Source organism: Litoreibacter roseus (assembly GCF_009811795.1).
In the GTDB taxonomy this organism is placed as follows: domain Bacteria; phylum Pseudomonadota; class Alphaproteobacteria; order Rhodobacterales; family Rhodobacteraceae; genus Litoreibacter; species Litoreibacter roseus.
In genome coordinates, this window is sequence record NZ_BLJE01000002.1 from 685,757 (window position 1) to 797,111 (window position 111,355).

The 111,355-nt window shown below is 56.9% G+C and carries 116 protein-coding genes, 1 tRNA gene and 1 riboswitch (1 of these 118 only partly in view); of the genes, 65 read left to right on the forward strand and 52 right to left on the reverse strand.

The features are described from left to right. The 5 genes in view from cobN to KIN_RS10325 are tightly spaced (at most 3 nt apart) and all read right to left on the reverse strand, a layout consistent with a single transcriptional unit that may run on beyond the window. Window positions 1–841: the beginning of a cobaltochelatase subunit CobN gene (gene cobN / locus KIN_RS10305; RefSeq protein ID WP_159806592.1), read on the reverse strand. 2,834 nt of this gene lie to the left of the window's left edge; only the first 841 of its 3,675 coding nucleotides appear in the window; it begins with the start codon at window positions 839–841; its stop codon lies beyond the left edge, outside the window. A gap of 1 nt (window position 842) precedes the next feature. Next, window positions 843–1,298 carry a GNAT family N-acetyltransferase gene (locus KIN_RS10310; RefSeq protein ID WP_159806594.1) on the reverse strand — a complete coding sequence of 152 codons (456 nt, stop codon included), beginning with the start codon at window positions 1,296–1,298 and terminating at the stop codon, window positions 843–845. After that, window positions 1,295–2,353: a cobalamin biosynthesis protein CobW gene (gene cobW / locus KIN_RS10315; RefSeq protein WP_159806596.1), complete on the reverse strand. Its 1,059-nt coding sequence runs from the start codon at window positions 2,351–2,353 to the stop codon at window positions 1,295–1,297. Before cobW ends, KIN_RS10310 begins: the two co-directional genes overlap by 4 nt. After that, window positions 2,353–3,042 (reverse strand): CbtA family protein, encoded by a 690-nt coding sequence (locus tag KIN_RS10320; protein WP_159806598.1) that lies wholly within the window; start codon window positions 3,040–3,042, stop codon window positions 2,353–2,355. The genes cobW and KIN_RS10320 overlap by 1 nt, the downstream gene beginning before the upstream one ends. A 3-nt stretch (window positions 3,043–3,045) precedes the next feature. Continuing rightward, the gene (locus tag KIN_RS10325; RefSeq protein WP_159806600.1) at window positions 3,046–3,234 is read right to left on the reverse strand and encodes a CbtB domain-containing protein; all 189 of its coding nucleotides are present in this window, start codon (window positions 3,232–3,234) and stop codon (window positions 3,046–3,048) included. Window positions 3,235–3,268: 34 nt separating this feature from the next. Next, a riboswitch (cobalamin riboswitch) is annotated at window positions 3,269–3,488 on the reverse strand. A 254-nt stretch (window positions 3,489–3,742) separates the two neighbouring features. Between KIN_RS10325 and smc the strand changes: the two genes are divergently transcribed. Beyond that, on the forward strand, window positions 3,743–7,198 hold the full coding sequence (gene smc, locus KIN_RS10330; protein WP_159806602.1) for a chromosome segregation protein SMC: 3,456 nt from the start codon (window positions 3,743–3,745) through the stop codon (window positions 7,196–7,198). Here the strand turns inward: smc and KIN_RS10335 are convergent. The 5 genes from KIN_RS10335 to KIN_RS10350 all read right to left on the reverse strand — a co-directional run bounded on the left by KIN_RS10335 (window position 7,195) and on the right by KIN_RS10350 (window position 10,930). After that, on the reverse strand, window positions 7,195–8,091 hold the full coding sequence (locus KIN_RS10335) for a GntP family permease (protein ID WP_243144891.1): 897 nt from the start codon (window positions 8,089–8,091) through the stop codon (window positions 7,195–7,197). The two genes, smc and KIN_RS10335, sit on opposite strands and share 4 nt — an antisense overlap. Further along, window positions 8,088–8,549, reverse strand: coding sequence for a GntT/GntP/DsdX family permease (locus tag KIN_RS22430; protein WP_243144892.1), 462 nt, complete (start codon window positions 8,547–8,549; stop codon window positions 8,088–8,090). Before KIN_RS22430 ends, KIN_RS10335 begins: the two co-directional genes overlap by 4 nt. A gap of 121 nt (window positions 8,550–8,670) precedes the next feature. Next, window positions 8,671–9,588, reverse strand: a complete 918-nt coding sequence (gene cbiB, locus KIN_RS10340; RefSeq protein ID WP_159806604.1) for an adenosylcobinamide-phosphate synthase CbiB — start codon at window positions 9,586–9,588, stop codon at window positions 8,671–8,673. Further along, entirely contained in the window at window positions 9,585–10,562 is a 978-nt protein-coding gene (locus KIN_RS10345) for a threonine-phosphate decarboxylase (RefSeq protein ID WP_159806606.1), read from the reverse strand. The genes cbiB and KIN_RS10345 overlap by 4 nt, the downstream gene beginning before the upstream one ends. Then, the gene (locus KIN_RS10350) at window positions 10,559–10,930 is read right to left on the reverse strand and encodes a DUF1636 family protein (protein WP_159806608.1); all 372 of its coding nucleotides are present in this window, start codon (window positions 10,928–10,930) and stop codon (window positions 10,559–10,561) included. The genes KIN_RS10345 and KIN_RS10350 overlap by 4 nt, the downstream gene beginning before the upstream one ends. Before the next feature lie 210 nt (window positions 10,931–11,140). Here KIN_RS10350 and KIN_RS10355 point away from each other — a divergent pair, with 210 nt between their 5' ends. Then, entirely contained in the window at window positions 11,141–11,497 is a 357-nt protein-coding gene (locus KIN_RS10355) for a response regulator (protein ID WP_159806610.1), read from the forward strand. Here the strand turns inward: KIN_RS10355 and KIN_RS10360 are convergent. Next, window positions 11,494–12,468, reverse strand: coding sequence for a glutathione S-transferase family protein (locus KIN_RS10360; protein WP_159806612.1), 975 nt, complete (start codon window positions 12,466–12,468; stop codon window positions 11,494–11,496). The genes KIN_RS10355 and KIN_RS10360 overlap by 4 nt on opposite strands. A 358-nt stretch (window positions 12,469–12,826) precedes the next feature. Between KIN_RS10360 and KIN_RS10365 the strand changes: the two genes are divergently transcribed. The 11 genes from KIN_RS10365 to KIN_RS10415 all read left to right on the forward strand — a co-directional run bounded on the left by KIN_RS10365 (window position 12,827) and on the right by KIN_RS10415 (window position 22,675). Next, window positions 12,827–13,045: a DUF6732 family protein gene (locus KIN_RS10365; RefSeq protein ID WP_159806614.1), complete on the forward strand. Its 219-nt coding sequence runs from the start codon at window positions 12,827–12,829 to the stop codon at window positions 13,043–13,045. Continuing rightward, window positions 13,042–14,124: a sirohydrochlorin chelatase gene (locus KIN_RS10370; RefSeq protein ID WP_159806616.1), complete on the forward strand. Its 1,083-nt coding sequence runs from the start codon at window positions 13,042–13,044 to the stop codon at window positions 14,122–14,124. Before KIN_RS10365 ends, KIN_RS10370 begins: the two co-directional genes overlap by 4 nt. An 8-nt stretch (window positions 14,125–14,132) precedes the next feature. Further along, window positions 14,133–14,771: a precorrin-8X methylmutase gene (locus KIN_RS10375; RefSeq protein WP_159806618.1), complete on the forward strand. Its 639-nt coding sequence runs from the start codon at window positions 14,133–14,135 to the stop codon at window positions 14,769–14,771. After that, window positions 14,768–15,973, forward strand: coding sequence for a precorrin-6y C5,15-methyltransferase (decarboxylating) subunit CbiE (gene cbiE / locus KIN_RS10380; RefSeq protein ID WP_159806620.1), 1,206 nt, complete (start codon window positions 14,768–14,770; stop codon window positions 15,971–15,973). The genes KIN_RS10375 and cbiE overlap by 4 nt, the downstream gene beginning before the upstream one ends. Beyond that, on the forward strand, window positions 15,970–16,671 hold the full coding sequence (gene cobI, locus KIN_RS10385; RefSeq protein WP_159806622.1) for a precorrin-2 C(20)-methyltransferase: 702 nt from the start codon (window positions 15,970–15,972) through the stop codon (window positions 16,669–16,671). The genes cbiE and cobI overlap by 4 nt, the downstream gene beginning before the upstream one ends. Beyond that, entirely contained in the window at window positions 16,662–18,473 is a 1,812-nt protein-coding gene (cobJ, locus tag KIN_RS10390; protein WP_159806624.1) for a precorrin-3B C(17)-methyltransferase, read from the forward strand. The genes cobI and cobJ overlap by 10 nt, the downstream gene beginning before the upstream one ends. 38 nt (window positions 18,474–18,511) lie before the next feature. Further along, window positions 18,512–19,288, forward strand: a complete 777-nt coding sequence (cobM, locus tag KIN_RS10395; RefSeq protein WP_159806626.1) for a precorrin-4 C(11)-methyltransferase — start codon at window positions 18,512–18,514, stop codon at window positions 19,286–19,288. Between the two features lie 93 nt (window positions 19,289–19,381). Further along, window positions 19,382–19,732: a hypothetical protein gene (locus KIN_RS10400; RefSeq protein ID WP_159806628.1), complete on the forward strand. Its 351-nt coding sequence runs from the start codon at window positions 19,382–19,384 to the stop codon at window positions 19,730–19,732. A gap of 135 nt (window positions 19,733–19,867) precedes the next feature. Beyond that, complete coding sequence (gene dgcN / locus KIN_RS10405) at window positions 19,868–20,869, forward strand: N-acetyltransferase DgcN (RefSeq protein ID WP_159806630.1); 1,002 nt, start codon at window positions 19,868–19,870, stop codon at window positions 20,867–20,869. Next, on the forward strand, window positions 20,869–21,819 hold the full coding sequence (gene dgcA / locus KIN_RS10410; RefSeq protein WP_174239113.1) for an N-acetyl-D-Glu racemase DgcA: 951 nt from the start codon (window positions 20,869–20,871) through the stop codon (window positions 21,817–21,819). The genes dgcN and dgcA overlap by 1 nt, the downstream gene beginning before the upstream one ends. A gap of 4 nt (window positions 21,820–21,823) precedes the next feature. Continuing rightward, on the forward strand, window positions 21,824–22,675 hold the full coding sequence (locus tag KIN_RS10415; RefSeq protein WP_159806632.1) for a D-amino-acid transaminase: 852 nt from the start codon (window positions 21,824–21,826) through the stop codon (window positions 22,673–22,675). Here KIN_RS10415 and KIN_RS10420 read toward each other — a convergent pair whose 3' ends face one another. From KIN_RS10420 to KIN_RS10435, 4 genes are all read right to left on the reverse strand, one after another. Then, window positions 22,676–22,951 (reverse strand): hypothetical protein, encoded by a 276-nt coding sequence (locus tag KIN_RS10420; RefSeq protein WP_159806633.1) that lies wholly within the window; start codon window positions 22,949–22,951, stop codon window positions 22,676–22,678. 14 nt (window positions 22,952–22,965) lie between these two features. Further along, entirely contained in the window at window positions 22,966–23,223 is a 258-nt protein-coding gene (locus tag KIN_RS10425; RefSeq protein WP_159806635.1) for a hypothetical protein, read from the reverse strand. 62 nt (window positions 23,224–23,285) lie between these two features. Further along, entirely contained in the window at window positions 23,286–23,585 is a 300-nt protein-coding gene (locus tag KIN_RS10430; RefSeq protein ID WP_159806637.1) for a DUF1244 domain-containing protein, read from the reverse strand. A gap of 11 nt (window positions 23,586–23,596) precedes the next feature. After that, the gene (locus KIN_RS10435) at window positions 23,597–24,337 is read right to left on the reverse strand and encodes an N-formylglutamate amidohydrolase (RefSeq protein ID WP_159806639.1); all 741 of its coding nucleotides are present in this window, start codon (window positions 24,335–24,337) and stop codon (window positions 23,597–23,599) included. 145 nt (window positions 24,338–24,482) lie between these two features. Between KIN_RS10435 and pyk the strand changes: the two genes are divergently transcribed. The 6 genes from pyk (at window position 24,483) to pheS (ending at window position 28,860) form a co-directional block, all read left to right on the forward strand. Further along, complete coding sequence (gene pyk / locus KIN_RS10440) at window positions 24,483–25,928, forward strand: pyruvate kinase (protein ID WP_159806641.1); 1,446 nt, start codon at window positions 24,483–24,485, stop codon at window positions 25,926–25,928. A gap of 33 nt (window positions 25,929–25,961) precedes the next feature. Then, window positions 25,962–26,189 (forward strand): hypothetical protein, encoded by a 228-nt coding sequence (locus tag KIN_RS10445; protein ID WP_159806643.1) that lies wholly within the window; start codon window positions 25,962–25,964, stop codon window positions 26,187–26,189. A 120-nt stretch (window positions 26,190–26,309) separates the two neighbouring features. Further along, a complete protein-coding gene (rpmI, locus tag KIN_RS10450) occupies window positions 26,310–26,510 on the forward strand; it encodes a 50S ribosomal protein L35 (protein ID WP_159806645.1) in 201 nt (66 codons plus the stop codon). Between the two features lie 12 nt (window positions 26,511–26,522). Further along, window positions 26,523–26,885, forward strand: coding sequence for a 50S ribosomal protein L20 (gene rplT, locus KIN_RS10455; protein WP_159806647.1), 363 nt, complete (start codon window positions 26,523–26,525; stop codon window positions 26,883–26,885). A 158-nt stretch (window positions 26,886–27,043) separates the two neighbouring features. Further along, window positions 27,044–27,718 (forward strand): hypothetical protein, encoded by a 675-nt coding sequence (locus KIN_RS10460; protein ID WP_159806649.1) that lies wholly within the window; start codon window positions 27,044–27,046, stop codon window positions 27,716–27,718. A gap of 59 nt (window positions 27,719–27,777) precedes the next feature. Beyond that, the gene (pheS, locus tag KIN_RS10465) at window positions 27,778–28,860 is read left to right on the forward strand and encodes a phenylalanine--tRNA ligase subunit alpha (protein ID WP_159806651.1); all 1,083 of its coding nucleotides are present in this window, start codon (window positions 27,778–27,780) and stop codon (window positions 28,858–28,860) included. A 3-nt stretch (window positions 28,861–28,863) separates the two neighbouring features. Here the strand turns inward: pheS and KIN_RS10470 are convergent, their stop codons facing one another. Further along, on the reverse strand, window positions 28,864–29,049 hold the full coding sequence (locus KIN_RS10470; RefSeq protein WP_159806653.1) for a hypothetical protein: 186 nt from the start codon (window positions 29,047–29,049) through the stop codon (window positions 28,864–28,866). Window positions 29,050–29,241: 192 nt separating this feature from the next. Between KIN_RS10470 and pheT the strand changes: the two genes are divergently transcribed. Next, complete coding sequence (gene pheT / locus KIN_RS10475; protein WP_159806655.1) at window positions 29,242–31,650, forward strand: phenylalanine--tRNA ligase subunit beta; 2,409 nt, start codon at window positions 29,242–29,244, stop codon at window positions 31,648–31,650. A gap of 12 nt (window positions 31,651–31,662) precedes the next feature. Then, window positions 31,663–32,112 carry a YtoQ family protein gene (locus KIN_RS10480; RefSeq protein ID WP_159806657.1) on the forward strand — a complete coding sequence of 150 codons (450 nt, stop codon included), beginning with the start codon at window positions 31,663–31,665 and terminating at the stop codon, window positions 32,110–32,112. 16 nt (window positions 32,113–32,128) lie between these two features. Here KIN_RS10480 and KIN_RS10485 read toward each other — a convergent pair whose 3' ends face one another. Beyond that, complete coding sequence (locus tag KIN_RS10485; RefSeq protein WP_159806659.1) at window positions 32,129–32,827, reverse strand: glutathione S-transferase family protein; 699 nt, start codon at window positions 32,825–32,827, stop codon at window positions 32,129–32,131. 152 nt (window positions 32,828–32,979) lie between these two features. Between KIN_RS10485 and mscL the strand changes: the two genes are divergently transcribed. Further along, entirely contained in the window at window positions 32,980–33,408 is a 429-nt protein-coding gene (gene mscL, locus KIN_RS10490; protein WP_159806661.1) for a large conductance mechanosensitive channel protein MscL, read from the forward strand. A 58-nt stretch (window positions 33,409–33,466) separates the two neighbouring features. On the opposite strand, the gene KIN_RS10495 is transcribed toward mscL, so the two are convergent. Next, window positions 33,467–33,796 carry an AzlD domain-containing protein gene (locus tag KIN_RS10495; RefSeq protein WP_159806663.1) on the reverse strand — a complete coding sequence of 110 codons (330 nt, stop codon included), beginning with the start codon at window positions 33,794–33,796 and terminating at the stop codon, window positions 33,467–33,469. Beyond that, window positions 33,793–34,491, reverse strand: coding sequence for an AzlC family ABC transporter permease (locus KIN_RS10500; protein ID WP_159806665.1), 699 nt, complete (start codon window positions 34,489–34,491; stop codon window positions 33,793–33,795). Before KIN_RS10500 ends, KIN_RS10495 begins: the two co-directional genes overlap by 4 nt. A 58-nt stretch (window positions 34,492–34,549) precedes the next feature. Here KIN_RS10500 and KIN_RS10505 point away from each other — a divergent pair, with 58 nt between their 5' ends. The 5 genes from KIN_RS10505 to KIN_RS10525 are packed head-to-tail and all read left to right on the forward strand — an operon-like array spanning window position 34,550 to window position 39,228. Beyond that, a complete protein-coding gene (locus tag KIN_RS10505; RefSeq protein ID WP_159806667.1) occupies window positions 34,550–35,434 on the forward strand; it encodes a formate dehydrogenase accessory sulfurtransferase FdhD in 885 nt (294 codons plus the stop codon). Window positions 35,435–35,445: 11 nt separating this feature from the next. Beyond that, entirely contained in the window at window positions 35,446–36,051 is a 606-nt protein-coding gene (gene mobA / locus KIN_RS10510) for a molybdenum cofactor guanylyltransferase MobA (RefSeq protein WP_159806669.1), read from the forward strand. Then, window positions 36,048–36,542: a molybdopterin-guanine dinucleotide biosynthesis protein B gene (gene mobB / locus KIN_RS10515; protein ID WP_159806671.1), complete on the forward strand. Its 495-nt coding sequence runs from the start codon at window positions 36,048–36,050 to the stop codon at window positions 36,540–36,542. Before mobA ends, mobB begins: the two co-directional genes overlap by 4 nt. Next, window positions 36,509–38,647, forward strand: coding sequence for a molybdopterin-binding protein (locus tag KIN_RS10520; protein WP_243144893.1), 2,139 nt, complete (start codon window positions 36,509–36,511; stop codon window positions 38,645–38,647). Before mobB ends, KIN_RS10520 begins: the two co-directional genes overlap by 34 nt. Further along, window positions 38,647–39,228 carry a GNAT family N-acetyltransferase gene (locus KIN_RS10525; protein ID WP_159806673.1) on the forward strand — a complete coding sequence of 194 codons (582 nt, stop codon included), beginning with the start codon at window positions 38,647–38,649 and terminating at the stop codon, window positions 39,226–39,228. The genes KIN_RS10520 and KIN_RS10525 overlap by 1 nt, the downstream gene beginning before the upstream one ends. Here KIN_RS10525 and KIN_RS10530 read toward each other — a convergent pair. From KIN_RS10530 to argH, 4 genes are all read right to left on the reverse strand, one after another. Then, on the reverse strand, window positions 39,225–40,256 hold the full coding sequence (locus KIN_RS10530; protein ID WP_159806675.1) for a hypothetical protein: 1,032 nt from the start codon (window positions 40,254–40,256) through the stop codon (window positions 39,225–39,227). The genes KIN_RS10525 and KIN_RS10530 overlap by 4 nt on opposite strands. Window positions 40,257–40,267: 11 nt before the next feature. Next, window positions 40,268–40,738, reverse strand: a complete 471-nt coding sequence (gene greA, locus KIN_RS10535) for a transcription elongation factor GreA (protein WP_159806677.1) — start codon at window positions 40,736–40,738, stop codon at window positions 40,268–40,270. Between the two features lie 106 nt (window positions 40,739–40,844). Beyond that, window positions 40,845–41,000, reverse strand: coding sequence for a putative periplasmic lipoprotein (locus KIN_RS10540; RefSeq protein WP_243144894.1), 156 nt, complete (start codon window positions 40,998–41,000; stop codon window positions 40,845–40,847). Next, window positions 40,997–42,400 (reverse strand): argininosuccinate lyase, encoded by a 1,404-nt coding sequence (argH, locus tag KIN_RS10545; protein WP_159806679.1) that lies wholly within the window; start codon window positions 42,398–42,400, stop codon window positions 40,997–40,999. The genes KIN_RS10540 and argH overlap by 4 nt, the downstream gene beginning before the upstream one ends. Window positions 42,401–42,422: 22 nt before the next feature. Here argH and KIN_RS10550 point away from each other — a divergent pair, with 22 nt between their 5' ends. Further along, complete coding sequence (locus KIN_RS10550; protein ID WP_174239114.1) at window positions 42,423–42,980, forward strand: TlpA disulfide reductase family protein; 558 nt, start codon at window positions 42,423–42,425, stop codon at window positions 42,978–42,980. A gap of 2 nt (window positions 42,981–42,982) precedes the next feature. On the opposite strand, the gene gltX is transcribed toward KIN_RS10550, so the two are convergent. After that, entirely contained in the window at window positions 42,983–44,305 is a 1,323-nt protein-coding gene (gene gltX / locus KIN_RS10555; protein WP_159806681.1) for a glutamate--tRNA ligase, read from the reverse strand. Window positions 44,306–44,447: 142 nt separating this feature from the next. On the opposite strand from gltX, the gene KIN_RS10560 reads away from it, so the two are divergent. Further along, window positions 44,448–45,374 carry an MBL fold metallo-hydrolase gene (locus tag KIN_RS10560; RefSeq protein WP_159806683.1) on the forward strand — a complete coding sequence of 309 codons (927 nt, stop codon included), beginning with the start codon at window positions 44,448–44,450 and terminating at the stop codon, window positions 45,372–45,374. A gap of 129 nt (window positions 45,375–45,503) precedes the next feature. Then, on the forward strand, window positions 45,504–46,613 hold the full coding sequence (locus KIN_RS10565) for a PAS domain-containing sensor histidine kinase (protein WP_159806685.1): 1,110 nt from the start codon (window positions 45,504–45,506) through the stop codon (window positions 46,611–46,613). 21 nt (window positions 46,614–46,634) lie between these two features. On the opposite strand, the gene KIN_RS10570 is transcribed toward KIN_RS10565, so the two are convergent. Continuing rightward, window positions 46,635–47,453 carry a CE1 family esterase gene (locus KIN_RS10570; RefSeq protein WP_174239115.1) on the reverse strand — a complete coding sequence of 273 codons (819 nt, stop codon included), beginning with the start codon at window positions 47,451–47,453 and terminating at the stop codon, window positions 46,635–46,637. A gap of 87 nt (window positions 47,454–47,540) precedes the next feature. Beyond that, entirely contained in the window at window positions 47,541–49,202 is a 1,662-nt protein-coding gene (locus KIN_RS10575; RefSeq protein WP_159806686.1) for an NAD+ synthase, read from the reverse strand. Between the two features lie 144 nt (window positions 49,203–49,346). Between KIN_RS10575 and KIN_RS10580 the strand changes: the two genes are divergently transcribed. Next, window positions 49,347–50,756 carry a 2-isopropylmalate synthase gene (locus KIN_RS10580; RefSeq protein ID WP_159806688.1) on the forward strand — a complete coding sequence of 470 codons (1,410 nt, stop codon included), beginning with the start codon at window positions 49,347–49,349 and terminating at the stop codon, window positions 50,754–50,756. Between the two features lies 1 nt (window position 50,757). Here the strand turns inward: KIN_RS10580 and KIN_RS10585 are convergent, their stop codons facing one another. Together KIN_RS10585 and KIN_RS10590 are read right to left on the reverse strand one after the other, a co-directional pair. Continuing rightward, window positions 50,758–52,284, reverse strand: coding sequence for a cryptochrome/photolyase family protein (locus tag KIN_RS10585; RefSeq protein WP_159806690.1), 1,527 nt, complete (start codon window positions 52,282–52,284; stop codon window positions 50,758–50,760). Beyond that, window positions 52,281–52,946, reverse strand: a complete 666-nt coding sequence (locus KIN_RS10590; protein WP_159806692.1) for an SDR family NAD(P)-dependent oxidoreductase — start codon at window positions 52,944–52,946, stop codon at window positions 52,281–52,283. The genes KIN_RS10585 and KIN_RS10590 overlap by 4 nt, the downstream gene beginning before the upstream one ends. Before the next feature lie 215 nt (window positions 52,947–53,161). Here KIN_RS10590 and KIN_RS10595 point away from each other — a divergent pair, with 215 nt between their 5' ends. The 8 genes from KIN_RS10595 (at window position 53,162) to KIN_RS10630 (ending at window position 61,758) form a co-directional block, all read left to right on the forward strand. Further along, a complete protein-coding gene (locus tag KIN_RS10595; protein ID WP_159806694.1) occupies window positions 53,162–53,515 on the forward strand; it encodes a cupin domain-containing protein in 354 nt (117 codons plus the stop codon). A gap of 7 nt (window positions 53,516–53,522) precedes the next feature. Beyond that, the gene (locus KIN_RS10600; RefSeq protein WP_159806696.1) at window positions 53,523–55,091 is read left to right on the forward strand and encodes a 2-isopropylmalate synthase; all 1,569 of its coding nucleotides are present in this window, start codon (window positions 53,523–53,525) and stop codon (window positions 55,089–55,091) included. A 136-nt stretch (window positions 55,092–55,227) separates the two neighbouring features. Continuing rightward, complete coding sequence (locus KIN_RS10605; RefSeq protein ID WP_159806698.1) at window positions 55,228–56,268, forward strand: rod shape-determining protein; 1,041 nt, start codon at window positions 55,228–55,230, stop codon at window positions 56,266–56,268. Between the two features lie 36 nt (window positions 56,269–56,304). Next, the gene (gene mreC / locus KIN_RS10610; RefSeq protein ID WP_159806700.1) at window positions 56,305–57,225 is read left to right on the forward strand and encodes a rod shape-determining protein MreC; all 921 of its coding nucleotides are present in this window, start codon (window positions 56,305–56,307) and stop codon (window positions 57,223–57,225) included. Continuing rightward, complete coding sequence (locus tag KIN_RS10615; RefSeq protein ID WP_159806702.1) at window positions 57,218–57,757, forward strand: hypothetical protein; 540 nt, start codon at window positions 57,218–57,220, stop codon at window positions 57,755–57,757. The genes mreC and KIN_RS10615 overlap by 8 nt, the downstream gene beginning before the upstream one ends. Next, on the forward strand, window positions 57,754–59,697 hold the full coding sequence (mrdA, locus tag KIN_RS10620) for a penicillin-binding protein 2 (RefSeq protein ID WP_159806704.1): 1,944 nt from the start codon (window positions 57,754–57,756) through the stop codon (window positions 59,695–59,697). The genes KIN_RS10615 and mrdA overlap by 4 nt, the downstream gene beginning before the upstream one ends. Then, window positions 59,694–60,833 (forward strand): rod shape-determining protein RodA, encoded by a 1,140-nt coding sequence (gene rodA / locus KIN_RS10625; protein WP_159806706.1) that lies wholly within the window; start codon window positions 59,694–59,696, stop codon window positions 60,831–60,833. The genes mrdA and rodA overlap by 4 nt, the downstream gene beginning before the upstream one ends. After that, on the forward strand, window positions 60,814–61,758 hold the full coding sequence (locus KIN_RS10630; RefSeq protein WP_159806708.1) for a 2-hydroxyacid dehydrogenase: 945 nt from the start codon (window positions 60,814–60,816) through the stop codon (window positions 61,756–61,758). The genes rodA and KIN_RS10630 overlap by 20 nt, the downstream gene beginning before the upstream one ends. A gap of 1 nt (window position 61,759) precedes the next feature. Here KIN_RS10630 and KIN_RS10635 read toward each other — a convergent pair whose 3' ends face one another. Then, a complete protein-coding gene (locus KIN_RS10635) occupies window positions 61,760–62,539 on the reverse strand; it encodes an SseB family protein (protein WP_159806710.1) in 780 nt (259 codons plus the stop codon). Continuing rightward, window positions 62,536–63,138 (reverse strand): uracil-DNA glycosylase family protein, encoded by a 603-nt coding sequence (locus tag KIN_RS10640; protein ID WP_159806712.1) that lies wholly within the window; start codon window positions 63,136–63,138, stop codon window positions 62,536–62,538. The genes KIN_RS10635 and KIN_RS10640 overlap by 4 nt, the downstream gene beginning before the upstream one ends. A 111-nt stretch (window positions 63,139–63,249) precedes the next feature. Between KIN_RS10640 and KIN_RS10645 the strand changes: the two genes are divergently transcribed. From KIN_RS10645 to kdsA, 4 genes are all read left to right on the forward strand, one after another. After that, window positions 63,250–64,515 carry a Na+/H+ antiporter NhaA gene (locus tag KIN_RS10645; protein ID WP_159806714.1) on the forward strand — a complete coding sequence of 422 codons (1,266 nt, stop codon included), beginning with the start codon at window positions 63,250–63,252 and terminating at the stop codon, window positions 64,513–64,515. Between the two features lie 197 nt (window positions 64,516–64,712). Then, window positions 64,713–65,372 carry an ABC transporter ATP-binding protein gene (locus tag KIN_RS10650; RefSeq protein ID WP_159806716.1) on the forward strand — a complete coding sequence of 220 codons (660 nt, stop codon included), beginning with the start codon at window positions 64,713–64,715 and terminating at the stop codon, window positions 65,370–65,372. Next, window positions 65,350–67,050: a KpsE/RkpR family capsule polysaccharide export protein gene (locus KIN_RS10655; protein ID WP_159806718.1), complete on the forward strand. Its 1,701-nt coding sequence runs from the start codon at window positions 65,350–65,352 to the stop codon at window positions 67,048–67,050. The genes KIN_RS10650 and KIN_RS10655 overlap by 23 nt, the downstream gene beginning before the upstream one ends. A gap of 3 nt (window positions 67,051–67,053) precedes the next feature. Continuing rightward, window positions 67,054–67,887, forward strand: coding sequence for a 3-deoxy-8-phosphooctulonate synthase (gene kdsA, locus KIN_RS10660; RefSeq protein WP_159806720.1), 834 nt, complete (start codon window positions 67,054–67,056; stop codon window positions 67,885–67,887). A gap of 5 nt (window positions 67,888–67,892) precedes the next feature. Here kdsA and KIN_RS10665 read toward each other — a convergent pair whose 3' ends face one another. After that, window positions 67,893–69,068 carry a BaiN/RdsA family NAD(P)/FAD-dependent oxidoreductase gene (locus tag KIN_RS10665; protein WP_159806722.1) on the reverse strand — a complete coding sequence of 392 codons (1,176 nt, stop codon included), beginning with the start codon at window positions 69,066–69,068 and terminating at the stop codon, window positions 67,893–67,895. 91 nt (window positions 69,069–69,159) lie between these two features. Here KIN_RS10665 and KIN_RS10670 point away from each other — a divergent pair. After that, window positions 69,160–69,234 (forward strand) — tRNA-Gln (locus KIN_RS10670). A gap of 355 nt (window positions 69,235–69,589) precedes the next feature. On the opposite strand, the gene KIN_RS10675 is transcribed toward KIN_RS10670, so the two are convergent. The 8 genes from KIN_RS10675 to KIN_RS10710 form a co-directional block, all read right to left on the reverse strand. Further along, on the reverse strand, window positions 69,590–72,283 hold the full coding sequence (locus KIN_RS10675) for a DEAD/DEAH box helicase (protein WP_159806724.1): 2,694 nt from the start codon (window positions 72,281–72,283) through the stop codon (window positions 69,590–69,592). Between the two features lie 21 nt (window positions 72,284–72,304). Then, a protein-coding gene (locus tag KIN_RS10680) for an IS5 family transposase (RefSeq protein ID WP_159806726.1) occupies window positions 72,305–73,062 on the reverse strand; the annotation gives its coding sequence in 2 pieces (ribosomal slippage) (window positions 72,305–72,741 and window positions 72,741–73,062; 759 coding nt in all). 28 nt (window positions 73,063–73,090) lie between these two features. Next, window positions 73,091–73,756 carry a hypothetical protein gene (locus KIN_RS10685; RefSeq protein ID WP_159806728.1) on the reverse strand — a complete coding sequence of 222 codons (666 nt, stop codon included), beginning with the start codon at window positions 73,754–73,756 and terminating at the stop codon, window positions 73,091–73,093. Then, window positions 73,749–74,546, reverse strand: a complete 798-nt coding sequence (locus KIN_RS10690) for a hypothetical protein (RefSeq protein WP_159806730.1) — start codon at window positions 74,544–74,546, stop codon at window positions 73,749–73,751. Before KIN_RS10690 ends, KIN_RS10685 begins: the two co-directional genes overlap by 8 nt. A 164-nt stretch (window positions 74,547–74,710) precedes the next feature. After that, the gene (locus tag KIN_RS10695) at window positions 74,711–75,058 is read right to left on the reverse strand and encodes a toll/interleukin-1 receptor domain-containing protein (RefSeq protein WP_159806732.1); all 348 of its coding nucleotides are present in this window, start codon (window positions 75,056–75,058) and stop codon (window positions 74,711–74,713) included. Beyond that, on the reverse strand, window positions 75,055–75,483 hold the full coding sequence (locus tag KIN_RS10700; RefSeq protein WP_159806734.1) for a hypothetical protein: 429 nt from the start codon (window positions 75,481–75,483) through the stop codon (window positions 75,055–75,057). The genes KIN_RS10695 and KIN_RS10700 overlap by 4 nt, the downstream gene beginning before the upstream one ends. A 796-nt stretch (window positions 75,484–76,279) precedes the next feature. Continuing rightward, window positions 76,280–77,839 carry a metallophosphoesterase family protein gene (locus tag KIN_RS10705; RefSeq protein WP_159806736.1) on the reverse strand — a complete coding sequence of 520 codons (1,560 nt, stop codon included), beginning with the start codon at window positions 77,837–77,839 and terminating at the stop codon, window positions 76,280–76,282. Between the two features lie 328 nt (window positions 77,840–78,167). Then, window positions 78,168–78,824, reverse strand: coding sequence for a hypothetical protein (locus KIN_RS10710; protein WP_159806738.1), 657 nt, complete (start codon window positions 78,822–78,824; stop codon window positions 78,168–78,170). A gap of 550 nt (window positions 78,825–79,374) precedes the next feature. On the opposite strand from KIN_RS10710, the gene KIN_RS10715 reads away from it, so the two are divergent. The 6 genes from KIN_RS10715 to KIN_RS10740 all read left to right on the forward strand — a co-directional run bounded on the left by KIN_RS10715 (window position 79,375) and on the right by KIN_RS10740 (window position 88,593). Continuing rightward, window positions 79,375–80,862: an ATP-binding protein gene (locus tag KIN_RS10715; RefSeq protein ID WP_159806740.1), complete on the forward strand. Its 1,488-nt coding sequence runs from the start codon at window positions 79,375–79,377 to the stop codon at window positions 80,860–80,862. A 12-nt stretch (window positions 80,863–80,874) separates the two neighbouring features. Then, window positions 80,875–83,730, forward strand: coding sequence for a Z1 domain-containing protein (locus KIN_RS10720; protein WP_159806742.1), 2,856 nt, complete (start codon window positions 80,875–80,877; stop codon window positions 83,728–83,730). Next, entirely contained in the window at window positions 83,727–84,749 is a 1,023-nt protein-coding gene (locus tag KIN_RS10725; protein ID WP_159806744.1) for a PD-(D/E)XK motif protein, read from the forward strand. Before KIN_RS10720 ends, KIN_RS10725 begins: the two co-directional genes overlap by 4 nt. Further along, a complete protein-coding gene (locus KIN_RS10730) occupies window positions 84,736–86,814 on the forward strand; it encodes an AIPR family protein (protein ID WP_159806746.1) in 2,079 nt (692 codons plus the stop codon). The genes KIN_RS10725 and KIN_RS10730 overlap by 14 nt, the downstream gene beginning before the upstream one ends. Before the next feature lie 311 nt (window positions 86,815–87,125). Next, window positions 87,126–87,713: a type IV toxin-antitoxin system AbiEi family antitoxin domain-containing protein gene (locus KIN_RS10735; protein ID WP_207710125.1), complete on the forward strand. Its 588-nt coding sequence runs from the start codon at window positions 87,126–87,128 to the stop codon at window positions 87,711–87,713. Then, window positions 87,706–88,593: a nucleotidyl transferase AbiEii/AbiGii toxin family protein gene (locus tag KIN_RS10740; RefSeq protein WP_159806750.1), complete on the forward strand. Its 888-nt coding sequence runs from the start codon at window positions 87,706–87,708 to the stop codon at window positions 88,591–88,593. Before KIN_RS10735 ends, KIN_RS10740 begins: the two co-directional genes overlap by 8 nt. Here KIN_RS10740 and KIN_RS10745 read toward each other — a convergent pair. Further along, on the reverse strand, window positions 88,587–90,143 hold the full coding sequence (locus KIN_RS10745) for a DNA cytosine methyltransferase (protein WP_159806752.1): 1,557 nt from the start codon (window positions 90,141–90,143) through the stop codon (window positions 88,587–88,589). The genes KIN_RS10740 and KIN_RS10745 overlap by 7 nt on opposite strands. Before the next feature lie 67 nt (window positions 90,144–90,210). Here KIN_RS10745 and KIN_RS10750 point away from each other — a divergent pair, with 67 nt between their 5' ends. Together KIN_RS10750 and KIN_RS10755 are read left to right on the forward strand one after the other, a co-directional pair. Next, window positions 90,211–90,654 (forward strand): very short patch repair endonuclease, encoded by a 444-nt coding sequence (locus KIN_RS10750; protein ID WP_159806754.1) that lies wholly within the window; start codon window positions 90,211–90,213, stop codon window positions 90,652–90,654. Window positions 90,655–90,784: 130 nt separating this feature from the next. Continuing rightward, window positions 90,785–91,690 carry an HNH endonuclease gene (locus KIN_RS10755; protein ID WP_505712032.1) on the forward strand — a complete coding sequence of 302 codons (906 nt, stop codon included), beginning with the start codon at window positions 90,785–90,787 and terminating at the stop codon, window positions 91,688–91,690. Between the two features lie 438 nt (window positions 91,691–92,128). On the opposite strand, the gene KIN_RS10760 is transcribed toward KIN_RS10755, so the two are convergent. After that, window positions 92,129–92,392, reverse strand: a complete 264-nt coding sequence (locus KIN_RS10760; RefSeq protein ID WP_159806756.1) for a helix-turn-helix domain-containing protein — start codon at window positions 92,390–92,392, stop codon at window positions 92,129–92,131. A 135-nt stretch (window positions 92,393–92,527) separates the two neighbouring features. Here KIN_RS10760 and KIN_RS10765 point away from each other — a divergent pair, with 135 nt between their 5' ends. From KIN_RS10765 to KIN_RS10785, 5 genes are read left to right on the forward strand one after another with little or no spacing between them, the layout of a single operon-like run. Beyond that, entirely contained in the window at window positions 92,528–93,241 is a 714-nt protein-coding gene (locus tag KIN_RS10765) for a nucleotide-binding protein (RefSeq protein WP_159806758.1), read from the forward strand. Continuing rightward, window positions 93,238–93,825, forward strand: a complete 588-nt coding sequence (locus tag KIN_RS10770; RefSeq protein WP_159806760.1) for a hypothetical protein — start codon at window positions 93,238–93,240, stop codon at window positions 93,823–93,825. The genes KIN_RS10765 and KIN_RS10770 overlap by 4 nt, the downstream gene beginning before the upstream one ends. 7 nt (window positions 93,826–93,832) lie before the next feature. Next, a complete protein-coding gene (locus tag KIN_RS10775) occupies window positions 93,833–94,390 on the forward strand; it encodes a metallophosphoesterase (RefSeq protein WP_243144895.1) in 558 nt (185 codons plus the stop codon). Between the two features lies 1 nt (window position 94,391). Then, on the forward strand, window positions 94,392–94,601 hold the full coding sequence (locus tag KIN_RS10780; protein ID WP_159806764.1) for a hypothetical protein: 210 nt from the start codon (window positions 94,392–94,394) through the stop codon (window positions 94,599–94,601). 4 nt (window positions 94,602–94,605) lie between these two features. Beyond that, window positions 94,606–94,833 carry a hypothetical protein gene (locus tag KIN_RS10785; protein WP_159806766.1) on the forward strand — a complete coding sequence of 76 codons (228 nt, stop codon included), beginning with the start codon at window positions 94,606–94,608 and terminating at the stop codon, window positions 94,831–94,833. A 128-nt stretch (window positions 94,834–94,961) separates the two neighbouring features. On the opposite strand, the gene KIN_RS10790 is transcribed toward KIN_RS10785, so the two are convergent. From KIN_RS10790 to KIN_RS10805, 4 genes are read right to left on the reverse strand one after another with little or no spacing between them, the layout of a single operon-like run. Beyond that, entirely contained in the window at window positions 94,962–95,507 is a 546-nt protein-coding gene (locus tag KIN_RS10790; protein WP_159806768.1) for a DUF5655 domain-containing protein, read from the reverse strand. Then, window positions 95,507–95,920: an SRPBCC family protein gene (locus KIN_RS10795; RefSeq protein ID WP_159806770.1), complete on the reverse strand. Its 414-nt coding sequence runs from the start codon at window positions 95,918–95,920 to the stop codon at window positions 95,507–95,509. Before KIN_RS10795 ends, KIN_RS10790 begins: the two co-directional genes overlap by 1 nt. Before the next feature lie 2 nt (window positions 95,921–95,922). Beyond that, entirely contained in the window at window positions 95,923–96,240 is a 318-nt protein-coding gene (locus KIN_RS10800) for an ArsR/SmtB family transcription factor (RefSeq protein WP_159806772.1), read from the reverse strand. After that, the gene (locus KIN_RS10805) at window positions 96,233–96,814 is read right to left on the reverse strand and encodes a hypothetical protein (RefSeq protein ID WP_159806774.1); all 582 of its coding nucleotides are present in this window, start codon (window positions 96,812–96,814) and stop codon (window positions 96,233–96,235) included. Before KIN_RS10805 ends, KIN_RS10800 begins: the two co-directional genes overlap by 8 nt. Window positions 96,815–97,242: 428 nt before the next feature. On the opposite strand from KIN_RS10805, the gene KIN_RS22685 reads away from it, so the two are divergent. The 5 genes from KIN_RS22685 to KIN_RS10825 all read left to right on the forward strand — a co-directional run bounded on the left by KIN_RS22685 (window position 97,243) and on the right by KIN_RS10825 (window position 103,440). Next, window positions 97,243–97,494: a helix-turn-helix domain-containing protein gene (locus KIN_RS22685; protein ID WP_373281653.1), complete on the forward strand. Its 252-nt coding sequence runs from the start codon at window positions 97,243–97,245 to the stop codon at window positions 97,492–97,494. Between the two features lie 177 nt (window positions 97,495–97,671). Then, a complete protein-coding gene (locus KIN_RS10810; RefSeq protein WP_159806776.1) occupies window positions 97,672–98,472 on the forward strand; it encodes a PDDEXK family nuclease in 801 nt (266 codons plus the stop codon). Next, entirely contained in the window at window positions 98,469–100,673 is a 2,205-nt protein-coding gene (locus tag KIN_RS10815; RefSeq protein WP_159806778.1) for a TnsB C-terminal domain-containing protein, read from the forward strand. The genes KIN_RS10810 and KIN_RS10815 overlap by 4 nt, the downstream gene beginning before the upstream one ends. Next, entirely contained in the window at window positions 100,670–101,614 is a 945-nt protein-coding gene (locus tag KIN_RS10820) for a TniB family NTP-binding protein (RefSeq protein WP_159806780.1), read from the forward strand. The genes KIN_RS10815 and KIN_RS10820 overlap by 4 nt, the downstream gene beginning before the upstream one ends. A 29-nt stretch (window positions 101,615–101,643) precedes the next feature. Further along, the gene (locus KIN_RS10825) at window positions 101,644–103,440 is read left to right on the forward strand and encodes a TniQ family protein (protein ID WP_159806782.1); all 1,797 of its coding nucleotides are present in this window, start codon (window positions 101,644–101,646) and stop codon (window positions 103,438–103,440) included. Window positions 103,441–103,768: 328 nt separating this feature from the next. On the opposite strand, the gene KIN_RS10830 is transcribed toward KIN_RS10825, so the two are convergent. The 5 genes from KIN_RS10830 to KIN_RS10850 all read right to left on the reverse strand — a co-directional run bounded on the left by KIN_RS10830 (window position 103,769) and on the right by KIN_RS10850 (window position 107,743). Beyond that, window positions 103,769–105,256, reverse strand: a complete 1,488-nt coding sequence (locus KIN_RS10830) for a cytochrome c peroxidase (RefSeq protein WP_159806784.1) — start codon at window positions 105,254–105,256, stop codon at window positions 103,769–103,771. 20 nt (window positions 105,257–105,276) lie between these two features. Next, a complete protein-coding gene (locus tag KIN_RS10835) occupies window positions 105,277–106,065 on the reverse strand; it encodes a carboxypeptidase regulatory-like domain-containing protein (protein ID WP_159806785.1) in 789 nt (262 codons plus the stop codon). Window positions 106,066–106,071: 6 nt separating this feature from the next. Next, window positions 106,072–106,806, reverse strand: a complete 735-nt coding sequence (locus tag KIN_RS10840) for a c-type cytochrome (protein ID WP_159806787.1) — start codon at window positions 106,804–106,806, stop codon at window positions 106,072–106,074. A 366-nt stretch (window positions 106,807–107,172) separates the two neighbouring features. Continuing rightward, window positions 107,173–107,355, reverse strand: a complete 183-nt coding sequence (locus KIN_RS10845; protein ID WP_159806789.1) for a hypothetical protein — start codon at window positions 107,353–107,355, stop codon at window positions 107,173–107,175. 34 nt (window positions 107,356–107,389) lie between these two features. Then, complete coding sequence (locus KIN_RS10850; RefSeq protein WP_159806791.1) at window positions 107,390–107,743, reverse strand: DUF1428 domain-containing protein; 354 nt, start codon at window positions 107,741–107,743, stop codon at window positions 107,390–107,392. A gap of 230 nt (window positions 107,744–107,973) precedes the next feature. On the opposite strand from KIN_RS10850, the gene KIN_RS10855 reads away from it, so the two are divergent. Both KIN_RS10855 and KIN_RS10860 read left to right on the forward strand, forming a co-directional pair. Beyond that, window positions 107,974–108,423 (forward strand): MarR family winged helix-turn-helix transcriptional regulator, encoded by a 450-nt coding sequence (locus KIN_RS10855; protein ID WP_159806793.1) that lies wholly within the window; start codon window positions 107,974–107,976, stop codon window positions 108,421–108,423. Window positions 108,424–108,667: 244 nt separating this feature from the next. Beyond that, window positions 108,668–109,357: an alpha-ketoglutarate-dependent dioxygenase AlkB family protein gene (locus KIN_RS10860; RefSeq protein ID WP_207710127.1), complete on the forward strand. Its 690-nt coding sequence runs from the start codon at window positions 108,668–108,670 to the stop codon at window positions 109,355–109,357. A 77-nt stretch (window positions 109,358–109,434) separates the two neighbouring features. Here KIN_RS10860 and KIN_RS10865 read toward each other — a convergent pair whose 3' ends face one another. Beyond that, window positions 109,435–109,671, reverse strand: a complete 237-nt coding sequence (locus tag KIN_RS10865) for a YgaP family membrane protein (RefSeq protein ID WP_159806795.1) — start codon at window positions 109,669–109,671, stop codon at window positions 109,435–109,437. 56 nt (window positions 109,672–109,727) lie between these two features. Beyond that, window positions 109,728–110,354 carry a carboxymuconolactone decarboxylase family protein gene (locus KIN_RS10870; RefSeq protein WP_159806797.1) on the reverse strand — a complete coding sequence of 209 codons (627 nt, stop codon included), beginning with the start codon at window positions 110,352–110,354 and terminating at the stop codon, window positions 109,728–109,730. 107 nt (window positions 110,355–110,461) lie between these two features. On the opposite strand from KIN_RS10870, the gene KIN_RS10875 reads away from it, so the two are divergent. Next, window positions 110,462–111,355, forward strand: a complete 894-nt coding sequence (locus KIN_RS10875; RefSeq protein ID WP_159806799.1) for a LysR family transcriptional regulator — start codon at window positions 110,462–110,464, stop codon at window positions 111,353–111,355.

Below are 111,355 nucleotides of genomic sequence, written 5' to 3' on the forward strand. Positions count from 1 at the left end.
TGTCGGTTTGCGAATCCCCTGCATGGGGCGAGGCGACCGCGAAGGACGTGCAGTTCAGGATCACATCGGGGGCGGCGTGCCGGAAGATCTCGGACAGCGTGGCTTGGGAGACCGGATCCTTGAGTGAGGCCACGAAAACCGGCAGCGGGTTCAGCCCCTCTCGCAACAGCGCCTTGGTCAGCCGGTTAATCGGGTGAAGCCCGGCACCTTGTACCAAAGCGCGGTAAAAGACGATCGGCACAATCGGCGCGTCGGTCTTCCAATGCGCGCGGACCACGGTCAGATCGGACAGTCCGGCCCCCGGCCAATACACCCCGGCCCGCAGCAAGGGCGCAGCGGACAAGGGGACGTCGCCTCCGTCCAGCAATGCGCGCGCATATCGCAGGAAATTCGCCGCGTTCTCTGGCCCGCCTTCGACAAGATAGGCCCATAGCGCGTCGTAATCCGCGTCGGCTACGGTCGAGAGCGCGCGCAGGTCTGCATCTGGTTTGTCATCGCCCGGCAAGGCAACAAAGGGGACGCCAGCGGCATGAAGATGGGCGGCGTACTGTTCCAGACCATAGCGCCAGTAACCGGTTCCGCCCAGCACACGCGCGATCACAAGGCGCGATTTGGTGGCGCAGGCCTCGATATGCAGATCGACGGAAAGTGGGTGTTGCAGATGGTTGAGGCTGGCCAGGCGTAGCGATGGCGGGGCCTGCATTTCCGCGCGGGCGGCGGACAGCGCCGCAAGCTCGGTATCGGCGGCGGAGATAAAGACGATGTCAGCAGGTGTCTGCGCGAGATCAACAGGCTCTGACCCGTCGTCGATGGCACCTGGCGTTGCTGCAAGCAGATGCATGTCAGGTCAGCGGCTTTTCCATGAACACGCTGCTCGCGCCCTCATCATAGTCGCCGAAAGCGCCACAATCGCGGAACCCGTGGCGGCGGTAGAGGCCGTGCGCCGCATGCAGCGTATCGCCGGTTTCAAGCTTTATCAGGGGCAGTTTCAGCATGCGCGCGTGATCTTCCAGTTGGCGCATCAGGGCATCTGCGGCACCGGTCCCCCGTGCCTCGGGCTTCACGAACATGGACTTCACCTCGCCATAGGAAGGTCGTTCTGCCAGCGCGGCGCATCCCAGCATTTGCGTGCTGCGGCGGACGATAAAGAAATGTATGTCCGGTGCGGTCAAAGCGCCTGCATCGAGGTAGTGGTTGTCCTCGGGCGGGAATAAGCTCTCCATCAACGCATGATGGGCCTGCAAAAGCGCCAAAGCCTCGGGACTTAGGGGGTCACCTGCCTCGACGATCAAGGTCATGCGGACAGCGCAGCTTCGATGGCGAGACGGTCCAGACCGGACTGCCCGATGACGACCAGCTTGGTTTCGCGCGGGGCGGTGCCCAGAGGTTGATCGAAATAGCTATCGACCCGTGGTCCAACGGCTTGAAGGGTCAGGCGCATCGGCTTGCCTTCCACCGCAGCGAAACCTTTCAGGCGCAGTATGTCATGGTCCCGGATCACATCGGAGAGTTGTTTCGCAAAAGCTGCCGGATCGCGAATTTCAGACCGCGTGACCACGAAGCTCTCGAAATCGTCGTGGTCGTGATGATGGTCGTCGTGGTGGTGATCCTCATCATGATCGTGGTGGTGATGGTGCACCTCATGACGGGCGGCCAGATCATCCTCGGCCCCGATGCCTTGACCCAACAGAACGTCCACCGGCAGTTGACCCATGGAGGTGCGAACGACCTGCACCCCATCCCGGCTGTCGGCTTTCAGGGTGCTAACCAAACCATCGGCTTCGCCCTCGCTCAGAAGATCCGACTTGTTGACCACGATCATATCGGCGCAGGCCACCTGATCCTCGAACAACTCAGACAGGGGTGTTTCGTGGTCGAGGTTCTCGTCCTGTACCCGCTGCGCGTCTACCGCCGCGACGTTGTGCGCAAAGCGCCCTTCGCTGACGGCTTTGCCATCGACAACCGTGACAACCCCATCGACGGTGACTCTGGTGGAGATTTCGGGCCAATTGAACGCGCGCACCAGAGGTTGCGGCAAGGCCAATCCGGAGGTTTCGATCACGATGTGGTCGGGCTTGTCCTCCCGCGCCAGAAGTTTCTCCAGGGTCGGGATGAAGTCCTCGGCGACGGTGCAGCAGATGCAGCCATTCGACAGCTCCATGACGTCATCTTCGGTACAGGTCTCATCGCCGCAGCCCTTCAGAATATCGCCGTCGACGCCCAGATCGCCAAACTCGTTGATAATCAGGGCGATGCGCTTGCCGTCGGCATTCTGCAGCATGTGACGGATGAGGGTGGTTTTGCCGGCGCCCAGAAAGCCTGTGACGACGGTGGCGGGGATTTTGGCGGACATCAGGATGCCTCCTCTTGGTGGGACCAGACAGTCGCGGCAATCAGGCCGAGCAGACACCACGAAAGGGCGGACGTCCCCAAGGATCGCGCTGCAAAATGGGCGGAGAGTTCAGGGGGTGCAACACCGTAATAAGTGTCCAGATGCGGCGCGCCAACAATGTGCGGTGCCAAGATTAGCGCCGTTGCGATGATCCACGACAGCGTCCCGCGTCCGAAGGCGATCAGCGCAAGCGCGACCGTCGTCGCGATGACAGTGCCCAGCCACCACGCTTGCCGCATCTCCACCTCAGGCGCCACAGTGCCGGGCAGTTCCGGCGACAGACCCACGGCGGGGGCAAGTTGTACGGCGATGAAGCCACACAGGCCCCAGATCAGGCCTGCCCGCGGGGTAACCACGTGGCCAGCGCGGGTGGCCAAGGCAAAGCCGGCCGCCATCAGAAAGCCAAAGGCGGTAAATGTCACGATGCCAAAGCCCGCTGTCGTCAGGTGCCGAACAGGCTCGTCCATCAGCGAGGGCGGTCCGGCCTCGGATTGGGGGGACCCGTCTGCGGCGAAATGCACACGTGCGCCCGTCTCAAACAACTCGCCTTCCAGAAGAAGGGGCGTCATCAGCCACAACTGGACAGCGGCAGCGAGTACGCCTACCGCAACCCCAGCGAACACTGCGCTGGTCAAAATATGTTTTAGCATGGCTTAGTGGCAGGGAAACGCCATGGCGTGGCGCTGGTCGTGGGCTGTGTCGTGCAGCACGGTGGCTTGGGCAAACCCTGCGGCGAACAGCAGGAACAGGCCCAGAAGCGCGGCCGTGGCAATGCCTATAAGATCGCTGTCGATCCGGCTTTGCGGTTGCGCCTTGGCGATGACTTTGACGTCGTTTTTCATTTTCTTCGTCTCCTTGACCCGTCACACCCGACGGGCGGTTCCATGACACAAGGCTGGTCTCCTGGCTTGCGGGTCAGGGCGCTGCGTCGGCCTTCCCGGAGTTGCCTCCAGTGGCATCATCGACGGGCGCTCACCGCTTACAGTCGCGGGGGCGGCTGTGGTTTTGGGCCCCGAATTGGGTCGCTCTCACCACATTCCCATTTGATCCCTGCCGAGCTTGGTCCGGCTTGGGAACCTTGTGGCCAAGACTGTGCGTCGGGACAGCCGCGAGGGTCAAGCCGGAAAGCGACATCCACGCACTGGAACAAGACCAAAGGCGCAGACCATCCTCGATCTGTACCTTACGCTCGGCCTTGTCGGCCTTGTCGGCCTTATCTTGCCTGACTGACGCATATTCTGTGGATAAGCCGGGCCTGCCGTCCATATCTGGTGGTTTGCCGTTGACTCGTGCCCGCCCGGTGAAAACAATCGAGGACTACATCCCGATTCCCGCCAAGGATAGCGTTTTTTGCGATTCTCGAAACTTAGACTGAATGGCTTCAAAAGCTTCGTGGACCCCACGGAACTGATCATCGCCGATGGTTTGACCGGGGTGGTCGGCCCGAACGGGTGTGGCAAGTCCAACTTGCTGGAAGCCTTGCGATGGGTGATGGGAGAAACCCGCGCCAAGGCCATGCGGGGCGGCGGTATGGAGGACGTGATCTTTGCCGGGGCGGCATCGCGCCCGGCCCGGAATTTCGCGGAAGTCTCGCTGACGATCGATAATACGGAACGGTTGGCACCTGCGGGCTTTAACGATCTGGACAGTCTGGACATCATCCGGCGGATCACGCGGGATGCAGGTTCTGCCTATAAGGCGAATGGTAAGGATGTTCGTGCCCGCGATGTGCAAATGTTGTTTGCCGACGCTTCGACCGGGGCCCATTCGCCCGCGCTGGTGCGGCAGGGTCAGATCAGCGAGCTGATCAACGCGCGTCCCAAAGCGCGCCGCCGGATTCTGGAAGAGGCCGCGGGTATCTCCGGGCTCTACCAGCGTCGTCATGAGGCGGAATTGAAGCTGAACGGCGCAGAGACCAATCTGGCGCGTGTAGACGACGTGCTGGAGCAACTGGCGCAGCAATTGGCACAACTGGCGCGGCAAGCAAAACAGGCCGCGCGTTACCGCGAAATCGGCGAGGCGTTGCGCCATTCCGAAGGTTTGTTGCTGTACCGGCGCTGGAAAGAGGCGGACAGTGCGCGGGCGGCGGCCTCTGCCGATTTGACCGAACGCACCAAGCTGGCCGCGCAGTCCGAAGCGCAAGCTCGCGAGGCGACAAAACTACGTGAGACCCAAGAAGGCGCGCTTCCTCCGATGCGGGAGGAAGAAGCGATTGCGGCGGCTGTTCTTCAGCGGCTGCAGGTTCAGCGCGACACGCTCGATGGTCAGGAACGGCAGGCCGAGCAGACGATCCAGACGCTGACCGCTAGGATTGAACAATTGGCAAACGACATCGCCCGCGAAACATCGTTGAACAATGATGCAGGTGAGACGATTGCCCGACTTGATTGGGAGGCGGGCGAAATCGGCAAGCTGTCCGAGGGACATGCAAACCGACTTGACGACGCAGCAACTGAGGCGCGGGAGTCGGCGACGATCCTGCAGAACCGCGAGACGGAACTGTCGGAGCAGACTGAGGATATGGCGCGCTTGGCCGCACGTCACCAATCGGCGCACCGGTTGCTGGACGATGCCACCAAAACTCTGACGCGCTATACCTCCGAAGCGGAAAAAGCCGGTGCTGCTGTTGTGGCAGCCCAAACCGCGACGTCGCAGGCCGATGCTGCGCTGATCGCGGCACAGAGCAAATTGAGCGAGGCAACGGCCAAGGCAGATGCAGCAGACAAGGCGCTGGCTGACGCCGACGCGGCCCGAACCGAAACGCAAGCGCGTGAGGCCGATGCCCGTGCTGCCCGGTCCGAGGCGGATGGTGAGGCGAACGCGCTGCGGGCAGAGGCCAGTGCATTGGCGCGGCTGGTCGAACGGGACACAGCTGAAGGGGGCCAGCTTCTGGATCAGGTGCAGGTCAAGTCGGGCTATGAGAAAGCTCTTGGCGCGGCACTGGCCGATGATCTGCGGGCGCCACAGATTGAGGCCGATGAAACGACAGGCTGGGCACGGTTGCCCGGTTACCCCAAGCCGCAATCGCTGCCCGATGGGGTGCACGCACTGACGAGCTACGTGACGATCCCGGATGTGCTGGCCCGCCGGATGAGCCAAGTCGGGCTGGTGGATGCCTCGGATGGCGCACGGCTGCAGGAACATCTGGCCCCCGGACAGCGGTTGGTCTCGGCCGAGGGCGATCTATGGCGGTGGGACGGGTTCCGGACAGGTGCTGAGGACGCGCCATCAGCGGCCGCTTTGCGGTTGCAACAGCTCAACCGGTTGGAAACACTGAAGCAATCTTTGGAACAGGCCACCGCGAAAGCCGACGGCGCGCGGCAGGCCCATGAGTTTTTGACAAAAGAACTTGCGGCGCTGACGCAGGCGGATCGGGAAGCGCGTGACGCGCGTAAGCGAGCGGATCAGGAGATGGCAGATGCCAGCCGGGCCTTGTCTCGCGCCGAAGGCGACAAAAGCATCGCGGAAGGCAAGGTCGAAAGCCTGCAACTGGCCGTGACCCGTTACGAAGAAGAAGCAATGGCCGCGCGGGAACAATTGCGGGAGGCCGAGAAAGGCATAACGGATCTGGGCGATCTGGACGCCGCCCGTGCGCAGGTCGAAGACATCAAAATGACCGTCGAGGCAGCGCGCATGACGATGATGTCCAAGCGGTCGGCTCATGACGAATTGCATCGTGAAGGTGAGGCGCGGCTCAAGCGCAGTCAGGAGATCACCAAAGAGGTCAGCGGCTGGAAACATCGTCTGGAGACGGCCGAAAAACGGATCGGCGAGCTGGAAGAGCGTAAGGCAGCTTCGGAGATTGAGTTGAAAGGCGCCAGTGCCGCGCCATCGGAAATCGCTGCCAAGCGCGATGAACTCGTCGGCGCGATTGAGGAAGCCGAAGGTCGCCGTCGGACCGCCGCGGATGCACTTGCGGCGGCTGAAACAATCCTGCGCGAAGCGGTGCAGACCGAGCGGGACGCGGAACGCAACGCGTCCGAGGCGCGGGAGGCACGGGCGCGTTCGGAAGCCTTGGCGGACGCTGCGAAAGAGACCGTGGTCTACGCGGTCGAGCGCATCCGGGAAGAGCAGGAGACAACGCCTGATGCATTGCTCGAACGGCTGGACACTGACCCCGAACAGATGCCGACGGCGGAGACCATTGAGAACGACGTTAACCGGTTGAAACGCCAGCGTGATGCATTAGGGGCAGTCAATCTGCGCGCCGAGGAAGACGCACGCGAAGTACAGGAAGAGCATGACACACTGGCCAATGAAAAGATCGATCTGGAAGCAGCGATCGGCAAGTTGCGGACGGGGATTGCGTCACTCAACAAGGAAGGCCGGGAACGGCTTCTGACAGCTTTTGAACAGGTGAACGGCAGCTTTGGCACGCTGTTCAAGCACCTGTTTGGCGGCGGCGAGGCCAAGCTGGTGATGGTCGAAAGCGATGATCCGCTTGAAGCGGGGCTGGAAATCATGTGTCAGCCGCCCGGTAAGAAGCTCTCGACCCTGTCGCTGCTGTCAGGTGGTGAGCAGACGTTGACTGCGCTTGCCCTTATTTTTGCGGTATTTCTCGCCAACCCGGCGCCGATCTGTGTGCTGGACGAGGTCGATGCGCCGCTGGACGATGCAAACGTAACCCGCTTCTGCGATCTTCTGGACGAGATGACACGTCGGACCGACACACGGTTTCTGATCATTACCCACCACGCGGTGACGATGGCCCGGATGGACAGGTTGTTCGGCGTGACCATGGGCGAGCTTGGCGTCAGCCAGCTTGTCAGCGTGGACCTGAAAAAGGCAGAGGCGCTGGTCGCCTAGAAGCTGCCGAACGCAAGGCCCATCGCGATCACCACCACCAAAGCAAGAAGTGGGATGAGAACCGCCACAACGAAGATATCGGGATAGGCCTTACGGTGTGATAGCCCTGCGATGGACAGAAGCGTGATCACCGCCCCGTTGTGGGGCAGGGCGTCCAAACCACCCGTGGATAGCGATACAACCCGGTGCATGAGATCCGGTGAAATGCCCTCGCCCTGCGCGCGCAGGGCATAGTCATCGCCCAAAGTGGCCAGCGCGATGGACATCCCACCTGATGCCGACCCGGTCAGCCCCGCCAGGAGCGAAGCCGCAATCGCCAACGACACCAGCGCATTGCCGCCAAGGTCGTCGACCGTCGCGGCGATCTGATCGAAGGCCGGTAGGTTTGCGATCACGGAGCCGAAACCGACAAGCGCTGCAGTATTGAACAAGGGCAGAAGCGCGGCCTCCGCACCCTTTGTGAGAGCGCGTCTCGGGCTGGTCAGGCCGCGCCATCCCAAGCCGAGTGCGAGCAGAATTGCGACAGTTAAGCTGATCATGATGGACCATAGACCGATCAGCGCTTGGGGCTCGGTTGCACCCCAAGCGGCGGACCGCAGATAACTCAGGTCGGTGGCGGGCAGGACCGACGTACTCAACAGCAGATTTAGCCCCACGGCTACGGGAATGGGCAGCGCGGCGACGATCAGCGGTAGCTTAGGCGCGGTTTGACGAGTGACGATATCGCTCGGCCCTTCGGCACGTGCGCCACGCCAGTTCAGCCAGGTTAACCCACCGGCCAGCATGATCGACCCGGCGATCATGCCTAGTCCGGGGGCAGCGAACAGGGTCGTTCCAAAATAGGCCATCGGGATTGCGTTCTGGATTGCAGGCGTGCCGGGCAGCGCCGTCATGGTGAAGGTGAATGCCCCAAGCGCGATGGCCGCGGGATCAGATGGGCTGACAGCCGGGCCTGTGTGAAAAGTGCGGCGGCCAGTGGAAACACTGCAAAGGCCACCACGAAGAGTGAGATGCCGCCGTATGTCAGAATGGCACAGGCCAGCACCACCGCCGCAATCGCGTGCCGCGTACCAAGGGCGTCGGCGATAGCATGGGCGAGCGTTGTTGCCGCGCCGGTGGCCTTCATCACCTCGCCAAACACGGCACCCAACAGGAACAGCGGGAAAAATGAGATCACGAAGCCACCCAAGGCTGGCATGAATATCTGGGTCAGAGAGGCCAAAAGCGGAAGGCTTGCCAAGGCAGCGGCCAAGGCCGCCATAACTGGTGCCAGCAATAGAAGCGGTCCACCGCGCCAGCTGAGAAAGATCAAGAGCAAAAGCGGAAGGAGAAGGGGAATGAATGCGGGCATCTGACGCTCGTTCACAGGAATGTCGTGCGCCGTGCATGGGCTTTTCTCAACGTCCCGCATTGATCTGGCGCAACCCGGTCGTGAGATGTCGCGGGGTCAGTTGAAAGACGTGCTGTCGTGCCTAAAAAAGTGCAGCTCCTGCCAGAAAAAGCACCACTATGCCCCAGGCGCGCCAAAGCATATGAACGGCTCGGTCGATGTCATCTGGCGTGATACCGCGGCGGCCTTTGGGATTGACGAACGGCTCTTCCCGCATCTGACCATCGTAGCTGCGTGGACCCGATAGCGCGACATCAAGCGCGCCCGCCATCGCAGCCTCAGGCCATCCGGCGTTCGGGGATCGGTGGTGGACGGCATTCGCGCGGATCATCGGCCACAAATCCAGCCGCCCGGCCCCGATCATCAGAAGACCCGCCGTCAGGCGGGCGGGCACCCAATTTACCAGATCATCGAGACGCGCCGCGGCCCAGCCAAACGCTTCGTGCCGGGGGGTGCGGTAGCCGATCATGCTGTCTGCGGTGTTTATCATTTTGTACGCGAGGATGCCGGGCAAGCCCAGCAGAAGGAACCAAAAGGCAGGCGCAATAACCCCGTCCGACAGGTTTTCCGCCGCGCTTTCGATAGCTCCGCGGGCGACGCCGCTTTCATCCAGATCACGGGTGTCGCGCCCGACGATCCGCGCGACCATCATACGCCCGTCGGCCAAACCGACGCGCAGCGCTTGCGCTACATCCGCCACATGGGTGACGAGACTGCGTTGGGCGAGAAGGATCGCGGCAAGAACAACTTCAAACATCGGTCCGAGCGGTAGTGCAGACAATACCCAACCGACAAGCACGGCGGCGGCCACAAGGGCTGCGATCACCAAGGCCCCGCGCAAGCGCCTCGCGCCGCCTGAGTTGAATGTCTTATCGCACCAGCTGATCGCATTCCCCATGAGCACAGCCGGGTGCGGCACGCGGGACCAGAGCCAATCGGGCTCGCCCAGAAGAGCATCTAGCAGTAACGCCAGAAGCAAAAGGGCGGCGAGATCGGTCATCTTAAGGCAGTTTCAAGCTGATCCCATCTGTCTGGCGCTGGAAGGCCCAAGCGGATCCATGTTTTGGAGTAGGGAAACGTGCGCGACCAGATATGGCTCTGCGCCAGCTTGTCTTGAAGTTCAGCGGCGTCCTTTGTGGTGTAGAGACGGAACAACGGTGTTCCCAGCGGATCCCGCTGTGCATGCGGCGCCATGAGCTTGTCGAGCCGCTTGAAGTCCTCGTCCAGACGTGTACGTGTCGCGTCCGCCCAAGCCATGTCATCCAACGCGCGGGCACCAATTTCCAGCGCCGGGCCCGCGACGGGCCAAGGGCCCAACATCTCCGCCATTTCATCGATCCGATTTTGTGGACCGATCAGGAACCCCAGTCTCAGACCAGCAAGCCCCCAGAATTTTCCAAAGCTTTTCAGCACCAGAATATCGCGCAGACCGTAATCTTTTGCCCGCGGCGTTTCACCAATGTAGCTATCCGACGGTGCAGTATCGCAAAAGCTTTCGTCATAGATGGCCGTCAGGTCTTCGTGCCCATCTGCTTGGGCAGGGGGTGCGGCGGCGACACCATCGGGATTGTTGGGATGCACGTAGACCATGGCATTGGGGCGTTGCTTGGGGCCATTGATCCGCCAACCGGCGTTTTCGAACGCCGCGGCCCATTCATTGTAGGTCGGCTCCTCTATACGAACCTTACCCACGCCCCCGAGGAGATTTGGAAGTCGTGCGATCAGAGCGGATGCACCGGGCGCTGCAAGGATGTCCACACCGTCTGGCACCGACCAGAACCGCCGTGCGGCCGCCAAAAGCCGGTCCCGCGCGCCAATGTCAGGCAGGGCCGTCCATGCGTCCTGCGAAACGTCACCAACAGGGTAGGGCACCGGATTGATGCCGGTGGACAGATCTAACCAGTCCGCCCGTGTGCCGCCGTACTTTTCGATCGCGGCATCCAGACCGCCCCCGTGGTCGCGTAGATTCGTCATTTGTCCGGCAGGGGCGGGTGACGGGTCACGAAATGCCCTTTGATGGGCTGCGGCCACTGGCGGTATGGCACAACGCCGGTTTCCATCTCTGCGTGGAGGCTGGCATATTCGACCACAGCCTCGGCGGCCTCTGGAGTTGGATCAAATTCCCCGAGCGTATAGGCCAGCTTGCCCTTGGATTGGATGGCAATATTACAGGCCCGATTGCAGCCCATGAGGCAGGAATGGCGACGCACGGCGATGGCCTTTCGTCCCTCGGAGGCCTTTTCGATGAGATCCGCAAAAACTTCGCCGTCCGTTTGACCTGCGGTTTCTGCATCCCACCCGTCCCGTTTGCACGTGTCACACACCGTAATCCACGTCGTCATCGCCAAACCTCATGTTTTCCACACTTTTCGTGTGGTATGCCCAATGCTAGACTGCACAAAGAACGGAAAAGCTGCTGAGTTGCAAGGCAACGACACGCCACAAATTTGCCATTTTCCGTTAACGGATAATTAGGAAATTTGACCGAGAACTTAACCTTAATGGGAAGTGTACCGGCCTTTTACGTGCTGATGACTCGGTCGGAGTGAAACATGAACGTGCTTATCGTTGAGAACCACAGCAGCCTTGGGGCTGTCTGGAGGGATCATATAGGGCGCCTTGGTGCCAACGCGTGTCTTGCCCACACGCAAGCGGATGCAATCGAAGCATTGCGCGAAGACGAGTTTGAAATATTGATCTTGAATCTGGGCTTGAGTGATGGCGGGGCCTTGGCCATTGCTGATTACGCAAGCTACCGCCAGCCCAATACCAAAGTTATCTTTGTGACCAGCGATAGCTTTTTTTCAGACGGGTCCATCTTTCAGTACATGTCTAACGCATGTGCGATGGTGCCCGGTGAAACGCCGCCCGAAGACCTGGCGGCAATTGTGGACTATCACGGGCGCTAAGTGCGCCCGTGATCCGCCGCCCAGATCAGCACAGGGTTGGTGGGAATTATCCGGTTCGGATTTATCGTCTCGTGGCTGTAGTGATAGTGCCGGACGATATGATCGAAGCCTACGGTGTCGGACACACCATCCCATTGATAGAGCTCGCGCGTGTAGCCCCATAGATTGGGGTAGTCGATGATACGTTTGCGATTGCATTTAAAGTGCAGGTGATAGACCAGATCAAACCGCACCAGTGTCGTGAAAAGCCGCCAGTCGGCCTCGGTGATCTGGTCGCCCATCAGGTAACGATGCGTCCCAAGCCTGTTCTCCAGCCAGTCGAGGCTGTCAAACAGCGGACCCACAGCCGCGTCATATGCGTCTTGTGTGGTCGCAAAGCCAGCTTTGTAGACCCCGTTGTTCACGGTCTCGTAGACCCGTGAATTGACCTCTTCGATCTCGTCGCGACGTGCCTCGGGCCAGAAATCCAGCGTGTTTCCGGTCAGCTCGTCAAAAGCGCTGTTGAACATGCGAATTATTTCTGAGCTTTCGTTGGACACGATGGTTTCACGGGTCTTGTCCCAGAGGATCGGCACCGTGACGCGACCGGATACTTTTGGATCGGCCTTTGTGTAGATATCGCGGGCGAAGGGCAGGCCGTAGAGTTTGTCGCCCGTTGCACCTTGCATATCCGTTTCAAATGTCCAGCCATCACCCATCATGTCTGGATGGACGACAGAGACGTCAATCAGATCCTCAAGGCCTTTCAGCTTCCGAAAGATCAGCGTGCGATGTGCCCAAGGACAGGCGAGTGAGACATAGAGATGATAGCGGTCGGCCTCCGCCTGAAACCCGCCTTCTCCGGACGGACCCGCCGTGCCGTCAGCGGTGATCCAGTTCCGAAACCCCGCCGTAGACCGCTCAAACGCGCCACCTGATTTTTCCGTGTCATACCATTTGTCATGCCACTCGCCGTCGATCAGAAGTCCCATGGGTCTTATCCTTCTAAAGCTACTCCGGTGGCCTAACGCGCTTGGAGGGCTTTGGGATACATACATCCCCGCGCAGCGTCTGTGCGGTACTGTTTTTGATCCGGCGCTCCCAATGTGGCCAGAGCATTTCTGACGTGGATCGCTGCGTCGCAATTGATCAGGCACAGGACGCAAACCTCGTTGCGGTGCGACAGGTCCCGCTCTATACCGGATTCAGACGAGGCCCCTACGGGCCAGAGAGGTTGGCAGCCTGATGATCGACCCAGATCGGGGATCGGATGGCAGCATCGTCACGGTGCAGCGGTCTGGTTTCGCCGCCTGCCTCTCTTCCATTTATGCTGGCTGAAAGGTATGCGCCATGATCCGTTTCTCTGTCGTTCTTCTCGCACTGACGTCCCCGGCTGCGGCCCATGTCGGCCATATTGGTGAGGCGGCAGGCCATGGGCACTGGATTGGGGCCATCGCACTTGGCGCCGCGGCGGCGATCACACTGGCGGCGGCTTTGAAAGGTCGGAAAAAAGAAGAAGCCGAGCCTGAAAGCGAAGAAGTTGAAGAAGACGAGGAAGCCGAAGCATGAGCAAAATCGGCGTCATGATCTGCGGCCATGGCTCTCGCAGTCAGGCTGCGGTCGATGAGTTTTCCGTTCTTGCCGAAAAGCTGCCCGCCTATTTGCCCGATGATTGGGAGACGGAGTATGGCTATCTCGAGTTTGCCAACCCTGTGATCCGCGACGGGCTCGACAGCCTGCGTGAGAAGGGGTGCGACAAGATCCTTGCCGTCCCGGGTATGCTCTTTGCGGCGATGCATGCCAAGAATGACATACCGACCGTCCTGAATACCTATGCCGCCAAGCATGACATCGAGGTCAGCTATGGGCGGGAGCTTGGCGTTGATCCAAAAATGATCGCCGCCGCCGGTGCTCGGGTTCAGGACGCGATTGACCATGCCAACGCCAAGACCTTTGTTGCGAATGAGGACACTTGTCTGGTCGTGATCGGGCGTGGCGCGTCGGATCCGGATGCAAACGGCAACGTGGCCAAGATCGCCCGAATGGTCCACGAGGGGTTGGGTCTTGGCTGGGTCGAGGTCGGTTATTCCGGTGTGACCTTCCCCTTGGTAGAACCGTGCCTGACCCACGCCGCCAAGCTGGGCTATAAGCGAATTGTCGTGTTTCCGTATTTTCTGTTCACGGGCATCCTGATCGACCGAATTTACGGGTTTACGGATCAGGTGGCCGATGCGCATCCGGATATCGAGTTCGTCAAGGCAAGCTATCTCAACGACCACGATCAGGTTCTCGCGACATTCGCGGAGCGGATCATCGAACAGGTCGGGGAAATCCCGCCACCGAACTGCGCTATGTGCAAGTACCGAACGCAGGTTCTGGGCTTCGAGGCCGAGGTCGGCGCGGTTCAGGAAAGCCACCACCACCATGTGGAAGGGCAGGGCGCCTCTGCACCGGGCTCAAACGTGGCCGATTGCACTTTGTGCGATACGTTCTGCACGGGCCTGTGTCGGCTGGAAAACGAAGATCACCACCACCATCATCACCACGGCGATGACCACAGTCACAGTCATGATCACCACCATCACGCACCTTACCCCCATGCCGCTCATCCGCATGGTCCGGAGAGCGCGCGCAAGACGAAGTCCTGACTGCCGATATGCGGCCCTACGAAAAAGACCCGAAGGCAATTTACGCGGCGAGTTTTGCGACCGTTCGGGCCGAGGCGCGGCTGGATCGCTTCCCGCCTGGGCTCGACGCGCTGGCGATCCGTGTGATCCACGCGTGCGGCATGATCGAAGTTGCGGACAGGTTGGCGTTTTCCCCACGCGCGGCGGAGGCGGGGCGGACGGCGTTGGCTCAGGGTGCGCCGGTGTTGTGTGACTGTGAGATGGTTGCGGCCGGTGTAATCCGGCGCCTGCTGCCTGCGAACAACGCCGTCTTGGTGACGCTGAACGATCCCAGCGTTCCGGACCGGGCCGCGCAGATCGGCAACACGCGTTCAGCGGCTGCTGTCGAGCTATGGGAAGATCACATAGAAGGGGCGGTCGTGGCCATAGGCAATGCGCCGACGGCGCTCTTCCACCTGTTGGAGCTGCTGGATGCGGGTTGGCCAAAGCCGGCGGTCATTCTGGGCTTTCCGGTGGGCTTTGTCGGTGCAGCGGAAAGCAAGGCTGAACTGGCTGCAAGCCCGCGCGGGTGTGAGTTCGTTGCCCTGAAAGGCCGCAAGGGTGGATCGGCGATTGCATCCGCTGCCGTGAACGCCTTGGCCGCCGGATTGCCGGAGGATGTCGCATGACCTCCACGCCTTGGCTTCATATCGTCGGGATCGGCGAAGACGGAATGGCGGGATTAACGCCCGCCACACGGGCTGTGGTGGAAGCGGCCGAGATAATCATCGGCGGCGACCGGCATCACCAGTTGTCCGACGGCGTGCAGGCCGAGCGCATCGCGTGGCCGTCGCCCTTCGATGCACTGATCGACACACTGACCGCTCACCGGGATCGTCGCGTTGTCGTGCTGGCCACGGGCGATCCGCTTTGGTTCTCCGTGGGTGCGCGGATTGGGCGGGCCATTGATCCGTCCGAGATTGTCTATCACCCCCAGCTTTCCGCCTTTCAACTCACCGCCGCCCGCATGGGGTGGAGCCTTGCGGACGTCGAGACACTGACCGTCCATGGTCGTCCTGTCGCGCAGATGGTGGCGTTCATTCAGCCCGACCAGCGTTTGATTATCCTGACCACCGGGGCAGAGACGCCGGCCCAGATTGCAGCCTTTCTGAGCGAGCGTGGCTTTGGCAAATCGAAGTTGACCGTGCTGGCTGCGATGGGCGGCGCGGCCGAGCAAAGGTTTGACGGAACGGCAGAGGGCTGGTCGCATGAGGTGCCGGCTTTCAACACGCTGGCCGTGGAATGCATCGCAGCCCCGGATGCCGCGCTGCTGCCTCGCGTGCCGGGGCTGGACGACAGCCTGTTCCAATCCGACGGAACGATGACCAAGCAAGAGGTTCGCGCGGCGACTTTGGCCAAGCTGATGCCCATGCGCGGGGCGCTGCTGTGGGACATTGGTACCGGCTGCGGCTCGGTCGCGATCGAATGGATGCGGGCCGCGCGGTATGCACGGGCGATCGGCATTGAACCACGGGCCGACAGGCGGGCTATGGCTGCGGCCAATGCGCTTGCTCTGGGCGCGCCGAAGCTTGAGTTGATCGAAGGTCATGCGCCAGACGCTTTGCAGGGCTTGAACGATCCCGACGCGATTTTCGTGGGGGGCGGTCTGACGAAGGACGTTTTCGATGTGGCCTGGTCTGCGCTGCGTCCGCTGGGACGTCTGGTCGCCAATGCGGTGACGCTTGAAAGCGAAGCGGTCTTGTTGGATCTGCACAAGGCCCATGGCGGCACATTGGCCCGGATCAGTGTCAGCCGCGCAGACCCGGTGGGACGAATGACCGGGTGGCGCCCGTCGATGCCGGTCACGCAATGGAGCCTCGTAAAAAGATGAGCGGGACGCTTTATGGCATTGGCGTGGGACCGGGCGATCCCGAACTGATGACCGTGAAAGCCGTGCGGCTGATCGGCGAGGCTGATGTGATTGCCTATCCGACGCTTGCGGGTGGGGAAAGTTTTGCGCGGGCCATCGCATCCGGCGTGATCCCGTCATCGGCGCGGGAAATCCGAATGGACGTGCCAATGACCCACGCGCGCGAACCGGCACAGGCGGCCTATGATAAAGGCGCAGAACAGATTGCGGACGCACTCGCAGCGGGCGAGATGGTGGTCTGCCTTTGCGAAGGGGATCCGTTTTACTATGGCTCGTTCATGTACCTCTTCGCGCGGCTCTCGGATCGGTTTAATGTCGAGGTGATCCCCGGCGTGACCTCCATGACGGCCTGTGCCGCGCGGGCTGGCTTGCCCTTGGTCGCGCGGAATGAACTGCTGACGGTGTTGCCCGGACCGCTGCCCGAGGAAGAGCTGCGAAAGCGGATTGAAGGGGCGGAGAGCATTGTCATCATGAAGGTTGGGCAGCATCTGCCCAAACTGCGGGGGGTCCTTGCGGATCTGGGCCTGCTGGATCGTGCCATCTACGTGGAACGCGCCACCTTGCCGGAAGAGAAGGTTTTGCCAATGACGAAAGCCCCTGAAACTGCGCCATATTTCTCCATGATTTTGCTGACGAAGGGGGCTGATCCATGGCTCTAGACCCGGTTGTCCTCTGCCTCAACCGCTCGGGCGAGCCTGTCGCGCACCGCGTCGCGCAACATCTGGGCTGCGCGCTTCACGGTCGTGAGGGGCGGGTCGATCAGGCGGATGTCTTGTTTCCCAATGCGCTGGATCATGTGCGGGATTTGTTTGCTGCGGGCCGCCCGATTGTCGGTGTATGCGCCAGCGGCATCCTGATCCGGGCGGTGGCTTCGCTGTTGTCGGACAAGACAACCGAGCCGCCCGTTCTGTCTGTCTCCGATGACGGCGCCGTTGTCGTGCCACTGCTGGGCGGCCACCGGGGGGCCAACCGATTGGCAAAGATCATCGCTGACCGGATTGGCGGAACCGCAGCCGTGACGACCGCCGGTGACGTAGCCCTTGGTGTTGCCTTGGACGAACCGCCTGCAGGATGGCGGTTGGTTAATCGTGGTGACGCAAAGGACGCGATGGCGGCTCTGTTGTCAGGTGCAGGTGCAGGTGCAAAGACATCTGGCGATGCGCCTTGGCTGGCGGACTTGCCCAAAGGCGACGGTTTGCGAATTTCCTGCACGGCTGAACCGGTCGCGGATCTGGGCCCAACGCATTTGCAATTTGCACCACAGCTTCTGACCCTTGGTGTCGGCTGTGCTCGAAATTGCCCACCGCAGGAATTGGCCAGTCTGGTGCGAGGCGTTCTGGAGGACGCAAACCTGAGCCCCGAAGCGATCCATTCCATCAACACGATCGGCCTGAAGGCGGATGAGCCTGCCATTCTTGAGCTCGCGACGTCTCTCGACAGACCTTTGCGCCTGTTCGACGCAGAAACCCTTGAAGCCGAAACGCCGCGTCTTGCGACGCCGTCTGACGTCGTTTTTGCTGAGGTTGGCGCTCACGGCGTCAGCGAAGCGGCCTGTCTGGCCCAAGCAGGCCCGGACGCGCTGCTACATGTCACCAAGAGAAAGACCGCCAACTCTACCTGTGCTTTGGCGCTGGCCCCTCAGCCCCTAACCCAACTGCGTGGTCAGGCGCGGGGGCGCTTGTCCATCGTTGGTATTGGTCCGGGCCAATCCTCTTGGCGGACGCCCGAGGCCTCACGGCTGATCGCCGAGGCTGACGAACTGGTCGGGTATGGCCTTTACATTGACCTTCTGGGACCCTTGGCGGCTGGTAAAGCAAGGTCCGACTTCCGGTTGGGTGGCGAGGAGGATCGCTGCCGCTACGCGCTGGAGCGTGCCGGGGAGGGACGCAATGTCGCGCTTATCTGTTCAGGGGACGCTGGCATTTACGCGATGGGCGCGCTGGTGTTCGAATTGATGGATCGGCAGGCGCATGGCGTCAGTGATGCGGCACGGCGGGTGGATGTCGTCTCCACCCCCGGTGTCTCTGCCTTGCAGGGGGCAGCGGCGCGGGCCGGGGCACCCTTGGGCCATGATTTCTGCGCCATTTCTTTGAGCGATCTGCTTACCCCGCGCGAGGATATCCTGCGGCGTTTGCAAGCCGCGGCAGAGGGGGATTTCGTGATCGCATTCTACAATCCGGTGTCAAAGCGTCGCCGGACCCTTCTGGCCGAGGCGCGGGACATTCTTCTCGCGCACCGTGCCCCGGACACGCCCGTCATGCTGGCCAGTTCGCTTGGCCGTCCGGAAGAAGACGTGCGGTACCGCAGACTCGACGCGCTTGAGGTTGACGAGGTCGACATGTTGACCGTGGTGCTTGTGGGCTCTTCCCAATCCCGATTGGCGCAGTTGGGGGAGGGGCCGCGGATGTACACGCCGCGCGGCTACGCGCGCAAAATCGACGGCGATCTGGCCGTTGGCTGAGTGCCGCGTCGCGTGCCAATGACAAGGAAGCAAATCAAATGACAGTCTATTTCATCGGGGCTGGGCCGGGTGATCCGGAGCTTTTGACCTTAAAAGCGCAGCGCATCATTGCCAGCTGCCCTGTTTGCCTCTTTGCGGGATCGCTTGTGCCCGAGGCTGTTGTCGCAGGTGCCCCCGACGGCGCGCGGGTTCTGGACACTGCGCCGCTGACGCTGGACGACACCCACGCCGAGATCGTCGCGGCCCATGGCAAAGGTCAGGATGTGGCGCGGGTTCATTCCGGCGATCCGTCGCTTTACGGCGCCATTGCCGAGCAGATCCGACGTTTGAAGACTGAGGGTATCGACTATCAGATCATTCCGGGCGTTCCCGCTTATGCAGCCGCAGCCGCCGCGCTGGGGCAGGAATTGACCGTGCCGGAAATTGCGCAATCCATCGTGTTGACGCGAATGTCGATGAAATCAACCGCGATGCCTTCGGGGGAAACTTTGGAGAACTTCGCCCGCACCGGCGCGACGTTGGCGATCCATCTTGGCATCCGCGCGCTGCGCGAGATCGAGCGGCAATTGATCCCGCATTACGGTGCTGATTGCCCCGTGATCGTGGCTTACCGCGCATCTTGGCCGGACGAGCTCTACCTGCGCGGTACCTTGAGCGACATTCGCGAAAAGGTCCGCGCCGAAAAAATCACCCGTACGGCACTGATTCTGGTCGGTCCGGCGCTTGCTGAGGTCAAAGACTTCCGGGATTCTGCACTCTACGACCCTGCAACTCCCCATGTTTTAAGGCCTCGCCGGAAGATGGCGAAAATCTGACAAGATTACGGAATCCTTTTGTTGTCGCAGGGGTATGATCACGTTAAATATGTAATGTGAAATGATGTGTAGTACTCTGTGATTGGATAGCGCATGACGACGTTTCTTTCCCGTGAGGTTCAGGACAGTCTGGCCGAGGCAAATCTCAAACGTCTTCGCGCGCAGAGCAGACTTTGCGTTCACGCCGGAAACTCGGTTGTTCGTATCCTCGAGTTCCGCCCCAGCAGCTTTTCGATCGCCGCTGAAGATGCAAGTCATGTCGGTGGTCTTGTCGACATCTATGATGGGCCAAGACATCTCTATCAGGCGCTGATCGTGGCCTCGTCTCAAGAAGACGGATTGATGTCCTACGAATTCAAGCGCAACACGCTGGCCGCCCATGGGCCTGCACTTGATTTCGAGCGGAAGATTGATGCGCCCGCTGGCCTTATTGAAGCACAATAACTGGAATCTCCCAGTATTATGAGAGGCTTAAAGTGCCGGTTTGCGAAAACCGGCATTGAAGCGGCGCTTTTGTTCGAACGCCGGTGGCCGGAGTGGTTATGTTTGCGGCAGACTTGACTGATGAGGAATGCCCCAATGATCCAGACCCCTTATTTGCTATTTTTGGGCGACGCCCCTGACTCCCTTGCAGCCAAGGTTGCGCAGGGGATCAAAGACTGGCGTCCCGAGAACGCCGTGGGTCAGTTTCGGTTGCCCGATTGCAAGGCGGATGTTGGCCTGAAGGACATGACCCTCGAAGAAGCGAAAGCGGCAGGGGCCAAGACTGTCGTGATCGGAGTCGCAAACCGGGGTGGCTATATTTCGGACGCCTGGAAGGACGTACTGATCGAGGCGCTGCGGATGGGCTTTGATCTGGCGTCCGGTCTGCACAATCTGTTGCGCGACGAGAACGATCTGGTGTCCGCTGCGCGCGTCGCGGGTCGGACCCTGCACGATGTTCGAATTCCAAGTGTGGCCTACCCGATTGCCAACGGAAAAAAACGCAGCGGCAAGCGGTGTCTGGCGGTCGGAACCGATTGTTCTGTCGGCAAGATGTACACCGGGTTGGCGATGGATGCCGAGATGCGCGAGCGCGGCATGAAATCCACGTTCAGACCTACAGGCCAGACCGGGATTCTTATCACCGGGGGTGGCGTGCCGCTGGATGCAGTGATCGCCGATTTCATGGCGGGCGCAGTCGAGTATCTTACCCCGGACAATGACGCGGATCACTGGGATCATATCGAGGGACAAGGCAGCCTCTTTCATGTGTCCTATTCAGGTGTGACCATGGCTTTGATCCACGGGGGACAGCCGGACGCCTTGATCCTCAGCCACGAGCCGACCCGCCCGCATATGCGCGGACTGCCGGACTATCAGCAGCCATCGTTGGAGGCGCTGCGCGATATGGCATTGTCGCTGGCACATATCGCCAATCCTGACTGCGTCATCGCCGGGATTTCGGTTAATACGCAGCATCATACTGAGGACGAGGCGAAGGCTTATCTGGCTGAGGTGGAGGAGCGTATGGGGCTGCCGACGGTTGATCCGTTCCGCCACGGTGCAGGCCGCCTGGTCGACGCGCTGGACGCGATCTGATGTTCAGCGTTTCCGCCGATACGTTCCGGTTGGCGCAGGTTTTCACGATTTCCCGCGGATCCCGGACTGAGGCGCATGTGCTGACGGTCCGGGCGGGCAAGGGGTGGGGCGAATGCGTGCCCTATGCCCGTTATGACGAAACAGTGGACAGCGTGACCGCGCAAATCGAAGCATTGCCCGATGGCATCACCCGGATAGAGGTTCAGGACGCGCTGCCTTCCGGGGCCGCCCGCAACGCAGTGGATTGCGCTCTCTGGGACCACGAGGCAAAGAGCGCGGGCAAACGTGTCTGGGACCTGATCGGCCTGCCTGCGCCCAAGCCGGAGGTGACAGCCTACACCTTGTCACTTGATACACCCGATAACATGCAAGCTGCCGCGGCGACGAATGCGTATCGCCCGCTTTTGAAGATCAAGCTTGGCACCCCCGATGACATGGCCCGTCTTGAGGCCGTGCGTCGGGGCGCGCCGGACAGTGCCATCATTGTGGACGCCAACGAGGGCTGGAGCGCGGATGTCTATTCCGACCTCGCTCCGCATTTGTTGCGCCTTGGTGTGAAGCTTGTTGAGCAGCCGCTACCTGCAGGCGATGATGATCTATTGTCCGAGATTGCCCGACCCCTGCCGGTTTGTGCGGATGAAAGCTGCCACGACCGTGCGTCCCTTCCGGGTCTCAAGGGGAAATACGATGTCATCAACATAAAGCTCGACAAGGCGGGCGGGCTGACTGAGGCGCTGGCCCTGAAGGACGAAGCCATTGCGCAGGGCTATGGGATCATGGTCGGCTGCATGGTCGGGTCCTCGCTGGCGATGGCGCCGGCAACATTGCTGGCACAGGGTGTGGCGTTCACTGATCTTGACGGGCCGCTTCTGTTGGCCGAAGACCGGGACGCAGCTTTGACATTTGACGCAGACGGCGTTCATCCGCCCGACGTCGCACTATGGGGATAAACCGATGAGCCGTATTGTTTATGTGAACGGAGCGTTCGTGCAGGAGGAAGACGCGAAAGTCTCCGTCTTTGATCGGGGCTTTCTCTTCGCCGATGGCGTCTATGAGGTCACCAGTGTGATCGACGGCAAGCTCATTGACTTCGAGGGGCATGCCAAGCGTCTGGAACGGAGCCTGACCGAACTGGACATGACATCCCCCGTGACGATGGATGAGCTTCTGGATATTCACCGGCGGCTGGTCACGGATAACGAGCTTGTCGAGGGCATGATCTATCTGCAGATCACGCGCGGCGCTGCGGATCGCGATTTTGCCTATCCCAAGGACGCGACACCAACACTGGTTCTGTTCACACAGGCGAAGTCCTTGGTGGACAGTCCCATGGTCGGGACGGGCATGAAGGTGATCTCGATCGAAGATCAGCGTTGGGGTCGTCGGGATATCAAGACGGTGCAGTTGCTCTATCCATCCATGGGCAAGATGATGGCCAAGGCCGCAGGCGCTGACGATGCGTGGATGGTCGAAGACGGCGCGATCACAGAAGGCACGTCCAACAACGCCTACATCGTGAAAGACGGCAAGATCATCACCCGCCATTTGGGCACTGAAATCTTGCATGGTATCACCCGCGCGGCGGTTCTGCGGTTTGCGAAATCCGCTCAGATGACGGTCGAGGAACGGTCCTTCACGCTGGAAGAAGCCAAAGCCGCGGACGAGGCGTTCATCACATCCGCGTCCACCTTCGTGATGCCTGTGGTGGAGATTGACGGCACGCCATTGGGTGACGGAAAACCCGGCTCCGTTGCGCTGCGTCTGCGCGAAATTTATCTTGAGGAAAGCCGGAAGGCAGCAGTCTAGTCAGAACTGTTCGCTGCCATCCCACTCCAGAATGACTTTGATCTCCTGCTTGAACCGGATGGACTTGCCGCCGAAAAGGCCGGGCGCTTCCGAGAACTTAAGGTGCAAAGCTGCAATCTGGTGGTTCGTCAGCTCCCGCGCGTCCACGTCTGAAAACCCGTAGAGGTTAAGTCGGTTCTGCACCGAGTTGACGAGTTGCGAGTTGGGGGCGGCTGTTACCGCGGCGGTGCTCAGAATGGTCGCAATCGCCACCGCACAAAACGTTGCCTTGATCATCGAAAAGCTCCCTTTCACATTCTGTAGCGCCGGATCACACTTTTCCCGAGAACTGCGCCGATCAGTCCGCGAATTTCAGAAGTGCCTCTGTTGCTGTGCAGGAGGTGATTTATATGCGCCAACTGTCCGGTGCTCAGTCTGGACACATCGACATCCGCAAAGCCATATCGTGGCAATTCCCGCGCCACTGAAGCCTCGAGCTGTGAATTGGCGACCGCGGCGCCTGTACCAGCCAGAAAGGCCAGAACAACGGTAAGGCTCGTGCGTTTCATGAAGTTCTCCTTTGCAAGAGAGTTATAGCGCGATGATCCGAGGTCTCAAAAACAAGGATGTGTCAGGTTGCGTCTTTATGGGCGATCTCAAACGCTGCTTTCTGTGCGTCGCTGGCGTCCGTCTGGTTCTGCGCCTTCCATTGATCAAAGGGCATTCCGTAGAAGATTTCGCGGGCTTCCATCTTGTCCATTTCGATGCCACGGGCGTTTGCGGCTTCTTGGTACCAACGGCTCAGACAGTTTCGGCAAAATCCGGTCAGGTTCATCATATCGATGTTCTGAACGTCCGTTCTTTTGGCCAGATGGTCGCGCAATGTGCGGAACGCGGCGGCCTCAAGCTCCAGTTTGGTTTGATCGTCCATAATTTGTCCTTTCAGAGATTTGCAGCGCCAACGGCCTTGTCTATCGCGATGGCCAGCCGTTCGGCCCACGCCACTTGATCTTCATGGTTTGAAATGAGGTCGTTGCGCAGTTCGATCAAGACATGGGGTCGCCCGTGTTTCAGAGCATGGCGATCCATTGTGTCCCCGACCAAGCTGCCCGCATAGGGTTCGTTGTTGCCGACGCACAGGTCCGGATCTGCAGCAAACTGATCCATGAGCGGCACCGCCAGCCGAGTGTCGTCCGCATAAAGAATCCCGATATGCCATGGACGCGGGGCCCGGCCACGTAGTTGCGGCGTAAAGCTGTGAATTGAGATCAGGATCGGCTCTTCTCGTTCGGCTGCAAGATCTGCGGTCGCTGTATGATAGGGGCGGTGGAAAGCGTCGATGCGACGCGCTTTTTCGGCATCATCCACGTCGCGGTTCGCCGGAATGATCGATCCGTCGTAGAGCCGCATAATCAATGTCGGATCGTCTTCCCCCCGGTTCGGATCAATCACGAGACGTGAGAAGTTTGTTCCAATGGCGGGTGCATCCAGCCGCTCAGCGAGCGCTTGGGTCACGCCATCCGCACCGGGATCATAGGCGATATGTCTGACCATATCCTCGGCAGGCAGGCCAAGGCTGTCATGCCCAATGGAGGGCGGCACATAGTTCGTTGCGTGATCGCACAGACACAAAAAGCGGCTGCGCCGTGTCGCGCCCGTGATGGTGTAGGATGTATCGGTCAAGTCATTTGCCTGTCATGGTTCCGGCAGAAACTATGTCGAGACGGCGAAAAGCGCCAGTTGCGATATCTGACCCTTTGGGTCATAGCTTGCAAAACGCCAAAAGGCCCATAAACAAAATGAAATTTACCCCGGGGGAGCCTAACATATGAGACGCCTACGCAATGTAAAGATTGTCGCGACACTTGGGCCGGCGTCCAATGATTACGAGATGATCCGTGCCTTGTTCGAAGCGGGCGCGGACGTGTTTCGCCTCAATATGAGCCACGGCGATCATTCTGAAATCCGGGTGCGCCATCAGATTATCCGCCAGATCGAGAAGGATCTGGAGCGCCCTATCGGCATCTTGGCCGACCTACAGGGCCCCAAGCTGCGCGTTGGCGTTTTTGCCAATGGTGAGGAGGAGCTGGAAGTTGGCCAATCCTTCCGGCTGGATCTGAACGACGCTGACGGGGACAAGTCCCGGGTTCAGTTGCCCCACAAGGAGATTTTCGAGGCGCTCGAGGCCGGGGCATCCCTGTTGGTCAATGACGGCAAGATCCGCATGAAGGTGATCGAGTGCGGCGACGATTTCGCGAACTGCGAAGTGACGGTCGGCGGGACAATTTCAAACCGTAAGGGCGTAAACGTGCCGGATGTGGTGCTGCCTGTTGCTGCCCTGTCAGAGAAAGACCGCAAGGATCTGGAATTTGTCTGCCAGTTGGGTGTTGATTGGCTGGCGCTGAGCTTTGTGCAACGCGCCCAAGACGTGGAAGAGGCGCGCCATCTTGCGGATGGCCGCGCGGCTATCCTGTCCAAGATCGAAAAGCCTGCGGCTGTGAAATCCTTTGACGAGATTCTCGCGGCGTCCGACGGGATCATGGTGGCGCGCGGTGATCTGGGGGTAGAGCTTCCGATCCAGAACGTGCCGCCGATCCAGAAACGCCTGATCCGCCGCTGCCGTGCCGTTGCAAAACCGGTGATCGTTGCCACGCAGATGCTCGAGTCGATGATCGACAGCCCAATGCCCACCCGCGCCGAAGTCTCTGACGTGGCCACAGCGATCTACGAGGGCACAGACGCGATCATGCTGTCAGCGGAATCTGCGGCTGGCAGCTTTCCGATTGAGGCTGTGACGACCATGAACAACGTGGCCATCGAGGTCGAGAACGATCCCAACTATCTGGATATCATTGCTGCACAACGCGGCGGGAAGCGGGAAAGTGTGGCGGACGGCATCGTATCAGCCGCCCGGGAAATCGCTGAAACGACCGACATCAAAGCAATCTGCTGCTTCTCTCAATCGGGAACGACAGCGCTGTTGGTTGCGCGCGAACGACCCCACGTGCCGATCATCGCGTTGACGCCTTTGATGGGAACCGCACGGCGCCTTTGTCTCAGCTGGGGTGCCCATTGCGTGATGAGCGGTGCCGTGGAACGGTTCAAGATGGCAGTGGTCAATGCCGCCCGCGCCGCACGCAAGGAAGGCTTCGCAACGGAGGCAGACCAGATCGTCGTCATTGCGGGTGTGCCGTTCAATCAGCCTGGCACGACGAACATTCTTCGGATTGCGCCCTGCGAGGAACGGTTGATTTTCAGCAGCGGCCCCGAATAGATTTCAGCGATCGCATGCAAGGGGAGGCATGTCATGCTGAGCAATGATCTTATCCTGGTGATTGGCATTGTCATAGGGGTTCTGACGATACCGGCCATCTTTGCTGCGGTGACCGGGGGAACGGCACCCCGGATTGCGACGGTCTCTGCCGTGATCTCGGGTGCGCTGGTGCTCTATGCCATTTACAACCAACCGGGCGGCTATGCTGTAGAAGAATTACCACGCATCGTCGGCTCCGTTTTCGGGTCGCTGCTGCGCTAGTATTTCCTGTCTTGCATTCTTATGCAGGTCCGCCTAAACACCGCGCTCACATCCGCGGGACCGGCCTATAGGCATGCCGAGTCGCGCGTCTACCGCTCAAGACGATGCAAGGAGACGGAAATGCCGAAGATGAAGACAAAGTCGGGCGCGAAAAAGCGCTTCAAGATGACGGCCTCTGGCCGCGTCAAAGCTGGTCAGGCAGGCAAACGCCACGGCATGATCAAACGGTCAACCAAGTTTATCCGCACGGCGCGCGGCACGACGATCCTCTGCAAGGCAGATGAGAACATCGTGAAAAAATATATGCCCTACGCGCGCTAAGGAGAATTTGAGATGTCGAGAGTTACTTCGGGCAAAGTCACACACGCCCGCCACAAGAAAGTTATCAAAGCGGCAAAAGGCTATTACGGCCGCCGCAAGAACGTCTTCAAGACCGCCACACAGGCCGTCGATAAGGCGAACCAATACGCAACCCGCGACCGTAAGGCCCGCAAGCGCAATTTCCGCGCTTTGTGGATCCAGCGGATCAACGCAGGCTGCCGATCCATCGACGAAACGATGACGTATTCGCGCTTCATCAACGGGCTGTCCTTGGCGGGCATCGAGGTCGACCGCAAGGTTCTGGCTGATCTTGCCGTCAACGAGCCTGCAGCATTTGCAGCGGTCGTCGAGAAAGCAAAAGCCGCGCTGAACTAATCAGCGCATTCATCTGAGGGACAGATGAGGCGCCGCGGCAATTTCCCGCGGCGTTTTGCTTTTCCAGATGATGGTGTAGATAGGTTTGATCAAAAAACGTGCGCCGGGCCTCCAGGGATTGAGGGACAAAAGGCGCCGCATCGAAACGATGGGACAAGATGACAGACCAGACGAGTTTTATCATCGCCGCCGGGCGGGCTGATCGATTTGCGCCTTTGCTGATCCTGACCGCTTCCGTGCTCACGCTGTTGATCATTTTGACGGATTTCATGAAAGTCGGGTTTTCTCCGCTTCTTTTGAAAGAAGGTGGCGGGGTCGAGAATGCAAGCTTTGCCCTGCTTATGCTGGGGGCTGCCGCATTCTGTATTGGCGGTGCGCCGTCGCTTTTGAAGCGGCATTGGCATGTCGCCGTCGCATTGCTGATCTTGGCCGGGCGCGAACTGGACATGGACAAGAAGTACTTCACGTCCGGTCTGTTCAAGTTGCGGACCTATACGGGCGACGCGCCACTCAGCGAAAAGCTGATCGGGGCCGCCGTGATCCTTCTTGTTCTTTGGGTGCTCTGGCGCTTTGCACGCCGTGATCTGGCAAGTTGGATCAGGAACTTGCGCCATGGATCAAGGACCGCTTGGGTGTTATTTTTGGGATTTGGTCTGGCCGCTTTTTCGAAAACGATCGACGGCGCCGCGCGCAAACTGGAGCCGTTTGGCATTGAAATGTCGCTGGAAACCTCAGCTTGGCTTGGTGGGCTGGAGGAGGTGTTGGAACTGATCTTCGCCTTCTGTGTGGTCTATGCCGTCGCCCTTTGGGTGCAAGACCACACGCGGGCCTGATCCGCTTGCACTTCGCCTGCCCCGTGGTAGGACGTGTCTAAACGAAGACGGAGACGAAAATGGACGGTTTGGTCGCCCTAAGAACACGTGTTCTGGACGCTGTGGCGCAGGCTTCGGATGAAGCCACGCTCGAAGACTTGCGCGTGTCGACCGTCGGAAAAAAGGGCGAAGTCAGCCTCAAGATGCGGGAACTTGGGCGTATGTCCCCGGAAGAACGTCAGGTGGCTGGGCCTGCACTGAACGCTCTGAAGGACGAAGTGAATTCAGCGCTGGCTGCAAAGAAGGCGGCTTTGGCGGACGCGGCGTTGGACGAACGGTTGCGGAGCGAGTGGCTTGACGTCACGCTGCCGGCACGTCCGGATCGCGTCGGCACCATTCACCCCATCAGCCAAGTGACCGAAGAGGTCACTGCGATTTTTGCCGACATGGGATTTGCGGTGGCCGAAGGGCCGCAGATTGAAAGCGACTGGTACAACTTCGATGCGCTGAACATCCCAAGCCATCACCCGGCGCGCGGCGAGATGGACACGTTCTACATGTCCCGCGCCGAGGGCGACAATCGGCCGCCTCATGTCCTGCGCACTCATACAAGTCCCGTTCAGATCCGCTCGATGCAAGAAAAGGGTGCCCCCATACGGGTGATCTGTCCCGGTCGGGTATATCGCGCAGATTATGACCAGACGCACACGCCGATGTTTCACCAGATCGAGGGTCTGGCGATCGACAAGACGATCTCAATGGCGAACCTGAAATGGGTGCTGGAGGAGTTCGTGAAAGCGTTCTTCGAGGTTGATGATGTTGAGCTGCGGTTTCGGGCATCTCACTTCCCCTTCACGGAGCCGTCGGCCGAGGTCGATATCCGATGCTCTTGGGACGGCGGTCAACTGAAAGTCGGCGAGGGTGACGATTGGCTCGAGATTCTGGGTTCGGGTATGGTGCACCCCAAGGTACTGGAAGCGGGCGGCATCGATCCGGCTGACTGGCAGGGTTTTGCATTCGGCATGGGAATAGACCGGATTGCCATGCTCAAATATGGCATTCCGGATCTGCGTGCATTTTTCGATTCAGATTTGCGCTGGCTGAAGCATTACGGCTTCTCTTCGTTGGATCAGCCTAGCTTAGCGGCTGGACTTAGCCGCTAAAACTTAGCGAACGGCCAAGCAGACCACGTAAAGAAGCCCGTCACATCCAAGCGCCGACAGGTCAACCGTGCTCTGACGCACGGCCTGCGGCGACGTGTCCAGCGAGACAACAGCAGCCGCTGTGCTGATGGCCAGAGCCACCAAAGAGGGCTTGAAGACACCGCCCACGAGATTCGATACAAAAGTCATCTTTTCATTCCCCCAGTATTCCTGAGAATCGCTGAACTCATTAAACTTGTGTTCAACTTGTCGCTAAATTGTGGCTGAAGTTGGGCGTGGTTCACATTCCGTTAATTTTGCGGTTGGTGTGGGTCTTTTGTTTGGCGTGTTCATGGGATAGCACGTGCGGAACTCTGCAATCGCACGCAAGGCATCCGCATCATGAAGTTCACCCTGTCTTGGCTGAAAGATCATCTGGAAACAGAGGCGCCGCTGGACGACATTCTCTACGCATTGACCGACTTGGGGTTGGAGGTCGAAGAGGTCTCGAACCCGGCTGAGCGTTTGAAGGATTTTACGATCGGTTTTGTGAAGAGCGCGGAAAAGCATCCGGACGCGGACAAGCTGCGGGTATGTCAGGTCCAAACGGACGAGGGCGATCTGCAGATTATCTGCGGTGCACCGAATGCCCGCGAGGGTATCACCGTCGTAATCGCGAAACCCGGCACGTATGTGCCCGGTATCGACACAACCATCGGCGTGGGTAAGATCCGTGGTGTCGAAAGCTTCGGCATGATGTGTTCCGAGCGCGAGATGGAACTCAGCGACGAACATCACGGCATCATCGAATTGCCATCGGGCGAGGTCGGGCAGCGCTTCACAGATTGGCTGGCCCAGAATGACCCGGCCAAGGTAGACACGATGATCGAAATTGCGATCACGCCGAACCGTCCTGATGCCTTGGCTGTGCGCGGCATTGCCCGTGATTTGGCGGCCCGAGGTCTTGGCACGCTTAAGTCGCAAGATACCGTCAAAGTGCCCGGTGAATTTGCCTGCCCAATTTCCGTCAGTATCGCTGAGGACGCGATCGAGGCGTGTCCGGTTTTCTATGGGCGCGTTATAAGAGGCGTGAAGAATGGTCCGTCGCCGGCGTGGCTTCAGGATAAGTTGAAGGCGATCGGTCTGCGTCCGATCTCTACCCTTGTCGATATCACGAACTTCTTCACCTATGATCAGAACCGACCGCTGCACGTGTTCGACGCGGACAAGGTGAAGGGCAACCTGAAGGTACATTTGTCCCAGGGTGGCGAGGAGTTCGAGGCTCTTGATGACAAGACCTACACGTTGGATGCCGGGATGACCGTCATATCGGATGATGCAGGTGTCGAAAGTCTGGGCGGCATCATGGGTGGTACGCAGAGCGGATGCACTGAAGAGACAACCACCGTTTTCTTGGAGGCCGCCTATTTTGATCCGGTGCGTACGGCGCATACAGGGCGGGCTCTGAAGATCAACTCCGACGCGCGTTATCGGTTTGAGCGCGGGATTGATCCGGCATGGACGCCTAATGGTGTTGAACACGCCACGCAGATGATCCTTGATCTGTGCGGTGGACAGGCTTCTGAGGTTGCCGTTGCCGGTGAGGTTCCTAATCACAGCCGCGCCTATGCGCTGGATACTGATCGCGTGCAGTCACTTGTCGGTATGGAAATCCCCGCGGACACTCAACGCCAGAGCCTTGAGGCGCTTGGGTTCCGGGTTGAGGGCGATATGGCCCATGTCCCCACATGGCGCCCGGATGTTCAGGGCTCTGCCGATCTGGTGGAGGAGGTCGCGCGGATCGCCTCGCTCACCAAGCTCAAGGGAACGCCACTGCCCCGCCCGACCCATGAGGTCCAGAAGCCCATTCTGACACCGCTTCAAAAGCGGGAGCGCGTGGCGCGACGGACTATCGCCGCTTTGGGTTACAATGAGTGCGTGACCTATTCCTTCATCGATCAGAAGACCGCAGCGCTGTTTAATGGTGGCGATGCGGGAACCGCGCTGGAAAACCCAATCTCAAGCGAGTTGAGCCACATGCGGCCCGCCCTGCTGCCCGGCCTCTTGCAGGCAGCCGCTCGCAATCAAGCGCGTGGCTTCATGGACTTGGCGTTCTTTGAGGTGGGCCAAGCCTTCCATGGCGGCGAACCGGGGGAACAGCATCTTTTGGCCACCGGTCTGCTGGTCGGTCAATCTGGGCCGCGAGACGTCCATGGGGGACGACGGGCGGTCGATGTATTCGATGTTAAAGCGGATGCTGAAGCGGTGCTCGCCGCGATCGGCGCGCCAGCGAAGGTTCAAATTCTGCGTGGCGCGTCGCCATGGTGGCATCCCGGGCGGCATGGCATGATCTGCCTTGGGCCAAAGAAGGTTTTGGGCGTGTTCGGTGAGATCCACCCGAAAATTCTGAACGCGATGGACATCAAGGGACCGGCGATTGCGTTCACACTCTGGCCCGCCGAGGTTCCGTTTCCGAAGGCCAAGACGGCCACCCGTCCCGCGCTGCATTTGCGCGATCTTCAGTCGGTCGAACGAGACTTTGCATTCGTTGTGGATGCGGATGTCGAAGCTCTGGCGCTGGTCAATGCGGCGGCCGGCGCGGACAAGACACTGATCGAAGGGGCACGGGTGTTTGACGAGTTTTCGGGCGACAAGGCACAGGCGCAGATGGGCGAGGGCAAGAAGTCACTGGCTATCACCGTCCGGCTGCAGCCGACCGAGAAAACGCTTACAGACGAAGAGATCGAAGCGGTGAGCGCGAAGATCGTCGAAAAGGTCGCCAAAGCAACCGGCGGTCACCTGCGCAGCTAGAAAGGACACGCCATGACATTGAAAGTATATCTCTCTGGCGAAATCCACACGGACTGGCGCGACCAAATCATCGCCGGATCCAAAGGTCTGGATGTCTCATTTTCCGGTCCAGTCACGGATCATGCCGCATCCGATGATTGTGGTGTAAAAATCCTTGGGGCGGAAGATCAGAAGTATTGGCACGACCACAAAGGCGCGATGGTGAATGCGATCCTGACCCGCAAAGGCCTAAACGACGCGGATGTGGTCGTCGTGCGGTTTGGCGATCAATACAAACAGTGGAATGCGGCGTTTGATGCGGGCTACGCTGCGGCGCTTGGAAAGTCGCTGATCATTCTGCACGGGCCGGATCATCAACACGCCCTTAAAGAGGTCGACGCGGCAGCTTTGGCCGTCGCGTCGGAGCCGTCTCAGGTTGTCGACATTCTGCGATATGTGTTGGATGGGACGCTGCCCGCCTGACAGACGTCCCAAAGCTTTAGTCACGTGGCGGTGTAACCAATCCCTTTTTGACCGCTTCACGAGCGGTAAACCGCTCAAGATATGCAACCAAAGCGGTATGATCTGCCCAACCCAAGACTTCTTTCGCGCCATAAAAGTCGAGAGCGCGAAGCCATGGCGCAATGGCAATGTCCGCGATCGAGTAATCGCCCGCGATCCAGTCACGGTCACTTAGTTCTTTTTCAAGAACAGCCAAAAGCCTCTTTGCTTCGTCAATATAGCGCTGTTGCGGGCGCTTATCTTCCCACTCCGATCCTGCGAATTTATAGAAGAAACCAAGTTGGCCCAGCATGGGACCAAGCCCGCCCATCTGGAACATCAGCCATTGTGTAATATGCGCTTTTTCGATGTCGTTTGTGCCGATCAATTTTCCGGATTTGCCTGCTAAATAAAGCAAAATCGCGCCGGATTCGAAAAGGCCGATAGCTTTCCCATCCGGTCCGTTCGGATCGACAATCGCCGGAATTTTATTATTTGGATTGAGCGACAGAAACTCCGGACTTTTCACGTCGGCGTCTGCCAAGGTCACCTTATGCGCTTCGTAGGGAAGTCCCATTTCCTCCAATGCGATCGAAACCTTCACCCCATTTGGTGTCGGGAAGGAGTAAAGTTGAATCACGCTCGGATCGGATGCCGGCCACTTATTGGTGATCGGGAACTGGGACAAATCGGACATTATAGGGGGAACCTTTCTGAATGTTTCCCCATACCTAGCCGTTAACAGTTATTAAAAAAGACATGGAACTGTTGAAAAAAAGCGTAGTAACTCTGCGTCAGCGCACCAAGCGAACAGGGGGTGCGTCTCAAAATGTTAAAAGGGAGTAGAACATGTTGGGTGAATTCAAAGAATTTATTGCCAAAGGTAACGTCATGGATATGGCGGTTGGCATTATCATCGGGGCCGCTTTTACCGCGATCGTAACCTCCTTGGTCGGTGATCTGATCAATCCAATCATCGCTTTATTCACAGGCGGCATCGATTTTTCCGGCTGGTTCTACGTCTTGGGTGAAGAAAGTTTCGCGTCCATCGAAGCGGCGACCGAGTCCGGTGTGCCGGTCTTCGCCATCGGTAAATTCGTTATGGCCGTCATTAACTTTTTGATCGTTGCCTTCGTTGTTTTCATGCTGGTGAAAATGGTGAACCGCATCAAGGAGGCAGCTGAAAAAGAAGAAGAGGAAGCGCCCGCGGAAGATCCCGGTCCGACAGAGATCGATCTTCTGAAAGAGATCCGCGACCAACTGGCCAAGCAAGCCTGAGCCGTAAGAGTATGCATGCAGCAAGGAAGGCCCGTGCGTGAAGCGCGGGCCTTTTGTGTTATGCCATGAGCGCTTGAAAAACGTACAACGTCAGCGCTCCACCCAGCATGGATCGCACGACGCCCTTGGTCCAGAACCCCAGACCGATCGTCACGAGCGCAGCAGCGAGGCGTGGAACATCCGGCACGCCGTCTGTTGCCGCAGGCCAAATGACAAGCGGCGCGACCAGACCCGGCAGGATCGCCACGGACGTATACCGTAGGTGACGCAAGAGCCACGGCGGCAGTGGCCTGTCCCCGATCAAGCCCAAAAACGAGAAGCGGATAAGATAAGTGCCGACGCCTAGGATAGCGATAACGGCCCAGATTTGTGGCTCTGTGTAGGTCATGTCATCCGTCGTTCTACCTCGGCACCTGTCATCATCGCCGCAATTGCTGCGATCAGAAGGCCAAGGTTCATTGGGACGGACACCAGCGCGAGGGCCAGCACGATGGACACCAAGGCAGCTGCGATATGCGCTACCGTGCGCAAGCCCGGCGCGACAATCGCGAGGAAAGCGATGGGCAACGCAAAGTCCAAGCCATATTCTGGCGGTATGCCATCCCCGATCAGTGCGCCCAGATAGGTGAAGAGCACCCAGAGCGGACAGATCGGCGTGGCAGCGCCAAGGAAGTACGCCGTCTTTTGTGAGAGGGTGAGATCATGTTTACGCTCGAATTTTTCGAAAGCCAATGCGTAGGTCTGATCGACCAGTACGTATGAGATGAGGGCTCGCTTCCACAACGGCTCTTGCCCCAGATGCGGCGTCAGAGCCGCCGAATACATGGCCATGCGCAGATTAACAGCCAAGGCAGATGCAATAACAACGAACATCGGTGCGTTCTCTGACATGAATTGCAGGGCTGCGAATTGCGATGCGCCCGCAATGACAACAACCGTAAAGCCCATTGTCTGAGAGACCGGCAATCCCGCTTCGGTCGCCGCAACGCCAAACAGCATCGCGAATGGAACGACAACCAGTACAAAGGGGACGCCCGCCTTGCAGCCCTGCCAGAAGAATGATTTCGATGTGGCAGCAGTCATGGCATGGCCCTAAGCTATGGAACGTGTCAGAGCTACACAGGCGGCTGGGAAGGTTCAAATGCCAATTCTTGATGAGGCACATCACGACTATCTGATTGCGCCAAACGCCGAGGGTGTTGGGCTGACACGAGCGGTTCAAGGGATCGCGCAGGACGGCACCCAGCAGCGGATCAATGTCGTTGAAGAGCGACCTCTGACCATCTATCTCAACCGGCAAGAGATCGTCACTGCGATGACCATCGGGGACTATCCCGACTACCTGGCGCTGGGGTTTTTGCGCAATCAGGGGATGCTGTCGCCGGATGATGTGGTAACCGGAATCGACTATGATGAAGAATTGTCCGTCGTGGTTGTTCGAACCGAGATCGAGACCAATCACGAAGAAAAACTACAAAAGAAAACTCGTACATCTGGTTGTGCGGTCGGCACAGTTTTCGGCGACATGATGGAAGGGCTCGAGGGCGTCCGTCTGCCCGATTGCACGGTGCGGACATCTGATCTCTATGCGCTTTCCGCAAAGATTAATCGCACGCCCAGCCTTTATCTGACGGCGGGGGCGATCCACGGAACGGTGCTTTGCCAAGGTGCTCGCCCATTGGTTTATATGGAGGACGTCGGTCGTCACAATGCTGTCGATAAAATAGCTGGCTGGATGGCGCTGGACGGGGCGCAGGCCAGCGACAAGACGCTTTATACCACCGGGCGGTTGACCAGCGAGATGGTTATCAAAACGGCGATGATGGGCATACCCGTTTTGGCGTCCCGCTCGGGCTTCACGGCTTGGGGTGTCGAGATTGCCCGTCAGGTCAATCTGACGCTGATAGGTCGCATGCGGGGCCAACGGTTTATCTGCCTCAGCGGTGCTGAGCGACTGATCTGGGACGCGGATCCCGCCGCAGTGCAGGACGAGCCCAAGCGGGCTGGTCGGAAGGCCGCACGTTGAACGGCGAACAGATGCGGCAACCCGCAGGTGTCATATTGGCGGGCGGTCAATCCACGCGCATGGGCGGTGGGGACAAGGGGCTACTTTGTCTGGGTGATCGACCGTTGCTGGACCGCGTTATTGACCGATTTCAACCGCAGGTCTGCGAATTGGCGCTGAATGCCAATGGAAACCCCGGCCGCTTTGTCGAATTCGGCCTTCCGGTTGTAGCCGACAGTATCGACGGGTTCGCAGGTCCGCTGGCCGGGGTTCTGGCCGGGCTTGATTGGGCGGCGTTGCAGGGCCATACCCATATCGTAACCGCCGCGGCTGATACACCGTTCTTTCCCTGCGATCTTGTTCCCCGTCTGCTGGACGCCGCGCAGGATAAGCCCATCGCACTGGCTGCAACGCCAGATCCGAAGCGCGGCATGGCGCGGCATCCGACCTTCGGTCTTTGGCCCGTTGCGCTGAAGGATGATCTGCGTCAAGCGCTCCGTGACGGCGTTCGGAAGGTCGTCCAATGGACAGATCGGCACGGCGCCGCGACGGCTGAGTTTTCCGCCGATCCGTTCGATCCGTTTTTCAATGTCAACACTCCTGAGGACATGACCCGTGCCGAGGGGCTTCTCAGATGAAGATTTATGGCATCGTCGGATGGAAGAACTCCGGCAAAACCGGGTTGATGGAACGGCTCGTAACCGAGATCGTCGCGCGCGGGCTCAGCGTCTCAACGCTCAAGCATGCGCACCATCATTTTGACGTGGACCAAGAAGGCAAAGACAGTTTCCGGCATCGTGAGGCTGGCGCGACTGAAGTGCTTTTGGCATCCGGTCGACGCTGGGCCTTGATGCACGAGTTACGGAACCAAGCCGAGCCACCGCTGGCGGACCTTTTGAAGAAACTGTCGCCGGTCGATGTCGTGCTGGTCGAAGGCTACAAACGTGACACCCATTTCAAGGTCGAGGCGCACCGGGTCGAGACCGGACAGCCATTGATAGCACTAGACGACCCGACGATCCGCGCCATCGCGAGCAATGAAGATCTGCCTGACATGACGGTGCCGGTTTTCGATCTGGATGACACGAAAGCGGTGTGCGACTTCATTCTGTCCGAGCTTGGTTTGTGACGCTCTATGACCGCTATATTGCCGTAGACTGGTCCGGAGGTAACGACACGGGGCCAACGCCCAAGGCGGACGCGATCTGGGTGGCTGTGTACACGGATGGCCCCCCGGAAACACCGCACTACATTCGCAACCGGCTACTGGCGGAAGAGTGGCTCACGGATCAGATCTCTGATGCACTTGCTAATGGCGCTCGTCTGTGTGTCGGATTTGATTTTGCTTTTGGATATCCGGATGGGTTTGGCAGGTGGCTGACGGCATCCGATGATCCGTTGGCGGTCTGGGACTGGCTCGGCGAAAGGGTCGAGGACAGCCCGAAGATCAACAACCGGTTCGATGTTGCCGCGGCGATCAACGCCCGGTGCGGTGGCATCGGCCCTTTCTGGGGGAACGGTCTCAAGCGCGATATCCCGCATCTGCCCCGCAAAGGTCTGGCGCGGACGTGCGAAGATTTTCCGGAAAGACGCCAGGTCGAGCATCTTGCGCGCGGCAGCTTTCCCTGTTGGCAGCTTTCCGGCGCGGGCGCGGTCGGCTCACAGATCATCATGGGGCTTCCGGTGCTAAACCGCCTCCGCCGCAGGTTTGCCGGTGACATTTCGGTTTGGCCATTCGAGCCGCTTACCGCGCCAATCTCCTTTGTTGAGATTTGGCCATCCCTCTTGGCCAGCGAGATTTCCGATACCATGTCACTGGGTGACATCAAGGATGCCCGCCAAGTGGAGATGGTGGCGAATGTGATGGCACGCATGGATCACGCTGGGACGCTGCATGGTGCGCTTGAGGCTGCTGAAGGTAAGACAGAAGGGTGGATTTTGGGTGTTGGAAGTGAGAACAGTTTGAAATCAGCCGCGCGTCCCGTCCCGCCCTTGAGGAACGATTGCTTCGCTTTGCCTCCGGGTGTCGATTGGACGCCGGTGGATGAGGCCCTCGAGCGGCTGGAACGGGCCATTACACCCGTGGTTGGGCAAGAACGGGTGCCTGCCGCGCAAGCCGATGGCCGCATAACATCGCGCGATGTGGTGGCAATACGCTCCAACCCACCCGCCGCGAACTCTGCAGTGGATGGCTTCGGATTTGCCCATGCAAGCCTGCCTGCGGGTGCCCAGACGATTCCTCTGGTAACGGGACGTGCGGCGGCTGGTGGCGCCTATCCTGGCACCGTCCCGGCGGGGCAGGCCATACGTATTCTCACCGGGGCGTTGCTGCCTGAGGGCGTCGATACGGTTGTGCTGGAAGAGGACTGCACGCGCAACGGCGACGAAATCCGCGTCTCAGCGCTTCCCAAACCCGGCGCCAACAGTCGAAAGGCGGGCGAGGACGTTGCTATCGGTGAGGTCATCCTCAAAGCGGGTGCCATGATCGGCCCGCCGGAACTGGCGTTGTGTGCTGCGACGGGTGTTGCAGAGCTTGATGTTTTCACAAGGCTGAAAGTTGGCGTTCTGTCGACGGGCGATGAACTGATCGCGCCAACCTCTGATGCCAGGCCGGATCAGACTTTTGATGCGAACCGGCCGATGCTGCTCTCGCTGTTGTCACGGTGGGGCTACGATCCGGTGGATCTGGGCCATTCTAAGGATGATCGGGACCTTCTGCGGGCCACGTTGAATGATGGCTCACGCCGCTGCGACGCAATTCTTACTTCTGGCGGGGCCTCTGCGGGGGACGAGGACCACGTCTCGGCATTGCTCAAGGCAGAAGGATCGCTGTCGAATTGGCGCATAGCATTGAAACCGGGACGTCCGCTGGCGCTTGCTCAATGGCACAGCGTTCCGATTTTCGGCTTGCCCGGAAACCCTGTTGCTGCCTTGGTTTGCGCCTTAGTTTTCGCGCGCCCTGCGCTTTCGAAGCTCGCTGGCGGGACCTTTGCCAAGCAAGCAGGATTTATGGTGCCCGCGGCGTTTAAAAAGAAAAAGAAACCCGGTCGACGCGAATACCTGCGCGCAAGACTGCAGGACGATGGTCGCGTCACTGTTTTCAAATCTGAGGGCTCCGGCCGGATCTCTGGGTTAAGCTGGGCGGGCGGGCTGGTCGAATTGCCAGACGGTGCCATGACGATCTCGGAAGGGACGCCGGTCAAATTCATACCCTATAGCGCATTCGGTCTTTGATGCGCATCGAACGCGGCTTCGACGACAGTCAGCGTGAGGCTGTGGCGCGTCTCTTTTGGTCAGCCTTCTCTGGCAAGCTCTCTGTTCCCTTGGGGCCGGAAGAAAAGGCCTGCGCCTTTCTGGCCGTGGTGCTCAATCCCGACTACGCGCTTTGCGCTACGAATGATGAAGGACAGATCCTTGGCGTCGCGGGCTTCAAGACCCACATTTCTGGATTGGTCGGCGGGGGACTGCGCGATCTTCGAAAGGTTTACGGCGGGATCGGCGCGTTGTGGCGTGGTATTCTGTTGGATCAGCTGGAGCGCGATATCGCCAGAGGGCAGTTGTTGATGGACGGTATTTTCGTCGCGCCAGCCGCCCGGGGGCAGGGCGTGGGAACCGCGCTCCTGTGCGCGCTCGTGGAGTATGCCGATGGCGAGCGCTATAACGATATTCGCCTTGATGTCATCGACAGCAATCAGCGGGCCCGCGCGCTTTACGAGCGCCAAGGGTTCGTCGATTCGGGGCGGATCGAGATGGGTTTGCTGCGTTATGTGTTCGGATTTTCCGGGGCAACGACGATGGTTCGCACGCTGCCCTAGTCGAAGGTACCTGTCACCCGGCCCAGAATCATGAAGGCGCGTGATGTGCGCGTGTCGGACAGCCGGGTAATGTCCTCGTCTGATGCGACCTCTTCGAACGCCGCAAAGGTCTTGTCGAATTGACGCAAGAAATGATGTGCTGTGTCGCGGAACACCGGATCGGACCGCATCCGGCCAGAGGCCAGTGCCAAGGATGAGCGATCGTGAATGCCGCCAAGGGTGGCTACGGGCCTTCCCCGCTCGCCCTTTGCAAAGCTGCGCCAAACCTCGGGACGGGCGCGGTCGGGAATCAGGTCGTCCATATATATGCCGTCTTGGGACATGAGCGTCAGGATGTCCTGTGACGCACGGATCAATTTGCTGCTTTCGCGATCCGCAAGCGCCCGTCTGAGTTTGCGGAACCCCTCCGCGTCGTTTTCATCCTCGGGGAAATCCAACGCACCGATGAATTCATCCACCGTCAAGGGCGGCATCGTGTCGTGATAGGGATCTTCGAGGGCCAGCGCGGGCTGGCTGTCGGTTTTCTGCTCTTCGGACTTTCGGATGGCCGGGGCAGGTTGACCTGGCAGCCGCCCGTTGTCGCGGGTGCTGGCAAAGGTCGCGATTGCACTGGCTGTCCGCTTCTGGGACGCGGCAATCTGATCAAGCTTCTGCTCAACGGCAGGCTTGACGCCCATCCCCGCTGTGTGGGTTTGGCTGATGTAAGCCTTGCGCATCGCATCGATGGCGGCCTGAAGACGGGCGGCTTCCTCACGCATGATCCGAGCGGTCTTTGCGACGGTCGCACCGATCCAGATCAGTGCGATCGGCAGAAAGATTGCCACCATTGTAACGACAATGCCGCTTTGACCGGTGCTACTGGGTGAGGGGCTCAGCACCAAGAAGTACAGGCCAACTGCAAAGAGCCAGAATCCGGTCAGGACCAGCGCAATCAGGTCCGCGGCCATCAATCCTCGGTCCTGCCGGTTGTAGACACCCAGATCTATCGGGGTGTCGGTTCCGGATTTCTCTGCGCTCTCATCCGTCATGGGGCCTGGCCTCAGACATATTTGATTTCGAGGATCTCGTAGTCGCGCGTCCCGCCGGGTGTCTTCACCTCGACGCTGTCGCCTTCGTCTTTGCCTATCAAGGCGCGGGCAAGGGGGGACCTGATGTTCAGGAGGCCCTTTTCAATATCAGCTTCCGCTTCCCCCACGATCTGATAGGTTTTTTCTTCCTCGGTGTCCTCGTCCACAAGCTTGACCGTCGCGCCGAATTTTATCGACCCGTTCAGCTTGCTGGGATCAATGATTTCGGCAAGCCCGATCATTCCTTCAAGTTCCTTGATCCGGCCTTCGATAAAGCTCTGCTTTTCCCGTGCGGAATGATACTCCGCGTTTTCAGACAGGTCGCCATGCTCACGTGCTTCTGCGATCGCGCGGATAATCGCCGGACGTTCTTCGCTTTTGAGGTGCTTCAACTCGCCGTCCAACGCCTTGTACCCCTTCGGGGTCATTGGAATTTTTTCCATTGTTCTCACTTCCCACTCAGGCACGGAACCGCGCCTTTTTTATCAGTTCACATTCAATACAGTGCTTTTGCAAGCAGACTAAGGCTTCGTCGCAAGCTCTTGCCGATCAGCCGGTGATGCCAACCTCGGCCCGGCCGGAAATAGAAATACTTGGACCGCTGGTGTCGCGTGCGGCTCCCGGCTCGGGGCGGGTCGGTTCACCGTCAACGCCGCAACCCGCCACAAAGGACGCTGCAATGCACATGGCAATAATTCGTTTCACGTTAAAATACCTTTCCATCTTTGAACCTGCGCACGGACCTGATCCGGTGCCGTTCCGCCGTAGCTTGTGCGACTGGCCACCGAATTGTGCACACCCAGCACGGCAAAGACATCTTCAGTGATGTCTTCATGAACAGATTGCATGTCGTCAAGGCTCAGATCAGCCAAATCACATCCCGCATCTTCAGCCTTTTTCACCAGCGTACCTGTCACATGGTGTGCGTCGCGGAACGGCATATCAAGTGTGCGGACCAACCAATCGGCCAGATCGGTCGCGGTCGAAAAGCCGTGGGCCGCTGCGGCTTCAAGACTTTCGCGGTTGGCCTGCATGTCCGCGACCATCCCCGTCATCGCCGCCAAGGCCAGCATCAGGTTGTCGGCGGCGTCAAAGGTTTGTTCCTTATCCTCCTGCATATCCTTGGAGTAGGTCAAAGGCAGGCCCTTCATCACCGTCATCAGGGCGACGTTTGCACCAAATATCCGACCGATCTTTGCCCGGATCAGTTCTGCCGCATCGGGGTTTTTCTTTTGTGGCATGATGGAAGAGCCGGTCGAGAACCGATCGCTCAGCGTCACAAACCGGAACTGAGCCGAAGACCAGATGACCAGTTCTTCCGCAAGGCGGCTCAGGTGCATGGCGCAGATCGAGGCGCTGGACAGAAACTCAAGCGCGAAATCCCGATCTGACACAGCATCAAGGGAGTTCGCGGCAGGCCTGTCAAATCCAAGCGCGTCTGCGGTCATGTCCCGGTCAATCGGGAAGGATGTCCCAGCAAGCGCAGCGGCCCCCAACGGACTTTCGTTCATCCGCGCGCGGGCGTCCGCGAACCGCGAAGCATCGCGCGCCAGCATTTCGACATAGGCCAGCATGTGATGCCCCCACGTGACCGGCTGCGCCGTCTGCAGGTGTGTAAAGCCAGGCATCGCCCAGTCGGCGCCGGCCTCCGCCTGCGCCAGAAGCGCCTTTTGCAAGGCGTTGATTCCTTCGACAGCGGCATCCGCCTGATCGCGCACCCAAAGCTTGAAATCGGTTGCCACCTGATCGTTGCGTGAACGTCCTGTGTGCAGCCGTCCGGCGGGTTCACCGATCAGATCTTTCAGGCGGGCCTCCACATTCATGTGGATGTCTTCGAGGGCCGTGGAAAACTGAAACGTACCGTCCTCAATCTCTGACAACACCGTGAGGAGGCCTTCCCGTATAGCCTCGACATCGCTATCGGTCAGGATACCTTGTTTGGCCAGCATCGCCGCATGCGCGCGGGAGCCTTCGATATCTTGCCGGGCGAGACGCTGATCGAAACCGATGGAGGCGTTGATTGCTTCCATAATTGCGTCGGGACCCGCGGCAAAGCGTCCGCCCCACATTGCATTAGAGGATTTTTCAGCTTTGTTATCGATCATGAAGAGAGGCCTTGGAGATACTATGATGCGGATGTTGAGATTTCTGGTCCTATACGCGGCGGTTGGCCTCGGTGCAAACACCGCAAGCGCGGATACGGGCGCGCTGATCGCATTGGCGGACGGCGATCTTGCCAAGCTGCAGTTTCATGCTGAGCCGCGAGCCGTGACTCAAGTGACCTTCAAGGACAGCGTGGGCGGTCCGGTGTCACTCAGCGATTACGAAGGCAACTATGTTCTTCTGAATTTCTGGGCACTTTGGTGTGCGCCCTGCCGGGAAGAAATGCCGGCGCTCAACGCCTTGGACAAAAAGTTCGAAGGACAGAATTTTGAAGTCGTGACAGTGGCCACTGGCAGAAACGCACGCCCCGCTGTGGACGTCTATTTTGAAAAAGAGAATTTCACCAATTTACCGAAGCTCTTCGATCCCAAGATGGCCCTTGCCAGAGATTTTGGTGCAACCGCCCTGCCGGTCAGTGTTTTAATCGGTCCCGATGGTCGCGAGATTGCCCGTGCCTCTGGTGCTGTGGATTGGGCAAGCCCGGCTGCCATCAAATTATTTCAGACGTGGATGGCTGACTGAATTTAGTCAAGGGCGCGGATTTTCTGCAGTAGCGGAAGCAGTGCAGCCATGTCGGGTCCATGCCTTTGGCCGGTCAGTGCCTTGCGCAGCGGCATGAAAAGCGCGCGACCTTTGCGGCCGGTCTTCTCTTTGACGGCCGCGGTCCAGTCTGACCAAGTGCTGTCACTGAAGGGACGCGACGGGAGCATTGTTAAGGCCTCGGCGACGAACGCTTTGTCATCCTCGTCTATTTCAGGTTCTGCTCCATGCAGACACAGCGCCCACCAGTCAGTGAGATCCTTACGAGTCGTGATGTTGTCACGCGTAACCGTCCAAAACGGCTCCTTCAGATCGTCCGGGACGCCGAGTTTTTCGAGATCCGCGTCGAGCTCGCTGACAGGCAATGTTTGCAACAGCCGCCCGGTCAGTGGGAACAAATCCTCAACGTCGAACTTCGTCGGTGCAGATCCGAAGCGCGAGATGTCAAAACCTTCCACCAATTCATCAATGCTGCCTCGCAACTCGACCGGATCGGACGAGCCGAGACGCGCCATGTGGCTCAGAAGCGCCATCGGCTCAACACCCTGCACCCGCAGGTCGCGCAAGGACAGCGTCCCAAGCCGCTTCGACAGCGCCTCACCTTGAGGGCCGGTTAAAAGCGAGTGATGTGCAAAATTGGGGGGCGTGCCACCCAGGGCCTGGATCATCTGGATCTGCGTTGCCGTATTCGTCACGTGGTCAGATCCGCGAACGACATCGGTGATCCCCATTTCCATGTCATCGACCACGGATGCCAATGTATAGAGCACCTGTCCATCGCCACGGATCAGCACAGGATCGGAAACACTTGCGGCATCAATTGAGATGTCACCAAGAATGCCGTCGGTCCATTCAATCCGCTCGTGATCCAGTTTGAACCGCCAATGGCCGGATCGCTCTGCGCGCAGGGCGGCTCTTTCGTCCTCACTCAAGGCCAGGGCCGCGCGGTCGTAAACCGGCGGCTTGCCCATGTTCAGTTGTTTCTTCCGCTTCAGGTCCAGCTCGGTCGGCGTCTCAAACGCCTCGTAGAACCGCCCGGCCGCTCTGAGTGCGTCCGCGGCCGCCGCGTAGCGCTCCAGACGCTCGGATTGCGTTTCCACCCGATCCCAGTGCAGGCCCAACCACTCCAGATCTTCCTTGATCGCATCTGCGTATTCGGCCTTTGAGCGCTCTGGATCTGTATCATCCAGTCGCAAAATGAACGTGCCGCCTGCCTTGCGCGCGATCAGGTAGTTGAGCACCGCCGGACGCAGGTTTCCTATGTGGAGGTATCCGGTCGGCGAAGGGGCAAAGCGGGTCACGGTCATGGCGGCATCCTTTTGGTCGTGCGGACCAACCACACTCCCCCGGTTTTGTCCATAACCGAGGTGTCTCACAAGCTTTTGATTGGCGCAGGCCGACGTCGCGCTAACCTTCAGTCAAGACCAACAAGAAAATCGGAGAGGACCCATGTCAGATTTTACCAGAGTTTCCCGCCGCGCCGCCTTGGCGATGGGGGCAAGCCTTCCAATGGCCGCAACGCTGGGCAGTCCCGCCCGCGCCGCAGCCGAAATGAAGGGCGCAGATATGGCCCAGCACCGCCGGATCAAGCTTGGCGATTTCGAAGTCACAACGCTTCTTGCCGGAACCGCCGCCCGTGAAGAGCCTCAGACGATCTTTGGAATGAACGTGGGCGCCGACGAGTTTGCTCAGATCTCTGAAGAGAATTTCCTTCCTACCGACAAGGTGCAGTTCTTTTTCACGCCAACACTGGTGAACACCGGAAGCGAGCTTGTTCTCTTTGATACCGGATTGAACCCCGAAGGCATCACCGCCGCGATCGAAGCCGCAGGGTACACAGCCGATCAGATCGACAAGGTGATCATTACCCACATGCATGGCGATCATATCGGCGGTTTGATGGGCGATGCGGGCGAAACCTTCTCGAATGCCAGCTACATCACAGGTGCGGTCGAGCACAATCACTGGGCCAGCGCCGACAACGACGGGTTCAAAGCCAAGGTGGCGCCGCTGGCCGAGAAAATGACGATGATCGACGATGGCGCATCACCGGCATCCGGAATCACCGCGATGGCTGCGTTCGGACACACGCCGGGACACATGACATATATGCTTGAAAGCAACGGCGCGCAGATGGTGCTGATCGCGGATTTGGCAAACCATCCCGTCTGGTCGCTGGCACGTCCCGATTGGGAGGTTCGGTTCGACATGGACAAATCGGCGGCCGCACAATCCCGCAAGGACGTTCTGGGCATGCTCGCGGCAGACCGTGTCCCCATGATCGGGTATCACATGCCGTTCCCGGCGATGGGCTACGTGGCTGCGCGCGATCAGGGGTTTGAGTACATTCCGATGAGCTACCAGATGATGCTCTGAATTTCGCTAAAATTTTCAGTAGAACGGGGTCCGGATGGGCCCCGTTTTTTTTGTTTTGAAATCGTACGTTAACAACAGTCCGGCGATATGGAGAAGTGCGAAAAAAAGAGATCGGAAAAGACTATGGTCATGCTATCTTCCAGTGAACGTTTCGCGACGCTTGAAACCTTCGCAGAACAAATCGGCCAGCCGGTCTTCATTGTGGATGTGGAAGGTGAAAAGCAATTTCGCTTTCGCTATCTCAATTCCGCTCATGAAAGTGCAACGGGCATCATCCCGGATGACTTCATCGGAAAAATGCCCCACGACGTTGTGCCGGAACGCGTCGCCGACACGCTTGTTGTGAAGTATGAAACCTGTCGGGCCAGGAAGAAACCGTACTCCTACGAGGAAGAGCTCGAGCTCGCCGGGAAATCTCGGGTGTGGCAGACAACGCTGTCGCCTGTTCTCGATGCCTTCGACGATGTAAAGACACTGATCGGCGTTGCCATTGACATCACTCGGACCAAGCAGGGTGAATTTGCCGCTCAGGACCAACTGACACAGATGATGCGTACCAATGAAGAACTCCAGCTTTTGGCATCCTCCACAGCGCAGGACGTTCGCGGATCCCTGCAAAGCATCTTGGGCATGATCACGTTTCTACAGGACGGATTTCTGGACCTCGGGGACCAAAAATTCGATCAGTTGAACCTGTGTCATGCGATGGTGACAAATACGATTGGCCGCATGGACCGGATTTCAAACACCGCAGCCAGCTTGCAGCTTGATACGAATGCCAAAGCGGATGTGGATTTTTCCCATGTTGGTCTGGACATTGCCGCGAATGCAGATCCGGACAAACGTTTTACGGTACACGTTGCCGACAGTCATATCCATACAGATCGGGTTGCTGTCCAAATGGTGCTGAGAACACTTTTCGAGAACGCGACCAAGTATGCGAAGAGCAAGATAACAATGCGGGTCTCAGACGAGGGTGCAGAGCCAGGGCGACTGAACTTCTACGTCTCTGACGATGGCTCAGGTTTGGCCGATGATCTCAGATGTGACGGTACACCAATTGTGCCCACCGCGGCCGGCGGGATGTACGACCTGGGTATGTCCACAGCAGCTCAGCTGATCACTGCGCGCGGCGGGGATATGGTGCGGTGTAGCCCCGACTTTGAAGGTGGTGCCACAATCGGGTTCTCTCTGCCGGGTCAAATGGTATCCAAAGATGCCAAAGCGGTTACTGGATAGCTTTTGGCGTGTGGCCGGGGCTCAGGACGCTGATGCGTCCATAATCATCGACCACGCGGCAGAGACATGGGCGGGATTAAACGAGTGACCACCTTCGAAGAGGCAAAAGTTCAGGATCTTTCCAGCCTCATTTGCGCTCATCTCGCAGGCCATATTGTCGGTTTTCTCTGCGCTGGCTTCTCCGAACCCGCCAAAGCTGCGGTACATGTTCAAGGTCTCCAAAACGTCACCTTGATGAGTTTCAGCGACGGGCCGACCTGCTAAGGGGACGGTCCGGTCCGCATCCCCATGGATGTGCACGACATTTGCTGCAGGCGCGTCGCAGCTTTGCGGGATGGGGGCCCAGAAAGTGCCGGCAATTGGCGCGAAACCGGCATAGTCATCACCGCGTTCACAGGCCAAAGTCCAGACCATCATGCCGCCCGCTGAAAAACCCGTAACCATTATCTGATCCGGATCGATCGCAAATCTGGCCGCCGCATCTGCTTTCATCTGATCGAAATACTTCACTTCTTCCGCGCCCGACGCGCTGCTCAGCGCTGGTGAGTTTGGCAGCGACCAGCCGTCCCCTTTTGAGTCGACAGCGATAAGGGCAACGCCCAAATCAGAGGCCATACGCCGGAAACTGCGATTTCGCATCACGCCCTGTGCTGTGCCACGATAGCCGTGGGCAAAGACAATCGCGCCGACTTCGCTCACCCCATCATGGCCATCAGGCATTGCAATCCGGTACATGCGGTCGCCGATCTGACAATCCGTTTCGGCCCCGCAGGCCGACGCCATACCAGCAGCCATCGGCAGGTACATCGCGGCCAAACCCAAAAGAACCCGTCTCAACATACTTACTCTCCGAACTGCGTGCCGGATCGATATGGTCTCAGCGCGTCTAAGGTCTCAACTCAAAACACCGTGTGCGGCAGGATGGGTCTAACTTGGATCTCGCCACTGGTTCACGATCGGATAGCGACGATCGAGCCAAAAGGCGCGATCCGTCAGACGTGGTCCGGGCGCAGACTGAAACCTCTTATATTCGGAGATATAAATCAGGTGCTCTATCTTTTTGACCGTTTCGCGGTCGTGACCGGCGGCGACCACGTCCGCAACGGATAGATCTTCGTCTACCAGCTTCTCCAGGATATCATCGAGAACCTCATAGGGCGGAAGGCTGTCTTCGTCCTTCTGATCCGGCCTCAGCTCTGCGGAAGGCGGCTTGTTGATGATCTGCTCCGGAATCACGACGCCCTTCGGCCCCAGCATCCAGTCGCGATGGTTCGCATTGCGCCACCTGCACGTTTCAAACACGCGCATCTTGTAGAGGTCCTTGATCGGATTGTAGCCGCCGGACATGTCGCCGTAGATCGTGGCATAGCCGACGGCCACTTCGGACTTGTTGCCGGTCGTCAGCAGCATTTCACCAAATTTGTTGCTCAGCGCCATAAGGAAAAGGCCACGCAGACGTGATTGAATGTTTTCCTCTGCGATCCCCTCGTCGGTGTCGGCAAAGAGACCGGCTAACGTGCGCGTGATCGCATCCCGCGCCTCACTGATCGGGATCGTGTCTAGATGTGTGCCAAGCCGCTTCGCAACGTCTGCCGCATCTGTCAGAGACGCCTCAGACGTATAGGCCGACGGCAGCATGACGCAGCGCACGTTTTTTGCGCCAATCGCGTCGGCTGCAATTGTGGCGACGATGGCGCTGTCGATCCCGCCAGATAAACCAAGAAGCACTTTCTTGAACCCGGATTTGCGCAAGTAATCCCGTAGGCCTTCGACCATGACCCGGTAGTCCTGCTCCCACGCGTCGGGATGAGGGTCTTTCGCACCGTCCAGTGCGACCCAGCCGTCATCACGGCGCTCAAAATCGATATGGGCGATGGTCTCTTCAAAGACCGGTAACTGTACTGCAAGCTTTCCGCCGGGGTTCAGAACGAAGGATCCGCCGTCAAAAATCTGGTCATCTTGCCCACCGATCATGTTCAGGTAGACAACCGGCAATCCGGTTTCGATGACCCGCGCCACCATGTGACCCATGCGGATGTCTTGCTTGCCCCGCGCATAGGGGGAGCCGTTGGGGACAAGCAAAAGCTCCGCCCCGGTTTCGGCGAGAGTTTCGGAGACATCCGGATGCCAGGCATCTTCGCAGATGGGCGATCCCAACCGGATCGGATCAATTGCATAGGGACCCTGATCCGGGCCGGGCGTATACAGACGTTTTTCGTCAAAGACGCCATCATTTGGTAAAATGTTCTTGAGGATCCGTGTCTTTACGCGGCCCTCTTGCAGGATGGAATAGCAGTTATAGAGTGTCCCGTCCTCAGTCAAAAGCGGGTGTCCGATCGATAGGGCCGGACCATCGGTGGCGGTTTCGGCCAAGGCATCGACGGCGGCCATCGCATCACGGGTGAAGGCGGGTTTCAACACCAGATCCTGCGCCTGATAACCCGTTATAAACATCTCTGGAAGCGCGCAAAGCTGGGCGCCCGCCGACTTTGCTTCGTCCCACGCCGAGAGCGCTTTTTTGGCGTTCCCATCCAGATCACCGAGTGTCGGATTGAGCTGCGCAATCGTCAATCTGAACGCATTTGCCATAGCGCTTCCCCGTGCTCGAACCTGCAATTGAAACGGTTTTCTAACAGAACGTCGCCCGGGGAAAAGACCGTTAACGGGACTGTTGCCAGCCCATCATGCCTGAATTAGTGTTTATTTCGTAAAAGCAAAAGCCGGGAAAACACTATGCGTCATTTTGTGAATGCCACCCGCGTGGCTTTCGTCTGCACGACTGCGATTTGGGCGTGGCCTGCCGTCGCGCAGGAGACCGGCACAAAGCAGTATGATGACGGCGGAGTGTACACAGGGGAATTCGTTGAGGGCCAGCGGGACGGCCAAGGTACATACACACTTCCAAATGGCTATGAATACACCGGCACTTGGGTCGATGGCGAAATCAGCGGTCAGGGAAAGGCCCGGTTTCCGAACGGATCTATTTATGAAGGACAATTTGCGGCTGGCAAACCAGATGGCACTGGCAAGATCATTTTTGCAGACGGCGGGACTTATGAAGGGGACTGGGCCGACGGAAAAATGACCGGCCAAGGCGTCGCGACTTATGCCAACGGCATCCGCTACGAAGGAAGTTTCACGGACGCGCGCCATGACGGGGAAGGCACGCTCATTGGGCCCAGCGGCTATCGCTACGAAGGCCAATGGGATGCAGGTGTGAAAGCGGGAACCGGCAAGATCACCTTCCCTGACGGCGCGGTCTACGAAGGTGAACTGGCCAATGATAAGCGCAACGGACAAGGCACGCTGATTGTGCCAGACGGCCTGAGCTATACCGGCACATGGGAAGACGGCAAGATGACCGGCAACGGTGAGCTCACCTATGCCAACGGGGATGTTTATGTTGGTGCTTTGGTTGACGGTGTGCGCGAGGGGATGGGTAAGATTACCTACGCCAATGGCGACGTGTATGAAGGCGAGTTCAAGGAAGGCAAGCGGCACGGCCAAGGGGTTTTCGCGGGTGCGGAGGGTTTCAATTACGATGGTCAATGGACCGATGGCCGCATCGAGGGCGAAGGTACTCTCAGCTATCCCGATGGATCGGTTTATGTCGGCCAGGTCCGCAATGATCTTGCGGACGGCACAGGCAAGATCACCTATGCCGACGGGTCTACCTATGAAGGCGACTGGGTCGAGGGCGTGATCGAAGGGGAAGGTGTCGCAAGCTATTCCAACGGACTGGTCTATGAGGGCTCTTTCAAGGACGGGCAAAACCACGGAACCGGGACGATGACCTATCCAGATGGATTCACCTACACAGGCGATTGGGTGAACGGAAAACGTCAAGGCAACGGGACTGCCACCTACGGAAATGGTACCGTCTTCGAAGGCCAATTTGTAGATGGTCAACGCGAAGGGTTCGGCAAGATCACCCTGGAAGACGGCTTTGTCTACGAGGGCAATTGGGAAGGCGGACAGATCAACGGGCAGGGCAAAGCGACATATGCATCAGGCGATGTGTATGAGGGTCAGTTCCTGAACGGAAAACGCTCGGGCCAAGGTACTTTGACCTACGCAACGGGCGAGGTTGAAACCGGCGTTTGGGAAGATGGTCGGCTGACGGACTCCAGCGGCGGCAATTGAGCTAGACCAATGCGCCTTGCGCCATTCGGTTGAGGAAGGTGTCCGCCTCCGAGAGCACGGTCTCGCGCCGGTCTTCTTTCATGCGATCCCATGTGCCGTACATCTGTGCCATACGTGGATTTTTCTCGAACCGGTCTCTGTGGCGCACCATAAAATGCCAGTAGAGCAGGTTGAAAGGGCAGGCATCGTCCCCCGTTTTAGCGCTGACTTTATAGGCGCAGGATTTGCAGTAATCCGACATCTTGTTGATATAGCTGCCCGACGAGATGTAGGGCTTTGAGCCGACAATGCCCCCGTCTGCAAATTGGCTCATCCCGATGACATTCGGCGCCTCGACCCACTCATACGCATCCGCGTAGACGGCCAGATACCATTCATGCACCTCATGGGGATGGATGCCGGCCAGAAGCGCGAAGTTCCCGGTAACCATCAAACGTTGGATATGGTGAGCGTAGGCCTCGTCCCGCGTTTGAGCGACGGATTTGGACAGGCAGTTCATCTTGGTTTCGTCGCCCCAATAGAGGCCAGGCAAGCTGCGGTTGTGATCCAGCGCGTTGCGATCCGTATAGTCCGGTCCTTCCAGAAAATAGATGCCGCGCATATATTCTCGCCAGCCGATGATCTGGCGAATGAATCCCTCTACCGCATTCAACGGCGCGTGGCCGTCTTTGTAAGCCGCTTCGACCTGCTGACACACCTCAAGTGGATCAAGCAGGCCAGCGTTGATGTAGAATGAAATGATCGAATGGTAGAGGAAGCGATTGTCGTTGAGCATCGCATCCTGATAGTCGCCGAAATTCGGGAGCGCCTTGTTGATCCAGTGGGTCAATTGGCGCTTGGCCTGCCCTGTATCGGTCGCGAACCAAAACGGTCTGAGGGTTCCGAAATGGTTGTCGAAACGGCGTTCAACCAGATCCAGCACCTCTTCCACGGTCTCGTCGGGGGTAAACTGCATCGGGCCGGAATAGTCGATGCTGTCTGGCGCCGCCTTGCGGTTTTCGTGGTCATAGTTCCACTTACCACCCTCGGGCTGGTCGCCGTCCATCAAGAGGCCGGTCTTGCGACGCATATCCCGATAGAACCACTCCATCCGCAGTTCCTTGCGTCCCTCTGCCCATGTCTCAAACGTTTCGTGGGATGCGATGAACCTGTCATCAGCGAACTGGTGGACCGGGATCGGCATGTCTTCGAGAATTGAGATCAGACGCCATTCGCCGGGTTCCGTAGCGAGAACCTCGGTTGCGCCATGAGCGTCGGCCTGTCGCAACAGTTCACCGTTGATCGAACCGGAATTATACCCTGAATCGAGCGTAGTGTATGCGACGGTCCAACCGTCATCCTGTAACTTAGCGGCGAACTTGCGCATCGCTGCGAAGATGAAGGCGATCTTCTTCGGGTGATGTTTGACATAGGATGCCTCGTCCCAAACCTCGGCCATCACGACGATATCGTTGTCCTTGTCCGCTTCACGCAATGCGGACAGTCCGGGGCTGAGTTGATCCCCAAGAACGAGAACAAGGCGGCTCACCAGACGATCTCCTTGCCGGCGTAGTCGAAAAAGCCGCCGGTCTGATCTGAGGTCAGGTTTTCAGTGACCTGCAACAGATTTTCCGCCGCAGTCGCCGCCGGGACCGTCTTGTGGCGCTCCGCGTACTTCTCCGTGAAGGGTGTCTCGACCGTACCCGGATGCAGGCAAACGCAGATCGACTGCTTGTGGCTGCGCCTGATTTCGACAGCAGCCCCGTGGATCAACTGGTTCAGCGCCGCCTTGGCGGTTCTATAGGAGTACCAGCCCCCGATTTGGTTATCGCCGATGCTGCCGACGCGTGCCGACAGCGCCGCAAATACACATCGTTTGTCCTTTGGCATTAGAGGCAAGGCATGTTTCAGAACAAGAGCGGGTCCCATTGCGTTCGTTTTAAATTGCCCGAGCAGAGCGTCGGGCGCCAAAGATTTGATCGTTTTCTCTGGTTTGTGCCCGTCGATTTCCAAAGCGCCGGTTGCGACGAGAATAAGATCGAACGGTCCGTCCAAAGATGTAAGTGCGGCTTTGATGCTGTGCTCGTCCGTCACATCCAGCCCGTCCGCGGATCGCGATAGGGTTGTGACCTTGTCGCCGCGCGCGCGGGAGGCTTCAGCAAGCGCGGATCCAATCCCGCCGGACGCGCCAATGATCAAAGTCTGTGTCATCGGAAGGGACCTAATCGGCAAACGTGATCCGTCAAATTCCGGCTTCCCTTTTTCTGGCGGTGGCGTATCATCGGAACATGACTGCGATCCTGCATATCTCTCGTCGGATTACCGACGCACGCGCGCTTCTTCTCCTTAGCAGCCTCTGAGCGTGCCATCCGGCGCGACCGCTCAGAGGGAATAGCGCCGAGACACACAGGATAAGGAGACGACCGATGGAAGCGGTCAATTTGCAGCAAAAGCTGTCACTTTTTGAAACCCATTGGGATCCAAAAATAGTGGCGCGGTACAATGACAACGACATCATGGTGGTGAAGTTTCAGGGGGAATTCCCGTTCCACAAGCACGATGACAGTGACGATTTCTTTCTTGTCATCGAGGGCACGGTTACGATGGATTACGAAGATGGCTCACCGGTCTCAATGGGTCCCGGCGAGCTCTGCGTCGTGCCAGCTGGCGTGGTTCACAGGCCAAGGGCAGAGACCGAAGCGAAGGTGCTCTTGATTGAGCCCGCCGGTCTGCCAAACACCGGCGATCCAGCGACCGCCGCCCCCAAACCCAAGATTTAAGGACAGTATGATGGGACATTCTGATCAAGACCGTGTCGTCATTTTCGACACGACATTGCGCGACGGCGAACAATCCCCGGGCGCAACCATGAGCCATGCCGAGAAATTGGAGATTGCGGGTCTTCTGGACGAGATGGGCGTCGATATCATCGAGGCCGGTTTCCCCATCGCATCCGACGGCGATTTCGAAGCCGTGAGAGCAATCGCAGCGCAGGCGCAAACCGCGGTAATTTGTGGCCTCGCCCGTGCGAACCTCAACGATATCGACCGGTGCTGGGAGGCCGTCAAAAATGCCCGCCGCCCGCGCATCCATACCTTTATCGGGACCTCGCCGCTGCACCGGGCCATTCCGAACCTCAATCAGGACGAAATGGCGGACCGGATTCACGAGACGGTCACCCATGCCCGCAACCTGTGCGAAAACGTGCAGTGGTCCCCGATGGACGCCACCCGGACCGAAGATGATTATCTTTGCCGCGTGGTCGAGATCGCCATCAAGGCCGGTGCGACGACCATCAACATTCCAGATACTGTCGGATACACGGCGCCGCGCGAAAGTGCGGACCTGATCCGGATGCTGCTCGAAAAAGTGCCAGGCGCTGATGAGATCATCTTCGCCACGCACTGCCACAACGACTTGGGCATGGCGACGGCGAACTCCTTGGCCGCGGTCGAGGCGGGCGCGCGCCAGATCGAATGTACGATTAATGGCTTGGGGGAACGGGCCGGTAACACCGCGCTGGAAGAAGTCGTGATGGCCCTGAAGGTTCGCAACGACATCATGCCCTACCAAACCGGCATCGACACGACGAAGATCATGAACATCTCCCGCCGGGTTGCGACTGTTTCGGGTTTTCCCGTGCAATTCAACAAGGCCATCGTCGGCAAGAACGCGTTTGCCCATGAAAGCGGCATCCATCAAGACGGGATGCTGAAGAACGCAGAGACGTTCGAGATCATGCGTCCCGAGGACGTGGGTCTTACGGAAACCAATCTGGTGATGGGCAAACATTCAGGCCGTGCAGCGCTACGCTCCAAGCTGAACGATCTTGGATTTGAGTTGGGGGATAACCAACTCAAGGACGTCTTCGTACGGTTCAAGGCCTTGGCAGATCAGAAAAAAGAGGTCTATGACGAGGATCTGATCGCACTGATGCAAGATGGTACCGATGCGGAATCCGATCGGCTGCAACTCAAAGCTCTGAAGGTGACGTGCGGTATGGGGCTGCCCAAGGTGGCCGAGATGACGATGACCATCGACGGCAGCGAGCATCAGGTGGAAGCGTCAGGTGACGGTCCGGTTGATGCGGCGTTCAATGCGGTCAAAGCTCTTTTCGAGCACAAGGCCCGCCTGCAACTCTATCAGGTGAACGCTGTGACAGAGGGAACCGATGCCCAAGCGACAGTCACGGTTCGGCTGGAAGAGGACGGGAAAATCGCGACCGGGCAGTCCGCAGATGTTGATACTGTGGTGGCATCTACCCGGGCTTACATTAACGCGCTCAACCGGCTTCTGATCCGACGTCAGAAATCCGGTGCAGATCGCCCGGAAGTCTCTTATAAAGACGTGAGTTAACCCCGGCAAAGTCGTGCTGATTTCAAATTGCCTGTCCCTTTCGTATGTCGAGACGCTCTCTTATAAAGACATATTTAGGGGCAGGCGGCGTGAGTCGCACTGACCCGTTCGGGCAGGAGCGGGAAATAAAAAACATATGGCAGGCATTTTTTCGGGTTTGTTTTCGTCGGATATGGCGATCGACCTCGGTACGGCGAATACATTGGTTTATGTCAAAGGACGGGGCATCATCCTGAACGAACCATCGGTCGTCGCGTATCATTCCAAGCAAGGGCGCAAGGAAGTTCTGGCAGTTGGCGAAGACGCCAAGCTTATGCTGGGGCGCACGCCCGGCAGCATTGAGGCCATACGCCCGATGCGAGAAGGCGTGATCGCGGATTTCGATACAGCGGAAGAGATGATCAAGCACTTCATCCGCAAGGTGCATCGCCGCTCTACCTTCACGAAGCCCAAGATCATTGTATGTGTGCCGCACGGTGCCACACCCGTTGAGAAGCGTGCGATCCGGCAGTCGGTCTTGGGTGCAGGCGCGCGCAAGGCGGGTCTGATCGCCGAACCCATTGCAGCCGCCATTGGCGCAGGGATGCCTATTACTGACCCGACCGGTTCGATGGTTGTCGATATCGGCGGCGGGACGACCGAGGTTGCGGTGCTGTCCTTGGGCGACATCGTATATGCGCGCTCTGTGCGCGTCGGCGGCGACCGAATGGACGAAGCGCTGATCAGCTATCTGCGGCGCCACCAGAATATTCTTGTGGGTGAAAGCACGGCGGAGCGTGTCAAAACCTCTATCGGGACAGCGCGGATGCCCGACGACGGACGTGGGTCCTCCATGCAGATCCGTGGGCGCGATTTGTTGAACGGTGTTCCCAAGGAGACGGAGATCAACCAAGCGCAGGTTGCGGAGGCGTTGGCCGAGCCCGTTCAGGCAATTTGCGAAGCCGTCATGACGGCTTTGGAAGCCACACCACCGGACCTTGCGGCCGACATCGTGGACCGCGGTGTGATGCTGACAGGCGGCGGCGCGCTGCTGGGCGAGCTTGATCTGGCACTGCGGGAACAGACCGGTTTGGCAATTTCCGTTGCGGATGAAAGTCTGAATTGTGTTGCTTTGGGTACCGGCAAAGCGCTTGAATACGAAAAACAACTGCGCCACGTCATCGACTACGACAGCTAGGACGTGGCCTGACCTGCGATAGCGGGATTTGAGCAGATGGCATTGGACCGACGCGGACAAGAAGATTACGCGCGCCCCATCCGGCGTATTCTTGTGGGTGGGCTGCTTGTCGCGATGATCGCCATGTTTGCCTTGTGGCGCATTGATAACCCCCGGATGGAGCGGTTCCGCGCCGCGATGGTCGATAGGATCGTGCCGTCTTTTGAATGGGCGCTTGCACCCGTCACGCGCGCGGCACGCATGGTCGAGGACTTTCAGTCCTACAGCCGGATCTATGAACAAAACCAGGAACTTCGCCGCGAGCTTCAACAATTGAAGTCATGGCGCGAGGCGGCACTTCAATTAGAACAGGAAAACGCCCGTCTGCTTGACTTGAACAAGGTGCGTTTAAACGCGGAACTGACTTATGTGACCGGTGTAGTCCTGACCGACAACGGGTCCCCCTTTCGCAGATCGCTGTTGCTGAACGTCGGCAAGCGTGACGGTATTCGCGACGGTTGGGCCACCATGGATGGGCTGGGCCTTGTGGGCCGAATATCTGGCGTGGGTGAAGACACCTCTCGCGTTATATTACTGACCGATACTAACAGCCGGATTCCTGTGACAATTCAGCCGTCAGGTCAGAGAGCCTTGATGGTGGGCGACAACACCTTGGCGCCACCGCTCGATATCGTTGAAAACATTGAGGATGTTCGCCCCGGCGATCGGGTGGTGACCTCTGGCGATGGTAAAGTTTTCCCGGCCGATATTCTCGTGGGTCAGATTGCCCAGGGTCCAGACGGACGGTTCCGCGTTCGATTGTCTGCCGATTATGGTCGTCTGGAATTCTTGCGCGTACTCAGAAACCCGGCGAGCCCGGAGATCACATCGACCGGGTCACTTGTTGCAACAGATGAGGTGCCGGTCAGCACTCAGGTCCCTGCGGGCGGTGTGTCGGGGGAGCCGGACGATGGTTGACCCGATCACGATCCGCCGCGCCGGATTTCGAGCGGTCTTCGTCTTCGCCTGCTTTGTGGTGACGTTCTTCAAGCTCCTGCCTCTTGGAACTGAGCCGACGCGCATCCCTGCACCGGATTTGCTTTATGTCGTAACGGCCGCCGTTGTTCTGCGCCGGCCGGCTTATGCGCCGGCGCCCTTGATCGTTCTCGTTCTGCTGATCACGGACATCATGTTTCTCCGACCTATCGGACTTTGGCCTGCAATCGCGCTGGTGGGGTTCGAGTTCATCCGGCGCAAAGCCTACGGGCAGACCGAATTGCAATTGCCGTTTGAACTGACGCTCGTGCCCGTGGTCTTCGGCGTAATGATCTTGGCCAATGCGCTGGTCTATGCGATTTTGGGCATACCGCATCCATCCGCTGCGACAACATTTCTGCATGTTGTCTTTACCGCGATGGTTTATCCCTTCGCCATCCTGCTGGTGGAATACGTTTTGCGCATACGACGACCGCGACCGGGTGATTTGGAAGCAGAGGGTGACACCCTATGAGACGGCCACCGAAAGACACCGAAGAAAGCGTAAAGCTGATCACCCGGCGCAGCCTTGTGCTGGGCACCGGCATGACCGCGTTCGCTGGGGTTTTGGGCCTGCGGATGCGTCACCTTCAAGTGGATCAGGCAGATCAGTTCCGGCTTTTGGCCGAAGAAAACCGGATCAATATCAGGCTTCTGCCCCCCGCACGCGGTGAGATTTTCGACCGCAATGGCTTGCTGATCGCGGGCAACGAGCAGAACTACCGCGTCGTTATGGTCCGCGATGAGGTGGATGATCCTGACAAGGTTCTGGAAGATCTGAGCAACCTGATACCGCTGTCCCCCGATGATATCGCGCGGGTGAAGCAAGAGCTTGCAAAGCGGTCCCGGCTTGTGCCCGTGACGATTGCGGATCGCCTCACTTGGGAAGATTTGAGCCAAGTTGCCGTGAATGCCCCTGCGCTGCCCGGGATCACGCCGGAGTTCGGCCTGAGCCGCGCGTATCCACGGCTTGACGATTATGCCCATGTGATCGGCTATGTCGGGCCGGTCAGTGACTACGACCTCAGCAAGATCGACGATAAAGATCCGTTGCTGCAAATTCCGAAGTTCCAGATCGGTAAGACCGGTGCCGAGGCCAAGCTGGAACGCGATCTGCGCGGTAAGGCAGGCACGAAGCGGGTTGAAGTGAACGCCTATGGCCGCGTGATGCGGGAACTGGGCCGCGACGAAAGCACCAAAGGCTCTGACGTTCAACTGACCGTCGATACGCGATTGCAGAATTTCGTTCAGGCGCGCTTGGCTGGTGAAAGTGCCGCTGTTGTCGTGATCGACGTCAACAACGGGGATTTGCTCTCGATCGGATCGGCGCCTGCCTTTGATCCAAACCTCTTCGTGCGCGGCATCTCGGTCGCAGACTACAACGGCCTGACCCAGAACAAATACCGCCCTCTGGCCAACAAAGCCGTGCAAGGGGCCTATCCACCGGGATCGACTTACAAGATGGTCACGGCCCTCGCGGCTCTGGAAATGGGTGTCGTCGGTCCGGAAGAGACCGTGTGGTGCGGCGGTCATACGGAGGTCGCGGGGCGGCGGTTCCACTGCTGGAAACGCGGCGGGCACGGTCACATGAACCTCCGGGAATCGATCAAGTACTCCTGCGACCTCTACTATTACGAGTTGGCGCAGCGTGTTGGTGTCGAGAAGATGAGCGAAATGGCCCGAAAGCTCGGGCTGGGCGAACGCCATGACATACCCATGTCAGCCGTCTCGAAGGGACTGATCCCGACGAAGGCATGGAAGCGCGCCAACCGGGGGGAAGATTGGGTTATTGGTGACAGCCTGAACGCCGCCATCGGCCAAGGCTTTGTTTTGGCGACCCCACTGCAACTGGCCGTCATGACCGCCCGCATCGCAACCGGCAGATCCGTCAAACCGCGTCTTATCAATGCAATCGCCGGGGAAGAATTTCCGTCAAGCGCGGGCGAACCCTTGGGCATCTCGACCAGCGCGCTCAATCAGGCACGGGGCGGAATGATCGCCGTCAGCAACGAACGCCGTGGTACGGCCTACAGCACCCGGATTGCAGAAGACGCGTTCCGCATGGCAGGCAAGACCGGAACCTCGCAGGTGCGCAACATCACCAAGGCCGAACGGGCGCGCGGCGTCTTCCGGAATGCCGATTTGCCGTGGGAGCGGCGGGACCATGCGCTCTTTGTGGGCTACGCGCCCTTCGATAAGCCGAAATACGCGGTGTCGGTCGTGGTGGAGCATGGCGGTGGCGGTTCGACGGCAGCGGCGCCGATCGCACGAGATGTCATTCTGGCAGCGCAATATGGTGGAGTTCCTCCGCTGGCAGCTTATCCGGAATCGCAACATGGTCGGATCAGCACAGCACTTGAGGAACTCAACCTGCGTGATCCCGCGGATACTCCACCCAAAGGAACCCGCGCGTGAGCTATCTCGCCCATTCGGTCAAATCGGTGCCGACCGGGTTTTCTCGGGTGCTGCACCTGAACTGGCCGATCATTCTGCTGCTCAGCGCAATCGCCAGCGTTGGCTTTTTGATGCTCTACTCCGTCGCGGGTGGGTCCATGACACCTTGGGCGGAGCCGCAGATGAAGCGGTTTGCCCTAGGCCTTTTCGTGATGTTCTCGGTGGCGATGATCCCGGTCTGGTTCCTGCGCAATATCGCGGGTCTGGCCTATTTGATCAGCGTCGGGTTATTGGTCGCGGTCGAGTTTGTCGGTGCAACAGGTATGGGCGCCCAACGCTGGATCGATCTGGGCTTCATGCGACTTCAGCCGTCCGAGTTGATGAAAATCACGCTCATCATGTTTTTGGCTGCCTACTACGATTGGTTGCCTGTCAAAAAGGTATCGCATCCTTTCTGGGTCATCCTGCCCCTCATCCTCATCGTGATTCCGGTCTATCTGGTGTTGCGACAGCCTGATCTGGGGACTGCCTTACTACTTGTGTTCGGTGGCGGTGGTCTCATGTTCATTGCGGGGGTCAGTTGGCTTTACTTCGCCACCGTGATCGGTGCGGGCGTTGGTCTGGTCACAGCCGTTTTCCAGTCGCGCGGAACCGACTGGCAGTTGCTCAAGGACTATCAGTACAGGCGCATCGATACGTTTCTCGATCCGGCAAGCGATCCGCTGGGCGCGGGATATCATATCACGCAATCAAAGATCGCGCTGGGTTCGGGCGGCTGGACCGGTCGCGGCTATATGCAAGGCACCCAATCCCGGCTGAATTTCCTGCCCGAGAAGCACACGGATTTTATCTTCACCACGCTGGCCGAAGAATTCGGTTTCGTCGGTGGGCTGTCCCTGCTGGGTCTTTACGTTCTTGTTCTCATTTTCTGCATAGCGTCCGCCCTCAGCAACAAGGATCGGTTCGCCTCGCTGATGACCATGGGCATCGCACTCACCTTCTTTCTGTTCTTTGCTGTGAATATGTCGATGGTGATGGGGCTGGCCCCCGTTGTCGGCGTGCCACTGCCGCTGGTCAGCTACGGTGGATCGGCCATGCTGGTCTTGCTTTTGGCGTTTGGCCTTGTTCAAAGCGCCCATGTCCACCGCCCAAGATAAACCGCTCAATATTCTGTTCGCCGCAAAGCAGGAGCGATGGGCGCAATACGAACAGCCGCTCAAGACGGCGTTTGACGCATTCGGTCTGATAGCTCATCTCGCAACTGACATAGCACCGGAAGAGGTAGACTACATTGTCTACGCACCAAACAGCCCGGTGCAGGATTTCTCAGTCTTTCCCGAACTCAAGGCAGTTTTGAACTTGTGGGCCGGGGTTGAGGATGTAGTGGGCAACAGAACGTTGACTGCGCCCCTGTGTCGGATGGTGGACCCCAGCCTGACCGATGGCATGGTGGAGTGGGTCACCGGCCACGTGCTGCGCCATCACTTGGGTATGGACTCACACATTCTGGGACAGGACGGCGTCTGGCGCGCGGGCATCGTGCCGCCGCTGGCGCAAGACCGTAAAGTGGTTGTTCTTGGGCTCGGGGAACTGGGCCTTGCCTGCGCAAGATCATTGGCTGCGCTGAAGTTCGATGTCCACGGATGGAGCCGGTCGAAAAAAGAAATTCAGGGCGTCACCCATCATACCGAAGTGGACAACGCATTGGCCGTGGCCGAAATAATTGTGCTTTTGCTGCCGTTGACGCCGGAGACGACCAACCTGCTGGACGCACGACGTCTGGGCGTGCTGCCGGAGGGCGCGGTGATCATCAACCCAGGCCGCGGCCCACTGATCGACGATGACGCGCTTTTAGCAGCGCTTGCCACCGGGCATGTCGCCCACGCCACGCTCGATGTGTTTCGGCAAGAGCCGCTGCCAAAGGGTCATCCCTTCTGGGCGCATCCGAATGTGACCGTAACGCCCCATATTGCGTCCGAAACCCGCGCTGTGTCGGCCAGTAGGGTTATTGCCGAAAACATCAGGCGCAGCGAAAATGGTCTGCCGCTTCTGCATGTCGTGGATCGAACTGCTGGCTATTAGCCTAGCGCAGGCGGGGTGGCGTATCAGGATTGCCACCCGGGGTCGGACGCACGATTGGATCTTCGACCACAGGAAGATCGAACCGTAATCCAACCCGCGCCAGTTTTGCCGCGATAGGATCAGACGCATCAAAGAACGCCACGTCCAGTGCACCCGCCTCAATCCCGCTGAAGATCAGCGCTTCATTTACGGCGCGCGCCAAAGCCTGCTCACTGCCCGGAACCGGATCGACGAATGCCAGCATGTGAGTTTCGGCACCACCCACGTATCTGACCCCACAAAGATAGGCGAATTTCGCAAGACCACCGGCCAAGGCGAGTTTTGCGTCCAGCCCGCTGATCAAAACTTCAGGGAGGCCGGTCGGAGCAACGATCTCTTCCGGCGTCGCCTCGACCTCGGCTGGTGCGTGTCCCAGCGTTTGGGCAAGCCATTTGATCCCGTCAGGGGGCATCAGGAAAGAGGACGGTGCAATGTCGACATTCAGGCCCAGCCCAAGGTCTGCCGCCGATAGCATATCGAACAAGGCACGGCCGGACAGGGTGGCGTGGGCGGCCTCACCCTCAGAAAACGCAACAAGACGTTCTTCCCGGTCAAAAGCCAGCGCAAACCGATCTCGCTCGATCTCAAAGAGAGAGGGCGCGATGCTGTCGCCGTCTGCGTCCTGATCCAGCAGAAGAAAGACTTCGCTTTCCGCGATGCGTTCGTAGAACCGAAGGCGCAGTGCGTCATTCTCGGGCGCGGCCGTCATTGCGGCATGGGCCTGATCCAGCGGTGTGGTCATGAGTCCGAAAGAACCTCTTTAAGCGTCGTTTTCAGGTCCGGCAGCAGATCCGTTTCGAACCACGGGTTTCGTTTCAACCATGCGGTATTGCGCCAGGAGGGATGCGGCAAGGGATAAACGGCAGGCGCGTGTTCGCGCCAGTTTGAGACTGTCGAGGTCACCCCGACCTTTCCACCCGCGCCAAGATGCCATTTCTGGGCATACCCGCCGATCAGAAGCGTCAGTCTGATCGTGCCAAGCTTTCCAAGGATCTGCTCGCGCCACGTCGCTGCACACACACGCGGCGGAGGAAGATCCGATCCTTTCGCATCATACCCCGGAAAGCAGAACCCCATGGGGACAATGGCAATTTTCGACTGATCGTAGAACGTTTCGTGTCCGATCCCCAGCCAGTCGCGCAGCCTGTCACCAGACGGATCGATAAACGGTCTTGTGCCCTTATGGGCGCGCATTCCAGGCGCCTGACTCGCAATCAGAACCCGTGCGCCCTGATTGAACCAGACAACCGGGTTCGGCCGATGACGCGTGTGCGTCGCCGCAAAACGATCCGCACAAATCGTACACCCACTCAGTTCTTTTTTTAGCGATGCCAAGGACATGAGTGATATCTAGGCGCCACCCGGCACGGGAAAAGCATGGACGCGCTAAGAATGTTGCTGTGTCCGTCCGAATGTTCTATCTGCAGCGAAACAAAAACAGCGGAGTGGGCCATGTATCGCGTTTGGAATTTTGTCACGAACTATTCCCTTCTGCTGATATTCGGTGCGCTGATCGCGCTGGTCTGGGCCAATACGAACCCCGACAGCTATCACCACTTCGTTGATTTCGTGATCGTCGACCATTTCTTCATTGGCCACGCACATTACGATGAAACAGGTGCGCTCGAGTACCGGACGTTGACGCTACATTATCTGGTCAACGACGTTCTGATGGCGTTCTTCTTTGCCATTGCCGCAAAAGAGGTGTGGGAAGCAATCATCCTGAAAAACGGCTCACTACGCGGGAAAAAGGCCGCAACGCCTTTGTTTGCAACTGCTGGTGGCATGTTTGGGCCAATTGCCGTGTATCTTGGACTTGCCAGCATTATGGGATCCGAGACCTACAACGCTGTCGCCAATGGCTGGGCCATTCCAACCGCCACGGACATCGCGTTTTCCTACCTTGTAGGTCGGCTCGTGTTTGGCGCCGGGCACCCGGCGGTGCGGTTCCTGCTGCTTTTGGCCATCGCCGATGATGCGGCTGGTCTGATCATTCTCGCGATTTTCTATCCTTCGGGCGATCTTGCGCCCGTGTGGCTGTTGTTGTCGTTGTTCGCCGCTGTTGGTGTGTTCGTTCTGTTCAACTGGCTTCCCCGCAAGATGGACGTCGGAAATCAAGCGCGCCCGAGATCGACATGGGTGCGCACTAAACTGGGGTTTTTGCCTTATCTGGTCGCGGCGTGCCTCAGCTGGTACGGTTTTCAGGAAAGCGGCCTGCACCCGGCACTTGGACTTTTGCCGATTGTCCCGACAATCCCGCATGCCGACCGTGCCTTCGGTATCTTCAGCGAGGCGGAGCAATACCTGACCGACCTCCTCAACCAGATCGAACATGCGTTGAAGCACCCGGTCGAGATCATCCTCTTCTTCTTTGGCCTGTTGAACGCAGGTGTTGAGATGTCTTCTATCGGCGACGCCACATGGCTGGTTTTGGCCGGGCTTATCATCGGGAAGCCTATCGGTATTCTTTTCTTTGGCTGGCTTGCCGCGCGTCCGTTGGGGCTTGGCATCCCGCAAGGCATGCGGATCGTCGATCTGGTGGTCATCGGCTTTGTGGCGGCGATCGGGTTTACGGTATCGCTCTTTGTGGCATCGGTTGCGTTCGATCCGGGGCTGGTACAAGACGCCGCCAAGATGGGCGCGCTTTTCTCATTTGCCGCGGCAATCCTGTCAATTATCGCCGGCAAGGTGTTTCGCGTTCAGAAACAGGAGGCCTGACAAAGGCCTTCTGAGCACCTGATTGTCTCTTTAACCTGCGGGTTTCTGCCTCTCTGCGCCGAATTCATGCCATATTTACCCTAATCGCGTTGCTATACTGGTGATCAACTGGACATAATGCAGCCGCATTGGGGCATTAGTTAACAATACCGTTCCGACGAGCAGTTTGCGGGACGCTGAGGTGGGCAACGGGACCGATGATTGAGTTTCGGGATGTAAGTAAGTCGTTTTGGACAGGGACGCAGCGCAAGGTCATCCTTGATCGCGCTTCTTTCCGTGTGGACCTCGGACATTCTATTGGCATCCTCGCGCCGAACGGCACCGGCAAAACCACGATCATCAATATGATGGCGGGGCTCGAAAAACCTGATGAGGGCGAGATCGTGCGGACAAGCCGCATTTCATTCCCGCTGGGGTTCATGGGTGGTGTCGTTCCCAAACATACTGCGACCGAGAACTGCCGCTATATCGCGCGACTTTATTCGCTGGACCCCGACTATATCGAGGCGTTCTGCCGCTATCTCTGCGGTCTGGAAGAATACTTCGATATGCCGATCGGCACATATTCAGCGGGGATGCGCGCGCGGTTTACATTCTCGTTGCTGCTGGCGCTGGATTTCGACATCTATCTGATCGACGAAGGTATGCCCGGCACGACGGACGTGGAGTTTAACCGCAAAGCAGGCTCTATCCTGCGGGACCGGCTTGAGACCGCAACAGTGGTCGTCGTGTCCCACCAACCCGAAACACTTGAAAAATTCTGTCAATCCGCAGCTGTCCTGCACAAGGGCAAGCTGGAGATGTTTGACACGCTGGAAGAGGCGAAAAGGCTCTATGACTACGAAACCCAAAGCTAAGAAGTTTCGCATTGGCCGAATGGTGGCTGACGGTCAGTCAGATAAACCGACCGAGGCTAAAGAGGCGCAGGGGAAGCCCGCACCCAATGCGGACGATATGCTGTTCGGCGGACCCACCGATGATGGCTTCGGATCGCAGACCTTTCCGACACGCAAAAAGGGCGTGGCGAAATCTCAACCGGCGGAAACCGCAGCCGATGCCAAGGATGCCGCGGCCGCGATGGAGGCCATCCGCCGCGAAGGGCTCACCGGGCGGCAATTGCGCATGGCGCGCAGGGTTGCTCAGAAGCAGGGGCTAAACCCCACATCGGATTTCGATGCCGTGCGTCTGCTGCGAGAGCAGGGAATTGATCCGTTCAAGCGGTCGAATATGCTGGAGCTTGTCGTGACTGACGGGACGAAAGCGGACGAGAAAGCGGCAGCGGCCCCGAAGACGCAAAGCGCGCCCCAGCCGCCCAAAGGCGGGGTTCAACTGCCATCGAAAGTGAACACAGAGCCGCCTTTGCCCCCGTCTACCCATGTCGTTCAGGACGATGGTCGCGCACGCGATATCATGAATATCCAGCGCGACATCGCGCGCCGCCGCCGCCGCCGCTCTATCATGCTGGCCGTGCGCTTGATGGCTTTTGTAATGCTGCCCACGATTATTGCAGGATACTACTACTACGCTATCGCCACGCCGATGTACGCGACGAAATCGGAATTCATCATTCAACAGTCAGAGGCATCAGGCGGAAGCGGGTTCGGCGGTCTTCTGTCGGGTACCGGGCTCGCGACGTCGCAGGATTCGATCACTGTACAAGGCTATCTTCAGTCCCGCGACGCGATGCTGCGATTGGACGAGGATGCCGGCTTCCGGGAGCATTTCAGCCAGGACGGTCTCGATCCTCTGACGCAATTGGCGCCTGATGCATCGAACGAAGATCTGTATAAAGCCTATGCCAAGCGGGTCAGGATTGGGTTTGATCCCACTGAAGGTGTCATCAAGATGGAAGTCGCGGCCGCGGACCCTGAGACAAGCGCCGAATTCTCCAAAAAGCTCATCGCCTATGCGGAAGAGCGCGTGGATCAACTGACCGCCCGCCTGCGCGAAGATCAGATGCAAGGGGCAGAAGAAAGCCGACAGGACGCAAATGCGAAGATGATCGCGGCCCAGCAACGTATCGTTGAAATCCAAGAGCGCCTTGGCGTCATGAACCCCGAAAGCGAAGTTGAAGCCGTCTTTACACAGATTGCACAGCTTGAGTCTGAGTTGCTGAACGAACGTCTCGCCTTGCGGACATTCCTCGACAACCGGCGGCCCAATCAAGCTCGGGTCAGCGCGGCTGAGAACAAGATCGGTGAGTTGGAACGACTGATCGCGGAAAAGCGGTCCGAGCTGACGCAAAGCAGTGCAAATACCGGTTCTCTCGCCCGCGTATCTGGCGAACTTCTCGTCGCGCAAGCTGATCTTGAAACCCGCCAATCCCTTCTGGCGCAGGCAGAGGCTCAGTTCGAAGCCGCGCGCCTCGAAGCCACACGTCAGGTGCGATACCTGTCGGTGGGCGTGACGCCCGTTGCACCGGACGAGCCGACCTATCCGCGTGCGTTCGAGAACACGGCTTTGGCCTTCTTGATTTTCAGTGCGATCTACCTGATGGTCTCGCTCACAGCGTCCATTCTTCGCGAACAGGTATAGCCCATGAAAACAGTCGCCCTTGGCAATGTGCAGGTCAGCAATGATCTGCCTCTGACGGTGATTGCCGGCCCCTGTCAGCTGGAAGGTCTGGATCACGCTCTGATGATTGCCGAGCGCATGGCCGAGGCCTGTGCAAAGGCCGGGGCGGGCTACGTCTTCAAAGCGTCCTATGACAAGGCGAACCGCACGTCCCTCTCCGGCAAACGCGGTCTGGGCATGGACGAGGGGCTATCGGTTCTGTCGAAGGTACGCGATCAGATCGGATGTCCCGTGTTGACCGACGTCCATGCGCCAGCGCAATGTGCGCCTGCTGCTGAAGCGGTCGACGTGATCCAGATCCCGGCGTTTTTGTCCCGTCAGACCGACCTCTTGCTGGCCGCGGGCGAAACCGGCATCGCGGTGAATATCAAGAAGGGTCAGTTTCTCGCACCTTGGGACATGCCCAACGTCATTTCCAAGGTGGAGGCGACGGGCAACAGCAATATCCTTCTGACAGAGCGTGGCGCTTCGTTCGGCTACAACGCACTTGTGGCCGATTTCCGTAGCCTGCCGACCATGGCAAAAACGGGATACCCGGTCATCATGGACGCAACGCATTCGGTGCAGCAGCCGGGCGGGCAGGGCGGATCAAGTGGTGGCCAGCGAGAGTTTGCGCCTGTCATGGCAAGGGCCGCTGTGTCTCTTGGTATCGGCGGTGTCTTCATCGAGACCCACGAGGCGCCGGATACGGCACCATCCGATGGTCCGAACATGATACCCCTTGAACAGATGCCCGATCTTGTCGCGTCCCTGATGAAGTTCGACGCGCTTGCGAAAGCAGATCCCTGCCGCGTCTAGTAAACCTAAACGACTTGACCCGCGGCCCAGCCGGACGACCATGCCCACTGAAAATTGTACCCACCAAGCCACCCGGTGACGTCCACCACCTCGCCGATGAAATAGAGCCCGCTGACGTCTTTGGTTTCCATCGTTTTGGCGTTCAGGGCATCGGTGCTGATCCCACCCATTGTGACCTCCGCCGTCCGGTACCCTTCGGTGCCCACGGGTTTCAGCGCCCAGCTGTGAACAAGGCCAGCCAGGCGCTCCAAGTCCTTATTGCTCTGATCAGCCAGCGTGCCCGTCACGCCCGCCAGTGACGTCATCAGCCCCGCCAGCTTTTCGGGCAGTGTGCGGGCCAGCGCGTTCTTGATGGATATCTTGCCCGCGCTTTGTTTGAGGATTTTCAGCGTTTCGCTTACCCGTTCCCCGACACATAGATCGACTGTGATCGCTTGCCCTTCTTGCCAATAGCTGGAGATCTGAAGGATCGACGGGCCTGACAACCCGCGATGCGTAAAAAGCAGTCCCTCCCGGAATTCGGTGCCGTCAAAACCAACGGCGGCAGAGACCGAGGTTCCCGCAAGCGGCGCCATATGCGCGAGTTCGTGTTCTGAGAAGGTGAGTGGCACCAATGCGGGGCGGGTGGGGACACAGGCAATGTTGAACTGTGCGGCAATGTCGTAGCCGAACCCCGTTGCGCCCATTTTTGGAATGGACTTCCCGCCACTGGCAATCACCAAAGACCGGCACCGCACCTGTCCGCGCCCAGTAGTAACGTCGAACCCATGTTCCGTCTTCCGAACCTTCGCGACGGCGGTCTCCAGCCAAAGCGTCACACCTGCCGCTGCCATGTCGTTCAAAAGCAGCGCTATTATGTCTTTGGCCGAGCGATCGCAAAACAACTGCCCAAGTGTTTTCTCGTGCCAGGATATGCCCGCAGCATCGACCCGCGCGATGAAGTCCCATTGAGTGAATCGTTTCAGCGCAGACAGGGCAAAGCGCGGATTCTCGGATAAGAACCGTTCTGGCGCGATCTCAAGGTTCGTGAAATTGCACCGACCACCGCCCGAGATGCGGATCTTCTCGCCGGCGGCTTTGGCATGATCGATCAGAAGAACTTTGCGCCCGCGGCGACCTGCCTCGATGGCACACATCATTCCGGCAGCACCGGCCCCGATGATCACGACATCCAATTCCATCGGCCTGCCATATCTGCGGCCAAACGCAACGACAAGCCGTGATTTTAGGGTTGAAGTGGATGTCGCGTCCGATTAAATCACGCAACACTGTTGGGATGTAGCCAAGTGGTAAGGCAACTGTTTTTGGTACAGTGTATCGTAGGTTCGAATCCTACCATCCCAGCCATTACCCTTATTTTGTGCCGTCCGGCATGAATCGCAACTTGTCCGGCGAGAAACGCGACTTTTGTCGGGTAAGAACGCAACTTCGGTCAAATTTGAAGGATTTTAGAGCCATTTGCTCTCGGAACTGGCTTTCAGGTTCGTTTGCAAAATTGCCCCTGCACAAGGCTATCTGGTCCCTCGTGGATTCGGCACCCATCGGGCGGAAAGCGGTCGTTCGCTGCAGGTTCAAAGGGCGCTCGTGGGGACTTCGAAAACAGACATTCAGTCATTGCAAAAACTACTAGCGCCGGATTTCGGAGGAATACCAGCGCCGACATTCTTGCAACTCACGCTATAAGCACCAACGACCCATTTGCTTAAACCAACAGCCTGATCGCTTTGGCCACTTCGAGCCGAGACTGAATATTGCTAAAGTCTTCGGGACCGTCAGCGGGGGGCAAATGTTCGGACAGCGCCTCAAATTCAGCGTGGACTGATCGGCGGTTAACTATACCCTCCATACTCGCTCGTAGCACCGCCTTCTCGGCGCTATCAAAGCCCTCTTTGACGCTAACCGACAGTAGAGACAGAGAGATTGGGACTTCGCCTTCAAAGTATCCTTCATTGATCATTGCTTGTGCAACCAGCGACGGCACACCAAACAAGTAGGACAGTTCTGGAACAACGTCTGAGACAAAATCGCGTGCACGTTCGCACGTTTTCAGCAGTGTTGGTTGGGTCCCTGCTGCGAGTTCAATTCCCCGCAATGCCTCTCCTGACATCCATAAATCGAGTAGCGGAAACAACTTCGCGCAGATGAACTGCCCTTTGGCATGTTCGTCTTCAAGTGCTTTGTAGGGAGAGCCAAGAAAACTATCGAGCGTTTCACTTCTTATCAGCTTGGGTAACTTGTCATTTTTTCCGGTCAACCAATCAGCATACCAATTCCTCCAATCGACGACGCTTGCATCGCTTAACCAACCACCAGCGAACGCTTCCGCCAATTCACGGATAAAGCTAGGCATAAACCCGATAGATGCTGACAGCCTGTCTTGCCATGCACTTGATTGATCAAGTGAGTCCATATCAGAGCGGACGCGGTGCACCGCGTCTATTCTGCTCCGAATCCAGTCAGAGTCACCGCCTTGACGCCGCTTATATGCCGCAAATGATCGGGCCACAATTTGGGAGGTTTTATCGGCAGATCCATCTTCATCGGTGGCACTCAGAGGCAAGCGACCTACAAGGTACTCAGTCATGGGGTCTTCCGCCGAGGACGTTTCGTGAATCCGGTCCAGCAGTGGCTCGAGTGGGTCTTCGATAGTCAAGCATTGGTCGCTTTGCGAAAAAATCCCCCGAAGTTCGGTCCAGTAACTATTAATCCTGCTATTTTCATTGTCAAAGTCCACAACTTTACTCGGGACGACAATGACAAAACCGTGCGATCGTTCTCCCGCGCGGCCCGCCCTACCAGCAGCATTTAGCAACTCGTGTGCTTCCAGTCGCGACATTTGTTCCGCATCAAGATCGAACCGGCTATCTCCTCCGATGATCACAACGTCACCAGGCAGATTCATCCCTTGAGACAACGTTGAGGTCGCGATTAAAACGTTTAGCCCGTCTTTTCGTTTGAACAGGCTTTCGTGCAATGAGCGTTCAAAGTTTAGAAGGTGTCCATGATGGCAAGCACTGGAAGACTTGAGCGTATTTGTATCCTCATCGATGCAAATATAGAGATGTTTGGCGTCGCCAAGTTCGTCTTTGGTCGCGTCGTAGTTTGCGCGTTCTGTCTCGGTGAGAACGCAGCTTGCTCCAGTAAGATTGGCACATATTTTTTTGTTTGCACTAATCGCCCATGGGATCGTTTGCAAAAAGACTATCGTTTTAAGACCCTTCTTAGAAATTTCTTCGGCCAGTTTCTGGGATACCTGCACACCGTTTGGTGTCAGATACCAACGCGCAGTTTTATGCGGAGCTCCCTTTGGTAGAAATGACCCGACGGACAAGTTAACCTCCTCATCCAAAAGCTTCTGAAGGCTGTAGTCCTTCCTATCCGTCGTATTCCAAGTTTGGTTTAAACAAAAAAACGCATATGGCTCCGTTACCATTTTGCGTTTCGTAGACTGAGGAGCACCTCTCGTATCATGGGCTTGTCTATCGGCTCGAAGCCTTTCATTGAGCCCTTGGATTTCGGCACCAGAATACACCACACATCCCCTCACCTGTCTTGTAGGCTTCCAAAGCAAATCTAGCGGAATACATGGCCGGTTAGTCAAATCTTGAATCCAAGATGAAATTTCTTCGCTGTTCTTCATCATAGCAGAGAGAAATAGGAGATCTGCGTTAGGGGCAGAAATCGACAAGTTGAGAATACACATCATAGCATCGACCGCGCGACGGCTTTTGTCTTCGCTGCGGGGATGCAAGAGATGACATTCGTCGAAAACGACAAGTTCTACTTCCGCGAATAGTTCCGGCGCGAAGTTCAGAAACGCCAGGCAGCGTTCTGGCGTAACAACTGAAATGGCAGGAAGCTCTTGGTCATCAACGTCTACGACCAAATCTGCGGTTTTTTCTCGAAAGACTTCGACATCGGGGAATGCTTCTCCGAGTGCTCGAGTCGTTTGGTCCACAAGAGCTAGTGTCGGGGCCAGAAATACGACTTTCTTGCCTCGGAGAACTGCTGTAGCGATTTTGAGCTCCGCCAACGTTGATTTGCCTGCGCCGGTGGGAAAACTGACTGATGAAGACGTCCCTAGGTCGAGATATCCTTTGGTCAGAGCCTGCCGATGATTGCGCCAAAGAAATGGTCTCCGCTTTGCGAAAGATCGCATTTGGCTTAACCAAACCGTTCCATCGATGCCTGTTGGTGGAGGAACGTTCACAATCCCAATATCCAAAAAATCCCCAAAAGCTGCTTGCAGCAGGGTCGCGAGGTGCAAAGGTCCCGGGTAGACACTGTAGTGGATTGAGCCATCCGATGAAAAATTATGGACCGCTGGTTCAGCGCAAAGCTCTTGGACCCGTTGTAGAGTTGCTATCGGATCAAGCTCGGACGGTGGTGTTTCCATTTCCTTATCTAGGGTCAGGACTCATAGCCAGTATATGACGAGTGCGGCAAGGGCGATGGCTGACAGAAAGACCTTCGGGCATCTATCGTATCGCGTTGCCACACGCCGCCAATCCTTCAACCTGCCGAACATGATCTCGATCCGGTTGCGTCGTTTGTAGCGCCGCTTGTCGTATTTCACGGTCTTCTTGCGTTGCTTTCGACCCGGGATACAGGGACGTATCCCTTTGTCTTTCAACGCTTCTCTGAACCAATCGGCATCATAGCCTCTGTCGCCAAGTAGCCAATCGACCTCCGGCAGGCTGCTCAGCAACGCCCGGGCGCCAATGTAGTCACTGACTTGTCCGGCGGTGACGAACAAATTCAGCGGTCGGCCCAGGCTGTCGCAGATGGCGTGTAGCTTCGTGTTCATGCCGCCCTTGGTGCGACCAATCAGACGACCACGCCCCCCTTTTTGACGCCCAAACTGGACGCCGTACGGTGTGCTTTGAGATAGGTCGCATCAATCATCACGGTCGTCTCCTCGCCGTGATCGGCTGCCAGTCCCATCATCATCTTTGCGAAGATGCCCTTATCGCTCCAGCGTTTCCAACGGTTATAAAGCGTCTTGTGCGGACCGTATTCCTTGGGCGCATCACGCCAGCGTAAGCCATTGCGATTGATGAAGATAATCCCACTCAACACACGCCTATCATCGACGCGAGGCTTGCCGTGGGACTTCGGGAAGAAGGGCTCAAGGCGCGCCATCTGCGCATCCGTCAGCCAGAAAAGATCAGACATGTTCACCGCTCGTTTTTTGAACCGTGAATCATGCCGCCATGCGGAAATCAATGGGTCCTGACCCTAACATCCTAGCAGCCATACTGATCATCGCTTCCAGGATTTTTTGATACAGTGCGCGCACGGCGGCGTCTTGGCCCGCTGTTCCGAGGATTTGACTGGGTGTTAGGAGCTCAATTCGAAGCAACGCTGATAAATCACCGGTCGCGAACGACTTAATCGCATGAAGTAGCTTGCTCTCTAGCGGCTCCTTGCCGTCCAATTGGATCAGTTTGGATACCTCCGCAGCATCTGCGCTTGCCTCAGCACAAAGAAAAAGAATGGTGGCCGAAACGTCTGACGAAATACCTTCAAAGCTAAGGTGGCTCTGTCGCGCGCGCGATGTAAGTAAGTTCTCAGCCAGCAAGCATGCATGGTGGGCTGAAGCCGCCACAAACGCTGCAGCGGCCCGATTCTCTCTTTCAATGGACGATGCAACAAATGCTTCTTGGGTAAACGCGAGACGGCGCATTCTCTGAATTACCTCAGGCAGTTCAATCTCGGCTGCTTCATCTTCTTGGAGTTCCCGCATACGAATTCTACTGGAAACGATCTCTGCGTAGGCTTCTGTGATAGTTTGAGATATACGTTCGCTCTCAAGCCCTTCCAGTTCGGGGGCTTGGTTCATTAGGTTTACGGATTCCGGATCAAACATTAGCCAAGGCTCCACTAGATATTTGCGATTTTGCTTTCTCCGCGAGCGACGCTAACCAAGTTCTGATGTCATCTTGGTGGAAGGTCTCCGCTCTTCGTCTGTTCAAATCGCCAGGAACAACGCTGTCATATCCCTTAAACAGTCTTTTTCGTCCTTTGTCGTTTGAATGGGTTGCGCTGACAGTTATGGACAGCCGATAACGTCTTGCTTCCTTCCACAAAACCTCCTTGATGGCCTCATCAGAATTCAAACTTGTTTCTGTCCTGATTACAGCAAGAACTTGGGCAGTGAAAAAAGTGAATCTAAGACCCTCTTCCAGTTCACGGAATTCTTTCCAGACGCCTTCGTCTTCCCGCGTGATCATGTTTCGAGGATTTGTTGTTGCCTTATCTTCAAAAACAACGGCGCATTTCACACGACCAGTAGCATCATCAATCTCAATCTGGAGCCCATCAAAGCCTTTGTCTGCGTGCTGCATGTGCGGCGCAGCAAGTCGTGCTGAAGGATCTGCTCGAATGGCAGCAATCCAAGAAATCGCTTGAAACAGCCATCCATCGCGATGCGACGAGTCATCTCCATCGACGGTCAGAAGTTGAATGGCGGAGGCCACACCGTCTGCGGGGTAATCAGCATCATAGATGCCAGTTCCTTCGAGAATTTTCCGAACATGATGGGAGTACCCCAACGCTATAACCGCGATTTGGCGGGCTAGCTCTTCCTCATCCACGACCTGCCATGCGTTCCCAAAGAAACAGCCTTCTTCGGTAAATGGTGTGAGAGTAATTGGCATTAGCAGATCCTAAGTAATACGTTTGAAGAAATCAGTTTTTTTGCCAATAGTACGGGTCCTAAACGTTGTCCCGGCTCAGCTTTTAGTCTGGAGGTTAGGGCCGCCTGTGCGACACTCAGAACACGTCACCTCTGTGATGCTGCGCCACAGTGGATGTCATTAACCTACACTGAAGCCGCTATTTGCTTTGCATGAGATCTGGAAAAAAGCGAGCCATTCACAGGCATCGCGCCGCGCGAGAAATCCAATAGAATAATGTCTTTTTGGTACTTTCTAGCGGTTTCCAGCTCAAACTGAACCCAAGGAGATGCAGAAAATGCAGGGGATCTTAGACCCAAGAACAGGTCGCAATTCGCGATTTCCAGCTCGATCCTTTTCTGAACATCGGGCCAGTCGTTATGAAACAAGTCAACGAATGGTCGAGTGGAGACCGGCAGGCTGTCCAACAACTCTCGAAGTGACAGTTCATCAATAAGCCCGTCGCGCGTTGAATAACAAATGAACAGCTTCATCTGAAAGTCAGCCACAGCACGAAGATCACGGCAAGTAAGACGGAATACAACGCCATCGATCTATTGAAAATTGCTGCCCACATAGTTGGGGCTTCCAAGCTAGCTTCGGTTTCTGCACCGTTTCGCTCTGCGATCTTGTTGAGTTTTGATGTCATCGTTCGCCTCAGAGAGCGCTGATAGAAATATGCAGTAGCGTCTGCGAACCAGAACCCTAGGCAAACGAGTCCACACACCGCAAAAACGAACTGCAAATTGTCTGCAGACCCGAACCGTACCATGAGTGCGATCACCCCTGCCACAACCGCGACGCAGAGCTTTTTATACTCAAAGCAGTCGTTACTTATCTTTAGAGTCGCATCGTGCAACTGATCGACAATTTTCCAATCGATTTCGTCGCTAGTCTTTGCGGCTTGGTCATCTGGCATACGGTCACCTTCCTACGTTCTCCTTGCTTACCTTAAAGCACTTGATGCAACTGCCAATACAGATCGCACACAAATCCATGTAGGGGCGTGGATCGTGCCAGTTGCAATCAGGTCATAGACTTACCGATGTAAACCGCAGCTTGGCCTTGCCCGCCTCGGCAGTCGCGCAAATGTTGATAGAGCAGCGAACGGCCGGTTCGGGAAAGCTGCGCTGAAGCATCAGATGACCGACCAAGGTCCGGTTTGGGCCGTGCACGACAGTCAGGAGATTTGTCGTCGTGCACAATTCTGCGCGGCCTCCGATGACCGTATCGACCCCATATCTACAAAGCCGTACGCAAACGGAATGGCGGTTTTGTTCGGTCCGGACATAATGTAGCTGCGTATTCCGATAACCTACAGCACCCATCGCGAGTATGATTCAGCACCACATACAGAAATGTGCAACACGTAACAGCATAGCAAAGGCGGGAGGCGCAGAGACCTCAAATATCGCAGCGCGTCCCGCCTTTGCGGTCGAAAGTGTGATGCTGGTCAATCATTGAGGCGAGAGTGACTGCTTCATTCAGCATATCCGAAGTGGACGGCCAAGAGTCGACCTCCACCCGTACTCTTTGATGCTGTGGCGCGGCCCGTGTGACCGGTCATTCGCTGCGGTTGCAAAAGCTTGGACCGGTTGGACTCACAAACTGTGGACATAAAAGACATTTGCTGCAGCTGCGCCAACGCCTGCTTTCGATGTCCGTGCAATAACGGTAGATTTCTCCAGTTGCAAAGAAGGATAAGTAGAAAAATGCTAGTTCTTGGGAGCGCTCAGTGAAACTGATTGCAGTCTAAATCCGCCTCCGTCCGCGTGTTCATCAAAATAGAAAGCCACGCTCCATGCTTGCGTATCCGGGTCTAAGGTGACCAAGTCATAACAAAGCGGTGTGGCTTCCACCCCAGTTGTCGATCCACAACCTACTACGAGTATTCCATCATCTGTCCAAGCCTGCCGTGGGGAATGTTTGTGTCCGTGCAAAATCAGAGAAACGTCACGATTTTCGCACCACCGATTAAACGCCTCATTGTCCTCAAAAGCTACGAACTGATCAGCCGGAAAAATGCTCTGCACCACGCGTTGATAGAGCGCAGTGGCTTCCGGTTCCTCGTCAAATGGTAGCGGGTGATGATGCACAAGTGCAATCCGAGTATATTCGGCACACTCAGGACTTTTTTGAATTAGCGCATCGATCTGAGAAGCAACCGCGAGGCGTTGATTTTGCGACACACGCCCTCTTGCAAAACTACCCTCCTCACATGAGTCAAAACAAAGAAAGATCGCTTTCATATCGTGATCAACGACGGTTGGCTGCCAAAGATTTGAAAACGCTTTGTAGCTTTCGCCAAGCTTGCCAAAACGATTTCCGCTTGATCGAACATCATGATTTCCAGGGACCAGAATGATGTTATCTTTGGTGAATAGTTCCAAATCCGAACGAAAGTCGTCAAACTCCGTTCTGAGTTCAGATGTCGGATTGTCAAAAACATCACCAGTCAGCACAACGCGATCTACCTTTTTGCATACAGAACGAAGTGCTCCTTTAAGGTATTGCCTCTTGGCGGTTACTTGTTTGTTGCCCAAATGCAAATCGCTCAGGTGAAGGACGGTCTTGCGGCTCTTTTCTGACCTCTTTTTTCGTATTGCTGAAAAAAGGCGTCCAAACATGCCCTTTGGGTTCTCAAAAATCGGTTGTAGTGTTGTGAAGTAAAACTCAATGCCTTCTTCAAGTCCAAGTGTAACGGCTTCACTTACTGGTAGAGGCCGCATTCCCTTCAGATATGGCATCGCGATCTCTTTAGGTGTCCAGAATGTGACAGAGGGATACTCTGTGGGCATACGTGACAGAGCTGACGCTGCGGAGAGTGGGTCGAGGAAATTGAGGTTCTCTGAAAATCCTTGCGGCTTGAGAAAAAGACCATGAGGTCCAGATGCTCTAGCGGCTTCATGAAAAAACTTGGTCGCTTCATGTTCTCCAGTTTGGTCATCTTGCGAAACTAAAAGTAACGAAAAAAGCGCAAAACCTGAAAAGTGCTCACGAAATGGCTTCAACAACAGGGTACATCTTTGATCTGGTAAGGGACTGTCGGGAAGACGCTCAAGCGCCTCGATTACTTTCAGTGCAGTTGATTGTATACCCGACTGCCATTCTCCGTCCAAGCCGGAGATTAGGGTCTCTCGAGGATCACCGGTTGGTTCCGCCAACGAACGTACAAAGCTCAACACTTCTTTTTTAGTGCTTCGTGGTGGCTTTCCTTTCCGATCCAACACAAAGCTAACCAAATTTGTATGCTTCGCCTCAAATGCGTACCCCATTAAAAAATCCCTACCTAAATCAACTACTATTGGAAAACTTGGCTAGCTGCCGTGTCTTGATTAACACCTAAATCCCAGTGCAGGTCAACGAACGCAACCAACTGCATGTGATCAGCGGCTTTGCTAGTTCTCCTGATCGGGGTACTTCGGGTTCGGGCTAGACCATCAAGTTAGCCGACATTCAATCATCGCGCCGCATAGGTCAAAATGGGCTCTTCGCGGCCATCGGATGCATCGCTGCATCGAGCCAAACAGGCGCGCTGCCATTAGCGAAGTGGACCGGCGCTGCACTGCGACTTCTTCAAAGCAGCCATTAAGAAATATAACGTTAGCCTGCTCCCAACGACTTTATCAGTCCGCCCAAGACTGCCCCTACGGCATCACCCACTCGCCAGTAGCTACTGCTCTTGGCAGGCGGCGACTTAACAGCGACTTCGTCAAGCTTCGCTAACCGTTCCGGCAATTCCTTTTCTTCACTGGGCAAAATTCCTAGATCAGCTTCCGCAATTGAGACGATTGCGTCGATTTCTGCCTTTGCTTCCTCTGCAGATGTTGAGTTGGCGTCATCCAGTATCGTTTTCATATCACGCAGCAACTCCCTTGCCGTCTGACCAGAATCAAGTGCGTGTACTACCACTTCTTCACTAACGGCATTCTCCGTTAGGGTAGCAATGCGCCTGCTATTGCTCATATGCCGAGCGATTGCCTTGGCCTCCTCTTTGGTTCTGGCAACGACTGTGTAGGACACCTGATAAGTTCCGTATCCGATCGACCGCAGAACAAACTCGCAATCAAAAGTTCGTGCGTAGGCCGCGAGCAGCAAGCTCAAAACCGCTTGATCGAAATCTTCATGGCTCTGATAATGCAACAGAAAGCTTGGGCCATCGGGACCAAGCAGGTAAATGATCCGTCGCCTCTTCTCGAGGTTTACATACCGATCAAATTGATCAAGGAACTCTGAATAAGAAGTTGGCATTTTTGTCATAATCCGAAGCAAACAGATGGTTATGATCAGTATTGCTTAGACGTGGGCTTGTCTATCGGTCCATTCCGGCCATTGATCGGTGGTCCGGAATGCTGCGCTGCGGCCCGTCGAACCGACCATTCGCTGCATGAGCAAGACGCAAAGCTAAGTGGGCTTTTGCTACGCTTAAAGCAAAGGCCGCTTCAGACACGATACAGCAAGTGACTAAATGACATGTCGAGCGACTGGCAGTCCGCGGGTCAAATGAACTATTCGATAATCAATCAATTACTCTCAAGGTCCCAACTTCTTGAAGCTTAACGCTTTCGGTCAGTCCTTAAATTCGAATTGCAAAATACTCTGCAACAGACCACCATGATATGGTTTTGGGGTGGGTTTTGCTGGAAAAGGGGCGATTTCCCAGAACGCGCATCGCCTTGCCGACTGCCTCAGACCGCCTTAGGAGTCATGAGCAAAGGTGCGCCGCTTTTCATCTGTATCCTAGTAACACCTTGTGGTACTTAAATTAATCATGAGCTGAACATGCCATTTTTAGGACCTTAGAGAATAGTTGCAGGATTTCGAAGACGCTCCTCCGCCAGCCGACGCACTAGCAGAATCGCTACGCGGATTCGGTTACTCTGCCGAAACCGCCATTGCTGACATCATTGACAACAGCATTACCGCGCAAGCGAAAAACGTGCGAGTGCAAGTCGCGCTTGCCGCGTCCGCTCCCTTCGTCAGCATTCTGGATGACGGAAAAGGCATGGATTTAGAATCCTTGCGCAACGCAATGAGGTTGGGCTCCCAAAATCCGCTAATTGCAAGGGCTGTAACGGATCTTGGGCGCTTTGGACTGGGCCTGAAAACTGCGTCCTTTTCCCAAGCGCGTAGCCTGACCTTAGCTTCAAAGAAGAGAGGTGGCGAAATCAACGTCCGTCGTTGGGACCTCGATTTCCTCGCGGAGGCGGAGGGTAGCTGGCGGTTGTTGACCAGTGCCCCCGACGGTACCGAAAAGCACCTCGAAAATCTTGCAAGCCAGCCTAGCGGAACCCTTGTACTCTGGCAAAAGCTGGACCGGGTCCGACCACGCCTTGGTGGTACGAGAGATGGGGTAAAGTCCCAACTCTTAATGGAGCAGATCGAGCATCATCTGGCGATGGTATTCCATCGCTACCTCGAGGGTATCCGGCCGCGCATCAGGCTTTTCGTCAATGAAGCCAGCATCAAGCCTTGGGATCCGTTTCTAAGCAATCATGCTGCCTGCCAAACGAGTCCCGACGAGACTATCAGTAGTGGCGCGGCTCAAATACGCGTAAAGGGATACGTCCTTCCTAACAAGGACATGCTTGATGACGAGAATGAGTATGAACTCGCGGGTGGCAGCGAAGGCTGGGTCACGAATCAGGGGTTCTATATCTATCGCAATGACAGATTGCTGGTCGCTGGCGGCTGGCTTGGCCTCGGCACGACGAAACCATGGGTTCGCGACGAGGCCCACAAGCTCGCCCGGATCCGCATCGATCTGCCAAATTCGGAAGACGCTGCCTGGCAGATTGATGTCAAGAAGTCGGACGCAAGTCCGCCCGAGAATGTTCGGACGCGCCTTAGGGATCTTGCTCTCAATATCAGGCAGCAGGCCCGCTCAGTCTTCGTACACCGCGGAGAGTATGGCAAGCGGCCTGCAGTGGCAGACCTAGCGCGGCCTTGGAAAGCCGTCAGGATCGCCGACCAGTCAGCATACCGAATCGAACGCTCCCATCCTATCGCATCTTATGTCCTTACCGAACTGGATGATGATGATCGTTCGATCGCATCTTTCTTCAAGTTACTAGAGAACACGGTGCCAGTAGAGAAGATCTGGATCGACACGGTCGAGCAAGGCGAGCTGCCAGCCACCCCATTTTCCGGGGAGTCCCGCGAGCAAATCAGAGGACTGGCGCGTAACTTGCTGGCCAGCCTGATGCACGGCGGAAGGCTAACTGAAAACGAGGCACGGGCAAAGTTGCGACGCCTCGCTCCGTTCGATCAGTACTCCGACATAATCGACGAAATATAGAGGGGCTGGAAGATGGCAGATAGCATTGCGACGAAGATCCGTGGCCAGGTAATGGGAATTCTCGAGGAAATCAGAAAGACCGAGACCATAACGCGGGAGCGGATTGAACAGGTCCTCGACGGCGTCTGCATGATGTTCCCCAATCTCCCCTCCGATCTCGACCGGAATGACCTGCGAGAGTCGATCGAAGAGCGCATCAGCATCTGGATCGGCGACGCACAGGAACTGGTGAATAACGAAGACCACGTGGAATGGCTCGTCGAGAGAAAGCCAACGATTGAATGGAATTACTGGGACCGGTATCGCACCTTCATCCTTCCCGATATCGGGCTCGACCCGACGACGAAGCTCGATAGCGTCACCGACCGGATCCTTTCCCATCTCGAGGACCCAACGCGGGAAGGCCCGTGGGATCGAAGGGGCCTAGTTGTGGGCCACGTCCAGTCCGGAAAGACAGCTAACTATACAGGCTTGATCTGCAAGGCTGCGGACGCTGGTTACAAGATCATCATAGTTCTCGCCGGTATTCACAAGAATCTGCGCTCGCAGACCCAGATCCGCGTAGAGGAAGGTTTTCTTGGTTATGACAAAAACAGAAGGCCCGACGAGGGCTTCAAGGCGGTTGGAGTGGGGCTTGTCGACCCAGACCCCCGACTAAGGCCTGATTCAGTAACCAATCGTGCCGATAACGGCGACTTCAACACCAATCGGGCGCAGACTTTTTCTATCAACCCGGGTGGCCGCCCGCTCGTCTTCGTGATCAAGAAACAGTACACGGTCCTACAAAACCTAATCGATTGGGTCAAATGGGCACATACTGCTGTCGACCAAGAAACCGGTAGGGAAAGCGTTGCGGGCATTCCACTGCTCGTGATTGATGACGAAGCGGACCATGCCTCGGTCGATACAAAGGAAGGTGCATTCGACGAGAACGGCGTGCCGGATCCTGAGCATGACCCATCCAAGATCAACAAGCTCATCCGCCGTCTGCTTACCCTTTTCCAGCAGAAGGGTTATGTCGGATACACGGCCACACCATTCGCCAACATCTTCATTCACGAACAGGCCGAAACGGCGGAAGAGGGTCCTGATCTCTTCCCTAGCAGCTTCATCGTTAGCCTTCCGGCTCCCTCGGACTATTTCGGCCCTGTCCATGTTTTCGGCGGAGAAGGAGAGGAAGATGCCGAGGTCGATGCAGCCCAGCACCGTTACGTTCGCGAGATCGAGGATCACGCCGACTCCCTGAGCCTCAATGAGAGATCGGGTTGGGTTCCGCCTAGGCACAGGAATGGTTGGGTGCCGCGATACATGGGAGAGCTGACACTTCCTCCGTCACTAGTGAGGGCGATTCAGTCTTTCCTCATCGCCACCGCAGTCCGCAGGGCCCGTGGGCAGGAAAATTCGCACAACTCAATGCTTGTTCACGTCTCGCGCTTCACGAGCGTGCAGAACTTGGTCAAGGAGCAGATCGATGCAGAGGTCCAAGCCGCTAAACGGGAATTCCGTTATGGCGAGGCCGAGGGCGAACGATCCATACGCCAAGAACTTGAAAACCTCTTTAACGAGGATTTCCTCCCTACCCTGAAATCCGAATACAATCCGGGCGGGGAAACTCTAGAGTGGAATGATATCGAAACATACGTGGTGAATGCGATCCCGCAGATTGACGTTAAGGAAATCAATGGGAGTGCCGGGGACATTCTAGACCAGGAAGGCCAAGGCTCCGAGCATACCCTGACCATCGCCGTTGGTGGCGACAAGTTAAGCCGGGGCCTAACGCTGAAGGGCCTAACGACCAGCTATTTCCTCCGCGCTTCTCGCATGTACGACACACTCATGCAGATGGGGCGCTGGTTCGGTTACCGTCATGGCTATGAGGATGTTTGCAGGCTCTTCATGACAGCAGATCTGCGCGAATGGTTCGAGAAGATCACCATTGCCTCGGAAGAGCTTCGCGAGGAGTTCGATCATATGGCCGCAGTCCGCGGGACGCCGCGCAACTATGGTCTGCGTGTGCGATCCCATCCTGCGCTAATGATCACGTCGAGAGTGAAGATGCGCTCAGGAACGCCAATGAAGCTAAGTTTCGCAGGCACGATCTCGGAAACGGTAGTCTTCCATTCATCGGAGGATGTCATCAGGTCAAATCTCGCGACGACAGAGACATTCCTTGCGGCCATCGGCGAGCCGCACGAAGCTGATCCGGTGAGAGACCGCTTGGACGGAGGCAAGCACCAGTGGGCGAATTCGTTCTTCTGGGCGAGCGTTGATGTGTCTTCAATTCTGGCGTTCCTGAGCGGATACGCGACGCATGAGGACTCCGTTAAGGCGAACAGCAATTTCCTGCGTCAATTCATTGAAAAGCAGGTCGAGCGCGGAGACCTTCTGAAATGGGATGTCGCGCTCCTGTCGGGTCGCGGACCTGCAAAAACGATTGCTGGGCTCGACATTCCTATGGTCCAACGCAAAGCGTTGACGCGCACCACCTCGATTCAAGACCAGATCGATGCCAAAAAGTACATTATAGGGCGTCTAGTTTCGCCTCGTGACGAAGCCATTGATCTCGGTGCCTCTGACTATGCCCGGGCTCTCGAACAAACCCGTAAAACCTGGCATGAAGATGCAGCGCGAAATCGGGCCAAGGGCGAGCATCCTGATGATCCCAGTGGCATGTCCATCCGTGAGATGAGACCACAGGGTCGCGGGCTTATGCTGCTATACCCGCTAGACCCGGACAATTACGTAACTAGAGTGAAAATCGACATCCCGATCATGGCGATGGCACTGAGCTTTCCGACTAGTTCTAACGCGACGGCCATCGACTACGTAGTCAACAATGTCTTTGCCCGGACGGAGAGCGAGCTGTGACAGGGGACGAAATAGAGGAAATCTGGAAATCCATCGAGGCCGAGGGGGCATCAAGGACAGGCTGGCACGCCCGCAAGATATCGCGTGGATCGCCTCACGACTTGCTCGCTGGGCGAAAGATGCCTTCTAGCGCTGTTGGGCTTCTATACGAGCTCGACGCCAGTTCCGTACCGGCTGGCACGGAATGGCCGGACGGAAAGGGGTTCCGGACTGACATCGATGTGGTCGAGCCGGGATCCAATGGAAGGTTGCGTGTGGCACTCGAACTCTCGGGCGCGCAGTACCGGGGCGTCTTTGCAGCGCTGTGCGGCGACATCGCGGGTGTAGTCATGGAACAGCCGCCAGGTCGGTCAGGTTTCGGGGCCTTCCTGAGAAGGTTGCAGGCATGGCAGCGTTTCATGCAGCTGCATACCGACCGGGGTTTGTCCGAAGAGCAGATCCGAGGGCTGTTCGGAGAAATCACGGTGCTTGAGCAAATTCTGTTTCCCATCCTCGGCGAAGTTGAGGCGACTGCCACTTGGCAGGGTCGTCATGCCCTTCATGACTTCAATCGACTTGGACACGCCTTGGAGGTTAAAAGCGGTGCTGTAAGCGCGGATTCAGTGATGAAGATCTCCAGGCTGGACCAATTCGATGAAACGACCGTGCGAAGTCTCCACGTCTGTTTCGTGCCCCTCAAGGAGAATGGTGCCAATGGCATGAGTCTTCCGGTGCTGGTTGCCCGCCTAAGGGATCGTCTCAAACCGCATCCCGGGTCGCTTCAGCGTTTTGAAGACTTGCTGGTGGCCGCCGGATACCATGACTCGCGCGCAGCAAACTACTCGGAACCTTGTCTTAGGGCATGCGAATTGCAGGTCTTCCGGGTAGAGGGGGCCTTCCCACGGCTTAGGCGCGAGGAGCTGCACACCGGAATAGTGGCTGCAAAATACTCTGTTTCAGTGGGAGCATGTTCAGATTTTGAGATCGATGCAACTGCCTTCCAGAACGTTTTTACTGGAGATGACGATGTCGTCGGCTGATATCGATATCGCTGCGTTCCGCAGTAGCCTCATCGCCGAAGTAAATGAAGCGAGAACCGGCAGTTCGGCGGCTCTGCCTGATTTCTCAGAGAACATTTTCACGGATATCTGCACCAGTTGGCTCTCCGAAGTTGCCGTCACCGAGAATCCGGAAGTCTGTCACTTCGAGCGCAGCTTCGGTACCACGACTGCCCGATCGAACGGATATGCCGTCAGTGATGACGAAACCATCATCGATGTCTTCGTCGCTTGCTTCGGCGGGAGCGAGCACCTCGGATCCATCCCACCTGAAGATGTCAGGCGAGCCAGCCGTCAGGCTCGTACCTTTCTAGAGAAGGCGAGAGGCGATCTGCTCAACTCACTGGACCCTGCCGCGGCAGATTACGGGATGGTGGAAAGGGTCAAGCATACAAAAGAAATGGCCGAGAAATACAGGATTATCATACTCACAGATTCAAGGTGTTCGCTTACTGCTATCGAAGCTGATGAAATTGGTGGTATAGCGCTGTCTTTCGAAGTCATTGACATCGAGAGGCTCTACCGCCTCGTCCAAGCAGGTCTGCCGCGGGACGAGATATTTGTTGATTTCACGGATTACGTGCAGGACGGTCTAAGCTGCCTCCATGCTCCCGAAATTTCTGCTGATTACGATGCCTATCTTGCGCTGATTCCGGGCGAGATACTCTACCAACTCTATGACCGATACGGTCCACGCTTACTGGAAAAGAATGTGCGTTCGTTCCTGCAAGCGAGAGGAAAAGTGAATAGAGGTATCCGCGACACGCTTCGCGCGCGGCCGGACAGGTTCCTCGCATACAACAACGGTATCGTTGCTACAGTTGACGAGATCGAGGTTCGCTATGATCGCGAGACAGGTGCGCGCCACATAACACGCGTTCGGGGACTGCAGATCGTGAATGGCGGTCAGACAACGGCATCGATACATCGTGCAAGGCGCGAGGACAAAGTAGACCTTTCGTCCGTATATGTGCCAGCAAAGATTTCACTGATTGATGCACGCAGGATCGACGAGATCGTGCCAGCCATTTCGCTCTACGCGAATTCCCAGAACAACATTCAGATGGCAGACTTCTCCGCCAACGATCCGTACCATGTCGAGATATCCAGGCTGTCCGCGCAGGTATGGTGTCCGGGCGAGCAGACGCGCTGGTTCTACGAACGCACGCGGGGTGAATATGAGGTCGAAAAGTCGCGCACGGCCAAAACGCCGGCTCAAGTCCGACGCTTCAACGAGAGGACTCCGCGACAGAGAAAATTCGACAAGGTAGAGCTCGCAAAGTTCTTGCTATCTTGGGATCAGAGACCGGACAAGGTCAGCTTGGGTGGGCAAAAATGCTTTGCATGGTTCATGCAGGACCTGTCTGAGACGCATTCAAAGGGTTGGTTGCCCGACGAGTCCTACTATCGCCGGACCATAGCCAAGGCCATCTTATACAAGCAGGCGGTCAGCATTACCCGCAAGGAGGCTTTTCCAGCCTATCGCGCACAAATTGCGACTTATGTCGTCGCCTATCTTTCGCACAGGACCGGAAGACAGATAGATCTTGACGGCATTTGGAAGGCTCAGGACGTCTCCGCTGACCTCGTCCAGCTGATGCGCGAATGGTCTTATGAAATCCGCGATGCAATCATTGAGTCCTCCAACGGCAAGAACGTCACGGAGTGGTGTAAGAAGGCTGATTGTTGGAAAGTCATTAGGAGGCTCGAGCTAGCCCTACCAAGTACTCTCCCGCCCGAAGTCGGTGGCACCAAAACGAGTTCTGAGAAGAACCGGAACGACAATCCAGATCTGACGCCGACTGAACTAGATGCCATGCACAGGTGTCAGGGGGTCTCGGCTCAGGACTGGATTGCCATCAGCCAGTGGGGCGCCGAAACAGGGCATCTCAAGGACTGGCAATCGGGCATCGCCGCCACACTCAGTGGATATGCGGCGCGTGACTGGATCAAGGCTCCTTCGCCGAAGCAAGCCAAGCGAGCTTTGGAAATACTACAGATTGCAGAGGCTGAAGGTGCGCCGTTCGGCAACAATGGGACCGCCTGACCTGCGCCGCCTGTCAGGCGCAGACAAGCAATCTGGCGCGCCAAATAGGGCGGCACCGCGTTCAATAGAGCCCCCCAGCCGACGCCCACGACCGCATCAGACTTAGGTCGCCGCCACACTGCGGGTTGTTATTCGCCTCCGACTGATTTCGACTGGCCAAGACAGGATCCCTGGGTTACAAAACCTGGGTGTTGAAGAGATAAGACCCAGGTTTCGTCACAAACGAACCGTTACAAAACCTGGGTGTAGGAGAAAGAAGACCCAGGTTCTGTAACGCAATGGCGCAGCAAAGACAATCGCAACGCGAACAATTGACGACGTTTCTCCGCGCAAACCCGATTGTGCGGGCATACGAACTTCGCAAGGTTGGTATCGCTAGCCAGACGATAAAGCGCGCAGTTAATGACGGAGAAATAATCCGCATCTCGCGGGGCCTCTATCAACGCGCCGATACCGACGTGGACTCTCAACAGGCACTGGCCGAAGCGGCAAAGCTGGTCCCGAAAGGTGTCATTGCGATGGTCTCAGCGCTTGCGTTCCATGGGCTTACGGATCAGATGCCTCGCAAAATATGGGTCGCAATAAACACCAAGGATTGGGCGCCAGCACCGGCCTACCCTCCGATCCGCATTGTCGAATTCCGAGACAAATACATGCAGCATGGAATCGAATATCACAGGATATCTGGCGTAGATGTGCCTATATTCTCCGTACAAAAGACGCTCGCCGACATCTTTCGCAACAGCAAGCTGGTTGACCGCTCGATTGCTGTCGAAGGGTTGCGCGCTGCGCTTGAACAGCGCAAGGCCACGCCCAGCACAATTGCAGAAGCTGCAATTGGGGGAGGTGCTTGGCGGATCATGCGGCCTTATCTCGAGGCCCTGACGGCGAATGGCTAAAGAGCACACAAATCTAACCGCGTCGATCAAGCAGAGATTACTGAACCTCGCGCGCAACGAAGGCCGCGTCTATGAGGTCGTGCTGGTGCGCTATGCGCTGGAGCGGCTACTCTATCGCCTCTCGATTTCTGACCACCGTGATCGCTTCATCTTGAAAGGAGGCATGCTGGTAACGCTCTGGATCGGGGGAAGTAGCCGCGAAACCCGCGACGCAGACTTTCTTGGATTCGGCGACTCCAGCACTGAAAACCTTAAGACTTCATTTGCTGACATCATGGCAATCAAGGCAGAAGATGGACTTGTCTTTGATACTCATGCGCTGACCGCATCGTCAATTCGCGAAGAAATTGAGTACGGTGGCGTCCGCCTACGAACGACTGCATTTTTGGAAAGATCACGCATCCCGGTCACAATTGATATTGGGTTTGGAGACGCGATTGCTACCGACGCACAACCATTCGCTTATCCGTCGTTGCTCGGGATGGAGCAGCCACAAATACGTACTTATCCGCCAGCAACGGTAGTTGCAGAGAAATTTCACGCGATGGTGGAGCTCGGTGTAGCCAACGGTCGCATGAAGGACTATTTTGATCTTTGGGCGATTTCGAAAGCAGTGCCCGTTTCTGAAGGTGATCTGAACGCAGCAATACGGGCTACATTCGAGCGTAGGCGAACGGCCATTCCTGCAGATCGACCTCCTGGTCTTTCAGAGGGAATGTCGAAGGACCTTTCAAAGCAACGGCAGTGGCTCGCGTACGCTCGATCAATTGATCTAGCCAATCTTTCGCTAGAAGAGGTAGTTGATGAGGCGTGGGCACTGGTTGGTCCGGCGTGTATACGCAAAAGCCATCTCGACAAGAACGAGGACGAGGTTCAATGACGCTGGCTGACTGTAGTGCCGCGAAGAATTTCAAGAACGAGTTGCGCGATCTGCCTTGCAAGGAACGGCGGAACTGCGTTTCCGACTTGGACATATTGCTGGGTCCTATTGCCTAGGAACAGGTAGTCGTCGGGGAAGGTCTGCAGCCGAGCAGCCTCGCGCACGGTTAGGCTGCGGCACTGCATCGGATCAGGATGGATGAAGTAATGTCCATCCTTGGAGATGTGGCTCGTTACGGTAGTCGCGGCCGCGTCGGCCAGTTGGACTCGAAAACGGTCATTGAAGACGCCGCTGTGCCAGTTCCGATGATCCGGGCTGAGCGCGAGGGGAAAATCGGCAGCCTTCGGGCTGTAGCCGCGCACTGCCCCGAACACAGCGGCGAACAGATACCGTCCAAGATCTGAGGGCATGTGTCCTCGCGTCTCGTGCTGGGAAATGCCGCGCAGATCCGACCGTTCGAGCCACCGCAGCAGTTCATCGTTCGAGGTGCCATAGCCATTCGGCTGGCATGACGCTGTCCGACGGCTCTGTGCTTCCGACTTCATTCGCTTTGCAACGGATGAGAATGCCTCCCGAAGCGGAGCATTCTCGTTCCCCTTGTGGATTTTGGCCAGAAGTTTCGCCGCTTCGACAACTTCGTCCCGCCACGCCGATGAATCGTCTCGACCACGACTAATGCCGCTGCGCAGGTCGGGCATCGTCCCGATCACATCGTTGACCGTTCGCGCCAAACCCGAGACCCCAATCTCGGCATGCGCAGCCTTGCCCGCAAGGTCGGACCGAATTCCGACGATGATCACTCTGTGGCGTCGCTGCGGAACCCCGAATTCTTCGGCGCGCACGATGAAATCTGACGGTCGAGCTGCTTCTTGCAGGCTGGCTTTTCCATCTTCCACCCGAACAGCCAGCAGCTCGTAGTGATGACCATGGCCCGTGCCGAGCGAGGACAGATCCTCCATCAGCATCTCGAAGACAAGTCGGCTTTCGACAGTCGAGGACAGCATGCCCTTGACGTTTTCCATCACGAAGGCGGCGGGACGAAGCCTGTCGAGCACGCGGATGTACTCTCGGAAAAGGAAGTGCCGCTCATCCTCTTCAGGCACATAGCCGATCTTGCCCTTCGTCCGGGCGCGCCCCACCAAGGAATAAGCCTGACAGGGCGGTCCGCCAATCAGAATCGTATCGTCATAGTTTTTGCGTAACTTCGCTATGGCACCGTCAATCGCCGTCGCAGCAGCTCCAGTGCCGAGTTCGAGTGCACGAGCCTCATCAATGGCAAGCTGCCACGCTTCGGCGTCGACTGCTGACCAATCAGGCTCGGTGACAAGCCCCGCATGGAAATCGATGAACTGGTCGGGCAAGGCGCCGTGAAGAGCTTGGTATTCACGAAGGAACGCGCGCAGCGTCAGGGTGCGATGGGCCGATTCCTCCTTCTCCACCGAGATGCCGATCCGGAACGGCGCATGTCCGTCCTCGACGAGAGAGGCAAAGCCCTCGCCCAGTCCGCCTGGACCGGCGAACAGATCGACAATGCCGAAAGTGGCTGACAAATCAGGCTCCTGACGAAATTAATTCTGTCGGTGTATACTAGGTTCCAGATCGAAGACCAGGGTGCACGTGACCGATATCGTAGACAAACAGACCCGTTCCCGGATGATGGCCGGGATCAAGGGGAAAGACACGAAGCCTGAACTGGTGCTACGGCGGGCACTTCATGCGCGCGGCTTCCGTTACCGGCTGCATTCGAAGAATGTCCCCGGACGACCTGACCTCATGTTTCCAAAACATCACGCAATCGTCTTCGTACACGGCTGCTTCTGGCACCGCCATAAGGGATGCCGCTACACAAGCACTCCATCGACGCGTCCGGAGTTCTGGAAAGCGAAATTCGATGCAAACGTCGCGCGGGACCGGGACGTTCAAGACAAGCTCCTTGATTCAGGATGGCGAGTGGCAACAGTTTGGGAATGCACACTACGGACACCCGAGAAAATCAATGAAACAACCGATCTACTGTCTGAATGGCTCCCGGGTGGCGAAAGCGAAGTCATTATTGGCTGAGCAGAAAAAAAGCGACGACAAACCGGCCCAAGAGTTTCAAAGTAATTTGGAGTCTCAGTGCTTTCGCGTAGTTGCATTGGCAGCAGTTTCGAGTTTTCCTGTGTATGAAAGACCAAAGTGAGTGACGAAAATGCTTCTACCGAGAGACGAGGAAGGTCGCAAACTGGATGCAGAATTCGCGCTTGAGAAAACAAATGATGGCTTCGCTCTAACTGTAGAATCTCGCAGTGGGTCGGATCTTGGACCCAACCGTAGCCGCAATAAGGAATACGCAGCTGGAATGCGTATGCACCTATTGCGCATGGCGGAGCACGACATGACTCTTCTTGAGATCCAAGTCGCCAGTGCGAAGGCGCTAAAACTACCGGAGTCTGACCGTGTGGTCGTGCCGAACGGCTACTCGCTGCCTCTTCAAATGAGCAAAGTGAGCGATTTCGAGCGATTGAGGTTGGCCATCGGGCGGAAATCGGCCGCATTCCAAAACACCTCGAAGTCCACCGGCAACAACACGAAGAAAATGCATTTGATCGTTCGATCGCCAAGTGCGGCGGCCATGTCCCAGAAAGCGTTGGAGGAATTATTCACTGGCCGGGCAGAACTGTCAAACTGGACTGAGCAACCGACCGACGACGAAGAAGAACTCCGAAGGCGAGTGCTCAAAGCGCGCCGTCTGGCGCGCATGAAACGCGGATCGCGTAGTACAACGCCGGATGGTCAGAGAAATGTTAAAAAGATTAGCGGGGCTTCAAACCGGTTTGTTCGCGATCCGAACGTGATTGCCTGGGTCTTGGAAGAGGCTAGCGGAACATGCGATGCGTGCGGTCAAAATGCCCCTTTCGAGCGTGATGACGGCGACCCTTATCTTGAAGTTCACCATGTTCGGCCACTTTCAGAAGGAGGACCTGACACGATCGACAATGCCCTCGCTTGTTGCCCCAACTGTCACCGCGAACTACACTTCGGTCGACAGCGCCACCGTTTTAGATTGGAAGTTGTTCACCGTATCAATCGGCTCCGGGACTGGCCAGCGAGATAATTCTTGCCATAATAGATGTATCTTTGCCCGAGCATTTGAATTTTCAGCTTTCTCATTTTAAATATATTGTTCGCTACTCCGATGCATCTGGATGCGTGCGTATTGTTGAGAAGGGCTTGGCGCGACATGCTGGGTATTTGGGAGCTACAGACTTCTTCCGAATTTCGTCTTCGCCACATTGCAGAGATGTTGCAGAAAACAGAAATCCGCTCCGAGGGGCGGCCAGTTACTCACCTGTTATCTAACAGAGATTTTGGCTCAGGCGGTAGGGATTGAACCTACGACCAATTGATGAACAGTCATACTTCTCCCTTTTGGATGGCAGCCTTCGCGAAATATGTATAGAGCATTCGCACCCGCCGCGAACTTCCGCTTTCTGCCCTCTAGTCCTCGCACTTTGCAATATCGACCAACCCCGATGTGATCGGTTGATCAAAGCTACGCCCCTTTTATTGCGCTGTGCGTTACAGCGGCGCGCTCGACATCACTTACGAACTCGGCAAGCGGGATGCCCAGCTCTCGGCAGATCGCATCCATCACTGTGAGGGTTGGTTGTCTTCGACATGTTTCCAAAAATGAGATGTAGCTCATGGAAAGATCTGTGCGGAACGCGAGTTCCTCCTGTGACAGGTTCGCGGCCTTCCGCTTTTCGCGAAGTGTCCGCGCGTATGCGGCTATCAAAGCTTGGTTTTTCCGTTCCATCCTGACTCTGTCAGGGAACGGCACCGATAACTCTAATGACTATAGTAACAATTTACTATAGTCATTAGAAGAAGTGGGTCAGAAGCGTGGGTGCGGGAGCGTGCTGCGCGTTTTGAGGTAGAGGAGCAACTTCAAATGGAGCTGCAACTGCACACAGTCTCATGCCTCGGCTTCAAGGGTGGGGCGGGTCGGACAACCACAGCGGCTGCGCTGGCTGTCGGTCTAGCATCAATTGGTCAACGCGTTGCGCTTATTGATGCGGGATATGCAGTTCCGCTTGAGGAACAACTTGTGTTAACAGGACGCGGCTACGGTGCTGTGCCGGATCACAGCGTCCTTGGTCGATGGGCCGACACGGCACATAGTGGCTCATTTTGCGGTGGGGAGCTTCAGTACATTCGAGCGACAACCGCTGCCTATCTAACGGTAGTGCTTGATCAGCTTTGGCGAGAGAATTGGGCCTACGCCATTGTTGACACCCCAGCTCACCAGACATTGTCCGTTTTTGAAGCAGCGGACCGATCCTCACTACTGATCGTTCCAGCGCGGAGTGCCTCAGACGCCAAAGAGACCAAGGACCGCCTTCCGGAGGAATTCTTAACCAAGCAAGATAGGCTCAGATGTTTGGTGGCAGGTGCCGAGCAGCCACAGCACGTCCGCGCCGCGTTCTCGCCGCTGCCAATACTGAAAACAGAGCTGCCCTTCGACCCAAACTTTATGGCGTTCATTCCGCATCAGAACCGCAGTGAAAGTCAAAACATGTCGAACAACCATTGGCAGGGGTGGTGCATCCAACTAGCGAATGAAGTCCTGGAATTGATATCTGAACGTGAAAGTATGGTGTCATGACAGTTGTAACGGCGTCACTTGATGTCGTGCGCGGCATCGTGACGGCCTGCAAAAAGCAAATGGACTCGGTGCGCATCAACCAGACTACCGGCTATGGCAAGATCAATGGTACGTGCGAGCTGTGGCTGCGGGACAGCGCCGGACATGAGCACCGATATCAGGGCGAGCTGTTCGAAGCCGCGCAGCCCGGCCACGAAGTTGCTGTCGTCAGTGACCGGACCTCCGGCAAGCTCCTCGCCTTTGCAAACCTAACGACGCAGAAAGTTCACGATGCCGCTGAACTTTCCGTCAAGACAACGCCCGGCGCTACACTTATCAGCACGTTCGGGTTCAGTCTTCTTCTGGCCTTCCCCGGACTGTTTCCGTGGTTCATGATGTTGGATGCCATCGGTCTCGCCGATAACGCCTTCTCGGCCGCTGGCCTCCAAAACTATGTTGTCTTGCTCCTCGGCTGCGTCTTTGCCGGTGTTACCATTTGGTCTAAACGCTACGAAGAGCGCACCGCGCGCCTGAAAGCCGAGATCAACCGCGTTCTCGGTCAAAAAGAACCAATCGCCTCCACTGCAAATCGGCAAACTGAGTAAGACAATGATGAATTGGTATACAGCCGATACACATTTCGGCCACGAGAACATTATCAGGCACTGCGGGCGTCCGTTCCAGTCGGCAGGCCACATGGATGCGGTATTGATAGAGAACCTCAACGCGAAGGTTGGCCCCGAGGATGCGCTCTGGATTGTTGGTGACTTCGCCTTCGGTCAGAAGGCAAAGGATCGCAACTGGTTGACGAAGATCTTCGCAAAGCTGCCGGGGGCGGAACAGCACCTTATCATCGGGAACCACGATGGCGAAGCGACCCAGCAGCTGCCTTGGACCAGCGTGACACCTCTTGCCGAAGTGGCGGATGGCCAAGGCCCACATTCGGTGCTTTGTCATTACCCGATGATCACATTGCACCGCGCCCGAAAAGGCGCGCTTCACCTGTTCGGCCATGTTCACGACCAGTGGATGGGAAGCAGGAATGCCGTCAACGTCGGCGTTGATGTCTGGGGTTATGTCCCGATCACAATCCGAGACATCGAACAACGCGCAAAGGCACTGCCCGAGAACAAGCACTGGCAGGACGTAGAACATAATGCGGAGCTTTGAAATGACCCAAACTGGTGGCAACGCGAAAAGCGATCTCGATGACAGCATCATCGCACAATTGATCGAATGCGGCTTGCATGCGCGATACAGCAAAGACGTCAAAGGTGGCTGGTGGGCCAGAGCTCAGATCAGGGAAGAGCTCTTGAAGCGCGGCTGGACTTTGCCGCCATACACGCATGCGCATGAACTCAACGACAATGCGGAGGTGTAGTAAGATGTCACGATCCAGACGCAAGACACCGATCACGGGTATCACCAAGGCCGAGAGCGACAAGCGCTTCAAGAAAGTAGAGCACAAGCGAGCGCGCCAGAAACTCAAAGCTGCGGACCTGACAGAATACACGCAACCCGACCCGAAAGCCTTCGGCAACCCTTGGGCCAGCGACAAGGACGGGAAGCAAAGGATTGACCCGGACAAGTTCCCAGATTTGATGCGGAAATAGCTCTCGGGAATTGTTCATTTTCAGAGCTCGACTATGGTCAGCGGCTGTTCGCTGTGCCGGCTATTAACTCACAGAATGCGGACGAAGCTGCCTTTCGATTGGCGAATTCGAAGGTCTGCTCTCGAAAGTCAACTGCGCTTTGCGGCGCTTGTCAGCATTGCCTTAAGCGTCTCTCTGCCGGTTTCAGCCGTCGCTTTGGCGGTGATACGTGCGCTGCCGACGTTCTTGGCCTCTGACAGTGCCGGATGCTCGGACGGCGACACAGCCAGTCCAAGGATCAGACCTTCAGATTTCGACGGTTGCAGAACGGCAAATTGCCTCGTCGTTTTGAAGCCGGTGTAGGTTTTGCAAGGCGTCACCTCAACCTTGTCAAGCGTCAGCGCATGGGAACGCAGTTCATCATACAGCGCCACGTAGGCCGGATCGATCCGGTCCCGTAGCGCCGCCTCCAGATCAGTGGGGTCGGACCACGGCACATCGCCTGTTTTTTCCCGGATCACGGCGACGGCAGTTTGGTGTCCAAGACCTTGGTCCGACTTCAAAAATGCCATATGGGCCTTTCTGTCGTCACTCACCCTGTCCAGAATATCCAGCCAGTGAGCCAGCGGATGGCCGGTCTTCTCAGGCAGGTTTTCAATGATACGGGCGTGCATCTCACCGGGGCTGAGGGCCATTATGCAGGTCCTTTCGATTGTAGATGAGCATGGAGTTTCTTGCGCAGGATGCGTCCCCAACCTGCCGTGAGGATGGCGCGGGTGGGCAATTGCCGCAGTGCAAATCCGTCATGCACCAGATCAAGTCTCGTGCCGGTTGTAGTTTCCGTTAGTGTGAAGGAAACGGTCGTATCCAGATTGCCGGCTTTCCAGGAGATCATCAGCCGCTGCGGCGGGTCAAGTTCCAGCACCTCCGAATACACCGTGCCGTCGAACCCCGGCGCGGAATTGGTCTGGAACGTGAATTTATGTCCAAGCTCGGGTTCGAAGTCATTGGGCATCAGCCAGACAGCAAGCTCCTGCGGGTTGATCAGCGCCTCCCAAACCATCTGCCGCGGGAAGGCCAGATCAACGCTTCGTCGTATCGTTCCCATGATCAGTTCTTCTTTCTTTTCAAAAGCTCCGCGAAGGCATCGAGCTTCTTGTCCCAGAAGGCTTGGTATTTCGAGAGCCATCCTGCCACGCTCAGCAAAGGTTCGGCATCAACACTGTAAATGTTCTGACGCCCGTGCTTGTGGTGTGAAACCAGCCCCGCTTCGCGCAGGATTTGCAAGTGCTGCGAGACGGCGGGCTGCGAGATTGTGAGTCTGTCGCTCAACTCTCCGACTGAACGGTCGCTTTCGAGCAGCAAATCCAGCAGCACGCGGCGGTTTTGATCTGCCAGTGCCCGAAAGACTTGGGTTTCCTTATCCATATGCCGTTCCCGCCAGTTTGCCGCCCTGCTTCCGGCTCAAGATGAAGGAGGCCGCAGTAGCAGCGATCGTCCAGCCGACAATCAGGTTCGCGCTTTCTCCAACAGCATAAGCTGGCGCGAGCCCCCACCAGTTTGAAAGAACACCGTAAGTGGCCACCGAGGCTGAAACCGCGCTAAGCGCAATGACTGACAGGCTGCGTCTCGGCCCAAGAGGGGCCAGCAAGATCAAGAGCGCGACAATCAGGGCAGCAACGACGGCCTGCGTCACCGCTTGCCGCGTCAGGTAGGCCGCACCGTCGTAATAGGCGATTGGCATTGAGGATATCCACGACACCGTGTTGTCCGTGAACAAGAGGCCCAAACGACCGGAAAACGCTTCGTCGAAAGCTGCTGTCCCGAGCGATCCCGGTGCCTCGATCACCGGCGTGCGCAAATGAAACGCACCCAGATCAGGAGAAGTCTCAGTCGAAATGACATGCGCCGTGGACGGACCCCAAGGAAACATCTGGGTAATCCCACCCCAGATGAAAAGGGTAAGGCCGGCGGCGGCGGTGGCGACGAGCGGCTTAAGCATTTCGAATCTCCATAAGCAGTTACTTATGGGATTTAATACATAAGTGAATACCTATGAGTCAACATTTCTTCAATGGTCCTGAAGCATGCATTTTGCTTTTGCGAGCAGCAAAGCCGTCATTCGCTGCAACTCAGACTTTTCGAAGGTATGGGCTCTTTTCCCTCTTTCGCCGCGCGCCGAACGAACGACTGGTTCTACTACCTATTGGCTCTGCCTACTCCCAAACTGATGCTTTGCGTTTCAGTCAGATACGGAACTTGACCTCAGTCTAATCTAGGAGCTAGATGTTACCATATATTGTGTTCGAATATCCCTTTATGGGCATAGAGGCGCAATATGTGGTGCATTGATGCCATTTTAAGGGGTTGACATGCCGCCCGCACCGATTCAGCCTTCTACAAACTTCAGATTTGTAGGAGTGCGGTGCTGTGTCCGCGAACAATTCAAAGTTAGATCGGGAAAACCATGCCCGGATCCAGTACCTCTTGGCCCTGGCAGGCACGACGTTTTCGGGTGTCGCAGATAGACTGTCGATTTCACCCTCCGCAGTATGTTCAGCATCGCTGGGGAGGTATCGATCGGCGCGTGTCGAGCAGGAGATTTCTAGAATAGTCGGCTTGCCAGTGTCAGAAATCTGGCCAGGCCGAACTCCTTCGAAAAAGCAGGAGGACGCAGCATGATCTAGATAGCATCTAGATGAATGAGCAAAGCCCAGCTGCTTCCGCAACCAGGCCCGCCTTGATACGCCTCATTCATCCCACCTCAAAATTCAAAAGTCAATGGGTCTGCTCTGGCAGTTAGACCCTTTGCAGCCACCAATCCGGCGTTTCAGCGACCGGCAACCAGGAAGTTATGTGATGAATGCACTACTTGATCACGCAGTGATGGAGCCCGTTAAGATTCCGGCCATGGATTTGTCGGGTATGCCAGAGGCGTTCCAGCGGGCATATGGCCCGACCAAACCCTTTGAAAACGAATTTGGCGATCTGACGATGCCAGGCGTTACTCCCATCCCATATCAGGGCAACCGAAAGATTAATCCCCGCTCGCGAGGTGCATGTCGCATCTTTGCTACTTGGCTGGATTCAGTAGCCCACATACCTAGAATTTACGGTTTCGACAGCCAGGTAGAATATCACCACGGCGCGCTCACGCTGATCAATCCCAGTGTGGCGCAGGTGCAAGAGCAGTTTGGCCCCATTCCGTTCACTGGAGATGACGGCCGTCCCGCGAACCACTTTATTGATCTGTTGATTACGCAGCATGATGGGCGTCGTGTCGCGGTCGCCGTCAAACCTACAGAACGCCTCAAATCAGGAAGGTTTTTGCGGGAGCTGAATGCGCTGGAGAAAACCATGCCTTCCGGCACGGCCGACGAACTGGTTTTGGTCACAGAGAACTGCTTTTCACGTGCAGATGCGTTCAACGCAGTGATGTACCATCGGTTTGCTTTGTGCCCTGATCCGGCAGTAGATCAACGACTGCACGATGTCCTGAGCACAGTACCTGGTGATATTTCCATCTGCGACTTGGCCAAACTATGCCGTGCGGGTGGGCGTGCATTTCGCGTCATCGTTCGTGCGATTTTCGAGGGATCACTGCTGAAATTGAGCACTGGTCGCATTTCCCCTTTCACCGTGGTGCGGAGGCTGGAATGAACCAGAAGATCTATTTTAGCCAGTCTGATCAGTACGCAATCGACCACATACCGTACCATTTTGAGACAAGCGATGAACACTCGGCATTCTTCCGTCGCGAAGATGGCTCCGGCGCAATCGAGAGATTTGGCTGGGACGACCTCAACCAAATCGTTGGCAGTGAACGATGGAGTTGTAAAAGGCGCTCGTTGACAGTTCCTGATGCCAAGCAGGCTCCAGATCTTTACACTTTCGTTTGGGAGCTTCCTTCAAGACAGCAAAAGATGTTGCTGCGGCGCTGGTTCTTCGTTTCCGCGCTACGAAAGCTCCACGCTGCCGGTGAGGTGAAGTTGACGCCGAGCAGCGTGGAAGCGAATTTCTATGCCATTCTCAAAGAAGCGACAAAGGAAAGTTTGGCGTTCGATGACCGGTTTGGCGTTCAGTACTTCTGCTCCAAAGACAACAGCCTACCCAGCACTGCAAAACCAGGGACTATATTGAGATGGCAGCGGCTTGTAAAAAAATCTGGGGGTAGAATTGACAGCCTGATCGACAAACGGGGCAAGATCTCAAGGATTGACATAGATCCAGAAAGCTACCGCTTCATCATAGGGTGTCTACGCGAATACTTGTCCGAGGAAAGACACAGCGGCAACGCGATTGCCCAAAAAACCATAAGCGCGATCCGTCTTGAGAATGAAAAGCGTCGGAAAAGCGGTCAGGCCCCAATTAATGGCCGTTGTAGGTCGGCCTTACACGATTGGATCAGCAAATTTGGAGAATTCGAGATCGATCTGGGTCGAAAGGGCAAAGTTTACACTAAAAGAAAGTACTCGGGCGTCGGGAAAACGGAGCGAGCGACACGACCTGGCCAAACATTTCAAGCAGATGAGTGGGAGGTAGATGCACGAACGCTCATTATGTCCGGGCCAATACGAGAAGGTCTCGAGCAAGAGACACTTGATGCGCTGCCACGCGGTCGGCGTTGGCTATATATCGTCATGGATGTCGCGACCCGCTACATTGTCGGGTTTGGCATTTCTGCAACCCAAAGCTCAGAGGCGGCGGTACGCGCGTTAGAAATGGCAACGCGTGACAAGGAGGACCTAGCACAAGCTGCTGGCTCAAAGTCAACTTGGCGTGGTTTTACATTTGAATGCTTGGACAACGACACTGGAGGCGGGTTCCTAGGCAAGACGACCCGGCGTGCTGTGGAAATGATTCAATCAGCGCAATTCTATGGCAAAGTTGGTGAACCCCAATTTCGGGGACCAGTTGAAAGGCTCTTTGGCACTTTTTCGGTACGTGCCATGCCCTACATTCCGGCACAAACGTTTCGTAACCCACAAGTGCGCGGCGACTACGACACCGAAGCGAAGGTTGCACTCACTGACGATCAGCTTGCCTTGATCTTTATTCGTTTCATTGTCGACGTTTATCATCAATCTGAACATGGAGGTCTGTTTGGAGAGACACCATCATCAGCGCTTGAACGCCTTGAGGGAACTATTGGCACACCGCCAAAGCTAACTCCTAAAACGCGACGCAAAGCATTTGGAATCAGGCAGGAGCGAACCGTTACAGCCCGCGGCATTCGTTTCCTTGGCATAGATTATGGTGGCAGCAACGAAACACTGCAAAGCATACGCAAGCGTCATGGAACGAACGAACTCGCATTCTATGTCGACCCTCAAAACCTTGGCACCATCAGCGTATGGGACGACGGAAATTGGCTTGAAGTCCGCTCAAGTATTGAAAACTTTGAGGGAATAAAGTTAACGGACTGGATTGAAACCACCAGAATTCTCCGCTCTCGCTACTCTGCGCAAGCTGAATTAAAGGCGAGTGTGGTTTTTGACGGTCTCAATTACATGCGTGCGCGTGCAACTGAGGCACAGCGCATCATGGGTGTCTTACCCCAGATGCCGACGTCGGCAGACCTGCAAGGACTCGAACGTGAACTCCATTGGGGGCTCTCAGTAGTCGATGACACACCAACGGCCGTGCAAGACTTACCACCCGCGGAAAGCGGTATTGGCTACAAGATTGGCGAAATCTCACCTGCCCCAAATGCCCGTCAGCATCCCACCGGAGATGAGATGGCAGTCCCTTCATCCCCTCCTGCGGCCCAAACCGATCCGCATCAATACAGCCAGGGCTCCATAGTTAGTGATGAAGATGATGATGACGATAGCTGGTTTGAGGAGGCCATTAAGCCATGAGTTTTGGACCAAAACATCCTGATGTTTATTCACGACATCAAAAACTAAGGCAGATTTTCATGGAAAACCCCGACGCAGAACGGATATTTCACGCTATCGGAGATGTCGTTGGTGAACATCGTGCGGCCGTCGATGCTGGCAGCGAAATGGAAGCGCGTGCGGTGGCGATTCTAGGGAACAGTGGAACGGGCAAGACAAAAAGCACCATCCATGGGCTAGAAAGGCTGGGCCTGAAGGATACGGTCGTTGGTGACAACCCCCGCTCATTCTTAGTGATCAAGTTGAAAGCAAAGGCTTCGTTACGAGGATTGTGCGCGGGCGCACTCACAGCATATGGATGGCCGGTAAACAAGCGCGACTCTGCCGAGGAAATTTGGACCGAGGTAGACGGGTACATCCGCAAATTGCAAACCTCCGTCCTCGTATTCGACGAAATTCAGCATGTCAGATCGGCGGGTGCTGTCGACCGCGCCGACCTCAGGGACTTCCTCAAGTCCTTAGTGCAACCTGGTCAGAGCATCGTTATTCCGATTGTTGTCGGTACGCCTGATTTTCTTGAGGTCTTAAATTCGGATGACCAGCTCTTTCGCCGTTGTCGTCAGGTGCATACCCGAACACTTGAAACGGCGATTGATCTAGAGGTCGTCGCAAGAACGCTCAATCAGTATGCGAAAGCAGCAAACATTCAACTAACAAAGTCGGTTAAGAACCGTGAGTTTGCAGCGAGATTACTGCACGTATCAAAATATGCATTCGGTACAATGTGCGAGTATTGCTGCGCAGGGATCAAGCAGGCGATGCTTGAAGACAGCACGGAACTCAAAATTCAACACTTTGAAGATACATATCGGCGGAACATAGATTGTGTCCCGGCACTGAACCCCTTTGTCGCCGCAGACTTCCAAAACATTCAAATCGGCGAAAAGACCGATTTTCGCTAACCCATAACCATCCAAAAACGAGCAGTAACATGATAGAAATTTTGCCGATCAGGCTAACGGCGTCAGCCGCTGAACCGGGATTCTCAATACTCGCCCGCAATACAGCCGCAAATGCGTCTCGCACAATAAAGGAGTTTTGCGCCGCGACTGGACTAAACAAGGCGTTGATCTGTGCTGGAGACCCGGAGCAACTGTGCGCACTGGCGAAATTGACGGGGTCAGACCCGGAGCACCTGCAAAGCAATAGCCCACGGCAGTTGGATAGAAAAACCTCCGTCATCAACGGCAACAAGCTGCTCACACGGTCATTGCGAAAAGCAGATTTGTCAATTTGCCCTCAGTGTTGGTTGGAACAGCGCGAAACGCGTGGTTCCCAGTCCTATCAGCTTGCGTTGAACAGCGCCTGGCTTCCACGTTCCGTTCGGACCTGCATCCGTCATGATGTCTGGCTCATCGAACTGCCCTACAAGGACTACACGTCCTGTTACGACCACCTGTTGCGTTGCAAGCTGACATACGGTTGGCTTGGTAGCTTAGCTACTATACTAAAAAGGCAACCTTCCAGTAATTTTGAGCGCGCTGTACTGGGCCAAATCCTGCTCAACCAGCCGATATGCCCTTGGTTAGGCGAGATCCAAGTAGACGTACTCGAACGTTGGTGTCTGGGCCTTGGGCTTTTTTTGGAGACCGGTTCAGGTCGGCTCAACGACTTCGATGAACATGCGCAGTTTCAAATGATCGACGCTGGGTACGATGTGATGAAGTCAGGAAGGAACGCACTGCATGTCGCTGTCGACGTGGCGTTAGGCAAGCATGGTGTACGACTTGGCAAGACTTGGCTTTATAACTGGGCCATTCCAAGCCATTCTCCCCCTGAGCGCTCTGTGTTTCGCAGTCAAATGAAAGACATGTGCGACGCCCAAGGCGATTATTGCTTGTACACAGTCGCCAGCGCCCCTCCCGTTTCCCGCACCGTCGATCTGCAGCTCAGGAAGCTCTCTCGTCTAACCGGCCGTTCAGTTTCGTGGACTAGAAATGTGCTCATGACGGATGGTTACCTGCCAAGTAGCGGCATCCCAGCACAACGGCATGTCAACAGTCAGTTCTATTTCTGGCGGACTCATATCCTACGCCTGCACAGTAGCCTGAAGACGAAGGCAGCGGCCAGTCGCTTGGGCCTTGGGGTGAAGGCCTTCGGTAGCCTTGTCCAAGATGGAATTCTGAGCCCTATCAAATCTCAGGTTTACGTTAAGCCGAGGTTCGACACGGCCGATCTCGACACGCTAATGGCCAGAGTTCAGCGGCACGTGCATCCAAACCCCGCGTGCCGCTCCGCTGAATTCGCCTCCATCCCGAAAGCTTGTTTTGAGGTATCGTGCGCGACATCGACGGTCATAAATCTGCTGATGGACGGGCATTTGAAATCCGCCGCCTGGACGCACCAGGGCAAAGGACTTGCTGGGATCGTTATTTATCCGGTCGAGCTCAAATCAAAACTCGCGTCGTTTTCGAAAACTGGCCTGACTATCGAGGATTTGAGGGACAGGCTTGGTCTCCAATACACGCAAGTCAAAAAGCTGATCGCGCGCGATCTCTTGCTCGCATTCACGGGCCGAAAGAGCAGTACTGGCCGGAGGGCGGTACTTGTCGATCCGCCTGATCTCGCCGCTTTCTTGGATGATTTTCAAACCGTCAGGACAGCTGCTGCTCGGCTCGGCATCAGCGAAAATGCCGTTCGAGCCGGAATTTCAAATGGTGGTATTGTGCGTGCACCTGAAGGTGACGGCCTGCCCATTTATCGCGCGGCCGTGATTCTCACCGTCTAACGCGGGTCAAAATGGCCGAATTTCTGCACCGCCACTGGCGGTTTTTTTGTGCCTGCATCGCACCCAAGTTGCAGTCTTGCCCGGACAAAGTTGCATTTCTAAATGGCCGCTAGAAAATTTACGCATTTACATCAAAGGCTTATAAATTCGCCAGACTCTAATTCACGCCGGACGCCACATATTTAACGCGTTATTTCCGTCTCACTATCTGGATGCTGTCGCATCTTAAGAGAGCCTCCCAAGCGGGATGTAAGAGATGCGCCGGCAGGATCAAACGCATTGAGCTGGCGAACCGATGTCCGGGCGCCAGCCCGTCGTGGACCTATCGCTAGTCCGGCACCCTGAGACGCATTCCGGTGACCAGAGCATTCGGATTGCTCATCTTGTCGCGGTTTGCGTTGAAGAGCTTTTGGTACTGCCGCCCGTCACCATAGATCAGCTTGGCCAGTGTGCCCAAGGTATCGCCAGGTTGGACGGTTACAAATCGCTGGCCACCAATTGTGACGACCCGTGTTCCAGGTTCTGCCGGGACCGTTACCGTTATGGCGGAAGCGGTCGCTCCCGCATCTTTCGGCGCCATCACCAACAGGCCGGAGGATTCGGTCTGAACGGCTGGTGTTAGATCCAGGGAGCCCGTCGATTGCGCTGGCTCCGCCACAGCTTTACGCGGGGCCAGAGCCGTGCCGCCTTTCAGACTGGCTGCCGTGATTTGCAGATTTGAGGCCGGGAAGGACTGGACCTCGTAGTCAGGAAGCGCCGGCACGTCGGCGGTCAGTTCCGACCCGGACAGGCTTTCCAGAAATGCCACAAGGTCGTTTTTCTCATCCCGTGTCAAACCCAGTGGCTTGATCAACGGAGATTTCGTGCCGAACACATCCTGCGTCCCGCCGATATTGTAGAATTCGACGACCTCGTCGAGGGAGTAGAAAATGCCGTTATGCATGTAGGGCGCAGTATATTTGAGGTAGCGCAGGGGCGGGGTGCGGAACATCCCAAGATCGTCCGGATTCTGTGTCGCCAGATAGCGGCCCGGATCGCGATCCAGCGCCTCGTATACGGCTGGCTCCAACCCTTTGAGCCGCATCAGGTAGCGGAAGGTGACCTGCCGCAGCGGCTCTTCCGAGAGACCCACGTTCGGGGGAACACTTGTATTGTAGAACTTCTGGTCGCTGATCAGCGCACCATTGTGGCAGCTAGAGCAATTTGCCTTCCCATCGAACAACGCCATCCCCCGCAAGGCGGCGGCGGACATCGCATTTGACTGGCCGGACATATGCAGATCAAACGGGCTGTCATCCGAGATCAGGGATTGTTCGTAGGCGGCGATGGCATCCGCGATCTTGTCCTGACTGGGGGCCTCGCCCCAAATACTGCCGAACCGTTCCACATATTCCGGGATCTGGCGCAGACGTTCTTCGGCGAGGACCGTGTCTATGTTCGCGACGAACCCGGCGCCCATGGCGTCATGGACCTGATCTGACAAGGATGCCAGTCCGGAATCCCAATGGAAACCTTCGGTCATAAAGCCCATGTTCACAACTGTTTGGGAGTTGCGCCAGTGCTTTGTTCCGGGATAGCCGCGTGCCAGTTCTGACCCGTCGCTCCACCCATAGTTAGGGTCATGGCAATCAGAGCAGGCCGTCGAGGCGTCACCGGACAACCGCGGATCAAAGAACAGCATATGGCCGAGTTCGACAACCGCCGGATCAGCCTGCTTGAGGCCTGCACTGTCCAAGGCCTGTAGCGGCTCGGCGGCGTGCGCGTGGGTGCCGATGGCCGTCAGGGCAAAGGCAATGGATAAGGTGCGGGTAGACATCTGCAGAACTCCTTTACTGGTCATGACAACACGAGATTGAACCCGAGGTCGTCATTCGGGCCGATCGTTAAGGCACCCGTGCGCTCACCAAGAACCGGGTGCCAGGCAACGACCTCGTAATTCCCCGGTGGAATGTCGTTGATCTCGAAACGACCTTCGACCGTCGTCACCGCGATGTAGGGGCTTGGCGATGTGTAGACCCAGGCCGCCATCCAGTTGTGTGCATTGCAGTCGATCGTGACGAGGTGCCCCCGGCGCAGACGCAGGGGAATGAAGTCGACCTGTCCCGCCTTGGGTTGCGAGAAATTGAACATCGCTCGGCGGATGCCGCTGTGCACCTCATATGCATGTATGTTGTGCAGGATTGGATCGAAATTGAAGATTTCAGCATCCGCAGTGTTCTTGCCGATCTGAACGAACGGCTGGAAGCTGCAATCAATCTGATAGATCTTCGTCGTATCGAAAACGGGCTGCCATGGCTTGCCGCGGGTGATCCCTCTGATCTGAACCACGGCATCGGCCAACCCGCCGTCTTCCGCCACCCTCAGGGGTTGAACGGACCGGACACCCTCACCGCAAATGGACGAGTCCTTCGTGACCCGCATTTCGATAGGTTCGACAGGGGGGCCGGAATACGCAAGCTTGCCGTGGAAGCGTCCCGCATTGGGAATTGCATCTACGGCCTCGTATTTTAGCGCGTTCGCGCTGCCCAGGCCTTGCGCGTATGCCGTCCCGAATTGCGACTTTGCGGCTATACTTCCAAGACCTGCAGCGGCGCCCAGCATCAAAGAACGTCTGTTCAACAGCATCAGTTCTTACTCCTCGTTACTCAACTTGATTACGTATTCTGTGACGGCCCAGATATCTGCGGCCGATGTGTTGCGACCGAACGCGGGCATGGGTGTGCCGCTCATCCCGGTGTAAATCCTCATCCAGATGTTTTCCGGATCAGCGCCCCCCTTGAAGTGACCTGTTCGAAAGTTCGCAGGCTTGATCGGCAGCCCGTCATCATCAAGCAGGCCAACCGCAAGATCACCTTGACCGTTTCCGTCATAGCCATGGCATCCGGCACAACTCAGCTCGCGGTAGAGTTCTTGTGCATGGTCCATGTCCACATTCACGGGGCGAGGGGGTGGGGCAACTGCTACCCCGAATTGGTCAATGCCCGACACGTAGCGCACGACCTCGACCAGCGCCAAAAGCTCACGTTCGTTCAGGAAGTCAAAGGACGGCATCGACGAACCATATGATCCGCTGACACCGCGGTTGAGTGTGTCCAGAAGATCGCTCTGGGTCGGGAACTCGCCAACCCCCGTTGATCGAAACTTGAAACTGCTCTTGGTGAGATCCCTTGGCCGGGGGGAAAATCCCGTGGCCAAGGGCCCTTTTCCGTCACCCTCTATCCCGTGACAGACCGAACAATGCTCTAGGTAAAGCGCTGTACCTTCCGTGAACAAGCTCGGGTCAACTGTGACCTGCTGCGCAAGAACCGAGTGGCTGGTTGCAAGCACAAACCCAATAAGGAGGGCGGACTTTTTAAAGATACACATGTTACAGATCCAGTTGACTGTATCTTGTGTCGCAACAATTTAGGGCTTTTTATGGGCGCTTGTTTGATTAATGACTATTTTTTAATCAATAAATAAACAATGACTCTTGCATATTTTGCAACATTCAGCCCGTGGAGTTCTTGCGGTTTTTTTTGGTTAACCACCTAATATCGCGGAGAAAGCGGCGTTTTCGCGCTGCTTAGGTCCCAACGGTCACTGCTTTGGGCAGAACACTTCAATGCCTTCATTGTGACTCGCAAAAACTCATCCGCTGTTCACGCCAAGATAGATGCCAGCGAGATCGCAATCATCGCTTGCCATGGCTTGGCGCGCACCATGAAGTGGCAGCCCGTTCCGCAAGACATCCTAGGTCTCACCATTGTCCCCGGCCCACATGACGCCGGTTTCCGGATCGCCGACCATGTGACTGATCGGCCAACCGTCACAGAAAGGCCCGTCGATTGACCTGTGCCTGTTGTCTTTGTCCGGACGAAGAAGAAACGCGCCTTTTGTCTTACATACGAGGATCGTCAGGTCCGGTTCTGGCATGGCTTCGTTCCGTAGTTTTGGACCGCTGGCAGCACTACGCCTCGACCACCTGCTGAAAGCTGGCGAAAATCATTCGTTTGCCATCGAAGGGCATGGGGTTGTCTTCAGTTGCTTGCTGCATCGCCGTCATGACGTTCGACATGTTCGCGTCATGGGTTTCCTTGTCTGGCCAGATCACGTGGGAATAGGCAACCGTCTCATCTGCTCCGCATTTGACTGCCATCGGAAAGGACGTTGTCTCCCCCTCAGGAACATCGTCGCCCCAAGCGTCGATGGCCGCCAGAGCGCCGTGTTTGGTAAAGAGAGGCGTCAGTTCCTTTGAATGCGCGATAAACTCGTCCTTCTTCGCTGTAGGTACGGCGTAAATGGCGACGGTGATATAAGACATGGTGATGTCCCTTGTTTTAAGCGCCTGCAAATCCTTCGGCTGAAACGACACTGCCGATTTTGTTTATTTGAAACACGACTTGTCCCATCTTCTGGGTGTCGCTTGCCAAAATGGGCATCCGACGCGCCAAACAGGTTGATGCCGATGTCCATACAATCCCGCACGAGAGGAATCGTTTTCGTCTTGTATTTAAATTGACAAATACGTTGATGTCAACGTAATGAGCTTTGATGAGATCCGACTTGCCGCTTACAGTGACGCATGAAGTACGAGACAGGTGTCTTTGTCTGCACCTGCAACGTGCCGCCCGCGCCATTGGCCGGCGCTTTGACGAGGCCCTGCGCCCGGTTGGTCTGACCCACGGGCAATATTCACTTTTAGTGTCCTTAAACCGGCCGGAACCGCCCCGGGTGGGGGAACTGGCTCATTTTCTGGCGATGGATCGCACGACAATGACAGCAAACCTAAAGCCCCTAGAGCGGCGCGGATTGCTGGCGATGAAACCGGACCATGAGGACAGACGAAGCCGACGCATTGCATTGACCGACGCGGGTCGGGACCTGCTTGTCTTGGCGGTGCCGATTTGGCGAAAGACCCATGACGATGTCGACAAGGTCCTTGGACGTGACGACAATACGTTATTGAAAGCGGATCTGATGGCGCTGTCTTTTGGCACTTGATCGGGCGCATCGAGATGAAGTCGCCGGTCTCCAAGGTCTTCGCCTTGAAAGACAGAAACGCGTCACCGATGAAAAGGACTACACCGGTAAGATCGTTCTTCAAGTGCGGTGAATGATCTTCAGCACGTCGGGCGTCCCACCGCGCCCGGCAGCCAAGCAGGTCGATAACAAACGGCGCTTTGCGCATAATTCGGGCTGAGTTTTTCGCGCTACGCCCTACCTTCAAGACCAGTTGCACACGCTGATGAGGTTGGACGATGAAAGACCGGGACCGTATTTCCGAAGCTGGCGATCCGCGTCCAAGGCGGACGCATCGGTCATGAACCTGTTCGAGACCGCGGATCAGGTGCCGGACAACCTTCTGCCGCAAGATGGGACGGTGCATTATTACGGTCCGATGATGGATCTCGCGACAGCGGATCGGTACTTTGATCTGCTGTTGCAGAGCATTGACTGGCAGAACGACGAGGCGATGATTTTCGGCAAGAAAATCGTCACCAAGAGAAAGGTCGCCTGGTATGCCGACAAGCCGTTTTCCTACACCTATTCCAAGCTGACCAAGACAGCTCATCTCTGGACACCGGATCTTTTGAAACTGAAGTCGCTGGTCGAGAACCACTGCGGCGAGCGGTTCAACTCATGTCTTCTCAACCTTTATCACGACGGCAGCGAGGGGATGGCTTGGCATAGCGATGGGGAAAGGGATCTGAAGCGCAACGGTGCGATTGGCTCGTTGAGCCTAGGCGCCGCGCGCAAATTTGCGTTCAAGCACAAGCGCACCGGGCAGACAGTTTCCCGGACACTTGAACACGGCGCGCTTCTCGTGATGAAGGACGAAACGCAATCCCACTGGCTGCACCGTCTGCCGCCCACAAAGCGCGTGCACGACGCCCGGATCAATCTGACATTCCGGACGATTGACGAAAGAACCTGACAGCGTTCTCTTTGGGGATCGTGCTCCTACAGCGCAATGCGCGAAGTTTTGCACTGGGCGTTCCTGTGTTTCTAAAGTCAACCTTTCCGGGTCGAGAGGCCGAGCATGTAATACATGCCGCAACGGCTCAGCGCGCCGGTCATCAGCCATGCCAAACCAAAGACAATCAGCGCTGCGACCAGCCATCCGGGCATCGCGACCGGGCCTGCGAGGGCAAAGAAGACCAGCGCGAGGCCGGACAGTATCCGAAAGATGCGGTCATAGGGGCCGACATTCGGATCAAAGCTGTAGGTGAAAAGACGGGAAATCTGCATTTGAAGATGCTCCTTTTTAAAAGGGGGGGGCTGGGACCCGTCCCAGCCCGCTGGGGTTATTCCGCCGTAACGGATTTTGGACGCGCGACCCGCTCTTCCCGGTAGGGCAGATCTGCTGTCAGCGGCGCGAAAGCCTCGTCAACGGGCGTCAGCGCGATCTGGTTTGCATAGTTCGACATCACCTTGGCGGCGACGCAGGCCACGACATCCAAAGCTGCCTGACGCGAGAACCCGGCGTCGATGAAGCTTTGCAACTGACTGGACGCCATCCGACCCTGATTGCGCAGAACCAACAGGGTGAAGTCGCGCAGCGCGTCCATCTTGGCGTCTTCGAAGGGCTTGTCGTGCCGCACCGCATTCAGTTGCTCGTCGGTGTTGCCGAAGACGTCCATCTTCCCGAAAGCGGTGTGACCGGCCACGCAGTATTGGCATGCATTCGCATGGGCCACGCTGGTCTGGACGACATTGATCTCCTGCGACGTCAACGCAGCATTGCTCAGCAGATTGTTCTGGGTCTGCCAGTAAGAGGTCAGCAATGCGGGGCTCTCCGCCAGAATACCGGCGAGGTTGGGGACCATTCCGAAGGTCTCGGCGTACCAGATCATGGGTGTTTTCGATGCCTCGGGCGCGGTCTCGGCCGTGTGGATCGGAAAATTGCGTTCGGTGTATGTCGGGGTGGTCATCAGACACTCCTGATTTGGGTTGCAAGTCGACGTTAGGTTGCGCGAAAATAAACCAAAATATGCAATTTTGCGGGTGGCGTGGCTCACAAATGCACCAGGAGGATGCGATGCAGAACGATTGGAACGACCTTCAGATCTTTCTGGCGCTGGAACGGGCTGGCACCGCACGCGCCGCGGGCGAGCGTCTGAAGGTCAGCCACTCAACCGTGTCCCGCAGGCTGACAGCAATGGAAGAGCGCTTTGGAACCAAGCTGTTTGACCGGACGCCGGACGGGTTCATTCCCAATGCCTCGGGCGCCCGGATCCTGGCGCGGGCTCAACAGATTGAAGCTGAAATGATGGAGCTTGAGCGCTTCGTCGTCGGCAATGACATCCGGCTTCAGGGCGATATCCGGCTGACCGCCCCGCCGCCAGTAACGGAATATCTCTTGCTGCCGATGCTTGAGCAGTTCCGGGACAAGTATCCGCTGATCACGATCGAACTGCATTCGACCTTCGGGCAGGCAGATCTGTCCCGCCGCGACGCGGATCTCGCCATTCGCTTTTCCGAAAAACCCGACGATCATCTTGTGGGCCGACGCCTGCCTGAGTTCCGGGAGACGGTCTACGCCTCACCGGATTACATCGCCGCCCATTGGGATGGCGAGACCCCGATAGATCCCGCATGGATCGGCTGGCACGAAGACGGTCCGCTGTCCCTCAGGGCGCGCACGGCAAACTTCCCGGAGGCACCGACGGACTGGCGCATGCCGGATCTGAACCTGCATGCTCGGGCTGCGGTGGCGGGGTTCGGAATGGCCTCGCTTCCCTGCATGATGGGTGATGTGATGGACGGCATCATCCGCGTACCGGGTGCGACTTCGACCAACTCGTACCCCGGATGGCTTCTGACCCACCCCGATCTGCGCCGGATGGAGCGCGTGCGCGTGTTCGCCAAATTCCTCGCCGAACAGATCGTTGCCCGCTCGGATTTCATTGGCGGATCAGCGGGTGCAGGCTAA

Bases quoted from the DNA above. Each gene is read 5' to 3' on its own strand.
- KIN_RS10310 (WP_159806594.1), bottom strand. From the start codon at position 1,298: ATGACCTTGATCGTCGAGGCAGGTGACCCCCTAAGTCCCGAGGCTTTG.
- cobW (WP_159806596.1), bottom strand. From the start codon at position 2,353: ATGTCCGCCAAAATCCCCGCCACCGTCGTCACAGGCTTTCTGGGCGCC.
- KIN_RS10320 (WP_159806598.1), bottom strand. From the start codon at position 3,042: ATGCTAAAACATATTTTGACCAGCGCAGTGTTCGCTGGGGTTGCGGTA.
- KIN_RS10325 (WP_159806600.1), bottom strand. From the start codon at position 3,234: ATGAAAAACGACGTCAAAGTCATCGCCAAGGCGCAACCGCAAAGCCGG.
- KIN_RS10335 (WP_243144891.1), bottom strand. From the start codon at position 8,091: ATGACGGCGCTGCCCGGCACGCCTGCAATCCAGAACGCAATCCCGATG.
- KIN_RS22430 (WP_243144892.1), bottom strand. From the start codon at position 8,549: ATGCCCGCATTCATTCCCCTTCTCCTTCCGCTTTTGCTCTTGATCTTT.
- cbiB (WP_159806604.1), bottom strand. From the start codon at position 9,588: ATGACCGATCTCGCCGCCCTTTTGCTTCTGGCGTTACTGCTAGATGCT.
- KIN_RS10345 (WP_159806606.1), bottom strand. From the start codon at position 10,562: ATGACGAATCTACGCGACCACGGGGGCGGTCTGGATGCCGCGATCGAA.
- KIN_RS10350 (WP_159806608.1), bottom strand. From the start codon at position 10,930: ATGACGACGTGGATTACGGTGTGTGACACGTGCAAACGGGACGGGTGG.
- KIN_RS10355 (WP_159806610.1), top strand. From the start codon at position 11,141: ATGAACGTGCTTATCGTTGAGAACCACAGCAGCCTTGGGGCTGTCTGG.
- KIN_RS10360 (WP_159806612.1), bottom strand. From the start codon at position 12,468: ATGGGACTTCTGATCGACGGCGAGTGGCATGACAAATGGTATGACACG.
- KIN_RS10365 (WP_159806614.1), top strand. From the start codon at position 12,827: ATGATCCGTTTCTCTGTCGTTCTTCTCGCACTGACGTCCCCGGCTGCG.
- KIN_RS10370 (WP_159806616.1), top strand. From the start codon at position 13,042: ATGAGCAAAATCGGCGTCATGATCTGCGGCCATGGCTCTCGCAGTCAG.
- KIN_RS10375 (WP_159806618.1), top strand. From the start codon at position 14,133: ATGCGGCCCTACGAAAAAGACCCGAAGGCAATTTACGCGGCGAGTTTT.
- cbiE (WP_159806620.1), top strand. From the start codon at position 14,768: ATGACCTCCACGCCTTGGCTTCATATCGTCGGGATCGGCGAAGACGGA.
- cobI (WP_159806622.1), top strand. From the start codon at position 15,970: ATGAGCGGGACGCTTTATGGCATTGGCGTGGGACCGGGCGATCCCGAA.
- cobJ (WP_159806624.1), top strand. From the start codon at position 16,662: ATGGCTCTAGACCCGGTTGTCCTCTGCCTCAACCGCTCGGGCGAGCCT.
- cobM (WP_159806626.1), top strand. From the start codon at position 18,512: ATGACAGTCTATTTCATCGGGGCTGGGCCGGGTGATCCGGAGCTTTTG.
- KIN_RS10400 (WP_159806628.1), top strand. From the start codon at position 19,382: ATGACGACGTTTCTTTCCCGTGAGGTTCAGGACAGTCTGGCCGAGGCA.
- dgcN (WP_159806630.1), top strand. From the start codon at position 19,868: ATGATCCAGACCCCTTATTTGCTATTTTTGGGCGACGCCCCTGACTCC.
- dgcA (WP_174239113.1), top strand. From the start codon at position 20,869: ATGTTCAGCGTTTCCGCCGATACGTTCCGGTTGGCGCAGGTTTTCACG.
- KIN_RS10415 (WP_159806632.1), top strand. From the start codon at position 21,824: ATGAGCCGTATTGTTTATGTGAACGGAGCGTTCGTGCAGGAGGAAGAC.
- KIN_RS10420 (WP_159806633.1), bottom strand. From the start codon at position 22,951: ATGATCAAGGCAACGTTTTGTGCGGTGGCGATTGCGACCATTCTGAGC.
- KIN_RS10425 (WP_159806635.1), bottom strand. From the start codon at position 23,223: ATGAAACGCACGAGCCTTACCGTTGTTCTGGCCTTTCTGGCTGGTACA.
- KIN_RS10430 (WP_159806637.1), bottom strand. From the start codon at position 23,585: ATGGACGATCAAACCAAACTGGAGCTTGAGGCCGCCGCGTTCCGCACA.
- pyk (WP_159806641.1), top strand. From the start codon at position 24,483: ATGAGACGCCTACGCAATGTAAAGATTGTCGCGACACTTGGGCCGGCG.
- KIN_RS10445 (WP_159806643.1), top strand. From the start codon at position 25,962: ATGCTGAGCAATGATCTTATCCTGGTGATTGGCATTGTCATAGGGGTT.
- rpmI (WP_159806645.1), top strand. From the start codon at position 26,310: ATGCCGAAGATGAAGACAAAGTCGGGCGCGAAAAAGCGCTTCAAGATG.
- rplT (WP_159806647.1), top strand. From the start codon at position 26,523: ATGTCGAGAGTTACTTCGGGCAAAGTCACACACGCCCGCCACAAGAAA.
- KIN_RS10460 (WP_159806649.1), top strand. From the start codon at position 27,044: ATGACAGACCAGACGAGTTTTATCATCGCCGCCGGGCGGGCTGATCGA.
- pheS (WP_159806651.1), top strand. From the start codon at position 27,778: ATGGACGGTTTGGTCGCCCTAAGAACACGTGTTCTGGACGCTGTGGCG.
- KIN_RS10470 (WP_159806653.1), bottom strand. From the start codon at position 29,049: ATGACTTTTGTATCGAATCTCGTGGGCGGTGTCTTCAAGCCCTCTTTG.
- pheT (WP_159806655.1), top strand. From the start codon at position 29,242: ATGAAGTTCACCCTGTCTTGGCTGAAAGATCATCTGGAAACAGAGGCG.
- KIN_RS10480 (WP_159806657.1), top strand. From the start codon at position 31,663: ATGACATTGAAAGTATATCTCTCTGGCGAAATCCACACGGACTGGCGC.
- KIN_RS10485 (WP_159806659.1), bottom strand. From the start codon at position 32,827: ATGTCCGATTTGTCCCAGTTCCCGATCACCAATAAGTGGCCGGCATCC.
- mscL (WP_159806661.1), top strand. From the start codon at position 32,980: ATGTTGGGTGAATTCAAAGAATTTATTGCCAAAGGTAACGTCATGGAT.
- KIN_RS10495 (WP_159806663.1), bottom strand. From the start codon at position 33,796: ATGACCTACACAGAGCCACAAATCTGGGCCGTTATCGCTATCCTAGGC.
- KIN_RS10500 (WP_159806665.1), bottom strand. From the start codon at position 34,491: ATGACTGCTGCCACATCGAAATCATTCTTCTGGCAGGGCTGCAAGGCG.
- KIN_RS10505 (WP_159806667.1), top strand. From the start codon at position 34,550: ATGCCAATTCTTGATGAGGCACATCACGACTATCTGATTGCGCCAAAC.
- mobA (WP_159806669.1), top strand. From the start codon at position 35,446: ATGCGGCAACCCGCAGGTGTCATATTGGCGGGCGGTCAATCCACGCGC.
- mobB (WP_159806671.1), top strand. From the start codon at position 36,048: ATGAAGATTTATGGCATCGTCGGATGGAAGAACTCCGGCAAAACCGGG.
- KIN_RS10525 (WP_159806673.1), top strand. From the start codon at position 38,647: ATGCGCATCGAACGCGGCTTCGACGACAGTCAGCGTGAGGCTGTGGCG.
- KIN_RS10530 (WP_159806675.1), bottom strand. From the start codon at position 40,256: ATGACGGATGAGAGCGCAGAGAAATCCGGAACCGACACCCCGATAGAT.
- greA (WP_159806677.1), bottom strand. From the start codon at position 40,738: ATGGAAAAAATTCCAATGACCCCGAAGGGGTACAAGGCGTTGGACGGC.
- argH (WP_159806679.1), bottom strand. From the start codon at position 42,400: ATGATCGATAACAAAGCTGAAAAATCCTCTAATGCAATGTGGGGCGGA.
- KIN_RS10550 (WP_174239114.1), top strand. From the start codon at position 42,423: ATGATGCGGATGTTGAGATTTCTGGTCCTATACGCGGCGGTTGGCCTC.
- gltX (WP_159806681.1), bottom strand. From the start codon at position 44,305: ATGACCGTGACCCGCTTTGCCCCTTCGCCGACCGGATACCTCCACATA.
- KIN_RS10560 (WP_159806683.1), top strand. From the start codon at position 44,448: ATGTCAGATTTTACCAGAGTTTCCCGCCGCGCCGCCTTGGCGATGGGG.
- KIN_RS10565 (WP_159806685.1), top strand. From the start codon at position 45,504: ATGCTATCTTCCAGTGAACGTTTCGCGACGCTTGAAACCTTCGCAGAA.
- KIN_RS10570 (WP_174239115.1), bottom strand. From the start codon at position 47,453: ATGTTGAGACGGGTTCTTTTGGGTTTGGCCGCGATGTACCTGCCGATG.
- KIN_RS10575 (WP_159806686.1), bottom strand. From the start codon at position 49,202: ATGGCAAATGCGTTCAGATTGACGATTGCGCAGCTCAATCCGACACTC.
- KIN_RS10580 (WP_159806688.1), top strand. From the start codon at position 49,347: ATGCGTCATTTTGTGAATGCCACCCGCGTGGCTTTCGTCTGCACGACT.
- KIN_RS10590 (WP_159806692.1), bottom strand. From the start codon at position 52,946: ATGACACAGACTTTGATCATTGGCGCGTCCGGCGGGATTGGATCCGCG.
- KIN_RS10595 (WP_159806694.1), top strand. From the start codon at position 53,162: ATGGAAGCGGTCAATTTGCAGCAAAAGCTGTCACTTTTTGAAACCCAT.
- KIN_RS10600 (WP_159806696.1), top strand. From the start codon at position 53,523: ATGATGGGACATTCTGATCAAGACCGTGTCGTCATTTTCGACACGACA.
- KIN_RS10605 (WP_159806698.1), top strand. From the start codon at position 55,228: ATGGCAGGCATTTTTTCGGGTTTGTTTTCGTCGGATATGGCGATCGAC.
- mreC (WP_159806700.1), top strand. From the start codon at position 56,305: ATGGCATTGGACCGACGCGGACAAGAAGATTACGCGCGCCCCATCCGG.
- KIN_RS10615 (WP_159806702.1), top strand. From the start codon at position 57,218: ATGGTTGACCCGATCACGATCCGCCGCGCCGGATTTCGAGCGGTCTTC.
- mrdA (WP_159806704.1), top strand. From the start codon at position 57,754: ATGAGACGGCCACCGAAAGACACCGAAGAAAGCGTAAAGCTGATCACC.
- KIN_RS10630 (WP_159806708.1), top strand. From the start codon at position 60,814: ATGTCCACCGCCCAAGATAAACCGCTCAATATTCTGTTCGCCGCAAAG.
- KIN_RS10635 (WP_159806710.1), bottom strand. From the start codon at position 62,539: ATGACCACACCGCTGGATCAGGCCCATGCCGCAATGACGGCCGCGCCC.
- KIN_RS10640 (WP_159806712.1), bottom strand. From the start codon at position 63,138: ATGTCCTTGGCATCGCTAAAAAAAGAACTGAGTGGGTGTACGATTTGT.
- KIN_RS10645 (WP_159806714.1), top strand. From the start codon at position 63,250: ATGTATCGCGTTTGGAATTTTGTCACGAACTATTCCCTTCTGCTGATA.
- KIN_RS10650 (WP_159806716.1), top strand. From the start codon at position 64,713: ATGATTGAGTTTCGGGATGTAAGTAAGTCGTTTTGGACAGGGACGCAG.
- KIN_RS10655 (WP_159806718.1), top strand. From the start codon at position 65,350: ATGACTACGAAACCCAAAGCTAAGAAGTTTCGCATTGGCCGAATGGTG.
- kdsA (WP_159806720.1), top strand. From the start codon at position 67,054: ATGAAAACAGTCGCCCTTGGCAATGTGCAGGTCAGCAATGATCTGCCT.
- KIN_RS10665 (WP_159806722.1), bottom strand. From the start codon at position 69,068: ATGGAATTGGATGTCGTGATCATCGGGGCCGGTGCTGCCGGAATGATG.
- KIN_RS10675 (WP_159806724.1), bottom strand. From the start codon at position 72,283: ATGGAAACACCACCGTCCGAGCTTGATCCGATAGCAACTCTACAACGG.
- KIN_RS10685 (WP_159806728.1), bottom strand. From the start codon at position 73,756: ATGTTTGATCCGGAATCCGTAAACCTAATGAACCAAGCCCCCGAACTG.
- KIN_RS10690 (WP_159806730.1), bottom strand. From the start codon at position 74,546: ATGCCAATTACTCTCACACCATTTACCGAAGAAGGCTGTTTCTTTGGG.
- KIN_RS10695 (WP_159806732.1), bottom strand. From the start codon at position 75,058: ATGAAGCTGTTCATTTGTTATTCAACGCGCGACGGGCTTATTGATGAA.
- KIN_RS10700 (WP_159806734.1), bottom strand. From the start codon at position 75,483: ATGCCAGATGACCAAGCCGCAAAGACTAGCGACGAAATCGATTGGAAA.
- KIN_RS10705 (WP_159806736.1), bottom strand. From the start codon at position 77,839: ATGGGGTACGCATTTGAGGCGAAGCATACAAATTTGGTTAGCTTTGTG.
- KIN_RS10710 (WP_159806738.1), bottom strand. From the start codon at position 78,824: ATGACAAAAATGCCAACTTCTTATTCAGAGTTCCTTGATCAATTTGAT.
- KIN_RS10720 (WP_159806742.1), top strand. From the start codon at position 80,875: ATGGCAGATAGCATTGCGACGAAGATCCGTGGCCAGGTAATGGGAATT.
- KIN_RS10730 (WP_159806746.1), top strand. From the start codon at position 84,736: ATGTCGTCGGCTGATATCGATATCGCTGCGTTCCGCAGTAGCCTCATC.
- KIN_RS10740 (WP_159806750.1), top strand. From the start codon at position 87,706: ATGGCTAAAGAGCACACAAATCTAACCGCGTCGATCAAGCAGAGATTA.
- KIN_RS10755 (WP_505712032.1), top strand. From the start codon at position 90,785: ATGCTTCTACCGAGAGACGAGGAAGGTCGCAAACTGGATGCAGAATTC.
- KIN_RS10760 (WP_159806756.1), bottom strand. From the start codon at position 92,392: ATGGAACGGAAAAACCAAGCTTTGATAGCCGCATACGCGCGGACACTT.
- KIN_RS10765 (WP_159806758.1), top strand. From the start codon at position 92,528: ATGGAGCTGCAACTGCACACAGTCTCATGCCTCGGCTTCAAGGGTGGG.
- KIN_RS10770 (WP_159806760.1), top strand. From the start codon at position 93,238: ATGACAGTTGTAACGGCGTCACTTGATGTCGTGCGCGGCATCGTGACG.
- KIN_RS10775 (WP_243144895.1), top strand. From the start codon at position 93,833: ATGAATTGGTATACAGCCGATACACATTTCGGCCACGAGAACATTATC.
- KIN_RS10780 (WP_159806764.1), top strand. From the start codon at position 94,392: ATGACCCAAACTGGTGGCAACGCGAAAAGCGATCTCGATGACAGCATC.
- KIN_RS10785 (WP_159806766.1), top strand. From the start codon at position 94,606: ATGTCACGATCCAGACGCAAGACACCGATCACGGGTATCACCAAGGCC.
- KIN_RS10790 (WP_159806768.1), bottom strand. From the start codon at position 95,507: ATGGCCCTCAGCCCCGGTGAGATGCACGCCCGTATCATTGAAAACCTG.
- KIN_RS10795 (WP_159806770.1), bottom strand. From the start codon at position 95,920: ATGGGAACGATACGACGAAGCGTTGATCTGGCCTTCCCGCGGCAGATG.
- KIN_RS10800 (WP_159806772.1), bottom strand. From the start codon at position 96,240: ATGGATAAGGAAACCCAAGTCTTTCGGGCACTGGCAGATCAAAACCGC.
- KIN_RS10805 (WP_159806774.1), bottom strand. From the start codon at position 96,814: ATGCTTAAGCCGCTCGTCGCCACCGCCGCCGCCGGCCTTACCCTTTTC.
- KIN_RS10810 (WP_159806776.1), top strand. From the start codon at position 97,672: ATGAATGCACTACTTGATCACGCAGTGATGGAGCCCGTTAAGATTCCG.
- KIN_RS10815 (WP_159806778.1), top strand. From the start codon at position 98,469: ATGAACCAGAAGATCTATTTTAGCCAGTCTGATCAGTACGCAATCGAC.
- KIN_RS10820 (WP_159806780.1), top strand. From the start codon at position 100,670: ATGAGTTTTGGACCAAAACATCCTGATGTTTATTCACGACATCAAAAA.
- KIN_RS10825 (WP_159806782.1), top strand. From the start codon at position 101,644: ATGATAGAAATTTTGCCGATCAGGCTAACGGCGTCAGCCGCTGAACCG.
- KIN_RS10830 (WP_159806784.1), bottom strand. From the start codon at position 105,256: ATGTCTACCCGCACCTTATCCATTGCCTTTGCCCTGACGGCCATCGGC.
- KIN_RS10835 (WP_159806785.1), bottom strand. From the start codon at position 106,065: ATGCTGTTGAACAGACGTTCTTTGATGCTGGGCGCCGCTGCAGGTCTT.
- KIN_RS10840 (WP_159806787.1), bottom strand. From the start codon at position 106,806: ATGTGTATCTTTAAAAAGTCCGCCCTCCTTATTGGGTTTGTGCTTGCA.
- KIN_RS10845 (WP_159806789.1), bottom strand. From the start codon at position 107,355: ATGCCAGAACCGGACCTGACGATCCTCGTATGTAAGACAAAAGGCGCG.
- KIN_RS10850 (WP_159806791.1), bottom strand. From the start codon at position 107,743: ATGTCTTATATCACCGTCGCCATTTACGCCGTACCTACAGCGAAGAAG.
- KIN_RS10855 (WP_159806793.1), top strand. From the start codon at position 107,974: ATGAGATCCGACTTGCCGCTTACAGTGACGCATGAAGTACGAGACAGG.
- KIN_RS10860 (WP_207710127.1), top strand. From the start codon at position 108,668: ATGAGGTTGGACGATGAAAGACCGGGACCGTATTTCCGAAGCTGGCGA.
- KIN_RS10865 (WP_159806795.1), bottom strand. From the start codon at position 109,671: ATGCAGATTTCCCGTCTTTTCACCTACAGCTTTGATCCGAATGTCGGC.
- KIN_RS10870 (WP_159806797.1), bottom strand. From the start codon at position 110,354: ATGACCACCCCGACATACACCGAACGCAATTTTCCGATCCACACGGCC.
- KIN_RS10875 (WP_159806799.1), top strand. From the start codon at position 110,462: ATGCAGAACGATTGGAACGACCTTCAGATCTTTCTGGCGCTGGAACGG.